We start from the raw sequence: 112211 nt of genomic DNA on the forward strand, positions 1-112211 counted from the left end.
GATTTGCCGCACGGAGATTGGTGTTCCTGAGGTCGGTCGAAGTGAAATCAACACCGAACAGGTTCGCCCCGCTCAGGTCCTGTCCGTCTAGGATGAGAAGCTTCTTGTCACACTCTTGCCAATTGACGCCAGGCGTCGCGGCGGCGTCGCAATTTTGAGCGGCAGCGGCGTTCTGCCAAGCAAACACAGTGCAAACCGCTAGAACCAAGCCGGATGTGCCGTAAGCTCTGGTTCGCCTCAAAGTCATTGTTGCTGGACCTCTGCTACTCGCCGACACTCACCCTTACCACATCTGCTGACACTCGAGCCACGGTGACCACATGGCTGTGCTCGCGGCGCAGTGGGTCAAGCCTGGCGTGAAGCTCCGCGTCAAACAGCTTCGCGGCGAATTCTAGGCGGCCAGCTTACATTAGCCAGAGTGAACAGAACGTGATTACGGGCCAGGCCTTCACACCTTCGCCTTGCACCAGCCCGCCCACCTAGCATGCCCCGCCATCGCGAACGGCCCAGCACGGGCGAAAGACAAGCTCCTTCCTGGCGCTGCGCCGCGTGCAGTTGGAACAAATGGGATCGACGCCGGTTAACAATCGAAGGGACCGCAAACGAAGCGGTATGATGATGATTGATATTTTTAGCTTCGAACTGGCCAATGCCAGGCTGCGCGTTAAACGGGCCGAGCGCTCGCTGAAGCGTGCGAATGAACTGTTGTTGAACGATGGCTGTGTCGCCGTCAATCTCGCGTTGTGCGACCGCATACGGTCTGAGCAAAAACGCGTGATTGAGGCCCGGGAACGCATGACGAAGATCGATCGGAAGAATTGACCCATGATGCTCGCGACCCTCCACCTTGAAACTGCGAGATACGGCGACGAATATCGCGTCGCAAGGCTAGCGCTGCTGAGGCAGCAAATGATACGGCACATCAAGCGCACAGACGCCTCGGCGCAGAAAATCGAACAATCGCTGGCAAGATTGGCCGAAGCAAACACGCTCGGGGACCGGCTCGCGCAACAGTAGGTCCGCGCGCTCTACCGTCGTTTGACGATGACCCCGTCATGCTGCGTCGCCAACAACAAGGCTGCATCAACGTCGCACCTGCGCTCGCTGGGCGTCGCGCCCCAAAAGCACAAGGCAGTCGTTTCGGCGAAGATCCAAGAAGTGTCGATATTTTCACCTTCCTGGGGACGCAGGCACAACGCCAAAATGAAGGCCGCGATAAGCAGCATGGCAGGCAGAGGGGCGCGCGAAGGCTACTGAGCGGCTTTCATCTCGCCGCACTCTTGCCTCAGATCAGCCTACAACCAATCGGCCCGCGCTTCACCAGAAGCACGGGCATTGATAGGCTCGGCACTATCGCCGCCCCGTCTACCGCGGGACCGCTGGTATTCCCGAGACTGAGCGCTCTGTTTCGCCGGAGAAAACCACGAAGGCAAAGATCAGCACGGCGGCAGCGACAATCATCGAGCCGGTGGCGACGATCGGCTCGAGCGCCGGATTTCCCTGCAGCATCAGGTAAAGCGCCGGCAGCATCACGACCAGGCCGAGATTGTAGACGCCATAGTGGATCATCGCGGTCCTGCGAGCAGCCTTTGCCGGGTTCAGCGCATAGTAGCCGCCGAATATTGCACTGGTGACCCATCCCAGCAGGTTGATGTGCGCGTGAGCCGGAAACGCGCCGTGATCGCCTGAAATTGCCATCTGCAGGCCAGCTGCAATTCCCAGAATAAGAAAGACGATGGCTGTCTTGAAAAAAAGCTCCGAAACCTTAGGCATATCATTCCCCCAAACCCGTTTTGCCGCCGCATCATGCTCTGGTTCCGGCGATCTTGCCAAGGGGACCGTCGGGCCTGCGGCACCATTTGTCGCCGGCCTGACGGCCCGTCGGCAGCCGGGCCTCGCCGGTTGCGAGTCCAGCCGGCAAAAAATATGCGCTAATTTAATTGCAATATCACCCGCCAGGCTTCCATGTCGTTCTCACTAAGGAAGTCCTGCACAATCGTGGTGCCATACGCGCCAAAGGTCTGCCCGTCAGTGTTCCAGCAAGGCCTCGCCGAACTTCTCCCACAGCTGAGCGCAATCTGTAGCTCTGAGGCTGGGGGTTCCGAGTGGGCCATATCTGATGACGGCGGCGTGAACATCATAGCCAACGATAGGTGCATTGGCGACAAAGTGGATAGCCTCACCCAATCGGCGAGAGCCAATTGGCGCGTCGGTTTTGTTGGTGATGTCGAAGACACCACGAATGTCCGCTTCCTGGTTCCTGGCTGCCAACGCAGCCGCCATTTCCCTTTCGTGCATCATCGAAATCTCTCCGATCGGTCTAAGTCTAAGAACCGCGGCTTGTGCCGGTCCGGCAGCTGGCAACCGGCAAATTGAAGTGCCTTTTGCAGCATCTCGATTGGCTCTTGCTGCGAGCCACTCCGCCCGCTGCCGCGGCAAGCCGATAAGGCAACTGCCAGCGAAATCCGCAGGCACGTCCACGGTCGCATCAAACACGGCCCACGTGCCAGTCGGTTCCTGAACGGGCAAAAACCTCATAACAGCAGATGCTAATATACTATGCCGACTGTGAGGACGAGACTTTTTCCTGCATCCACTAAACGAATGAGAGATGGTGTCGAAGTGCCGGGCGACGCTCGTCGAAAAGAATCGTCTGCGACATCGCCAGGATCGGAGATGGGCCTGAGCCGGCCGCATTTCGGGAGTCGCCGCAAGGGACAAGCACAAGACGCAGCACACAAACGCGGTCAAATGTTCATCCAGAATCGCGATTTCGTTGCGGATAGATGGTCTCGCCGCGCTTCAGCATCGCCACGAACGCCGCGATCTTCTTCTTGCGCCCGGCTTCGGTCTTCATGTTGTGGATGCGGAAGGCGAGCGCGAAGCGGTTTTGCCCGCTGAGCTTTGCCAGCATCTCCTTTGCCCTGGGCTCGGCGTCTATTGCCGCCTGGAGGTCGTCGGGGATCTTCATCTCCTTGCCGCTCTTGTAGGCGCGCGCCCAGCGGCCGTCGGCCTTGGCCGCATCGACCTGCCTCAGCCCGTGCTCGGTCATCCGGCCCTCCTCGATCAGCCGGGCGACATTGTCGACATTGATCTGGCTCCAGGTGCTCTTCTTGCCGCGCGGGGTGTAGCGCTGCAGATAGCTTTTGCCGTCGAACGCCTTGCGCACCGCGTCGATCCAGCCCCAGCACAACGCCACGTCGATGGCTTGCTTCGGCGTGATCGACGGCAGCCCCGAATCGAGCTTATGGATCTTGATCCAGACTTCGTCCTCGCTGTCGTGATGCTCGCCAAGCCAGGCATGGAAGCTTTCGGCATCCCTGAACTCGCGCACCTTGGCGGGGTCGACCTTCACGGGCGCCATCAGCCGATCCGCCGGTGACCCAGGCGCGTAACGACGCCGAACCGCGCCCTCATATCAGCTCCAAGTCCGATATCCGCAGGCCTGTTGATTCCCGCCGGCACGCATTCAGCCCGCACGATTGGACGTGCCGAGGACATGGGATTTCCGGCGGCAGCATGACGCCGTCGAATGTCTGCGTGAACATCGCCGCCGCAAAGAACGCGTCTCTTCGGTGGCGTCGCTGTGCCAGCCGAGCCGCTTGCCGGACTCGATCTCGTAGACAATGACCGGGGACTGGGTGGTGCCGTGCCCGCCGTAAACCGCGAAAGCGCCGGCCCATTTGACCGACGGATCGTCCACTGCCCAAACCGGCGAACGTTCGAGCCTGTCGGATGCAACGACTGCTGTCATGGCTTCGTTCCTCTCAGCGAATTGCGAACACGAATCTAGATGATTTTTCTAGTCTGCGTCAGCAAAACTGGCTGGCAACCATTCCCTCGTCCATTGCGCGTGACGATTTGTTGGTCCGCGATCCGACCTATTCTACTCTCGGGCCGGATCACTGGGCCGATTCCCCAATGCAACCAAGCCTTTACCCTTTAGCCATTTTTGAGTTGCCCCTGCGTTGCGTTCGTGGTCCGGTACAACCAGGGCGCTCAATGCGGCATTCGGCAACGGTCGCCTCACCGACCGTCAAGGCAACACACCGTCGAGCCAACACAGGAGATAGCAATGGGCATTTTCGACAGTATCAAAGGTGCGATTTTCGGAAACGCGGTTGCGGCCGAAGCGCCGCCGGCGCAACCGTCTCCCGCGCCTGCTTCGAGCACGGCCACCCAGCCGACGGCGCCTACCCGATCCGCCCCGGCTGCAAACCCGGCTCCGGCCGCGCCAGCCGCGCTGTCCTCTGCCCCGGACATCGCTGCCATTCTCGACAAGGCCGTGGCCGCGAAGGGGCAGAAGCTCAACTGGAAGAATTCGATCGTCGACCTGATGAAGGCTCTAAATATCGACAGCAGCCTCGGCGCCCGCAAGGAGCTTGCCCACGAGCTGAACTACACCGGCGATATGAACGACACTGTAACGATGAATCTGTGGCTGCACGACGCACTGATGAAAAAGCTGGCCGAGAATGGCGGCAAGCTTCCGAGCGACCTAGCCGCCTAGAGTCACAAGACAAGCAATTCCAGGAAAACGTGTGAACGGTTTTCCGTCCGGAATTGCGTCAAACAAAAAAGACAGACCGGTTCGGCGTTTCCGTGAAACGACGAACCGTCCCAGTCCTGCCCGCACCGTGGTTCTTGCTGCGCTGGCTTTCGGGCGCAACCGAGCAGACCACACCGCCAAGCATCAGACTGCCAGTAAATAAAATTGAGACCGATCCCGGCCGCCGGGATTGGGCCTATGGCGAAGTCGCATGGCACAAAAGCGCTGCCGCCTCCCGCCCGGACTGCCTCCCGCAAAACCGACGATTTCGGTCGCTGCCCACGCGCTGGTAGGACCACCATTTTGCTGGCGAAACGCGACGTTCGGCGTATCATTCTCCCCGGAGAGAGTTCATGGTGGGAGGAAGCCAATGAACGTGGTGCAGAGGGTGACTGTCGCCGACTTGACGGCCCAAGAGCTTGTTTCATCTGCGCTTTCACGGTTCGGTGCCGGCGACACCATATCGACGAGGGCGATGCTGGACATCGTTCGCAGGACGGCCCCGGCCTGCGGCAACAGTGACGACGATCTGGTCGAGCTTATCGTCATGACGGCCGTTGGTAGGACCATGGGCGTCGTGTTCGACCATCGGTCCCAATAAAACAATCCGGAACGAATACCAGGCTGCGCCCAGGAGCAGTGGCGGGCGGTTGGCAGCGCCGCCAAAGAGGCCAGCCTATTTGTGCGCGAAGGCCGGCCTGACGCCAAGCCCCTGCTTTGAGCAAAACCGCCGCGCATGCCGGGTCATGCCCGAGGGCAGAGCGACATGCTCGACGGAACTCGCTGAAATCTTGCCCGTTATGCTCTCGTCGAGATGAGGAGAGCTGCCATGGCCGACGACAAAACCAAGACCGACAGTCGCGACCGCTCACGAGCGGCGGGCGGCGAAGACTACGAGGTACGTCACTTCGCCGAGGAAGCGGGCATCACCCCGGATCAGGCACGCACGCTGATCAAGCGTCACGGCACCGACCGCAAGGTGCTGAACGAAATTGCCGAAAGCATAAGAGCGTCGTAATGGCTGACAAGAAAACCGCAATGGCCGACCGCAAGACGCGTGATCCGGACGAAAAGGAGGCTCTGCGTCTGGCCGAAACCACCGACGTTTCGCCGAAGCAGGCGAAGGATCTGATGCGCAAGCACGGCAAGGACAGCCCGAAGGTCGCGAAGGAAGCCAAGAACTTCAAGGCCGAGGGCTGAGCCGCCGAGCCGGTCGGACGCGCGGTACAGGGGTGTGGCCGCAATCCTGGAGCTTATCGGTTTTCTAACAAATTCGGCCTATCCCTTCCGCTATCGCGGCTCAGGGATGCCATATGCGCGGGATATCTGGTGAGACGAGGCCGTCGATAGGCGATATACCGCATGTGAGGTTGGTATTTTGCCTGCTGGCGGCGGTCGTGATGGCGGCGGCGCTCCTCGCCTTTGCCACCTCCCTCCTGCAGGATCCTGATAGCTGGTGGCACATCAAGGTCGGCATGGATATGCTGGCAAGCCGCACATTCCCCACCGTCGACGTCTATTCCTACACTTTTGCCGGCCAGCCATGGATCGCCAAGGAATGGCTCAGTCAGCTTCTCCTTGCAATTGCCTTTGAAGCCGGCGGCTGGAACGGCGTGGTGCTGCTGGCGACTGCAGTAATCGCGCTCACGATCTTCTTGACGTCGTGGTATCTCAGCGCGTGGTTGAAGCCGACGCTGGCGATAGGACTGACGCTGGTTCTCGCGCTCTTGATCGGGCCAATCTATGTCGCCCGGCCGCACATCTTTACCTTGCCCATCATCGTCGTCTGGACCGCCGGTCTTTTCCAGGCCGCACGCAACGAGAAAGCGCCGCCTTTGTGGCTGCTGACGCTGCTTTGCCTGTGGGCCAATCTCCATGCCACCTTCACCTTCGGTTTCGTCATCGCCGCCTTCGCCGGCCTCGATCTCGTCATGCGCACGCGCTTGTCGAACCCCCGGCTGCTGGCCAAGTGGACCGCTTTCGGGCTGCTTTGCCCGCTGGTCAGCCTGTTCAATCCCTATGGCGTCAAGGCCATACTCGCCACGTTCACGGTGGCCTATGGCAATGAGGCGGTGCCTTACATTGCGGAGTGGCAACCCTTCGACGCCTCGCGGCACACCCTCCAGGAGGTGGCCCTGCTGGTGGCGTTTTTCGGGCTGCTCGTGTCGAGATTGCGCATTGGCTGGGCCAAGGCGCTGTTCCTTGTCTTCACGCTGCACGCCTATCTCACCCACATACGGTTCATGTACTTGTTCTTTCTTCTTGTCCCGGTGGTCCTTGCCGTTGAGGTCGCGCAACAATATCCAGCGCTTTCAGCCGAGAAATGGGCGGCGGAAAAGCGCGACGGACTTGAACAATTTTTCGCACGGCAATTTTCCAGGATTTGCGCTGGCCTTGCCGTTTTGCTGGTTTTGGCGGCTGCCGCCTTCACGACCTATCCGGTCGCGCCGAGCCAGAAGACCTCGGCGAGGGACGCACTGGCCTTCGCCCAAACCCATAATCTGTCGGGCAATCTGCTGAACTCCTACGATTTTGGCGGTACGCTGATTTTCCATGGCATCAGGACGTTTATCGACGGCCGCGCGGATCAGCTCTTCCTGAATGGCTTTACGGAAACGGATGAGCAGACTGGGCACAGCCGGGGCAAGCCGATCCTGAAAGCCCAACTCGAGAAATATACGATAGGCTGGGCATTGTTGACCGCCGACGACAGCCGCATTCCGTTCTTCGACGAACTGGGCTGGAAGCGGGCCTATGCGGACGATTACGCGGTGATCTACACCCGCGCGGACTGAGCCCCGGCAGCTTCGCGCGCCGGTGTGCACATCCCTCCTGAAGCTGTGGCCAGCGCCGAGGCGGCGAAATCCTTATGGGATTTTGATTTCTTTGCTCCGCGTCCCGTCTCGACCCTTTATGGCACTTTGATCCATATTCGCCGAAGCGATGTATCCGGCCGCCGATATGATGCGGCGACGGGTTTGGGTAGTTTGTTAAAGTAAACAATCAAATACAACGTAAGGAAAATGCGCAATGGATATAGTTGTTGTCGCGATTGGAATCGCGTTCTTTGCTCTATGCTTCGGCTACATCAAAGCCTGCGACAATCTGTAAGTTTATGGGATCTAACATGCTTTTCGACTATATCCTCGGCGGCGCCGTGACCTTGTTTCTTCTCGCCTACCTGACATACGCCCTCGTTCGCCCGGAACGCTTCTGATCTCCGCTGGCAAGGAGCCAACCCCATGACAATCAACGGATGGCTGCAGATCCTCGTCTATTGCGGGATCGTCGTTCTGCTGGCCAAGCCGCTCGGCGGCTACATGTATCGCGTTTTCAGCGGCGAGCGCACATTCCTGTCGTCAATTCTGGCCCCGCTCGAGCGCGGGCTCTACCGCATAGCAGGGACCAGCGAGCGCGAGGAGCAGCACTGGACCTCTTATGCGGCGGCCCTGCTGTTCTTTAACCTGGCCGGCTTCCTGGTGCTCTATTTGCTGCAACGGCTGCAAGGCGGCCTGCCCTACAATCCGGCCGGCATGACCGCCGTCGAACCTGGGCTGGCCTTCAACACCGCCGCCAGCTTCATGACCAACACCAACTGGCAGAACTACGGCGGCGAAAGCACGATGTCCTATCTGGTGCAGATGGCCGGCTTGACCGTGCAGAATTTTCTGTCGGCGGCGACCGGCATCGCCATTGCGGTCGCGCTGATCCGCGGCTTTGCCAGGGCCTCAGGCAAATCCATCGGCAATTTCTGGGTCGATATGACCCGCTGCACGCTCTATCTGCTTTTGCCGTTCTGCATCGTCCTGACGCTCGTCTATGTCTATCTCGGCATGCCGCAAACGCTCGCCGCCTACGTCAACGCGACGACGCTCGAAGGTGCGCAGCAGACCATCGCAGTCGGGCCTGTCGCTTCGCAGATCGCTATCAAAATGCTTGGCACCAATGGCGGCGGTTTCTTCAACGCCAATGCAGCGCATCCCTTCGAAAATCCCGACGCAATTTCCAACCTGATCCAGATGGTGACGATCTTCGCCCTCGGCGCGGCGTTGACCAATGTCTTCGGCCGCATGGTAGGCAACCAGCGCCAGGGCTGGGCAATTCTGTCGGCTATGGGCGTGCTGTTCATCGCCGGCGTTGCCGTCTGCTACTGGGCGGAAGCCGCAGGCAATCCGCTGGTCCATGCGCTGGGCGTCGACGGCGGCAACATGGAGGGCAAGGAGAGCCGTATCGGCATCGCTCTGTCGGCGCTGTTTGCCGTCATCACCACCGCCGCTTCCTGCGGCGCGGTCAATGCCATGCATGACAGCTTCACCGCACTTGGCGGCATGATCCCGATCATCAACATGCAGCTCGGCGAGGTTATTGTCGGCGGCGTCGGAGCCGGCTTCTACGGTATCCTGATGTTCATCGTCATCGCCGTCTTTGTCGCCGGGCTGATGGTCGGACGTACGCCCGAATATCTCGGCAAGAAGATCGAGGCCAAGGAGGTCAAGATGGCGATGCTGGCCGTGCTCTGCCTGCCGCTGGCAATGCTGATCTTCACCGCTATCGCGGTGCTGCTGCGGACGGGCGTTGCTTCCATCGCCAATGCTGGTCCACACGGCTTCTCCGAGGTTCTCTATGCCTACACCTCGGCCGCGGCGAACAATGGCTCCGCCTTTGGCGGTCTCAGCGGAAACACGCCCTGGTACAACGTAACGCTCGGCATCGGCATGCTGATGGGCCGCTTCCTGGTCATCATTCCGGCGTTGGCGATTGCTGGCTCGCTGGTTGCGAAGAAGACCGTCCCTGCCTCCGCCGGCACCTTCCCGACCGACGGTCCACTGTTCGTCGGGCTGCTGGTCGGTGTCATCTTGGTCGTCGGTGGCCTGACCTTCTTCCCGGCCCTGGCGGTCGGACCGATCGTCGAGCACCTGGCGATGATTCACGGTCAGACATTCTGAAACGGCCATGCCCTGGTTCAAGATCATACCTCGAAAGGTCCGGCATCGCCCCGAGCCGGAGGGAGAGAAAACGCCCCCTCCTTTCCCGACGCTGTCCACATTCCTCGCTATTGCGGCAGCCTTGATCATGATCTGGCTGCTGGCTTACGGGCCGCCGCACCTTCGTTCGGCACAGGATCGACCGGTCAACAACATCGACACTGGAGCCACCAAATGAGCCCGTCGAAATCCGTGAGCATCATGGATACCCGCATTCTGTGGCCCGCTATCGCCGGTTCCTTCAGAAAACTGAACCCGCGCACCTTGATGCGGAACCCGGTGATGTTCGTCGTCGCCGTCGTCTCGGCGCTCACTACCGTGCTGTTCGTCAAGGATCTCGTTACCGGCGGCGGCGATCTTGGCTTCACGCTGCAGATCATCATCTGGCTGTGGTTCACCGTGCTCTTCGCCAATTTCGCCGAAGCGGTGGCCGAAGGCCGCGGCAAGGCGCAAGCTGACTCGCTGCGTCGGGCGCGCACCGAGACGCAGGCCAAGCTGTTGAACGATGGCGACCGCAGCAAGTTCAAACTGGTGCCCGGCACCAGCTTGAAGGTCGGCGACATCGTGCTTGTTGAAGCCGGCGACATCATCCCCTCGGACGGCGAGGTGGTCGAAGGCGTGGCGTCAGTCAACGAGGCGGCCATCACCGGCGAATCCGCACCGGTCATCCGCGAATCCGGAGGCGACCGTTCGGCGGTGACGGGCGGCACGCAGGTCTTGTCCGACTGGATCCGCGTGCGCATCACTGCGGCTGCCGGCCATACATTCCTCGACCGCATGATCTCGTTGGTCGAGGGCGCCGAGCGCCAGAAGACACCCAACGAGATCGCGCTCAATATCCTGCTCGTCGGCATGACGCTGATCTTCGTGCTGGCCACGGCGACGATCCCGAGCTTCGCCTCGTATTCGGGCGGTCATATCTCGGTGACGGTGCTGGTCGCCCTGTTCGTTACGCTGATCCCGACCACAATTGGCGCCCTGCTGTCGGCGATCGGCATTGCCGGCATGGACCGCCTGGTGCGCTTCAACGTGCTCGCCATGTCGGGCCGCGCCGTCGAGGCGGCCGGCGATGTCGACACGCTGCTGCTCGACAAGACCGGAACCATCACGCTGGGCAACCGCCAGGCGACGGCATTCCGTCCGGTCAAGGGCGTCACCGAACAGGAACTGGCCGACGCGGCCCAGCTTGCCTCGCTTGCCGACGAAACGCCGGAAGGCCGCTCGATCGTCGTCCTGGCGAAGGAAAAATACGCCATCCGCGCCCGCGACATGGCAAGCCTGCACGCGACTTTCGTGCCCTTCACCGCGCAAACCCGCATGAGCGGCGTCGATCTGGAAGGCTCCTCGGTCCGCAAGGGCGCAGTCGATGCGGTACTTGCCCACGTCAACCTCTCGACGGTTGCCACAGGCCGTACGCGCAACGACACCGTCCGCGACCTTCAGGCGATCGCCGACGAGATTGCCAAATCGGGTGGCACTCCACTCGCGGTCGAGCGCGACGGGCGCCTCCTCGGCGTCGTCCATCTGAAGGACATCGTCAAGGGCGGCATCGCAGAACGCTTTGCCGAATTGCGCCGCATGGGCATCCGCACGGTGATGATCACCGGCGATAATCCGATGACCGCGGCGGCGATCGCGGCGGAAGCCGGCGTCGACGACTTCCTTGCCCAAGCGACGCCCGAGGACAAGTTGAAGCTGATCCGCGACGAGCAGGCCAAAGGCAAACTTGTCGCGATGTGCGGCGATGGCACTAACGATGCGCCGGCCCTCGCGCAGGCCGATGTCGGCGTTGCCATGAACACCGGCACGGTCGCGGCGCGCGAGGCCGGCAACATGGTCGATCTCGACAGCGATCCGACCAAGCTGATCGAGATCGTCGAAATCGGCAAGGCGCTGCTGATGACGCGTGGTTCGCTGACCACCTTCTCCATCGCCAACGACGTTGCCAAGTATTTTGCCATCATCCCGGCAATATTCGCCGTCTTCTACATCGCCCCGGGCCAGACCGCCGGGCCGCTGCAAGCGCTCAACGTCATGCATCTGGCGACGCCGCAGAGCGCTATCCTCTCGGCCATCATCTTCAACGCGCTGATCATCATCGCGCTGATCCCGCTGTCGCTGAGGGGTGTCAAATACCGCGCGGTCGGCGCCGGTGCGCTGCTCAGCCGCAATCTCATTGTCTATGGCCTCGGCGGCGTCGTAGTGCCCTTCGTCGGCATCAAGATGATCGACATGGCCATCACCGCTCTCGGTCTCGCATAAGGAACCATGTCGATGCTCAATCAAATCAGACCCGCGATCGTCATGATCGTCTTCTTCACCATTCTGACGGGTTTGGTCTATCCGATCGGCATGACCGGCATTGCGCAGGCGCTGTTTTCACGCGAGGCCAATGGCAGCCTGATCGAGAAGGACGGCAAGCTCGTCGGTTCCGAGCTGATCGGCCAGGCTTTCGAAAGCGACCGCTACTTCCATGGCCGCCCGTCGGCTGCCGGCGACGGCTACAATGCCGCCGCCTCGGGCGGCTCGAATCTCGGGCCGACTAACCCGAAGCTCATCGACAGGATCAAGAGCGACGCCGAAAAGCTGAGAGCCGAAAACCCGAACCAGCCGGTACCGATAGATCTGGTCACCACGTCCGGCAGCGGCCTCGATCCACATATCAGCCCGGAGGGCGCCTATTTCCAGGTCGCCAGGGTGGCCAAGGCCAGGGGCGTCGATGAATCCAGGATCAAATCGCTTGTCGACAGCCATGTCGAAGATCGCGAATTGGGATTCATCGGCGAGCCGGTGGTCAATGTGCTGGCCCTCAACCTTGCGCTGGACGATGCGATGAAACAGTAAAGGACCGGCGCCGGGATCGACACCGAAGCCGGCGCCGTTCATGATTGACGCTTATGCCAGACGACAGCCGCACCGCCGAAACCAGGCCCTCTCCCGACGCGCTGCTCGAGCATGCACAGCGGGAGGAGCGCGGTCGCCTGAGGATATTTCTCGGCGCCGCTCCCGGTGTCGGCAAGACCTACGAGATGCTGATGTCGGGCCGCGCCAGGCTGGCCGACGGGGTCGACGTGGTGATCGGCGTCGTCGAGACGCACGGCCGCAAGGAAACCCAGACGCTGGTCGAAGGCTACGAGGTCGTTCCTCGCCTTGAGATCGATTACAAGGGGCGGATCCTCGAGGAGATGGATCTCGACGCCATCCTCGCCCGGCACCCGGCGCTGGTTCTGGTCGACGAACTTGCCCATACCAACGCGCCGGGCAGCCGTCACCCCAAGCGCTACCTCGACGTCCAGGAAATCCTGACGCACGGCATCGATGTCTACACGACGCTGAATATCCAGCACGTCGAGAGCCTGAACGATGTCGTGACGCAGATCACCCGCGTCAGGGTGCGGGAAACTGTCCCCGACTCCATAATCGACCAGGCCGACGATATCGAGATCATCGACCTGACCCCCGACGATCTGATCAAGCGGCTTGAGGAAGGCAAGGTCTACATCCCCAGCACCGCCCAGCGCGCCATCGAGAACTATTTCTCGCCGGGCAATCTGACGGCGCTCCGCGAATTGGCGCTCCGCCGCACTGCCCAGCGGGTCGACGAGCAGTTGCTGACCCATATGCAGGCCCACGCGATACCCGGGCCGTGGGCGGCGGGGGAAAGGGTTCTCGTCTGCGTCGATGCGCGTCCGGGCGGGGCGGCCCGTGTACGTTATGCGCGAAGGTTGGCCGATCGGCTCCGCGCCCCTTGGACGGCGCTTCATGTCGATACCCCTCGTTCAGCTGCCATGCCTGAGGAGGACAAGGATCGGCTGGCAACGCAGCTGCGCCTTGCCGAGCAGCTCGGTGCCGAGGTGACGACCATTCCGGGTCAGAACGTCGCGCAAGACATCGTTCGGCATGCGACGGCGAACAACTTCACCCATATCGTGATCGGCAGGCCGACCCGATCGCGCTGGCGGGAATTGATCGAAGGCTCGCTCACTTACGATCTCATCCGCAATGCCGGCGACATCAGCGTCCATGTCATTTCGGGAAACGAACGCAACGCCGAGGCGATGTCGAGGACCGTCAAGGCGGCGGACGAGCAGTGGCAGTTCGAGATCTGGCCCTATCTCAGGGCCACGGCCTATGTTGTTGGCTCGCTCGCCTTCGCCGTCCTTCTCGACCAGTTTCTCGACGTCCGCAACCTGGCGGTCATCTTTCTCATTGGGGTCCTGACGTCGGCTGTGACCGGCGGTCTCTGGCCGGCTTTGTATGCCTGCCTCATCAGCGCCATTGCCTTCAACTATTTCTTCCTGGAACCACGCTACACGCTGACGATCGAGGATCCGGAGAGCATCGTTGCGCTGGCTGTCTTCCTGGTTGTTGCGGTCATTGCCAGCAATCTAACAGCGCGCGTGCAGCGTCAGGCGGTCGCTGCGCGCTCGCGGGCACGCGCCACGGAAGATATTTATCTCTTCTCAAAGAAGCTCGCCGGTGCTGGCACGCTCGACGACGTTCTCTGGGCGACTGCCTTCCAGATCGCCTCGATGCTGAAGCTGCGCGTGGTGCTGCTTCTGCCGGAGGACGGCACAATTGCGGTCAAAGCCGGCTACCCACCCGACGACACGCTGGCCGAGGCCGACATTGCAGCAGCCCGCTGGGCCTGGGAGCATAACCGCGCCGCCGGGCGCGGCGCCGACACCCTGCCCGGAGCAAAGCGCCTCTATCTGCCCTTGCGGACCGGACGCACGGCGGTGGGCGTCGTCGGCCTCGACAACGATAAGCAAGGTCCGCTGCTGACACCCGAGCAGCAGCGTCTGCTCGATGCGCTTGCCGACCAGGCGGCGGTCGCCATCGAGCGCATCCAGCTCGTCGCCGACGTTGACCGGGCCAAGCTTGCGGCCGAGGCAGACCGTCTGCGCTCGGCCTTGCTCACCTCCATTTCCCACGATTTGAAAACGCCGCTTGCCGCCATCATGGGCGCGGCCGGAACACTCAGGGACTTCGAGGCCGCGCTTCCCGAGCAGGACCGGACGGAACTGCTGTCGACCGTGCTCGATGAGGCGGAGAGGCTTAACCGCTTTATTGCCAATCTGCTCGATATGACCAAGATCGAATCCGGCACGATGGAGCCGAACTACGCCTTTCACTATCTCGGCGACATTGTCGGCTCAGCTCTGCATCGGGCCCGCAAAATCGTCCGCGAGCATAAGACCGAGATCGACATCCCATCGGATCTGCCGATGTTGCGGGTCGACCCCGTTCTGTTCGAACAGGTGCTGTTCAACCTCCTTGATAATGCTGCAAAATACGCGCCGCCAGGTTCGACGATCCGCCTGCAGGCCTGGGCCGATAACGGCTTCATCATCCTGCAGATCATGGACGAGGGACCAGGCATTCCGCCAGCGGACCTGGAGCGCGTTTTCGACACTTTCTACCGTGTGCGCAAGGGTGACCAGGTGCGTGCCGGCACCGGGCTCGGCCTGTCGATTTGCCGCGGCTTCATCGAAGCGATGGGCGGGACGCTCTCGGCGGCAAACAGGTCCGACCGCTCGGGGGCGGTTTTCACGATCAAGATGCAGCTGGTGCCGGCGGAACTGCCCAATCTCGGCGAACCCGAGGCGGGCCATCAAAATATGGACGATCTGCCATGACGAGCCTGGACGTCAGGATATTGGTGGTCGACGACGAACCGCCGATCCGGAAACTGCTTCGCGTCGGGCTTGGCAGCCAAGGCTATGCGATCAGCGAGGCGCCGAACGCCAGGGCGGCGATTGAACTCATCGAGACGGAAAAGCCAGACCTTGTGCTGCTCGATCTCGGCCTGCCCGACATGAGCGGGCATGAGCTGCTCCGCAAATGGCGGGATGATGGCCTGGACATTCCCGTGGTTATTCTTTCCAGCCGCACTGATGAGGCCGGCATCGTCTCGGCCCTCGAACTCGGCGCCGACGATTATGTAACCAAGCCATTCGGTATGAACGAGCTTGTCGCACGCATCCGCGTCGCGCTTCGCCACAAGTTCCAGCAGCAGGGTGAGAGACCGGTGTTCCAGACCGGCGACCTCTCCGTCGATCTGGTGAAGCGCATCGTCAAGGTCGAGGACAAGGAGATAAAGCTCTCGCCGAAGGAATACGACATCCTCCGCATCCTCGTACAACATGCCGGCAAGGTTCTCACCCACCAATTCCTGCTGAAGCAGGTCTGGGGCGATTCCACCGACGTTCAATATCTCAGAGTCTACGTCCGGCAGATCAGGCAAAAGATCGAAAAAACGCCCGACCAGCCCCGCTATATCACCACCGAGACCGGCGTCGGATACCGGCTGCGCGAAGTCGATTGACGCGACGAGCATCCGAAGCCGAAATGCCTCTTCCAATCCGCTTCAAGTCAGCGGCGGCCATGGTGTCGCCGGACAAAAGCCCTATATTAAGGAAAGATCGGTTTTGTGCGGGAATGAATGGATGTCACGGCTTCGTCTATTGACGTTTTTAGGGTCGGCAATGCTGACTTCGGCGATGCTGTCGGGCGTAAATCCTGCTGCATCGGCACAGGTCGTCAGTCCCGCCGACCGCAACGTGTTGATCCAGCAGGACCAGTTGCAGATGTTGGAGAACAGGCTGCGGCGGCAGCAATACCAGCAGCAGCAACAGCAGTACCGTGCCCAGGATCGCCAAATCCCAACACCGGAGCGGCAGGAGGTGCCGCAGATGAGGCCAACTTGCCAGTTGCTGCCGTCGGGGAGCGGCTTTGTCAGCACCTGCCGCTGACGACCGGCCCTTTCATTTATTTAGCCGACTTATATATTGTGAAACCGCTCCGCTTGCGGCCCATTGAAAGCGGCCGACTTTGCAACGCTGCCCTTGCCGTTTGGGCACCGCCTCGACTGGATTATCGAATGGCAGCCAGCAAGAAGAAGGTCGTACGCAAGGCAAGGAAGGGCGACCGGATTCGCCAGGTCGCGGCGATTCCGTTTCGGCTGAACGAGCATGGCGACGTCGAGGTGATGCTGGTCACATCGCGAACGACGAGGCGCTTCATCGTACCGAAGGGCTGGCCGATGAAGGGCAAGAGCGGCCGCAAGGCGGCCACCATCGAAGCACAGGAAGAAGCCGGCGTTCTCGGCAAGACACTGAAACAGCCGGCCGGCACCTATTGCTACTGGAAGCGGCTGGCGAACCGCTTCGTCCGTGTCGACGTCGTCGTCTATTTGCTGGAGGTAACCGAGGAACTTGCCGACTGGGAAGAATCCAAGACGCGTCAGCGTGCGTGGCTGGCGCCGGCCGACGCGGCGGTGCTCATCGACGAGCCGGATCTCTCGACGCTGGTGAGGAACGTCAGGATTCCCGAGCTGGAGTATAGTTCCAAAAAAAAGAATCCGGCTTTCGGAAAAGATCACGCTCAGTAAAGGATCGAGGCTATCACGACTGGATCGGGATGGAATTGGCCACAGCGCCTGCCGCCGTCACTTGAACCGAAATCTCACTTGCCGCCGTCGCCCTCGGGCAAAGATCGCACCGGCATGCCGGTATAGGCCCACAGCCATTCGCGCGGCAGCGGCCCCTTGTTGCGGTCGCTTTCCTGCGACTGTTCCCACGCATGTGCGAGGATGCCGACCGAGCGTGACAGCACGAAAAGGCCGCGCGTCAGCGGCGGCGGGAAGCCGAGCTCGCCGTAGATGACGGCCGTGGCGCCGTCGATATTGAGCGGGATTTTTTTGCCCTTGCGCCGCGCCACCTCGGCCTCGATCGCCTCGGCGATGTCGGCGAAGCGCCCGCTGACGATGCCGCGCGCGGCAAAGTCGCGGGTTAACTCGATGAGGCGGGGCGCCCGCGGGTCGACCGGATGGAAACGATGGCCGAGCCCGGGCACATAGCCGTTTTCCCCGGCAAGGAAACGATCGAGCCGCGCCGACACGGCGTCCGCAAGCGGCATGCCGGCGTCCAGTTCGGCAGCGATGTCTCCGTAGAAGGAAAGCGCCTGTTCGCCGGCGCCGCCATGCACATCGCCAAGCACGTTGACGGCTGATGCCATGGCGCTGTTGATGCCGACGCCGCAGGTGATCGCCATGCGGGCGATGGCGATCGACGGCGCCTGCGGCCCATGGTCGACGGCAGCACCCAGCGCGATGCCAAGCAGCGCCGCCTGCTCCTCGCTTGGCAGTTCGCCGCGCAGCATCAGCCAGATCATTGCCGGAAAGCTGACGCGGCCGATCAGATCCTGGATTTCATAGCCGCGCAGGCGGATGACGCCGGGGCGCATCTCGATGATGCCGGTCTGCCACCATTCCTCGCCGCGTGCGCGACCAGTCTTGTTTTGCGTTCCGCTCATGCCTTCGCTCTTTTCCTGGCACGCGGCGGCAGGCCGGCAAAAACCTCGCCCATATGCTCGCCGAGCGCCGGCGGCGGCCTGCTCGGCAAAGGTGCCTCGCCATCGACCATGAAGCCGCAGCGCACCACGGTCAGCGGCTGGTCCATCCCGGACACAGCCGGGAACCGCGCCGTCATGCCGCGCTCGATCACCTGTCGCTCCTGCAGTATCTGCGGGATTGTCAGCACCCGGCCTGCCGGCACGCCGGCGCGATTGAACGTCTCCTCCCAGGCGGCGGCCGAGCCGCTCGTCAAGGCATCCTCGATCAGCGCTTTCAATGCAATGCGGTTCTGCTTGCGCGTTTCTCGCTCGGCAAAGCGGACATCCGACGCCAACTCCGGCCGACCGATCAACCGGCACAGTGTGACGAACTGCTCCTGCTTGTTGGCTGCGATGTTGAGCAAGCCGTCGCCGGTGCGAAACGCGCCAGACGGTGCGGCCGTCATATTTTCATTGCCCATCGGCTGCGGCTCGACGTCCGCCGTCAGATAGTTCGACACCGGCCAGCCGAGCGCAGAAAGCGTGCATTCGAGCATCGAGACGTCGAGGAACGCGCCCTCGCCTGTCGTCTTCTGCTTGACCAGCGCGGCGGTAATGGCGAACGCCCCGACCAGCCCGCCAAGCGTATCGGCGACCGGATAGCCAACACGCAGCGGCGCCGTTTCCGGTGTACCGGTGATGCTCATAATCCCGGAAAGACCCTGGATGATCTGGTCGTAGGCTGGATTGTCGCGCATCGGCCCGGTCTGGCCGAAGCCCGATATCGCACAATAGACAAGGCTTGGCCGGACCTCTTTCAGCCTGGCATGGCCAAGCCCCAGCCGGTCCATTACGCCGGGGCGGAAATTCTCGACCAGCGCGTCGGCCGAAGCGACCAGATCGAGGAAGCGTTCGCGGTCGGCCTCCTGCTTGAGATCGAGCGCCACCGAGCGTTTGCCGGCATTCTGCGCCAGGAACGAAGCGCCCATGCCCGCCCGGTTGAGCTCCGGAGAGGCGCCGAGCTGGCGCGCCAGATCGCCGCCTTGCGGCGTCTCAACCTTGATGACGTCGGCCCCGAGCAATGCCAGCTGGTAGGCGCAATAGGGGCCGGCCAACACATTGGTCAGGTCAAGGATGCGGATGCCGGAAAGCAGGTCTGTCATGACGTCACGAACAGCTCAGGCATCGCCCGGCACGTGCTCCGGTCCCCGCATGCGTCTGTGCTCGATGTAGGCCCAGATATGCGGTCCAACCAGCCCGATGAAGGCCAGCGTCAGCAACGTCAGCGACAGCGGATGCTTGTAGAACACCGTCCAATCGCCGTTCGAGATGGTCATCGCGCGGCGGAACTGCGTTTCGGCAAGCGGCCCGAGAATCATGCCGATGATAACCGGCGCGGTCGGAAAATCGAAACGCCGCATCAGGAAACCGGCGGCACCGAGCAGATAGAGGATGACGAGGTCGATCGGCGATTGCGAGATGCCGTAGGTGCCGACTGTTGCGAACACCAGGATGCCGGCATACAGCTGCGGCGCCGGGATCTTCAGCAATCGCACCCAAAGCCCGATTAGCGGCAGGTTAAGGACGACGAGGATGACGTTGGCGATGAACAGGCTGGCGATCAGCCCCCACACTAGGTCGGCCTGCGTCGTCAGCAGCAGCGGCCCCGGATTGATACCGTAGCTCTGGAATGCCGACAGCATGATTGCGGCCGTCGCCGAGGTCGGCAGGCCGAGCGTCAGCATCGGCACCAGCACGCCGGCCGCGGATGCATTGTTGGCTGCTTCCGGTCCGGCAACGCCCTCGATGGCACCGACGGTGCCGAACTCGTCCTTGTGTCTGGAGAGTTTCTTCTCGATGGCATAGGAGAGGAAGGTCGGGATTTCGGCACCGCCGGCCGGCATGGCGCCGATCGGGAAGCCGATCAGGGAGCCGCGCAGCCATGGCCTCCACGAGCGCGACCATTCGGCCGCGGTCATGTAGAGCGACCCTTTCAACGGCACGATGTCGTCCTTGCCGGCATAGCGGCGCGAGGCCATGTAAAGCGTCTCGCCAACGGCGAACAGGCCAACGGCGACGACGATGACGTCGACGCCATCCAGCAATTCGCTCATGCCGAAGGTGAAGCGCGGCTGCCCCGTCTGCAGGTCGACGCCTATCATGCCGACGACGAAGCCGGCGAACAGGCTGGTCAGGCCGCGTACCGACGACGAGCCGAGCACCGCCGAAACCGTGATGAAGGCCAGCACCATCAGCGAGAAATATTCGGCCGGGCCGAAGGCCAGCGCAAATTTGACGACGATCGGCGCCAGAAAGGCAACGCCGATCGTGCCCAGCGTGCCGGCGACGAAGGAACCAATCGCCGAGGTCGCCAGGGCCGCACCGCCACGGCCGGAGCGGGCCATCCTGTTGCCCTCGAGCGCGGTGACGATGGTGGCGCTTTCGCCAGGCGTGTTGAGCAGGATCGATGTCGTCGAGCCGCCATACATGGCGCCGTAATAGATACCGGCAAACAGGATGAAGGACGCCTCCGGCGCCACTTGATAGGTGATCGGCAACAGCAGCGCTATGGTCAGTGCCGGTCCGAGGCCGGGCAGCACGCCGATCGCAGTCCCAAGCGTGGTGCCGACCAGGCACCATATGAGATTGATCGGCGAGAAGGCGACCGAAAATCCGTGCGCGAGATGGCCGAGCGTTTCCATGGCGTCAGCCCCTCAGCATGGTGACGAGCGAATCGACGATCGCGTTCAGCTGGTTTTCGATGAAGCCGGCGCCGATATTGACGCCGAGCGCCCTGGCAAAGCCGAAATAGGCGGCAAGCGCCAGGATCAGCCCGAGCAGCACGTCACGCAGCGGGCGCCGGCTGCCGAAACCGTGGCAGATGAGAACGAACATGATGACAGATGCCGCGGTAAAGCCGAGCGGCTGGATCAGCACGAGGTTGGCGATCAGTCCGAGGGCGACGATGCCCATCGCCTTCCAGTCGGTCGGCGTCGCCTTTTCGTCCTCCGGCTGCCAGCCGCCCCGCAAGGCGGCAATGATGAGCAGCAGCGACAGGATCACCATGCCGGTCATGGTGATGTAGGGAAAGACGGTCGGACCGACCTTGGAATAGAGCGGCGACACCGGGATTGCCAGCGTCTGCCAGGCAACCGCACTCGCACAGGCGAGGAGCCCGACGCCGATCAGCAGTTCGGGCACTGCAAGGCGCGGCGGCGCCGGCTGGTCGCTGGTGCTCATCATCGTCCTCCCAATGTCGGTCCCTTGGGGCCGGTTCTCCTTGGACCGGTCTCACCCGGCCGATCTTGGCGTAGTTTCACCTCCGGCGCCGCGTATGTCCATGCGGCTAGCGAAAGTCGGCAAGGGTTGGCGCAGGCTGCCACCCCTTGCCGAGAGCATCACGCTAGACCGAGGTCCTTGAGGATCGTCCCGATGCGGGCCGTGTCTTCTGCGACGAATTTCGCATAATCGTCACCGGTAAGCAGGATCTGCGTCCAGTTGCGGTTCTTGCATTCGGTGGCCCAGGCGTCGCTCTTGGCCATGGTCTCGATCAGCTTGATCATTGCTGCCTTGTCGGCGTCCGAGACGCCGGGCGGTGCGAAGACGCCACGCCAGTTGAACAGCTCGACATCGATGCCTGCTTCCTTCATCGTCGGCGCATCGATCCCCTCCTGGCGTTTGTCCGCGGAGATGGCCAGCAGCCGCAGCGCACCCGCCTTGACCTGTTCGGCGAACTCGCCGTAGCCGGAGATGCCGGCCGCGACCTGGTTGCCGAGCAGCGCCGAAAGCGCCTCGCCGCCGCCGGCGAACGGCACATAGGAAAGATTGGTGGCCGGAACACCAACGGTCTTGGCGATGAGGCCGAACAATATATGGTCCGAGCCGCCGGCCGAACCGCCAGCAACCGGAACCTGCGTCGGGTCAGCCTTGAGAGCCGCGACAAAGTCCGCGGCCGTCTTGAACGGCGAGGCGGCCGGCACCACAAGCGCCTCGAACTCACCGGTGAGGCGGGCGATCGGCGTGACCTCGGTAAGGTTGTTGGCCGCCTTGTTGGCGATGATGGCGCCTACCATGACCATGCCGGCCACCATCAGCGCATTGCCCTTGCCCTTCCATTGGTTGACGAATTGCGGCAGGCCGACAGTACCGCCGGCGCCGCCGACATTGGTGATCTGCGACCCGGAAATCAGTTTTTCGCTGCGCAGCACCTGGTCCATGGCGCGCGCCGTCTGGTCCCAGCCGCCGCCCGGCGCCGCCGGCACGAAAATCTGCAGCTGCGGCGCGTCCTGCGCAAAGGCGGGGACAAAATGCGATGCCGTGAGTCCGGCAGCACCTGCTGCCGCGGTGCTCATCAAGAATCGGCGTCTGTTCAGCATGGGATTCCTCCAAATCGCGACACCTCCTCCGGTGCCTGCCAGAAACGTGGCCTGATTTCAGACCCGCTCGATAAAATTCATGCAGAGTTTGCGTCCTCCTGTCAAAGACAGAACACGCCGCATGCGGCACAATCGGACTGTGCGATCTTCAGGCAGGCGAACTTGACGCCGGACGACGTGGCAGGCAGACGCCAGACGGCGCCCGTCAGGGCTGCCGCTCCAGCAGGATGGTCGGCTTGCCTTGGTAGACGGTTCGAAGCACTTCGCCGTAACCACATTTTGCCGCGACGTTCAGCGATCCGGTGTTCTCCGGATCGATGATGCAGACGGTCTTCGCGGCGCCGAACGTCTCGTCGCCCCAGGCAAGCACCCGTGCGACGACTTCGCTGGCCAACCCGTGGCCATGCGCGCCCGAAACCAGAGCCCAGCCGGTCTCCGGAATGCCCTCGATCGACGGCGTCATGTCGCGTTTCAGATCGTGAAAGCCGGCCTCGCCGATGAAGCAGCCGGTCGCCTTATCCTCGATCGCCCAGAAGCCGTAGCCCAGAAGCGACCACAGGCCGGCGTGGCGTAGGAAGCGCATCCAGCTTTCCTCCCGCGTGCGCGGCTTCCCGCCGATAAAGCGGGTGACGACGGGATCGGCCCACATAGCGACATAGGCGTCGAAATCGTCAAGCCGGTGCGGCCGCAGGACCGTGCGCGAGGTCTCAAGCACTGGGGCGACAATTGTATGCGGACTGGCCATGGTCATGTCTCGTTTGTGTTGCCGGTGCCTAATGCAGGTCTTCCAAAAGGGGGACAGCGACACGCACGAGACGGGAAATCCAAATCCGTTGTGAAAAACAAGAGCCAAGGCTGTGTAGATCATCTTCCAGGCTGATGTGAATCCTGCCAGGCGGTGTTAGTTTTTCTCCGGTATTGGTTCAGGCGCGTTGGGTTCGGCGCTGCCGCCCGACAGAGGGAATACAGCATGGACACCACCGACCTTGTGCTTGCCATCTGCCATCATTTGCTGGTGTTTTCGTTGGCAGGCATCATCGGCGCCGAATTCGTCCTGATCCGCAGCGACTTGTCCGCCGCGACGCTGAAGCGGCTCGTCGGCATCGACCGCCACTACGGCATCATTGCCATGCTGATCATCGTCGTTGGCATCGGCCGCGTCGTCTATGGTCTGAAAGGCTGGGAATTCTACGTCTACAATTGGATGTTCTGGGCAAAGATGGCCGCTTTCGCCATTGTCGGCCTGTTGTCGATTATCCCGACCATCCGTTTCCTATCCTGGAACACGCAGGCGAGCATCAGTCCCGGCTACCAGGTTCCTGCGGCGGAGCTGGCGTCCGTTCGCACCTATGTCCGCACCGAGGCATCGATCTTCCTATTGATCCCGGTGTTCGCGGCGGCGATGGCGCGCGGCTACGGCTACTAGAATAGGTTGGAGGAAGGGCATCGCACGGCCCAACCTTGCCACTCATTTGCGCAGAGAAACGTGCGGTTTGCCGTTTGAGCGCGATTGTCATTTGTCGGGTTGCGCTAGTTATTGCTCTATCTACAGTCGGTTTAGAGGAACCCGCGCAGCGGTTGGCAATCATATCCTGGGAGGAAACACGATGCGAAAACTCATCGCCGCGTTGGCTGCCGCTGCGGCCGCCATGCTTTATCCGTCGGCCGCTGGCGCGCAGACCTACCCCGAACGCACCATCACCATTGTCGTGCCGTTTTCGGCCGGTGGCCCGACCGACACCGTCACGCGTCTTGTCGCGGAAGCTATGTCGAAAGACCTCGGCCAGCAGGTCACCGTCGAGAATGTCGGCGGCGCCGGCGGCACGCTCGGCGCCGGCCGCGTCGCAAATGCCGAGCCTGACGGCTACACGCTGCTCCTCCATCACATCGGCATGGCTACCAGTGCTACGCTCTATAGAAAGCTCGCCTACGACACACTGAACGGCTTCGAATATGTCGGCCTCGTCACCGAGGTGCCGATGACCATCGTCGGCCGCAAGGACCTCGAGCCGACCGATCTGAAGGGGCTGGTCGACTATGCCAAGGCCAACAAGGACAGCATCACCGTTGCCAATGCCGGGATCGGTGCCGCCTCGCATCTGTGCGGCATGCTGTTCATGAGCGCCATCGGCACGCCGCTGGTCACCGTACCCTACAAGGGCACTGGCCCGGCCATGACCGATCTTCTCGGCGGCCAGGTCGATATCATGTGCGACCAGACGACCAATACCACCAAGCAGATCCAGGGCGGCACTATCAAGGCCTATGCCGTAACCTCGCCACAACGCCTCGATGTGCTGCCGGACGTGCCGACGACGATAGAAGCCGGCCTTCCCCAGGTGCAGGTCGGCATCTGGCACGGAATCTATGCCCCCAAGGGCACACCGGCCGAGATCACCGAACGCCTTTCGAAATCGCTGCAGGTGGCGCTGAAGGACCAGAATGTCGTCGCCCGATTTGCCGAACTCGGCACCAAGCCGTCGCCGGAGGCCGATGCCACGCCGGCCGCGCTCAAAGCTAAGCTGGAAAGTGAGATCGCGCGCTGGAAGCCGATCATCGAAGCGGCCGGCCAGTACGCCGACTAAAGGTTCTAACGGGGCGCCATCAGCGCCCCGTTTTTTTACACCGGCATCGGCACGCCCATGAGGCGAGCCGGGAGGACGCAATGAAACCTTTCGCAATCGACAGGACCAACGGCATATGCGCCGCGCTGTTGGTCTTTATTGGCGCCTTTTTCGCGCTGCAGTCGCTGGGCCTCGAAATCGGCACCGCCTTTCGCATGGGGCCGGGCTATTTCCCGCTGGTGCTGGCGATCGTGCTGATCCTGCTTGGCGCCGCCATCCTTGTCCAAGCGGTGCGTTTCGAGAGCGAGCCGATCGGTTACATCGCGTGGCGCGGCATGCTGTTTATCCTGCCTGCTCCGATCTTCTTCGGCCTGACGGTGCGCGGCCTCGGCTTCATCCCGTCGATCTTCCTGACGGCGCTGATCGCATCGTTCGGTAGCGGCCGCATGAGGCCGCTGACCGCACTCGTGCTGTCGGCCGGCCTGACGCTGTTCGCATTCGTCGTTTTCAGCTACGCCCTCGGCCTGCCGTTCCGGCGTTTCGGCCCGTGGTTGCCCCTATCGTTGTGAGGAGATGAAATGGAACTCCTCAGCAACCTCGCACTCGGCTTTTCGACAGCCACATCTTTGGCAAACCTCGGCTTCTGCCTGATCGGCGTCCTTCTCGGCACGCTGATTGGCGTCCTGCCCGGCATCGGTGCCACCGCAACCATCGCCATGCTGTTGCCGATCACCTTCCAGATTGGCGACCCGGTTTCCTCTCTCATCATGCTCGCCGGTATCTATTACGGCGCGCAGTATGGCGGCTCGACCACCGCCATTCTCATCAACATGCCCGGCGAATCCTCGTCGGCCGTCACCGCAATCGACGGCTATCAGATGGCCAGGAACGGCCGCGCCGGAGCAGCCCTGGCGACCGCGGCGATAGGCTCGTTCTTTGCCGGCACGGTGTCGACCTTCCTCGTCGCCATCTTTGCCCCACCGCTGACGGCGATAGCGCTGAGATTCGGCGCGGCCGAGTATTTTTCGCTGATGATCGTCGGCCTGGTCTCGTCCGTCGCGCTCGCCCACGGCTCGGTCGTCAAGGCGCTGGCTATGGTCGTGCTCGGCCTGCTGCTGGGACTTGTCGGCACCGATATCTACACCGGTACGCCCCGCTTCACACTCGGTATCCGCGAATATGCCGACGGGCTGAATTTCGTCGCGGTGGCGGTCGGCGTCTTCGGCGTCGCCGAGATATTGCGCAACCTCGAAAACGAGCATGAGCGTTCCGTGCTGATCCGAAGTATCTCCGGCCTTATGCCGGGTAAAGAAGATTTTCGCCGCATGGCGGCTCCCATCGTGCGCGGAACGATCATCGGTTCGGCACTCGGTATCCTGCCCGGAGGCGGCGCGATCCTTGCCGCCTTTGCGTCCTACACCGTCGAAAAGCGCGTCTCGAAAAACCCGGGGGAATTCGGCAAGGGCGCCATCGAAGGCGTCGCCGGACCGGAATCGGCCAACAATGCCGGCGCCCAAACCTCCTTCATCCCAATGCTGACGCTCGGTATTCCGGCCAACCCGGTAATGGCGCTGATGATCGGCGCGATGATCATCCAGGGCATCGTGCCCGGCCCCAATGTCGCCATCGAACAGCCCGCGCTGTTTTGGGGGATCATCACCTCGATGTGGATCGGCAATCTGATGTTGATTGTCTTGAACCTGCCGCTGATCGGGCTCTGGGTGAAACTCCTTACCATCCCCTACTACGTGCTCTTCCCGATCATCATGGCGTTCTGCTCGATCGGCGTTTACAGCGTCAACACCAATGTCTACGACCTCTATGCCGTCGCCTTCTTCGGCTTGCTTGGCTACCTCCTGACCAAGCTGCGCTGCGAACCTGCGCCGCTGCTGCTCGGCTTCGTGCTCGGCCCGCTGCTTGAGGAAAACCTGCGCCGCGCCATGATCCTCTCGCGCGGCGACCCAAGCACCTTCGTGATGCGGCCGATCAGCGCCAGCCTGCTCCTCATCGCGCTCGCCGTGCTCGTCATCGTCTTTCTCCCCGCGGTCAAGAAGAAGCGCGAAGAGGTGTTCGTCGAGGAGAGTTCCTGAACATGGATGTCGCCGCATAAAAGGAACTTTAGATTCAGCTAGCGGGCAGTGGTTGCCGCTGCTCGGTCCTGAGCTGCTTCCACTGGCCCGAGCGGCCCGATCTCGACCAGTGGTGCAGGCACGCTGGTCGTCTTTTCCTTGGCCTTGCAGATATCGGCGATGACGCAGGCCGGGCAATCCGGCTTGCGTGCCTTGCAGACATAGCGGCCGTGCAGGATCAGCCAATGATGCGCATGCCGGATATATTCATCCGGAATGATCTTCAGGAAACCTTGCTCTACCTGTTCCGGCGTCTTGCCCGGCGCCAGGCCGAGCCTGTTACCGATGCGGAAGATGTGCGTGTCGACTGCCATCGTGTGCTGGCCGAAGGCGACGTTGAGCACGACATTGGCGGTCTTGCGGCCGACACCCGGCAGCTCGACCAGTTGATCGCGATCCTCAGGCACCTCGCCGCTATGGTCACGGATCAGCGCCTCGGACAGCGCGATGACGTTCTTGGCCTTGTTGCGCCATAGCCCGATGGTGCGGATATGGTCGCCGAGCTTGGCCTCGCCCAGCGCCAGCATCTTTTGCGGCGTGTCGGCAATTTTGAACAGCGCCCGCGTCGCCTTATTGACGCCGGCGTCCGTTGCCTGAGCCGAAAGCACCACTGCCACCAGCAGCGTGAAGGGGTTGATATGTTCGAGTTCGCCTCTCGGCTCCGGCCGCTGAACGGAAAAACGGCGAAAAATCTCATGCACCTCGGCCGGGCTGTAAAGCGCCCGCGATCTCGCCGGCCGCGGACGCGGCTTGGCGTTCGAGTCATCGCGGCGGCCGGGCAGCAGGTCTTTTTTGAGCGCGGAAGAGTTTTTGGGCTTGGGGCTTGTCATTGCCTTCCTATAATATTCCCCAATGAGCGACACAAACGCCTCATTTCAGGCCGACGAGCCATTCTTCCAGGCGCTGCTGACACCGCACCGGTCGCTGGGCAAGACCGGCTTTGCCATCCTGATGGGCGCACTGCTGTTCGGGTGGCTGGTGACCGGAGCGTTTTTTCTGTCGCGCGGCGCCTGGCCGGTGTTCGGCTTCTTCGGCCTCGACGTGATCGGCGTTTATATCGCCTTCCGTGCGAATTATCGCGCCGCCCGGGCTCGCGAGGAGGTGTCGGTGTCGCGCACCAGCCTCGATATCCGCAAGACTGCCCCGTCAGGCAAATCGGAATCACACCGCTTCAATCCGTTCTGGGCACGCTTTTCGATCGCCCGCCACGCCGAGATCGGCATCACCAGAATGGCGGTCGAGGCGCAAGGAAAAACCGTCTCGATCGGCGCCTTTCTCAACCCCGACGACCGCGAGAGTTTTGCCACCGCATTTTCGCGCGCTCTGGCGACCGCCAAGGCGCGCTGAGCCAGCGTTTCAGAACCGATAGCGCAACAGCCTGCCGATCTTGCGCAATGCTGGAATGTATTTCCAAAAGCGAACAAACAGTTTCGCGAGCCAGCGCATGCGAGCGGCATGTTCCGGCTTATAGGCAGGGATGTCCTCGATGAACCGCAGCTTCGGAACGGCTCGCTCCAATTCATGCGGGTTCTCAATGCTCCAATGGACCTCGGCGCCGGTGGCGCGGAAGGAGGAATTGAGGCGAATGATCTTCAGGCCCAGGCGACTATAGGCATCGAAAACCAGTTCGCCGCTCGAAAGATGTCCCACCAAACGAGAAAACAGTTGCTGCCCGTCCTCGGCGGCCAGGTAGGGAGTCAGGCCTTCCGCCACGACTATGGCCGGGCGATCCCGAGGTACTTCGTTCAGCCATCCAGGTTCGGTGAGCGACGAAGCGATCAGGTGGTAGCGATCCCGCACGGGATAGAGCCTGCGCCTGAGGTCGATGACTTCGGGATAGTCGACGTCGAACCAGTCCACGCCGGCTGGCGGGTCGATACGGAATATGCGCGTGTCGAGCCCACACCCCAGATGCAGCAGGATTCGGGCGAGAAAGTCCTGAACGCAGACGTCCAGCGTCTTTGCCCTGATTGCTAGACCGATGCCGAGATTGTTGTCGACCTTGAGCCGTGAGAAATCATAATCGATGTTGCGCACCGCCTCGTCGGCAAAGTAGTCCCTGAGCAGCGAATTGGGCAGCCGGCTCTCCAGCGCCTTGCCGTAAAGTGTCAAAAGCAAAGTCTCCTTTGCCCCGGTCAGGTTTACCTTTTCACCAGCCACGACCGTCCTCCCCATTCAAAGTCAGCTCTATCTGGGTACATGCTGCGGGAAAGCAAGTTTCGGGTGGTGATCGCCGCCGCGAAGGACGATATTCGCACGCAAGGAGATACTGCCATGAACGCCCAAATGCCTCTCAAAACGACAGCAATCCTTCAGAAAGACATCACGCCTGAAGGCGGTGACTACGAAATCGTCCGTCGTGCCATCGAAAAGATCAGCCTCGACTATCGCGACCAGCCTTCGCTGGAAGTGCTGGCCGAGGAGGTCGGCGAAACGCCGACCGGGCTGCAGAAGCTGTTCACCCGCTGGGCCGGCCTGTCGCCCAAGGCTTTTCTGCAGGCCGTTACCCTCGATCACGCGCGCAAGCTGCTCGATGCCGGCATGCCGCTGCTTGAAACCTCGTTCGAGCTCGGCATGTCCGGTCCAGGCCGGCTGCATGATCTGTTCGTCACCCACGAAGCGATGTCGCCGGGCGACTACAAGACCCGCGGCGCCGGGCTCACCATCCGCTACGGCTATCATATCTCACCTTTCGGCATCGCGCTGATCATGGTGACGGACCGCGGCCTCGCCGGCCTCGCCTTCAACGATCCGGGCGGCGAGCGTGCGGCCTTTGCCGACATGTCCAGCCGCTGGCCGAACGCTAGCTATATCGAGGACATGGCTGCAACGGCGCCCTATGCCGCGCGTATTTTCGATCCGACGCTGTGGCGCGCCGACCAGCCGCTCCGCGTCGTCATGATCGGCACCGACTTCCAGGTCCGCGTCTGGGAAGCCTTGCTGCGTATTCCGATGGGCCAGGCCTGCACCTATTCCTCGATCGCCGCGCGCATCGGCGCACCGAGCGCCAGCCGGGCTGTCGGTGCCGCGGTCGGTGCCAATCCGATGTCCTTTGTCGTGCCGTGCCACCGGGCTCTAGGCAAGTCCGGTGCGCTCACCGGCTACCATTGGGGCCTGACCCGCAAACGCGCCATCCTCGGCTGGGAGGCGGGACAGGTCTCTTCGTGAATAGCCAAAGAATGGAACGATAGGAGCGATGTAAGGACCGCTAGGGTGACAAGCAGCGATCTTACGGAGTAGCTTCCCGCATGCGCTAGCGGGAGGCACTTCTTGATCGTCGTCATCGGCTCCATCAATCTCGACCTCATCGCCAGTGTCGACCGCTTGCCCGGTCCCGGCGAGACGGTGCGCGGCTCCGGTTTCGCTACTGCTCCCGGCGGCAAGGGCGCCAACCAGGCGCTGGCCGCCGCCCGCGCCGGGGCCAAGGTGCGCATGGTCGGCGCAGTCGGCAAGGACAGCTTCGCCAGCGAGGCTCTGGCGCTGCTGCGCGACGGCAAGATCGACCTGTCCGGCGTCGGCGAGACCTTTGCCTCTACCGGTACTGCGCTGATCATGGTCGGCGCCGACGGCGAGAACGTGATCGCTGTCGTGCCGGGCGCCAATGATTCGGTCGTGCCGGGTGACCTTTCCAAGGCCTTCCTGAAAAACGGCGACGTCGTGCTGCTGCAACTGGAGATCCCGCTGCAGACCGTCGAGGCAGCACTCGACGCGGCAAGGACGGCCGGCGCGATCACAGTGCTCAACACCGCACCTTTCCACAGCGACGCTGCCGGCTTCCTCGGCAAGGCCGACTATCTCGTCGCCAACGAAACCGAGTTCGACCTCTATGGCGAGGCGCTGTCATTGAGTGGCCGCGACCGCCCGGCGCGGATGCGCGACTATGCCTCGAGAACCGGCCGCACCATCGTCGTCACGCTTGGCCCGGACGGCGTTCTGGCGGCAACGCCGGACGATCTTCTGATGGTTCCGGCGCTGAAGATCACCCCGCTCGACACGGTCGGCGCCGGCGACACGTTCTGCGGCTATTTTGCAGCCGGGCTGGCAGCCGGCCTGCCGCTCGACCAGGCGCTTGCCCGCGCTGCCGCCGCCGGTTCGCTGGCCTGCCTGAAAGCCGGTGCACAGCCGGCCATCCCGCTGGCCAGGGATGTCGATGTCGCCCTGCAGAAATCCGCAGGCTAAAGCGGTATGACAGCCGTGCGCCCGACCACGAAGCATGCGGTACCGCCCGCCGGCGACATCTGCCGCCTGTCTGCCGTGGAGCTTACCGAGAAGATCAGGCACCGGCAGCTTTCGGTGCGCGAAGTGGTCGCGGCATTCCTCGACAGGATCGAGGCGGTGAACCCGCTGGTCAACGCTATCGTTTCATTGCGCGAACATGCCGACATCCTGCGCGAGGCCGACAACGCTGACGCCCATCTGGCGCGAGGAGGAGATACCGGATCGCTGTTCGGCCTGCCGATCGCGATTAAGGATCTTGCGCTGACAAAAGGCCTGAGAACCACCTTCGGCTCGCCGATCTTCGTCGATTTCGTGCCTGAGGAAGACGATTTCTTCGTCGAGCGCGTCCGCAAGGCCGGCGCGATCATCATCGGCAAGACCAACGTTCCCGAATTCGGGCTCGGCTCCAACACCTACAACACCGTGTTCGGACAGACGCTCAACGCATTCGACCCGGCGCTGACCGCCGGCGGCTCGAGCGGCGGTGCGGCGGTCGCGCTGGCGCTCGACATGGTTCCCGTTGCCGATGGCAGCGATTTTGGCGGCTCGCTACGCAATCCCGCTGCCTACAACAATGTCCATGGCTTCCGCCCGTCGCAGGGATTGGTGCCGGCTGGCCCTGACCTTGATGTGTTTCATGCGCAGATGGGCGTCGAAGGGCCTATGGGGCGTAACGTGCGCGACATGGCGCTGCTGCTCGACGTGCAGGCCGGCTATCATCCTCGCGCGCCGCTGTCGCATGATAAGCCAGGCTCGTTTCTCGAAGGGGTGGAAACGCCGGCGGCCGGAGGGCGTATCGCCTGGCTCGGCGATCTCGGCGGCCATCTGCCGGTTGAAGCAGGCATTCTACAGCTTTGCGAGGCAGCACTCGGCCGGTTCGCGGATGTGACCTTCGAGGCCGAGCCGCTGATGCCGGAATTCGACTTCGAAGCGCTGTGGCAGGCCTTTGTAACGCTTCGGCAGGCGAGCAGCGGTTGTGCGCTCAAGGTGCACTACGATGATCCCTTGAAACGCAGTCTGCTGAAGCCGGAGGCCGTGTGGGAGGTGGAACATGCGCTTCGCCTCACCGCGCCGCAAATCCATGCGGCAACTGTGAGGCGCTCGTCCTGGCATCGAATGCTGCTGTCGCTCTTCGAGCGTTTCGACCTGATTGCGCTGCCAGCCGCACAGGTCTTTCCCTTCGACGTCGCCACCCTCTGGCCAAGGGAAGTGGCCGGGCGTGCCATGGACAGCTATCACCGCTGGATGCAGGTCTCAGCGCTCGCCACGCTGGGCGGCTGCCCGGCGATCAATGTGCCGGCGGGCTTCGACTCCAGGGGCAGGCCAATGGGCATGCAATTGATCGGGCGGCCGCGCGGTGACCCCTCCGTGCTGAGGGCGGCTGCCGCCTATGAGGCAACGCTGCCATGGCAGGCCGGCGCCTGCTGAAATCAGCTCCGCATTGTCGGCGCTTCGCCGACTTGCACGCAACTCATCGCCATGCATTGATCGCGACAGCACGCCGCACGAGCGGCATTCTGCGGAGGGAAAAATGTCGCTGGAACTCTACGCCACCTATGTCGTCGCCTGCATCGTCATCGTCCTGGTGCCGGGCCCGACGGTGACGCTGATCATTGCCAACAGCATACGCCACGGCTCGCGCGCCGGGCTCGCCAATGTCGCCGGCACCCAGGCCGGGCTGGCCATCATGATTGCCATTGTCGGCATCGGATTGACTTCGCTGATCGCCGGCATGGGACATTGGTTCGAGTGGGTCAGGCTGATTGGCGCTGCCTACCTGATCTGGATGGGCGTGCAGATGTTCCGCTCGAAAGGCAAGCTGAACGCCGATGGATCGGCAAAAAAACCGCGCGGTGGCTTTTTCCTGCAAGGCCTGCTGGTAGCAATCAGCAATCCAAAGACGCTGGTGTTCTTTGGCGCCTTCTTTCCGCAGTTCATCGCGCCTGAAGGCAATTACGCGTTACAGATCGGCGTCATGGGTCTCACCGCCATGATCTTCGCCGCAGTGTCGGATTCGACCTACGCGCTGGCCGCCGGCCGCGCCGGGCGCCTGCTGTCGGCCGGCCGCGTCAAGCTGCTGTCGCGGATCAGCGGCAGCTTCCTGGTCGGCGGCGGCCTGTGGCTGGCATTTTCCAAGGCGAAGTAACGGCACCTTTCCCTTCTCCCCTTGTGGAGAAGGTGGCCGAGCGAAGCTCGGTTGGATGAGGGGTGTTCCAGCTTGGCAATGACGGCACTCCGCCCAACCCATCAAGGGGGGATGAAAGCCGGCCCTTAAAGCCGCCCCAGCCTTTCCAGCAACAGCTCGAAAAACGCATCGTGGTCGATGTCACGCATCACCATGGCGTTCTTCGGCCGCTTGGTCACGCCCCACCAGTCGATCACGGTCATGCCCATGGTAAGTTCTGATGCGGTTTCCACAGTGACATTGCAGTTGCGGCCCTTGAACAACTTCGGCTTCAACAGGTAGGCGATGACGCAAGGATCGTGTAGCGGGCCGCCGTCGGTGCCGTATTTTTCCTCGTCGAAACGTTCGAAGAATTCCAGCATGTCCGCGGTGGCCGTGCCGACCCGGGTGCCGAGCTTGCGGAAGGCCTTCGTGCGCTTGGCGGTGGTCAGCGCCTTGTGGGTGACGTCCAGCGGCATCATGACGATCGGAATGCCGGATTTGAACACGACATCGGCGGCGTGCGGGTCGACATAGATGTTGAATTCGGCGGTCGGCGTGACATTGCCGCCCTCGAAGAAGCCGCCGCCCATCAGCACGATCTCCTTGATGCGCGGTGCGATCTTGGGCTCGCGGATCAGCGCCAGCGCAACATTGGTGAGCGGCCCGAGCGCGCACAGCGTGATCGTGCCGCTCTCCTCCCTCATCAGCGTCTCGACGATGAAATCGACCGCATACTCGTCCTGCAGCTTCATCTTTGGTTCGGGCAGTTGCGGTCCGTTGAGGCCGGTCTTGCCATGCACTTCCTCGGCGGTGACGAGTTCGCGCGCCAGTGGCCGGATGGCGCCTGCATAGACCTTGACGTCCGTCCGGCCGGCCAGTTCGCAGATCTTGCGGGCGTTTTTTTCGGTAAGTTTCAGCGGCACGTTGCCGGCCACCGCGGTGATGCCGACGATCTCCAGCTCGGCGCTGCCCAGCGCCAGCAATATGGCGACGGCATCGTCCTGGCCGGGGTCAGTGTCGATGATGATCCTGCGGGATTGGGGCATTTCAATTCCTTGTTTTGGCAAGTCTTTTTGGGCGGGACGTGTGACGGCTTGAAGTCTGCCGGGCGGCGGACCATATCAAGACCATCGGGAAAAATGCCATCCGGGTTTTTCCACTTTATGTCGCTCTTGAGAGGACACTGTAACATGAGCCGAATGACGCCTTTTTCCAGCCCGCTTCTCCTCGGTTTCGATTCCATGGAAAAGACGCTGGAGCGCTTGGCAAAGTCCGGTGACAGCTATCCTCCCTACAACATCGAGCGCCTCAGCGGTGCCGACGGCAAAACCGAAAGGCTGCGTATCACGCTCGCCGTCGCCGGTTTCGCGGAAAGCGATCTCGATGTCACAACGGAGGAGAACCAGTTGGTCGTGCGCGGCCGTCAGAACGACGACACCGAGCGCGAATTTCTCCACCGCGGCATCGCCGCGCGCCAGTTCCAGCGCTGTTTCGTGCTGGCCGACGGCATGCGGGTGATTGCGGCGGAATTGAAGAACGGCCTTCTGTCGATCGATCTCGATCGGCCGGAGTCCGAACGGCTGGTACGAAAAATAAACATATCGGTGAAAGACTGATTTTTGCCGATAGCTCTCATGCGGGATGGCCTTGAGCGGCGTCTCGCGGCAAGGAGGCTTGAAATGACCAGAACTAACGAAAATATCATCATGACCAGCGGCGAGTTCGCCCATCTCGGCGAAGGTTCGGTAGCCTATCTCAGGAAAGTGTCGAGCGACGATCTGCGCGGCCGTTTCCCGGGCCTCGGCGAAATCGCGCCGGGTCTGGAACTGTGGGCCCTGTTTGCCGCCAATGGCCAGCCGATCCTGCTTTCGGACGCTCGCGACCGGGCACTGGCTGGCGCGCTGGAAAACGATCTGACCCCGGTCGCTATCCACTAACGTCGTTATCCACTGACAACGGCGCCATCAACTGACACATATGGCGCAGCGATCTGGTTGGAATCGGACAGGGCCGCACAGGGCGGCCCTTCAAGGGATTTAATCAAAACCTCAGGCGGCGTGCGAGGCCTGCGTGTCCGACAGCAGCGCGTGGATGGCCACGGCGTCGCGCGTGCCTCTGATCTTGGCAACCGTGTCGGCATCGCGCAGCACCCGCGCGATGCGCGACAGCGCCTTGAGGTGGTCGGCGCCGGCACCTTCGGGAGCCAAAAGCAGAAACACCAGGTCGACCGGCTGATCATCGAGGGCCTCGAAGTCCACCGGTGTCTCCAGCCGGGCAAAGACGCCGGTGATCCGCTTCACCCCAGCCAGCTTGCCGTGCGGAATGGCGATGCCGTTGCCGACGCCGGTCGAGCCGAGCCGCTCGCGTTGCAGGATGGTGTCGAACACCTCTCGCTCCGGAATGCCGGAAATCGCCGCCGCCCGTTCGGACAGCAATTGCAGCAGCTGCTTTTTGGAGTTCGCCTTCAACGCCGGCATGATTGCCGGAACGCTGACGAGATCGCTCAGATCCATGCTTGAAATCCCTTGTTCGCCTGCCGTCGCCAGTCCCCACGCTCGCGTGCGGCTGGTTTTTACCCCTGCGCGACCTTGGCCGTGGACGGGTCGATCCAGCCGATATTCCCGTCCGGCCGGCGATAGACGATATTGAGATGGTCGTTTCCGGCATTGCGGAAGACCAGGACCGGGCTGTCCTTGGTGTCGAGTTCGATCACCGCTGACGCCACCGACATGGTCCGCAGCGTCATGGTCGATTCGGCGACGATGGCCGGCGCGAAATTCTCCGGTATGTCCTCCTCGTCGTCGGTAAGCGGCGCCATCACCGTATAGGCGACGTCGGTGAGCTCGCCGTTGCTATTGCCTGAATTGTGCGACTTCAGCCGGCGTTTGTAGCGCCTGAGTCGTGTTTCCAGACGGTCTGCCGCGGTATCGAAGGCAAGCGTTGGATCCTGGGCATCGCCGGTCGCCTGCAGCGAAGCACCGGAGTCCAGCCGGATCATGCAATCGGCCGTGTAGCGCGACCCCGATTTGACGACTACGATTTGCCCTGAAAAGCCCCGATCGAAATATTTCCCGATCACTTCCCCGACACGGTCGTTGATGCGCGTACGGAACGCATCGCCGATATCCATGTGTTTTCCCGATATGCGCAGTGTCATCTGAAAACTGACCTTCCTTGCTCAGGCTTCAAACTGTCCCGAGTTTATACTCGTGGTCCGCGCGCACAAGCTTTTGCGGCGTCACTTGCGCCGATTTTAGATCCGAACTTTCCGGTTGATCACAAGCCGCCTTCTTGGCCGTCCCGTGGCCTACGTCGTGACGGACCATCTCTCGTGCGGGCATCGGCGAACTCAAATCCACTCGCTAGCCCGTCTCATGCGGGCGGGCTTCTAGCCACTTCGTTGCCGCTTGTCAATGAACTGCGAAAGCTGTGGAAATTCCGTCGGAGCTCAACGGCCGGCGCTGGCCAAAGCGCGTTTTTCGCGCCGCCGCTGCACCGAAGAGGGTATGTTCATGCCTTCCCGGTATTTGGCCACCGTGCGTCTGGCAATGTCGACGCCGCTTTCCCGCAGCATGTCGACGATGGCATCGTCGGAAAGCACATCGACGGCTTTCTCCTCGTCGATCAGCTGCTTTATGCGGTCGCGCACCGCTTCCGACGAATGCGCATCGCCGCCACCTGACGAAGCGATCGAGGCGGTGAAGAAATAGCGCAGCTCGAACACACCGCGCGGCGTCAGCATGTATTTGTTTGCCGTGACCCGGCTGACCGTTGATTCGTGCATGCCGATGGCGTCCGCCACCGTACGCAGGTTGAGCGGCTTCAGGTGCCGCACGCCGTGGACGAGAAAAGCGTCCTGCTGGCGCACGATCTCAGAGGCCACCTTGAGAATGGTCTTCGCCCGCTGGTCGAGGCTGCGCGTGAGCCAGTTGGCGTTCTGCAGGCATTCGGCGAGGAAATCCTTTTCCGCCTGGTTTTTCGCATGTGGCGTGACCTGGGCGAAATAGATGTGATCGACCAGCACGCGCGGCAGCGTCTCGGCATTGAGCTCGACCGTCCAGCTGCCGTCATTGGCTGCGCGCACCTCGACGTCGGCCACGACTGCGTCGCTGGCACCGCACGAAAATGCCATTCCTGGCCGCGGGTCGAGCGCCCGGATCTCGGCCAGCATGTCGAGCAGATCCTCCTCGTCGACGCCGCAAATCCGCTTCAGCGTCTGGAAATCGCGCCGTGCCAGGAGTTCGAGATTGGCGATCAGCGCCTTCATCGCCGGATCGAGCCGGTCGCGCACGGCAAGCTGCAGCAACAGGCATTCGGCGAGGTCGCGGGCGAAGATGCCGGCGGGCTCGAATGTCTGGCAGACCGCCAGGACCCTTGCCACCGCCGTGGCGTTCGTGCCGAGGCGGGCCGCGATCTCGGCCATGTCGGCACGCATGTAGCCGGCCTCGTCGAGGCCGTCGGCAAGCTCGCTGGCGATCAGGCGGGCCGCCGGATCGGCAAAGGCGAGCGCTACCTGCTCGCCGACATGGTCGCGCAGCGTGATGGCAGCCGCCGCCATGTCCGCGACGTCAAAGCCGTCGGAGGAAGAGGTGGAACCGTTGCCGGACGCCGATTTCCATTGCGCCGTCAGGTCGGGCCCCAGCCGCTCGCTCGTACCAGGATCATCGGGAAACAGGTTTTCCAGCGATGTATCGAGCTTTTCCGAGATCGCCTCGGCGCTCCACGCCGTCTCCGCTTCGAACCAGTCGCCGTCGGCAGCTGGTTCTGGTGCAGCGTCGCCCTTCTGCGCCTGGTCGCTGGCGGCGTCCTCCTGCGGTTCGGCACGTTCCAGCAGTGGATTGCGTTCGATCTCGTCGTCGATGAAGCGTTCCAGCTCGAGATGGGTGAACTGCAGCAGGCGGATTGACTGCATCAGCTGCGGCGTCATCACCAGCGACTGCGACTGTCGTAGCTGTAGTTTTGCCGCCAACGCCATGGTTCGGTTTCAAACGCTCCGTCTACACACCCGCACTGCTGGAAGGAATTTTCCAGGCCAGCATAGAAACTGGCCCGGCTTTTGCTTGTCAAGGCGAGGAGCGGTAAAACTCGCCTGCCGACACGTTTTCAGGCAGAAAATTGAAGAAAAAGCTGCTGGACTACGCCGGAAATCCCGCTCGAACCGGAATTTCGCACTTAGAGCGTAAATCCCTCGCCGAGATAAAGCCGCCGCACATCGGCATTTGCGACTATCTCGTCGGCCCGGCCATGGGTCAGCACCTGACCGGCATGGATGATGTAGGCGCGGTCGATCAGGCCAAGTGTCTCGCGGACATTGTGGTCGGTGATCAGCACGCCGATGCCACGTGCCGTCAAATGGCGCACGAGCTGCTGGATGTCGGCGACGGCGATCGGATCGATGCCGGCGAACGGTTCGTCGAGCAGCATGTAGGCAGGGCGGGTTGCCAACGCACGGGCAATTTCGAGGCGTCGCCGCTCACCACCGGAGAGCGACAGCGACGGAGCCTTGCGCAGATGGCTGATGTGAAATTCCTCGAGCAATTCGTCGAGCAGCCGCTCACGCTCCTTGCGGCTCTTTTCGACCACTTCGAGCACGGCCCGGATGTTTTGCTCGACATTCAGGCCGCGAAAAATTGACGCTTCCTGCGGCAGGTAGCCAATGCCGAGACGGGCGCGGCGATACATCGGCATCGATGTGACGTCGAAACCGTCGATTTCGATGGTGCCTTCATCGACCGGCACCAGGCCGGTCACCATGTAGAAACAGGTCGTCTTGCCGGCGCCGTTGGGGCCGAGCAGCCCAACCGCCTCGCCGGCGCGCACGCCCAGCGTCACGCCGCTGACGACTTTGCGGCCCTTGTAACTTTTGGTCAGCCCTTTGGCGATCAAGGTTCCCTTGAACTTTGCCGCTTCGACGGTGACCCTGGCCGGTGCCGCAAGTTTGCTGGCGGCGCGCCCTGGAAGACGCGCCAGCAGCGACGATATGCCGGTCATCAGGGTTTCGCTGCTCCAGACTTCGCCGGCGGCGTGATCGACATCATGACGCGGCCGCCGCAAGCGTCGACCTGGGCAAGGCCGCTCTTCATCTGCACGGTAAGCTTGCAGCCGACAAGCACGTTGTCGCCTTGCGAGAGCACGACCTTGCTGCCCGAAAGCACCAGCACTTCGGTCTTCATGTCGAAGGTGCCGCGGTCGCCGGTGGCAACCTGATCGTCCGATTTGATGTAGACCTTATCGTCGACCTCGAGATGGTCGATGTTGGCGGATCCGGTCATTGCCGCGGCACCCGCGGGCTGGGCGCCTTTGGCGGCGCCTGCATCCCTGACGTAATAGACCGTCATTTTGCCGGCCTTGAGCACGGTTGGACCCTGGACGACGTTGACGTTGCCGGTGAAGACGGCGACGCTTTCCGCCTGGCGCACCTCGAGCTTGTCGCTTTCGATCTGGATAGGCTTGTCGCCCGACAGCCTGAGGCCGGACATTTGGCTGGTGGCACTGGATTGCGCCAGCGACGGCGCCGTCCCGAAGGTCAGCCCCAAGGGCAACCCAAGCGTTAACGCCGAGATCGCGGCGAGGCGCCGTGCCGAACTACTGAACCGCATTGGTCTCTCCGCTCTTTGCCTCTGCCGCCTTCAAACTGGCGGGATCGATGTCGACGCGCACCTTGTTCTCGAAAATCAGGACCTTGCCATTGTCCTGGACCGACATCGAATCCGCCCTGATCCGCGACCCGCCGCGGCTGACATCGACAGGTTCGCTTGTCTTCATAGTGCCTTCGGCCATGTCGAGATAGACTGATTTAAATTTTGCCACCACGCCATCCGTGGTCGACACGGTCACGTCGCTGGTCAGGCTGAATGTGTTGCCGTCGCGATCGTAGGTGCCGTGCGCAGCACCGATGGCGGCGGTGTTGTCGGCCGCAATCGGCAGCTTGGCCTTGATACCTTCCAGATCGATGATGCCCTGTTTGCTGACATCCTGTATGGCGCGGAGCGCTGTCATCGAATAGGGCAGGTTTTGCTTGGTGAAGCCGTTGAGCTTGGGATTGGCCATCACCAGCTTGCCATCGGCAAAGGCGCCGCCGTCGGCCTGCACCTCGATTGCAGCGGGTGCCATGAGATAGGAATAGACCGGAAACGCGACCGCGATCACGGCGGCGACCAGCGGTACGGCCAGCTTCAGGATCCGGACCCGGCGCGAATGACGCTGCGCAATGTCAAACGCGTCGACCCGCGCCCGGCCTGCGGCCTTGGGAGCCAACTCCGTCTCGGTGTTGGTCGGTTCGATTGGTCCCGCTAACATGACTGCTTCTTCTAAACCCCTGCCCGCCAGGCCGCCCTATAGGTGGGATGCCGGCGCCCTCAAGCAAGCAAAAGCCGAGGAAAACCGCAAAAATGTGACAGCCGCCCCTGTACAACGAAAATGGCCCCAGCGCAGCCTGTACCTCATACCAGATATAGGCGCACAGTGTTAGAGCCTGTGGAACGCGACAGGTTGAGGCTTGCCGCGAATGCCTGAGGCCTTTGTCGCAAGCCCGTCAGGAAACGGTAGCCGGGCGCGAATGGTTGCTTTAAAAGCATCTGCTCCCACCGACTACGAGGCTGACCATGGCATTGAGAGCCGACGACCTGATCGACCGCCGCCGCTTGCGCCGCAAGCTGACATTCTGGCGTACCGCGGCGATTATCGTCGCCGCAGCCGGGCTGATCGCCTTTTCGGCGTGGATCTATGGTGACGACTTCACCAGCGCGGCAGTCGACCACATCGCCAAGGTCAAGATCGAAGGTACCATCACCGAAGACGAAGAACTGATCAAGCGGCTGGAGGCCATCCGTCAGTCGCCGCGCGTCAAGGCTGTGATCCTGTCGATCGATTCACCCGGCGGCACCACCGTCGGTGGCGAGTCGATCTATGAGGCAGTGCGCAAGCTCGCCGCCGACAAGCCGGTGGTGGCCGAGGTCGGCACGCTCGCGGCTTCGGCGGGCTACATGATCGCCACCGCGGCCGACCATATTGTCGCACGCAAATCCTCGATCGTCGGCTCGATCGGCGTGCTGATCCAGTACCCGGACGTCAGCGGCCTCATGGACAAGCTCGGCGTCAAGCTGGAGGAGGTGAAATCCTCGCCCTTGAAGGCGTCGCCTTCTCCCTTCAAGCCGACCAATGACGATGAGCGCGCCATGGTCCGCAAGCTCATCCTCGACAGCTACGACTGGTTCGTCGGCATCGTCGCCGAGCGCCGCAACATGACCAAGCCGGAGGCGCTGGCGCTCGCAGACGGGTCGATCTTCACCGGCCGGCAGGCGGTCGCCAACAGATTGATCGACGCGGTCGGCGGTGAAGCCGAAGCGATCGACTGGCTTGCAGGCAAGGGTGTCGATGCCAAGCTCAAGGTGCTGGAATGGAAGGACACGGAAAAACGCGGTGGTTTCCTGTTCTCCAAGGCGATGGCGCAGACCGTCGGCGCTGCGCTTGGCCTGCCCGGCCATGGCGGCGACGTCCTTCACGAAATTGGAGCGGACCGCTTGTTTCTTGACGGTCTCGTTTCCGTCTGGCACCCTTGAGGAACCGCTTGGGACGAGTGAAAAACCAAATAAAATCATTCTGATAATTTCGGCGGCACTGCTTTCACGGGGAGCCTTTTCATGATCAAATCCGAACTTGTTCAGATCATCGCCACGCGTAATCCGCATCTTTTCCTGCGCGACGTCGAAAACATTGTCAGCGCTATCTTCGATGAAATCACCGACGCGCTTGCCGAGGGCAACCGGGTCGAGTTGCGCGGCTTCGGCGCGTTTTCGGTGAAAAACCGCCCTGCCCGCACCGGCCGCAACCCGCGCACCGGCGAATCCGTGGAGGTTGAGGAGAAATGGGTACCGTTCTTCAAGACCGGCAAGGAATTGCGTGAAAGGCTGAACGGAGGCAAATAGGCGCGGCACGCGCCACCGCTCCTGCCTTTTCTTCCGAACGGAAAAACATGTTCAATCGCTTCATTCTCATCGTGGTTTTCGTGCCGCTGGCCGTCATCCTGATTGCGCTGGCCGTCGCGAACCGCGAACCGGTAGCCTTCACACTCGATCCGTTCAATCCCGGCAATCCGGCGCTGACGCTGACCGTGCCGCTCTTCATTTTCCTGTTCCTGGCGCTGGCTATCGGCATGATCGTCGGCAGCCTGGCGACCTGGATCAAGCAGGGCCGCTACCGCAAGCTGGCGCGCCAGCGCGGCGCCGAGGCCGAGAACCTGCGCCAGGCGGTCAGCCGCGCGCCCACCGCGTCGCAGAGCCCAGTCTTGCCGAAGCCGACGAACTGAGCCGCGGCTCGGGCCTGAGGCACAACCGGCCTAGTCCTCCACGGAGCCTTTCATGCTGACCATTTCCGCCGCCGAGGTCGACCGCGCGCTGACCTTTTCCGGGCTGGTCGAGACGTTACGCACCGCCTTTCGCGATGGCGCCGTGCAGCCGGTCAGGCACCATCACACTGTCGAGCGGCCCGATGGCGCCGCCTCGACGCTGCTTTTGATGCCGGCCTGGACCGACTTCAACGCAGCCGGCACCTCGGCCGATGGCCATATCGGCGTCAAGATCGTCACCGTGTCGCCTGACAACAATGCTGTCGGCAAGCCCGCGGTGATGGGGCTTTACCTCTTGCTCGACGGCGCCACAGGCGAGCCTCAGGCCTTGATCGATGGCCAGAGGCTGACACAGTGGCGCACGGCCTGTGCCTCGGCGCTGGCTGCCTCCTATCTGGCCCGCGAGGATGCATCGCGGCTGCTGGTGGTCGGCGCCGGCGCGCTGTCGCCATTCCTTGCAAAGGCTCATTCGGCGGTGCGTCCGATCAAGAACATCCGCATCTGGAACCGCACGTCGTCGAATGCCGAAAAGGTCGCGGCAAAATTGCGTGCCGAGGGTTTTGCGGCCGAAGCAGCAGGCGATCTCGACGCCGAACTCGGAAAGGCCGATATCGTATCGTCGGCGACCATCACCACCATGCCACTGATCAAGGGCGCACTCTTGAAGTCCGGCACCCATGTCGATCTGGTCGGCGGCTTCACGCCGGCGATGCGCGAAAGCGACGACGACGCGATTGCACGCGCCCGCGTCTATGTCGACACCCGCGCCGGCGCCACCAAGGAAGCCGGCGATATCGTCCAGCCGCTGGCCTCCGGCGTTCTGAAGCCGGAAGCCATTGTCGCCGACCTCTATGAACTGGCGCGCGGCCAGAAAAAAGGCCGGCAGAACGACGACGAGATCACGCTGTTCAAGTCGGTCGGCGCAGCCCTCGAGGACCTCGCCGCCGGCATTGCCGTGTATCGGGCAAGCGAAAGGGGAGTAGGGGAGTAGGAACCGCACTGATCGTGCGGCGCCGCGCCAGCTATGTTTCCTGTCACGTACTCCCCTACTGCCCTACTGCCCTACTCCCTTTGCCAATAAACCCGCAGCCGGTGGCTGTCGGGATCAAGCGCGACGAAGGTGCGGCCGAAATCCATGTCGGTCGGCGTCTGCAGAATTTTCAGCCCGCGGCCGGCCCACTCGGCATGGGTGGCGTCGACGGCACCCGGCGTGTCCAGCGCAAAGACGATCTCGGCGCCGCCGCCCGCTGCCGCGGCAGCCGGCTCCACGGTGTGACGCGACCAGAGGCCGAGCTTGAAGCCGTTGTCGAGCACGAACAGCACGAAGGTCGGCGAGGTCTCGACCGGTTGCCGCCCAAGCAGCGCGCTATAGAAGGCGCCGCTTTGCTCAGGCTTGTCGACATAGAGGATGACGAAATTGGGCGGTGTCATGAATTGCTCTCCAGATGGTTTCGACTGGAGGAGCATAGCGTATGCCACTGCCAGATTCTGGCAGCAGTCTCAACTGAGCAGCAGCCTTAGCTTGGCGTGTCGAGCGTCGCCCGCCATTCTTTGAGCAGCACCTGACGGCGGCGCGGATAGCGCATCTCGGTGGCGTTGAGGCCGGATATCCGATCGGCGCGAAAGTGCCTGAAATCCTGGCGCATCTCGCACCAGGCCGCGACGACGCGCACCTTGTCGAAGAAGCCGAGTGCGAACGGCCAGACGGTGCGCTCGGAGGCAGCGCCGCCGGCGTCGCGATAGACAAAGCTCAGCTTGCGCTCCTCGCGGATGGCCTGCCGCACCACGCCGAGATCGATGCCTTCTGTGACCTCGGTGCGCGACCCGACCAGCAGCGTCGAGGCATCGAGTTCCTCGCGCAAATCGTCCGGCAGCACCGCCGCGATCTTGGCCAGCGCGTCGGTGGCGGCGTTCGCAAGCCGCCAGTCCGGCTGCTTGGCCACCCAGCGCGAACCGAGAACGATCGCCTCGATCTCCTCATCGGTGAACATCAAGGGCGGCAGCATGAAACCTGGCCTGAGCACGTAACCCAGCCCCGCCTCACCCTCAATCGGCGCACCCTGCCCCTGCAGCGTGGCGATATCGCGATAGAGCGTGCGGATCGACACACCCATTTCGTCCGCGAGGCTGCGGCCGCTGACCGGCCGGCGATGCCGGCGCAGGATCTGGATCAGGTCGAGCAGGCGTTCGGCGCGGGACATGGATCGCAACCCGGTTTGATGGATGCCCAATTTGAATGGACGATAGTGCGCCTGCCCTTTCGACGGCAAGCAAGACGATCGCCGACCGGAACGTCTGCGCCCTGACGCCGTTGTCTGGCCATTATGGATATACGCGGTTTTCTGTTGTTCTGGTCGGTTTTGACCGCCATCGTCGCGGCGCTCAGCCTTGGGCCGTCTTTCGCCCATGTGCTGGAATCGGTGCCGCGGCTGACCAGATGGCGGCCTTCGCTCTGGCGTGAAACCACTGTCTTTAACGCTCAGTTCCAATTCTTCGCGATTATCGGCGCACCGCTGGACCTGGCGGCAATCGTCTGTCCGGGCCTCCTCGCCTGGATGCTGCGCAGCGATCGTCCGGCATTCTGGTGGGTCTTGGCCGCCACCGTGCTCTACCTGCTAGCGCTTGGGGCGTGGTTTGCGCTGGTCAAACCGGCAAACGATGTCCTGGCCACTTGGGTACCTGGACCGATCCCAGGCAATTTCGAAACCATCCGGAGCCGCTGGGAAACCGGCCATATGGTCGTCACCGGCTTCAAGGCCGTTGGTTTCATAGCGCTCGCAATCGGCCTGCTGTCGATCAGGCGCGGCTGATCCGGCTGCGCACGTCGGCAGCCCTTTTGTTGCGCCGGTCAATGTGCTGTGGCAGAAGCGGCCAAGCCGCCGTCCGGAGATGCGCCTTCTTGAAACCTTTTCGCGACAGACGCCGCGACAGCCGACCGCCCGCAAAAGGCGGGGCGGAGCATGTCCGGCGGCGCGACGCCAGCCCAACCGCCGGTCCGGAGCCTAAACCGCAAGACCGGTCCGAGCCAAAAGCCGCGCCGCGCATGCTCTCGCGCCGCGATGGCGCGCTGCCCGCCGAACATCTGCCGCTGATCCTCGAAGTCGGCCCCAATCAGGACTACGCGCTGCTAGACAGTGGTGCCGGAGAAAAACTCGAGCAATACGGCCCCTACCGCATCGTTCGGCCGGAGGGCCAGGCGATCTGGCAAAAGGCATTGGCGGCCAGGGACTGGGAACGCGCCGACGCCATCTTCACCGGCGATACCGACGAGGAAGGCATCGGCCGCTGGCGCTTCCCCAAGACGCCGCTCGGCGAGACCTGGCCGATGAAGCATGACGGCATCGACTATCTCGGCCGCTTCACTTCGTTTCGCCATGTCGGCGTCTTTCCCGAGCAGGCCTCGCACTGGGACCACATGGCCGGACTGATCGCGGCGGCAAAACGGCCGGTGAAGGTGCTGAACCTGTTCGGTTACACCGGCCTTGCCTCCCTGGTGGCGGCGCATGCCGGCGCCGAGGTCACCCATGTCGATGCTTCCAAGAAGGCGATCGGCTGGGCACGCGAAAACCAGGAGATGGCGGGCCTATCGAAAAAGCCGATCCGCTGGATCGTCGACGATGCCGTGAAATTCGCCGAACGCGAGGAGCGCCGCGGCAGCCGCTACGACATCATCCTGTTCGACCCGCCCGCCTATGGCCGCGGACCGAAAGGCGAGGTCTGGCAGTTGTTCGAGGACCTGCCGGCGCTGACCGATATCTGCCGCGCGATCCTGACGCCGAAGCCGCTCGCCGTGGTACTGACCGCCTATTCGATCCGCGCCTCTTTTTTCGCGATCCATGCCCTGATGCGCGACACCTTCGCCGGCATGGGCGGCACGGTCGAGTCGGGCGAATTGATCATCCGCGAGAAATCTGCCGGTCGGGCGCTTTCGACCTCGCTGTTCTCGCGCTGGGTGGCCTGAATGAGTGCGTACGAACGGCACGCAGGCGCGCCAGGGCAGGTGAAGGAAGTCACCAGCCTCGCCAACCCGCTGATCAAGGACATCAAGGCGCTCGCGCTGAAGAAATTCCGTGACCAGCAGAATGCCTTCATGGCCGAAGGCCTGAAGCTGGTCATCGACGCGCTCGATCTCGGCTGGTCGATCAGGACATTGGTCTTCGCCAAGGCCGGACGTGGCAACGCGGCAGTCGAAAAGGTCGCGGCGCGCACGGTCGCCGCCGGCGGCACGGTACTTGAAGTCTCGGAAAAGGTGCTGGTCGCCATCACCCGCCGTGACAATCCGCAAATGGTCGTCGGCGTGTTCTCGCAGAAATTGCTGTCGCTGAAGGACATCCGCGTCGAGGACAGCGATGTCTGGGTAGCACTCGACCGCGTTCGCGACCCCGGCAATCTCGGCACCGTCATCCGCACGGTCGACGCTGTCGGCGCCAGGGGCGTCATCCTGGTCGGCGAGACCACCGATCCCTTTTCGGTCGAGACGGTGCGCGCCACAATGGGCTCGATCTTCGCCGTGCCCGTCGCCAAGGCGTCGCCCGAGGCTTTTCTCGCCTGGCGAACGAGCTTTCCCGGCCTCGTCGCCGGCACTCATCTGAAGGGTGCGGTCGACTACCGCTCGGTCGATTTTTCAAAAGGCCCGGTGCTTTTGGTGATGGGCAACGAGCAGCAAGGCCTGCCTGACGAGCTTGCCGCAAGCTGCGACAAGCTGCTGCGGATACCGCAGGCCGGCCGCGCCGATTCGCTCAACCTTGCGGTGGCCACCGGCGTCATGCTGTTCGAGATCCGGCGCGACGCGCTGAAGCTCGGCCCGGAGGACGCCAGATCGTGACATCTCAAACCGTGAAACTGCAAACCATGAAGTCCTGGAGGCCGTACGCTCTTCTGGTCGTCGCCGCGATAGCGCTCGACCAGTGGCTGAAATACCTGGTCGAAACCGGCCTCGCCTTTCAGGAACGGCTCGACCTGCTGCCGTTCCTGGCGCTGTACCGCACCTACAACACCGGCATCGCGTTCTCGCTGTTTTCGTCCTTCGGCGACACCGGCCTGGTGGTCGTCGCGGTTCTGGTGGTCGCTTTCGTGCTCTATCTTGCGGCCCGCACGCCGCCCGGCCACCTGCTTGCCCGCATCGGCTTCGCACTGATCGTTGGCGGCGCGCTCGGCAACCTGATCGATCGCGCAATCTACGGCCATGTCATCGACTATGTCCTGTTCCATACGCCGGTCTGGTCCTTCGCCGTCTTCAACCTCGCCGACGCCTTCATTTCCGTTGGTGCCGTGCTGGTCGTCTTCGATGAGCTCATTGGTTGGCGGCGCGGAATGTCGAGCGATTGACCTCACTCGCCTGGCGCCGCACATTCTGATCTGCAAGCCCGAGGAGAAAACATGCCCGAAACCTTCAAAGCCATCCTCGTTTCGCGCGACGCCGAGAAAAACCAGTCGGTCGCGGTGACCGAGCTTACAGAGGCAGACCTGATGGAGGGCGACGTCACCGTCGCGGTCGAGGCGACGACGGTGAACTACAAGGACGGCCTTGCAATTACCGGCAAGGCGCCGGTAATCCGCCGCTGGCCGCTGGTGCCGGGCATCGATTTCGCCGGCACAGTCATCTCGTCCTCCAATCCTGACTGGCGCAAGGGTGACAAGGTCATATTGAACGGCTGGGGCGTCGGCGAGACGCATTTCGGCGCCTTTGCCGGGCGCGCCCGTGTCAAAGGCGACTGGCTGGTGCCGCTGCCGGACGGAATGAGCCCGCACGATGCGATGGCGATCGGCACCGCCGGCTACACCGCCATGCTTTGCGTCATCGCGCTGGAGCGCCACGGCATCGTGCCCGATCGTGGTCCGGTGGTGGTGACCGGCGCTGCCGGTGGCGTCGGCTCGGTCGCGATCTCGATCCTGTCCAGCCTCGGCTATCACGTCATTGCCTCGACCGGCCGCGCTGCCGAAAGCCCCTATCTGATCGACCTCGGCGCCGCGGAAGTGATTTCACGCGACGAGCTTGCGCAGCCGGCAAAACCGCTCGCCAAGGAACGCTGGGCCGGCGGCGTCGATGCCGTCGGCAGCCACACGCTGGCCAACGTTCTGTCGATGACCTCCTATGGCGGCGCCGTCGCCGCTTGCGGCCTCGCCGGCGGCATGGACCTGCCGGCCAGCGTCGCCCCCTTCATCCTTCGCGGTGTCTCGCTGCTCGGCATCGATTCGGTGATGGCGCCCAAGGCGGTCCGCCTCGAGGCCTGGCGCCGCATCGGCACCGATCTCGATCACGCAAAGCTTGCCAGTCTGTCGACGAGCATCGGCTTCGACGGCATCATCGGCGCCGCGCATGACATCGTCGAGGGCAAGATCCGCGGCCGTGTGGTGGTGGACATGTGAGCCTCTTGGGGAAAAAGAGCGCGACCGCTAAAATTCGAACGATCAATCACAACCTTCGATAAGCTCTGTCTGGCAGGAGTTCCGTATGATTGCGGAACCCGGCATCAGAGCGGCGGAACCAGCCGAACGGGCCGACGGGACGGCCCCCGATACGCCAGCACGGCAGCTTGTCGCCGCGCCACCGCTGGCGCCGGAATTGCCCGACGCCAACCGCGAAGGCCTGTCCTTCCTGACGCTGGTCGCCATCGTCGTGCTGGCGGGCCTGTCGCATTTGACCGGAGCGCCGATCTTCATCACCATCGGCCTTTTGGCGACAGCCATGGCCGGGCTCGCCATGCATCTGCGCAACAGGCGCACCGAGCGCCGCGCAGTGGCCCTGCTCGATGCCACCACCGCCCGCAGCCGCGCCGAAATCGAGACGCTGGCCGACCGCATGTGGGAGATGCAGGAGAGCGAGGAGCGCTTTCGCGGTCTGATCGATGCACTCGGCGATCTCGTCGTCCACCGCGACCGCGACGGCCACATTGTCTACGCCAACAAGGTTTTCGCCGACCTTGTCGAAACCGACCAGCGCGAGCTTGCCGGCAAGGCCCTGGCCGAACTAGGCATCGATGTCGGCATCGTCCCCGACGCCGCCTTTTCCGACCATGAATGCCTGAGTTCCACCGACGTCGCCATTCGCACGCCGGACGGTCCACGCTGGTTCTCTTGGATCGAGCTGTCGGTGCGCGACAAGGACAGCGGCGCCGTTTCGCATCGCGCCATCGCCCGCGACATCACCGCCCGCAAGCGCGCCGAATCCTCGCTGATCACCGCCCGCGAGCGGGCCGAATATGCGAGCCAGGCCAAATCGCGTTTCCTCGCTACCGTCAGCCACGAGATCCGCACGCCGATGAACGGCATCATGGGCATGGCCCGGCTTCTCGCCGACACCAGCCTTTCGCCCGAGCAGCGGACCTATGTCGGCGCCATCTCGACCTCGGCCAGCGCGCTGCTGGCGCTAATCGAGGACCTGCTCGACTACTCCAAGATCGAGGCCGGCCGCTTCGATCCCGAACCGCAGCCGATGTCGGTGCGTGAGATCGCCGACAATGTCGTCGAGCTTTTGGCGGCGCGGGCTTTTGCCAAGGATATCGGCCTCGGCTGTCATGTCGAACCCGACGTGCCGCAGCTGATCACCGCCGACCCCGGCAGGGTCAGGCAGGTGCTGCTCAACCTCATCGGCAACGCCGTCAAGTTCACCGACAGCGGCGGCGTCCTGGCAAGCATCGCCCGCGTCCGCACCGAAATCACCGACCGCATCCGCTTCACCATCACCGACACCGGCCCCGGTCTGCGCGAGGAGGACATGGAGCGTATCTTCGAGGACTTTGAACAGGCTGACGGCACCTCGACCCGTGCGCATGGCGGTGCCGGCCTCGGTCTTGCCATTTCCAAGCGCCTGGTGACCGCCATGGGCGGCACCATCTCTGTGTCGAGCCGCCTTGGCCAGGGATCTGAATTCGTCTTCGAGATTCCCGCTATTTCCGCCGTCGAGGCGCCGCAGATCCGCGAGAACCCGCTGTCGGGCCGGCATGCGGTGATCGTGTCGAAGAACCCGGTCGAGGCCGAAGCCATCGCCCGCACCATTCGCGCCAATGGCGGCACGGTCGATCTGGCCACCGCCGCCGCCCAGGCCACCGCTTTCGCCGAGGGCTGTGACGTGCTGCTGATCGATGCTGCCATGGAGCAAAGCGACGGCAGGCTGCTCAGGCGCCTGCGCCAGAGCGGATTTGCCGAGTGCGAGGCAGTGACGCTGATCGCGCCGACCGACCGCGGCATGCTTGGCGAATTCCGTGCCAATGGTTACGCCACCTTCCTGGCGAGGCCGGTGCGCGGCGAGACACTGCTGCGCGTGCTTTTGACCAGCCACGCGCCGGTCATCGCCGAGCCGCAACTGCAAAGGCGCGGCGCGCAGGCGGGGCATGCCATTGGCGCCCGCCAGCAGGGCCTGTCGGTGCTGATCGCCGAGGACAACGACATCAATGCCATGCTGGCCCGCGCCACGCTGCTGAAGGCCGGGCATCGCGTGAAAGTGGTCGGCAACGGCAAGGCCGCGGTCGAGGCGGTCATCAGCACCGGCCACAAGCACCGCTACGACGTGGTGCTGATGGACTTGCACATGCCTGTCATGGACGGCCTGGACGCCATCGCCGCCATCCGCCGCCATGAGGAGGAGACCGCGGTGCCGCCGGTGCCGATCATGGTGCTGTCGGCCGACAGCCAGGAAAAGACCCGCCACGCCGTGCTCGCTCACGGTGCCAGCGGCTTCGTCACCAAGCCGCTCGACCCCGATGCCCTGGTTCATGCCGTCGAGGGGCAAGTGGCCGCCTGAGGCACAACATAGACGGTTGATAGATTACCCAGCCGACGAAGTATTGCCCGCAGAGCCGTATCACGGTACTGTCACAATCCTGTTGCACCTACACCGTATCCCCGTGCCAAGAGGGATGGCTCGAAGGAGAATCACTCGTGCATACAGTCATGCCGGAATGTGATGCTCGGCCGAACGCCAGCGGGCCTTTGCTCGTCGGCCGGAACGCCGATGCCGTCATAAAAGGCGCATCGCTCGGCCGCATCGGCAATCTCGAAGTGCGGCTCGCCCGCAACGAGGCCGAGATCGCTGCCGCGCAGGAAGTGCGCTACCGGGTGTTCTACGACGAGCTTGGTGCCAGGAAGGACCTGTTCCAGATGCAGGACCGCCGCGATGCCGATCGCTTCGATCCCCTCTGCGATCATCTGCTTGTGTTCGATACTTCGCTTTCCGGCCCCGAGCATCGCCGCATCGTCGGCACCTACCGCCTGCTGCGGCAGGAGATTGCCGCAGCGGCCGGCGGCTTCTATTCCGAAGGCGAATTCGAGCTGACCAAGCTGATCGCGCGGCATCCCGGCCAGCGGTTCCTCGAGCTCGGCCGCTCCTGCGTTCTGCCGGAATACCGCTCGAAGCGCACCATCGAGGCGCTGTGGCAAGGCATCTGGGCCTATATCAACCATTACGGCATCGGCGTGATGACCGGCTGCGCGTCGTTCCACGGCACCGTGCCGGCGGCACATGCCGAGGCGTTGACCTATCTTGCCCACCACTGCCGGACGAATTCATCCTGGGACGTGCGCGCCGTCGCCGGGCGCTATTGTTCCATGGACCTGATGCCGATCGAGGCCGTCAACACCAAGGCGGCGATCGCCGCGATGCCGCCGCTGGTCAAGGGCTATCTGCGCGTCGGCGCGCGCATCGGCGACGGCTGCGTCATCGACCGTGAATTCTCGACCGTCGACGTGTTCGTGGTGATGCCGGTCAAGGAGATCGGTGCCCGCTACGTCAATTATTATGGCGGAGAAGCGCAGCGGTTTGCGGCCTGAGTAGGGGAGAGAAGGCAACGGCCGGAGTAGGCAAGTGCTCTGCTCTATTTTACCCGACGTAGCGGTATTCCCTACTCCCGTACTGCCTATTCCCCTACTCTCCTAACTTACGCATCCTTCTCAGCTTGCTCATTCACCGGCCCCGGCTCCACCGGCGCTTCGCTCGCCACATGCTTGGGGCCGCCCTTGGCGACGCCGACCATGGCCGGCCGCAGCACACGCTCGCCGATCGAATAGCCGGGCTGCACGACCTGCACGACTGTGTTGGCCGGTACGTCGGGATTGGGCACCTCGAACATCGCCTGGTGGAAATTCGGATCGAATTTCTCGCCCTCGGGCTCAAGCTTCTTCACGCCGTGACGTTCAAGCGCCGACAGCATGGCGCGCTCGGTGATCTCGACGCCGTCGATCAGCGCCTTGAAACCGGCATCGTCCGAAGCCTTGGCCTCCTCCGGGATGGCATCCAGAGCGCGGCGCAGATTGTCTGACACCGAAAGCATGTCGCGGGCAAAGTTGGCAACCGCATAGGCGCGCGCATCGTGCACGTCGCGGGCGGTGCGGCGGCGCAAATTCTCCATGTCGGCCGCGACGCGCAGCGCGCGATCCTTCAGCTCTTCGTTTTCCTTCAGAAGCCGCACAAGCGCTTCATAGTCGCTGTCGACGCCGCCTTCCCTTGGCTCCGCGGCAGCCTCGGTCTTCTCGGCTTCATCGGGCGCGCGTTCGTCTTTTGCCTGGTCGCTCATCGCCGTTTCCCGTCATTTTCGAATGGTGTGGATTTGCGCCCGATATCGAGGTTTGGCGGCCAAAAATCAAGGGGCAAGCGATACTGCAGCCGCTGGCCACGGCTTGAGGGCGAACAGCGGAGACTTTTCGATTTTAATTCAAACTTTACCGTATCCGACGGCTTTGCTTGCCAGGCTACTACAATGCGGGAACCATTCCTCCTGTGGAAGAGTTTCGAAGCCGACACAGGATTTTGGAAGATGTCCCGCACCAATGGCGAAAAGCACGACGCGCTCGCCGTCGATATCCGGCGCCAGCTCGGCAATGAGACCACCAAGCGCTTCCTGCGCACCCTGCCGGCATTCCGCACGGAGACGGATATTCCCGACCGCCTGAAGAAATTGCTCGACCGCCTGGATGGCATCGAAACCAACATGGTCGCAGGCGGGCGCCGTCGGTAGGCGCCGTTGCCGGCGACGCGCCCGGCGACTGTGGCCGGGATTCGTCGCATCGCGCGACATTTACCCGCAGTAACTTTGCGTGATCTCCGTCTTGCGGCAGCGCCCTGCTCCGCCTATGTTTCATAATGAACATGATTTCCCCCGAAGCTGTGGCAAACAGCAAGCGCGCCTGGTTGAAAATCCTGTCGCGCTATAAAAAGCCCGACAGGCGTCGCAGCGCCGTCGAACTCGCCATCACCCTCATCCCTTTCGCCACGCTGTGGGCATTGTCCTCGGCCGCCTATGCCTATGGCCATTGGTGGGGTCTGGTCCTCATCCTTCCGGCCGCCGGCTTTCTGGTGCGGATCTTCATGATCCAGCACGATTGCGGTCACGGCTCCTTCTTTGCCAATCGCTATGCCGACGACTGGATCGGCCGTGTGCTTGGCGTGCTAACGCTGACGCCCTACGATTGCTGGCGCCGCGCCCACGCAACCCATCACGCCAGCGCAGGCAATCTCGACGAGCGCGGCACCGGCGACATCAAGACACTGACCGTCGCTGAATACCGGCAACTGTCGTGGCGAGGCCGGCTCGCCTATCGCCTCTATCGCCATCCGCTGGTGATGTTCGGCCTTGGCCCGATATGGATTTTCATGTTCGAGCAGAGACTGCCCTTGGGCATGATGCGGGGCGGTTTCACCCCCTGGGTGTCGTCGATGTCGACCAACCTCGCCATCGCCGTCATCGCCGCGCTGCTTATCTGGTTCGTTGGCCCCGGCGCGTTTCTGGTCGTGCATCTGCCGATCGTCATCCTCGCCGGATCGGCCGGCATCTGGCTGTTCTATGTCCAGCATCAGTTCGAGGAGACGGAGTGGACAAAGGACTCAGAGTGGGAATTCCAGCACGCTGCCCTGCACGGTTCGTCCTATTACGACCTGCCGCCGGTGCTGAACTGGATCACCGGCAATATCGGCGTCCACCACGTGCACCACCTTTCGGCCAAGGTGCCGTGCTACCGGCTTCCGGAAGTGCTGAGGGACTATCCGGAATTGCGTGAGATCGGCCGCGTCACGCTCCTCGACAGCCTGCGCTGCGTCAAGCTGGCGCTGTGGGACGAGACCCGCAGCAAGCTGGTATCGTTCCGCGAAGCGCGGATGGCCGTGTAGGCGCACCGCCGCACCTAAGGCGCGTCGCGCTCGACCAGCCTCATGCGACGCGCTCTTTATCGCAAAACCGCTGAACACACTTTTGCGCGACATGCGTTAGGGGTGCGGCAGGCTCCAAATTCCGAGCTTAAGCCGCCTGGCGTTGGTCGCGCATCAGGATCTCGCCTTGGCGGATCTCGGTGGCCAGCACTTTCAGGCATTCGCGCATGAACGCGGCAAGGCCCGGCCAGCCCTTGGCCGACACCAGATTGCCGTCGACATGGGCGCCGGTCGGCGCAACATCGATATAGATGCCGCCGGCCAGCGTGACTTCCGGCTCGCAATATTGCAGTGCCGCGACTTCGCGGCCGCGCACCACGCCGTCGACTGCGATCAGGATCTGCACGCCGTGGCAGATGGTGAAGATCGGCTTTCCCGTCTCATGGAAATGCCGCACCAGCGCCTGCACGCGTTTGTCGATGCGGATATATTCCGGCCCGCGCCCGCCCGCCGCGTGGACGGCATCGTAGTCGGCGGGATTGACCTCGGAAAACGTCTTGTTGAGGATGTAGTCGTGGCCGAGCTTTTCCGTATAGGTCTGGTGGCCCTCGAAGTCGTGCAGCGAGGTCTTCAGGATATCGCCCGCCTTCTTGTCGGGGCAAACGACATGGACGGTGTGGCCGACCGCATGCATGGCCTGTTCAAAGACGAAAATCTCGTACTCCTCGCTGAACTCGCCAACGAGCATCAATATCTTCTTGCCAGCCATATCCTCCCTTGTGGCCACATTTATTCGGATCACGAAATAATGGGCCTATCCTAAGGCGGAGAGGCGCAAAAAGGCTGAATCGGGAATGTGGTCCGACCAGACAGGCTTCTGGCCCTCTGGAGCAGATCAGCCGGGGCGCACCCGCCGCCAGGAATATTTCGGGCCTTTGGGCTCCGGCTTCACCGCCGGCTGATAGAACAGCGGCAGTCCGCCTGTGCGGCCTTGCTCGAGCCGCTTCAGCAGCACCGGGTGCGAGATCTCGAATTCGTCGAAGCCGAGGCGCAGCATATGCGGCAGCTGGTCGATAAGCACCTGCCCGGTGGCGCGCATGGCGCCGGTGAAGTGGTAACGGCTGCGCAGCAATTCGCCCTTGGAGAACGAGCGGCCGTCATTGAACGCCGGAAAGGCCAGCGCCACCAACGACAGCTGGTCGAGCAGGCCGGCGATCTTGTCGAGCTGGTCGCCGGGCTGCAGCAGCACGCCGATGCGTTCCTTCGCCGACCGCCGCACCTCCGGATCGAGGCCGAGAAACGCCTGCAACGGCAGGATGAAACGGCCATTGCCGACCAGCGCCTCGGCGCTTTCGGCATGAACCCACTCGTCCTCGCGGAACCCATCCGGTGTCCACAGCCGCGTGCCGTTTTCGGCTATCAAGTCGCTCATCAAGAAAATTCCCAAGTCCAAAGAGTCTAAAGTGCGAAGCACCTCAGGGTGCGTTGAGATTCAGGTCAGGCCGAGCCGGAGCCGAAGGCGGGCGCGAAGCGACCAAACTGCGTTGCTTCCGAAAACCGGAGCGGAGCGTACTCTTTGGTACGCGAGCACCGGAAGCGCAGGAAGCCGCCATTTGCAGGCCGGCTGAATATCAATATGCCCTAAAGTGAGGCGTCAGTCAGCGACCTTTCCAAACCCGACAAGTGGATGCCGCATTCGGTCTTGGCGTGCCCGGCCCAGCGGCCGCTGCGCGCGTCGTCGCCCGGTTGCACCGGCTGCGTGCATGGGAAGCAGCCGATCGACAGATAGCCATAGGCGACCAGCGGGTTTTCACGCAGCGCATGCGCGCGCATGTAGCCGGCCTGGTCCGATGTCGTCCAGTGCGCCAGCGGATTTATGCGGATGCGCGAGCCGACCGCCTCGAACACCGGGAGCGCTGCCCGGGTCGCCGCCTGGAAGCGCTTGCGGCCGGTGAACCAGGCGCGGAACGGCTCGACGCCGCGCGCCAGCGGCTCGACCTTGCGCACGTCGCAGCAGGCGTCGGTGTCGGTCTCGTTCAGATTGCCGGTCGGGTCGATCCTTGCCAGCGCCGCATCGTCGGGCCTGATCACCCGGATATCGGTCAGCCCGAAATCGGCGGCCAGCGCGTCACGATAGCCGAGCGTCTCCTCGAAATGCTTGCCGGTGTCGAGAAAGATCACCGGCAGCGTGCGGTCGATCTCGGCGATCATGTGCAGCAGCACCGCCGAATCCGCGCCGAAGGACGAGACGGCGGCGATTTCGCCGTGAAAGAATTCCCGGGTTGACCGCTCGATGATCTCCAGCGGCTTCAGATGGCCGTAGAGCGCGTCGAGACCCGCCGCTTGGGCGGCGATGCCGGCCTCGACGTCGACAATACGGTCAAGCGGCCTTGGCTTCGCCAGCATAGAGCGCCTCCTTGAACGGCGCAGGACCGACACGGCGGTAGGCGTCGATGAATCTTTCGTTTCTGTCCAGCCGAAGCCCGAGATAGGTCTCGACGATCTGCTCGATGGCATCGGTGATCTCTTCCGAACTGAAGCCGCGGCCGATGATCTCGCCGACCGAGGTGTTCTCGTCGGCCGAGCCGCCGAGCGTCACCTGGTAGAGCTCGGCGCCTTTCTTCTCGACCCCGAGGATGCCGATATGGCCGACATGGTGATGGCCGCATGCATTGATGCAGCCGGAAATCTTCAGCTTCAATTCGCCGATCTCGCGCTGGCGCTCCAGTGAGGCGAAGCGCCGCGAGATTTCCTGCGCCACGGGAATCGAGCGCGCCGTCGCCAGCGCGCAATAATCGAGGCCGGGGCAGGAGATGATGTCGCTGATCAGGTTCGAATTGGCCGTCGCCAGCCCGATATCGACAAGCGCGTCATAGACCGCCTTGAGGTCGGCCCGCGCGACATGCGGCAGGATCAGGTTCTGCTCGTGGCTGACGCGCAGCTCGTCGAATGAATATTTTTCGGCAATGTCGGCGACCGCTTCCATCTGGCTGTCGGAGGCATCGCCCGGCGTCTCGCCGATGCCCTTGAGCGAGATGGTCACCGCCGCGTAGTCGGGATGGCGATGGGTGACCACATTCTGGTCCAGCCATTCGGAAAAGCTCTTGGAGTCGAGGCGGGCAAGCTTGACCGCCTCGTCGCCTTCCGGCCGATCGACAAGCGGAGGCGGCGCGAAATAGGCGTCGATGGCGCGGATGTCTTCTTCCGGCAGCCTCAGCTCGGCGTCCTTCAACGCCTGCCATTCGGCCTCGACCTGGCGGGTGATCTCCTCGACGCCGGTCTCATGGACCAGGATCTTGATGCGCGCCTTGAACTTGTTGTCGCGCCGGCCATAGAGGTTGTAAACGCGCAGGATCGCCGTGCAGTAGGACAACAGATCCGCTTCGGGCAGGAAGTCGCGGATCTTCTTGGCGACCATCGGCGTGCGGCCCTGACCGCCGCCGACATAGACGGCGAAACCGAGCTCGCCGGCGGCGTTCTTCTTCAGGTGCAGGCCGATGTCGTGCGTCTGAATGGCGGCGCGGTCGCGCTCGGCGCCGGTCACCGCGATCTTGAATTTTCGCGGCAGGAACGAGAACTCCGGATGCACCGAGGACCATTGCCGCAGGATTTCGGCATAGGGGCGCGGATCGGCAACCTCGTCAGCGGCGGCGCCGGCGAAGTGGTCGGCGGTGACGTTGCGAATGCAGTTGCCGCTGGTCTGGATGGCGTGCATCTCGACGCTTGCCAGATCCGCCAGGATCGCCGGAATGTCCGACAGCGCCGGCCAGTTGAACTGGATGTTCTGGCGCGTCGTGAAATGGCCGTAACCCTTGTCGTATTTGCGGGCGATGTGGCCGAGCATGCGCAGCTGCTTGCTGTTCAGCGTGCCATAGGGCACCGCGATGCGCAGCATGTAGGCATGCAGCTGCAGATAGACGCCGTTCATCAGCCGCAGCGGCCGGAACTGGTCCTCGGTGATCTCGCCGGCAAGGCGCCGCGCGACCTGGTCGCTGAACTCGGCGACGCGGGCCTTGACGAAATCGTGGTCGAACTCATCGTAACGGTACATATTCAGGTCTTTCCGGGCGCGTCCGCCCGTTATTTTCTTCGTTCGAGCATGATCGGGACCATGCTTGTGTCATCTATGCCGCGTGGGCGGCTTGCGGACGGGCCTGCTTGCCCAGATCGTGACGGGTGGTCGGGCCGGCGGCACGGATCTTTTCACGCAGCCGGACCGCTTCGACCGTGCCGTTGGCCACGGTCACGTCTATCAGGTTGACGTCGACCACTTCGTTGTTGGCGGAGGCCTTGGCGCCGATCGCCTCCAGCCGGTCCTCGGCCGCCTTGTCATCTGCGATGTCGGCATGGTCGATGGTCTCGGCCCAGCCGCCATTGGCGTACCAGACGGCTATGCCGTCGGCGAGGCGGTTCGCGGTCAGGACTTTCATTGGTTCACTCCTTGCGCGGCAGCACGGGCCACGCTTTCCTGCCTGTGTGCCGCCAGCGGCTCGGACCGTTCGAAATTGGCGCCGGCGACGGCGTCGCCGATGATTGTCATCACCGGGCCGCTGAGGTCGGCGCGCGCCTCCAGCGACGGCAGGTCGGCGAGCGTGCCGTGGAAACGGCGGCGGTTGGCAAGGCTGGCATTCTCGACCACGGCGACGGCGGTATCCGGCGACAGGCCGGCTTCGATCAGCCGGCCGGCGACCTCGGCGGCGACCGAGCGCCCCATATAGACGGCGACCGTCGCGCCGGAAATGGCGAGCTTTGCCCAGTCGGGCAGCGAATTTCCCTTGAGGTCGTGGCCGGTGGTGAACACCATCGACGACGACACGCCGCGCAGCGTCAGCGGCAGTTCGAAATCGGCGGCGGCGGCGAAGGCCGCGGTGACGCCCGGAACCACTTCGTAGGCGACGCCGGCATCGCGAAGTGCCGCCATCTCCTCGCCGGCCCGGCCGAACACCAGCGGGTCGCCGGACTTCAGCCGCACGACGCGCTTGCCGGCGTGGCCAAGCTCGACCAGCAGCGCATTGATTTCGGCCTGGCTCTTGGAATGGCAGCCCTTGCGCTTGCCGACCGGCAGGCGCTCGGCATCGCGGCGGCCCATGGCGACGATCGCCTCCGGCACCAGCGCGTCATGGACGATCACGTCGGCTTCCATCAGCAGGCGATGGGCGCGCAGCGTCAAAAGGTCCTCGGCGCCGGGACCGGCACCTACAAGCGCGATATGGCCCGATGCCGGTTCTGTCGAAAGCAGCAGGCCGACGGCCGCATCATGCGCCTGCGAAAGCTCGCCTGCCTCGACAGCTCGGGCCGGCGCGCCGCCAAAGAAATCGCTCCAGAAGCGGCGGCGGGCATTGCCCTTCGGCAGCAGTCTTTCGGCGGTGTCGCGAAACGAAGCGGCGAGCGCCGCGAGCGGCCCGAGCGAGGGCGCCAGCATGCGGTCGATGCGGCTGCGCAGCATCTGCGCCAGCACCGGGCCGGCACCTTCCGTGCCGATGGCAATGGCGACCGGCGCGCGGTTGACCAGTGCCGGCGTGAAGAAATCGCATAGCTCCGGCCGGTCGACGGCATTGACCGGAATGCCCAGCCGGCGCGCATCCCCGGCAACGCGGCGATCGAGCGCCTCGTCGCCGCTGGCGGCAAACACCATCACCGCACCATTGAGATGTGCCGCATCATAGGCGTCGGCGATGTGGGCGGCCCCCGTCTCGGCGATAAAGGCCAGCAGCTCCGGGCTTGTTTCATCGCTGACGATGCGCAGCTCAGCGCTCGACTGCGCGAGCAGCCGCGCCTTGGCCAGCGCTTCCTCTGCGCCGCCGACGATGGCTACGGCTTCGCCCTCGACCCGCATGAAGACGGGAAAGGCATTGAGCTTGGGCGTGGCTTGCGGCATGACGAGCGGAATCCTGGAACCTTTTGTCAGTTCTACGCGGGGGCGCGAAAAACCAGAAGGCACCCACTCGCGCATCGCTTCGTAGCAGGCAATCTCTTTTCTGCAAGCATGAAGGCCAAGAGAAAAATATTCCACATTCAAATGCGGAGCAGATTGAAGCTGCTGTTGCAGCCCTTGATCCGCTGCCTTTTTAGCGGCCGGAGGAGCTAACCACAAACCAGATTTTTCTAAATTCTATCAATTTAGTAGATTAAGCCGCCGGATGCTGACCGAGCGATCGACGGCAGCCCGCGCTCTCGCCGACCCTGTCGGAGCACCGGGTCCGAGTGCCGGAACATTCCCGCCTCGGTACGCGTTTGCCCTATGGACCCGGGCCGGTCACACCCCTGCGGCAAAGGCCCGGCGGTGGGTTCGAAAATCAAAAAGGAGCGCCCCATGAGCAACGTCAGACTGAAACGCGGACTGTGGATCGTGGTGGCAGATGGCGAAAAGGCGCTGTTCCTCGAGAACCGTGGAGACGTCCAATATCCCGACCTTCAAGTCGTGCACGAGATGGAACAGGAAAATCCGGCAACCCGAGAACAAGGCACGGACCGCCCCGGCCGCTACAGCGACGGCCCTTCAATCCACCGCAGTGCGGTCGAGGACACCGACTGGCACCGTCTCGGCAAGGAGCGTTTTGCCGAAGAGATTGCCGACAGGCTCTACAAGCTCGCCCATCGCGGCACATTCAAGGAGATCGTGCTGATCGCGCCGCCGCCGGTGCTGGGCGACATGCGCAGGAAACTGCACAAGGAGGTCACCGACAAGTTAACGGCCGAAATTCCAAAGACGCTGACCAACCACAGCATATCCGATATCGAGAGCCTGCTGCAGGCGAGCTGATCGGGCATCGGCGGCGTGCAATTTCCTTATTAATCCCAGGCTGGAGCAGGTCCTCCCGTCAAGGATGGGGAGAGGGGGTCGCCAGCGCTGGGGATCCCCCTTCTCCCCGTTCTTCACGGGGAGAAGGTCCCGGCAGGGAATGAGGGGCAGCGCCGACGATTGACAAAACTCAGCCGCTCAAACGTGCTGGCCGCCGTTGATGTGAATTTCCGAGCCGGTCACGTAGGACGCCTGCTGCGAGCACAGGAAGAAAATGATGTCGGCAACTTCCGCCGTGGTGCCCAGCCGCCTCAGCGGGATCGTCTCGACGATTTTTTCCGTGCCCGGCGACAGGATCGCCGTATCGATCTCGCCCGGCGCAATCGCATTGACGCGGATGCCGTGCGGGCCGAAATCATGCGCCATTTCGCGCGTCAGCGAGCCGAGCGCCGCCTTCGATGTCGCATAGGCGGTGCCGGCGAAAGGATGCACGCGGGTGCCGGCGATCGAGGTGACGTTGACGATCGAGCCCTTGGCCGAAGCCAGCTCCTTGAACAGACCGCGCGCCAGCATGATCGGGGCGAAGAAATTCACCTGGAAGACGTCGCGCCAGACATGCATCGGCGTGTCGATCGAGTTCATGCGGCTGTTGCCGTCCTTGAGCTTCGGCGAGATGCCGGCATTGTTGACCAGCGCATGCAGCTGGCCGCCATGTGCTTCCAGGCGGTGGCGAATCTCGGAGATGGCGATGCCGACATCCTCCTGGTCGGCGAGATCGACCTTGATATGGTCTTCCGGGCCGGCCGGCCACGGGCAGTCCTCGGCAAAGGCCTGGCGCGAGCAGGTGATGACGCGCCAGCCTTCGCGTGAAAAGCGCTTGACCGTGGCATGGCCGATGCCGCGGCTGGCGCCGGTCAGCACGATCGTCTTTCTGGTGTCGAGTTCAGCCATGTCGCTTGTCTCCAGGCGGACATGTAGCGGAACACGGTCGCGGTTGCGAGGGGGATCAGCCTCAGCCGCCCGTCAGAATATCCAATATCGAGGTCTGCCGCTTCTTGACCGGGCCGCCGACGTCGCCGGGCGGCACCGGGTGCTTGATCGATCCGGTGGCGCTGTCGACGCCCGGCATGGCCAGGCCGCCGGCATCGACCGTCTCGGCAGGACGCACGGGACGCGAAACCGGCTGGGTCGCTGCTGTAGATGGCGCCGATTGGCCGACGGAAGCGACCGGCCCCGGCGGCGCCGTGTCGGACGGTATGTCGTCCGGGACGATGGTGTCGGGTGGCGTCGATTTCCAGGTTCCAGGCAGCGGCCGCACCGGCACGCCCTCATGCGCGGCGACCATGAACTCGTGCCAGGCCTGCGCCGGCAGCGCGCCGCCGGTGACCTTTTTCATCGCGCTGCCGTCATCATTGCCGAACCAGACGCCGGTGGTCAAATTGGCTGTATAGCCGATGAACCAGGCGTCGCGCGAATTCTGGCTGGTGCCGGTCTTGCCGGCCGCCGGCCAGGCGAACGCCGCCTTCCTGGCAGTGCCGATCTCGACCGTGCCGGTCATCATCGAGTTCATCATACCGACGACATCGGGCTTGACGACGCGCGGCGCACCGCCGCCATTGTTTTCGTAGAGCACCTTGCCGTCACTCGTCGTGACCCGGCGGATGAAATGGATGTCCGGCTTGTAACCGCCATTGGCGAAGGGAACATAGGCCGAGGTCAGTTCCAGCGGCGTCACTTCGGAGGTGCCCAGCGCGATCGAGGTGTTGGCCGTCAGCTCGGACTGGATGCCCATGCGGTGCGCCGCCTCGACCACCGCATTCGGCCCGACTTCCATGGTTAGCTGCGCGGCCACCGAGTTCAGTGATTTTGCCAGCGCCGTCGCCAACGTCACCTTGCCAAAATATTTGCCGCCGTAATTGTCGGGCGTCCAGTTGCCGATCTTGATCGGCGCGTCGTTGCGCACGCTGTCGGGCGTGCGGCCGGATTCCAGCGCCGCCATATAGACGAACGGCTTGAACGCCGAGCCCGGCTGCCGGCGCGCTTCCGAGGCGCGGTCGAACTGGCTGGTCGAATAGTCGTAACCGCCGACCATCGCGCGCACCGCGCCGGAATTGTCGATCGACACCAGCGCGCCTTGGCTGACATTGAGTTTTTTGCCGCTCTGGTCGATCAGCCGGCGGATCGATTGCTCGGCGAGCTTCTGCAGCGTCAGATCGACGGTCGTGTCGACGACGATATCGCGGCGCACGTCGCCGATCAGATCGGGCAGTTCTTCCATGATCGTATCGGCGACGTAGTTTTCCGAGCCGGTCCAGTAGGACGGCGCGCGTGTCGCCGGCGCGCTCATTGCCGTGGTCTGCTCCTTGGCGCTGATCTTGCCCTCGTCGCGCATCGCGGCGAGCACCAGCTGCGCGCGCTGCTCGGCCGCCTTTGGATCGCGCGCCGGCGACAGCCGCGACGGCGCCTTGAGCAGGCCGGCGAGAAGGGCGGCCTCCGACAGCGTGACGTCACGCGCGCTCTTACCGAAATAGCGGCGCGAGGCCGCTTCGACGCCATAGGCGCCGGAGCCGAAATAGACCCGGTTGAGATACATTTCGAGAATCTGGTCCTTCGTATGCTTGTGCTCCAGCCACAGCGCCAAGAGCACTTCCTGCACCTTGCGTTCCAGCGTGCGGTCCGGCGTCAGGAACAGGTTCTTGGCCAGCTGCTGGGTCAGCGTCGAGCCGCCCTGCGAAAAATGCCCGCCCAGCACATTGGTCACCATGGCCCGGGAAAGGCCGATCGGGTCGATGCCGAAATGCGAATAGAAGCGGCGGTCTTCGATAGCGATGACGGCCTCGGGAATATAGGGCGACATTTCGTGCAGGCCGACGGCCTCGCCGCCGCTCATGCCGCGATTGCCAAGCAGCTGGCCGTCGACCGAGACGATCTTGATGTTGGGGGCGCGATCGGGAATGGCCCAGGTGGTGGCCGCCGGCATTTTCGCGCCGTAATAGACGACGATGCCGGCAGTGGCGATGCCGCCCCAGATGGCCAGCACGAAGCACCAGTAGAACAGCCGGCCAAGCACGCCGAACACGCCGCGCCGGCTTTTGCCGCGCCCGCCACGAGACGGCTTGGCCTTGGTCGATTTGCGCTTTGCAGCGGCTTTACGGTTGCTCGGCACGACGCGGTCCTCCTCGCTCACCGAAAAACCGGCCGAGGATCTCGCCCCCGGCGATGCCTCGAAGCTGGGCTCGATGCGGTTGTCTTTCCGGTTCGCCATGCGCTGTGCTGTCTTCCCGATGCTTATGGCGTTGGGGTTGAAGACTAGATGCGGCGATTTAAGGGCGGGTTAAGTCGGGAAAAATCGAAGTAAAGTGTATTCAACCGTTTGCGGAGCAGGCGCGGCCCGCGACAGCGCCAAAGCCGGAAATGAAAAAACCCGCCTCGGCGGGCGGATTGTTGGAGCCAATGAGCACCATAGCGACATTAGTAGCATAGTTGCCGGCACAAAGCAAGAACAAAATACGCGTTGCCGCACAATAGTCGTTCGGTTGCGCTGCCCCTCACCCTTACCCTCTCCTCGTGAAAGACGGTGCGAGGGGAGATCGCCGGCGTTGCGGCCAAGCCCCTTCTCGCCGTTCTCACGGGGAGAAGGTCCCGGCAGGGGTTGAGGGGCAGCGCCGAGTTCGACCGTTGCGACAACCCTCAGTCGTCCGCGTCCGGGTCGTCGGAGGCCGGCCGCCAGCTGATTGGCTCGATCTTCCTTTGCGTATGGCCGTCCGTATAGGCCCACCAGCCGGCATCGCTTTCGTCCCAGTCGCCGCCGGCCGCCTTCAGCCGGTCGAGCGAACGGTATTGCGCGATGCTCTCGTTCATCACGCCGTCGCTGTCCTGCCAGTAGACCGTGATCTTGGAACCGTCCTTGGGTGCCGTCTCGATTGGTTTTCGCGCAGCCATTTCAATTCCTCCCGGCCGACGGCGTTAAAGTGCCAGAAGGCCATTAGCTGTGGGCGAAGATGTCCTCTTCATCCCAGCCCATCAGGTCGAGTTTCGCACGCGTCGGCAGGAAGCGGAAGCAGGCATCGGCCTCCCTGGTCCGGTTGTCGCGTGCCAGACGCGCGCTCAGTACGTCGCGCAGCCGGTGCAGGTAGAGCACGTCGGAGGCGGCATATTCGAGCTGCTCAGGCGACAGCGTCTCGGCTGCCCAGTCGGATGATTGCTGCGCCTTCGACAGGCCGACCCCGAGAAGCTCGAAGCAGATGTCCTTCAACCCGTGCCGGTCGGTGTAGGTGCGCGTCAGCCGCGACGCGATTTTGGTGCAGAACACCGGCTCCGGCATGACGCCGAAGGCGTTGTAGAGCACGGCGAGATCGAAGCGGCCGTAATGAAAAAGCTTGGTGATGCTGCGGTTCTTGAGCAGGCTGACGAGGTTCGGCGCCTTCTTCTGGCCGGGCGCAATCTGGATGACGTCGGCCGAGCCGTCACCCGGCGAGATCTGCACGACGCAGAGCCGGTCGCGATGCGGGTTCAGCCCTAGCGTCTCGGTGTCGATGGCGACCGCCCCGACATCGTAATGCAGCAGGCCGGGCAGATCGTTTTTGTGGAAACGTATGTCGCTCATCGTCTTCTCCGGTCGCGGCCCCGTGCAGCGATGCGCGACGGACCGTGCCCGTCCTTGCCGCGATCCGGCGAAAAATCAACAAAAACTTGAGTCTGGCGCAATTTCAGCGTGTCAGCGCCTCGAGAATGCGCGCCCAGGAGCGCTGGCCCTTGTGGAAGGAGCTCATCTCGTACTTCTCGTTCGGCGAGTGGATGCGGTCGTCGTCGAGGCCGAAACCGACCAGCAGCGATTCCATACCGAGATAGGTCTGGAAATCGCCGACCACCGGGATCGAGCCGCCGCCGCCGGTTATTACCGCCGGCTTCGGCCATTCGTCGGACAGCGCCTGCTTGGCCTTGGCCAGGAAGGGCGAGTCGTAGGAAAGCTGGATTGCCGGCGAGCCGCCATGCGGATGAAATTCGACCGAGCAGTCCGCTGGCACGCGCTGCCTGGCAAATGCCTGGAAGGCGGCGCGGATTTTTTCCGGATCCTGTTTGTGGACCAGGCGGAAGGAGACTTTTGCCGAGGATTGCGCGGCGATCACCGTCTTGAAGCCCTTGCCGGTATAGCCGCCGATAATGCCGTTGAACTCGGCCGTCGGTCGCGCCCAGGTGAGCTCGAGCACCGAGCGGCCCTTTTCGCCGGACGGAATCGACAGGCCAATCGGGCCGAGGAAGGTCTCGGCCGTCTCGCCGAGCGACAGCCACGACTGCAATATCTGCGACGGCGTTTCCTCGACGCCGTCATAAAAACCTGGAATGGTGACGTGACCATCGGCATCGTGGATGTCGGCCAGGATCTTTGCCAGGATGCGGATCGGATTGGCGGCCGCACCGCCATAGAGCCCGGAATGCAGGTCGCGGTCGGCGGCAGTCACCGTGATCTCCTCGCCGACCAGCCCGCGCAGCGAGACGCAGATCGACGGCGTATCGCGGTCCCACATGCCGGTGTCGCAGACGAGCGCGAAATCGGCCTTGAGCTCGTCCGCATTCGCCTCGAGAAACGGCTTCAGCGACGGCGATCCGGACTCCTCCTCGCCCTCGAACAGGATTGTGATTCGGCACGGCAATCCGCCATGCACCTGCTTCCACGCGCGGCAGGCCTCGACGAAGGTCATCAGCTGGCCCTTGTCGTCGGCCGCGCCGCGGCCGGTGATCACCTTGTGGCCGGGCTCGATCTCCTTAACCGCCGGCGCGAACGGGTCGCTTTCCCACAGCTCGATCGGATCGACCGGCTGGACGTCGTAATGGCCATAAAACAGCAGATGCGGCGCGCCCGCCGGCCCATCGTGATGCGCGACCACCATCGGATGCCCCGGCGTGTCGCGCAAGCTGGCGTCGAAGCCGATCAGCTTGAGCTCGGCGACCAGCCATTCGGCGGCCTTGCGGCAGTCGGCGGCGTAGTCCGGATCGGTGGAGATTGACTTGATGGCGAGCAGGCCGAACAGGCGTTCCAGGCTCTGGTCAAAGTTCTTGTCTAGGCGGTCGAGAACAGGGGAAACTGCGGACATCTGGCGGGCCTTTCGATTCTGGCGGCAAATCTAGAGTCCATGCGGCGAAACGGAAAGCCCGCGACCGTTGGGCCACAGCTTCCTGTCCAACGGCAAAAAAATGCCGCCGTGGTGGAGGGGAACCACGGCGGCCTTTACTCGAAACGATGCGGCAGCCCGGAGAGGGGGGATAGGCTGCCGCAAGTGTCCGGGATAGGCGGGGGACGGGCCTTGCTCCGGACTTCGGCGAAAACTGCCGATGCGTTTTATCTGTGTCTGCGAACGTGGCGATTCAAGGGCACAAAAATTACACTTTTGTAACATAGGCGTGAGCGAACAAAGCTGCGGCCAAGCGCCAGGGCCGGCCAAGCTCGCACGCCATTTGTCAGGGTGTTGCCGGAACCCTTGGCGCAAGCCGCCTTTGGCATGGACCGCGGCGCTGCGCCGCGCTATCCCTCGTGGCATGAAAAAAGGCGATCATCTCTTCCTTGTCGACGGCTCCGGCTACATCTTCCGTGCCTATCACGCGCTGCCGCCGCTGTCCCGCAAGTCCGACGGGCTGCCAACCAGTGCCGTGCTCGGCTTCTGCAACATGGTCTGGAAGCTGACGCAGGACGCCCGCAACACCGATGTCGGCATCGTGCCGACGCATTTCGCCGTGATTTTCGACTATTCGTCGAAGACCTTCCGCAACGACCTCTACCCCGAATACAAGGCCAACCGCTCGGCGCCGCCGGAAGATTTGATCCCGCAATTCGGCCTGATCCGCCAGGCGACCAGGGCATTCAACCTGCCATGCCTCGAGACGGAAGGCTACGAGGCCGACGATTTGATCGCCACCTATTGCCGGCTTGCCTGCGAAGCCGGCGCCGACACCACCATCATCTCCTCCGACAAGGACCTGATGCAGCTGGTCGGCCCAACGGTTGCCATGTACGACCCGATGAAGGACCGCCAGATCGGCGTTTCCGAGGTGATCGAGAAATGGGGCGTGCCGCCGGAGAAGATGATCGACCTGCAGGCGCTGACCGGCGATTCGGTCGACAATGTGCCGGGCGTGCCCGGCATCGGGCCGAAGACGGCGGCGCAATTGCTCGAACAGTTCGGCGACCTCGACACGCTGCTCGCCCGCGCCGGCGAGATCAAGCAGGACAAGCGGCGCGAATCGATCATCGCCAATGCCGACAAGGCGCGCATTTCGCGTGACCTGGTGAGGCTGAAGAACGACGTGCCGGTGACCGAAGGGCTTGACGAGTTCGTGTTGCATGCGCCGGACGGCCCCAGGCTGATCGGCTTTCTCAAGACCATGGAATTCTCGACGCTGACCCGCCGCGTGGCCGAAGCGACCGGAACCGACGCGGGCGATGTTCCAGCCACTCCCGTCACCATAGAGCGTGCCGATACCGCGCATGGCCCCGATATGGGTTTTGGCCTGCCCGCGGTCGCCGAGAGCGCGCCGCCGCCGGACGAAGCGGCACTCGAAGCCCCGACCGCAGCCAAGCAAGGCGACACCCCATCCCTGCTTTCGGCGCTTCGCCTGGAGGCTGCCACCGCCCGCAAGATCGACACCAGCGCCTACGCCTGCATCCGCGACGCCGCGACGCTGAAGGTCTGGATCGCCGAGGCGATGGAGAGAGGCATCGTCGCCTTCGACGTTAAGGCCTCCTCGCCCGATCCGATGCGGGCCGAACTGATCGGCCTTGCCATGGCCGTCGCGCCTGGCCATGCCGCTTATGTGCCGCTTGCCCATAAGAACGGCAATGGCGACCTGCTCGGCGGCGGCGCGGTCGAAAACCAGATCCCGGTCCGCGACGCGCTGGCGTTGCTCAAGCCGCTGCTCGAGGACAAGTCCGTCCTCAAGATCGTGCAGGACATGAAATACCGCCTTGTCGTGATGAGCCGTCACGGCATCGAGGTCGGCCCTTATGACGACACCATGCTGATCTCCTACGTGCTCGAGGCCGGCACCCACGGTGGCCACGGCCTGGAGGCGCTGGCCGATAAATGGCTCGGCCACGCGACCATTCCGCTGAAGGAACTGGCCGGCTCGGGAAGAAGCTTCGTCGGCCTCGATCAGGCCGACCTCGACAAGGCGACGGCTTACGGCGCCGAGCACGCCGACGTCGCGCTCAGGCTCTGGCAGGTGCTGAAGCCACGGCTTGCCGCCAAGGGCCTGGTCTCGGTCTATGAACGGCTGGAACGGCCGCTGGTGCCGGTCTTGGCGCGGATGGAACAGCGCGGCATCTCCGTCGACCGGCAGATCCTGTCGCGGCTCTCCGGCGAACTGGCACAGGGTGCCGCACGGCTTGAGGACGAAATCTACCAGCTGGTCGGCGAACGCATCAACATCGGCTCGCCAAAACAGCTCGGCGACATCCTGTTCGGCAGGATGGGCCTGCCCGGCGGTTCCAAAACCAAGACCGGCCAGTGGTCGACCTCGGCGCAGCTTCTCGAAGACCTCGCCGCCGAAGGCCATGAATTGCCGCGCAAGATCGTCGACTGGCGCCAGCTGACCAAGCTGAAATCGACCTATACCGACGCGCTGCCCGGCTTCATCCATCCCGACACCAAGCGCGTCCACACCTCCTACGCGCTTGCCGCGACGACGACCGGGCGGCTTTCGTCCTCGGATCCCAATCTGCAGAACATTCCGGTGCGCACCGTCGAGGGTCGAAAGATCAGGACGGCTTTCATTGCCGACAAGGGCAACAAGCTGGTTTCCGCCGACTACAGCCAGATCGAGCTGCGCGTGCTCGCCCACGTCGCCGAAATCCCGCAGCTCAAGCAGGCCTTCGCCGACGGCGCCGACATCCACGCCATCACCGCGTCTGAAATGTTCAACGTGCCGGTCGAGGGCATGCCTTCGGAAGTGCGCCGCCGTGCCAAGGCGATCAATTTCGGCATCATCTACGGCATTTCCGCTTTTGGCCTCGCCAACCAGCTGTCGATCGCGCGCGAGGAAGCCGGCGACTACATCAAGAAATATTTCGAGCGTTTCCCCGGCATCCGCGACTATATCGATGCGACCAAGGCCTATGCCCGCGAGCACGGCTATGTCGAAACCATTTTCGGCCGCCGCATCCACTATCCGGAAATCAGATCGTCAAATCCTTCGGTCCGTGCCTTCAACGAGCGCGCCTCGATCAACGCCCGCCTGCAGGGCACCGCCGCCGACATCATCCGCCGCGCCATGATCCGCATGGACGATGCCCTGGAAAAAGCCAAGCTTTCCGCCCGCATGCTGCTGCAGGTGCATGACGAGCTGGTCTTCGAGACCGTCGAAGCCGAGGTCGAGGCGACGATCCCGGTCGTCTGCCACGTCATGGAGAACGCCGCCATGCCGGCGGTGTCGATGTCGGTGCCGCTGCACGTCGACGCCCGCGCCGCCGACAACTGGGAAGAGGCGCATTAGCGTGCGGACGTCCGCGGCCGACCAATTGTAATCTGTAGCGATCTTTCGCGCCCCCTCTGTCCTGCCGACATCAAAAGGTCGCCACCGCTATGTTGCGGCCTAACCGGCCTTCAAGCCGCTTCAGCCAAACACTTCGCACAAGTCCCACGAAACTCGATCACCGCCTTCTTGGCGGCGAAGCCGGTCGAGCGCACCCATTCGTCGAGCCGGTGGCCGACATCGTGGTCGGAGAACTCGGTCACCTGGCCGCAGCTGTCGCAGATGGCAAACGCCGTCATCGAATGGCTGTGGTCGTGCGGCTCGGCACAGGCGACGAAGGAATTGAGGCTTTCGAGCCTGTGCACGAAGCCGGACTTCACCAGCGTGTCGAGCGCCCGATAGACCTGCAGCGGCGCGCGAAAACCGCGCTCGCGCAATTGGTCGAGCAACGTATAGGCGCTGAGCGGCCCGCTGGCGGCCTCGAGTTTCTCGAGAACGCAAAGCTGGTTCTTCGTCAGTACATCCCTTGCCGCCATGATCCCGTTCCAAGCCGCTTCCGTGCCGATCGCTGCCATTAGGCATGCAATCCGGCCTCTTCCACTGAGATAGCGACGAACTGCCTTTTTTGCTACTGTTTGTATTCGCAGCCGATGGTCGGCTGGCCGGCGACGCCCATATTCAAAATACTGACATCCTCGGCCAGGCTGGCCGTGCTTGAAGATTCGATCGGGCTTGGGGAAGCAATCATGATCAAGGTGACGCGGCGGACGCTGCTTGCCGGCACGTCCGCGCTGGCCGCTGCCGGCCTGGTGCCGTTTCGGGCATTCGCAGCGGCGCGCACCTACCATGCGCTGCTTGTTGCCTGCACCGATTATCCGAACCTGCCGAAGAAGAACTGGCTGATCGGACCGAAGAACGATGCCGGCCTGGTGCGCGATTACCTCCTGAAGTACACGCCCGCGCCGGTGAAGTTTTCAGCCGAAAACGTCGCGCTGCTCGCCAAGGATGTCGAAGGCGCCAACGGACCGCCGACACATGCGGCGATCAAGGCAGCACTCGCCGACCTTGCCGCCAGGGTCCAGCGTGACGATTTCGTCTACCTGCATTTGTCCGGTCACGGCGCGCAGCAGCCGGCGGCGAACAAGGGCGACGAGACGGACGGCCTCGACGAGATTTTCTTGCCGTCCGACATCGACAAATGGGTCAACCGCGAAACGGGCGTGCCCAATGCGCTGGTCGACAACGAGATCGGCACCGCGCTCGACGCTATCCGCGACAAGGGCGCCTTTATCTGGGCCGTATTCGACTGCTGCCATTCCGGCACTGCGACGCGCGCCGCCGAGGTCGACGACGAGCTGGAACGCAAGGTCGAGTTCGCCGATCTGGTCGGCGGCGACGACGCTGCCAGGGCGGCTGCGGTGAAAGCCTATGACGAGATTGCGTCGGCCGCGCCGCGCGGCTTTGACGAGGACGGGCAGCGCAAGCCGGCCTTCAAGCTGACGCCGACCGGCGCCGAGCCGACCACCAAAGGCAAATTGGTCGCCTTCTACGCGGCGCAGACGGTGGAGACGACGCCCGAGATGCCGCTGCCCAAGGGCACGGCCGATGCGCCTCGATTCGGGCTGTTCACCTTCACCATCCTGTCGAAACTGGCCGAGAATCCCAACATCACCTACCGCCAGCTCGGCCAGGCCGTGCTGCAGCAATATTCGGCGGACGGCCGCACCCGGCCGACGCCGCTGTTCGAAGGGGAACTCGACGCCCGCGTCTTCGGCACCGACAAGACAGACGCGGTCATGCAATGGCCGATCGTCATCGAGAACGACAAAGCCACGATCGGCGCCGGACTGCTGCATCGCCTCACCCCAGGCAGCAGGCTCGCAATATTGCCCTCGGCGCTGTCGCCGCTGTCGAACGCGCTTGGCTATCTCCAGGTGCAGTCGGCGAAAAACCTGGAAAGCCGGGTCAAGCCGGTCGAGTTCGGCGGCAAGCCGGCGATCAAGCTGGCCGACATCCCCGCCAATGCCTATGCCCGGCTCGCCGAGCTCGCCGTCGACTACAAGCTCGTGATTGCGCGGCCGGCGGCGACCAAAGGCCTCGAGAAAGAGGCCGCGCTGGCGAACTCGGTTCTCGACGATCTGGCGGCCAGGGAGAACTCAGGGTTCCACATCGCGCTGGTCGAGCCGGGCAAGAGCGCAGATCTGCGTCTCGCCGTGCTGCGCGAGAACGCCATTGCCGGCGCCGCCGAAGATGCCACCGACGCGCCGGCGCTGTGGTTCCTGCCGGCTTCGGGCGACATGACGCTCAAGGAGGGCAGCAAGCCGCCGATGATCGTCATTCATCCGGACGACCGCGAAAAGTTGGTCGATGCAGCGGCCAAGAACCTGACGAAAATCTTCCGCGCCATCGGCCTGTCGAGGCTGGCCGCCGCTTCCGATTATCGGCCGGAAGAGGTCAGCGTCGAGTTCCGGATCAAGCGTTTTGATAGCGACACGCTGCAGCCGATCGAACCGTCGACGGTGCCGCGTGTTTCGCCCGACGATCAGGTCCACGTGCTGGCCAGGAACGGTTCGACCGATCTGGTCGACATCAACGTGCTCTATGTCGGCTCCGACTATTCCATCCAGCATTTTCTTGCCGAGCGCCTGACCGAAGGCGCCGTGCTCGAGGAAGGCCTGTTCAAATTCACCGACACCAGCTTCGGCATGGAGCGGATGATCGCCGTCTTGACCGAAGCACCGCCGCAGAGCGAGAAGCAGGATCTGAGTTTCCTGGCGCAAGAGGGCGTTGTCTCTGTAACGCGCGGACTTGGACAACCAAACTTCTCCGATATGCTGGCCGATATCGGCAGGGCGCCGGCGACGCGTTCGGCCATGCGGCTCACCGACGACAAGGGGTCGAAGGGCGCCGTGATGATCTTCCCGATGGAGACGGTGCCGCGCGCCTGAGGCGGGGTCAGGTGCCCGGCCGGGCCTCTTGCCTAATCGGCTGATAATGAACATTCTTCGACCGCTGCTGTCGGCGGCCGAACGGAACGGATGAGGGCGTTCGTGAACAGGATCGTATTTTCGTGGCGCGCAACAACCGCCGGTCTTGTCGCCGGGCTGCTGCTGGCCGCCAATGCTTCGGCGGACGAGGCTTGCGGCCTTTGCGCTAAGGAGGTCGTCATCAATTCCGAACTGGCGAGCTGCTTTCTCGACCAGTACGACCAGATCGCCAAAACCGGCAACGCCGCCGTCATCGTCGATCTCAGCAGCTGCACCTCACGCGGCGTGGTCGAACCATTGCCGTCGCCGGGCAAGGCGCAGGTGGCGCCTGACGTGCAGTTCATCGTTTCGCGGGCGCAGCTGGATTGCCTGAAGAAGAAGCTGGAGACGCCGGGCATCGTGCTCGACCCGTCCGCCACCATAGACCTGGACAGCTGCGGATGACGAAAGCGGGGGGCAACGCAACGCAGCAGGCAGTGACGGCGCCGGTGCCGCAAAAGAAGCCGGTGTCGCTGCCGGAAACCGTCGAAGGCCTGCCGTGGGTGAGCAATCACGAGGTCAAGAAGGAGGCGAACCCATTCACCGATCGCGACTGGCGCATGCTCGTCTATGCCTGGTCCGGATTGCTGGTGCGCCTGGCGATCATCTTCACCCTGATCTTTTCGGTCTACCAGTTCCTGGCGAACCAGGAGCAGAAGCGCGTCGAGCAAACGATGTCGCTGGTCGAGCTCTGGGAAAGCAAGGATTACCAGCAGGCGCAACGGGCCCTCAAGCAACGCCTGGCGGCGCTCAACGCCAAATACGGCAATCTGCTCAGTGCCAATCCGACGCCGACCGAGGAACAGGTGTTCAGACAACGCATCGGCATCGAAGCGATGAGCGCAACCGGCGGCGACATGCCGCTTGCCGAGTTCAGCGACAATTTCGACCGCATCGTCTATTTCCTCAACCGCCTTTCCTCCTGCGTCGAAGGCGGGCTGTGCTCGCGTGAGGTCGCCGACTCCTATTTCCGCGACTATGCCGCTTCCTTCTGGAGCTATTTTGCCGGCTATATCGACAAGGAGCGCAAGGCCGGTTCACCGACTTTCGCCCAGCCGATCGAGAACTATGTCCGCCAGGCGCCACCCTCGGCCCAGTCCAGATAATCCCGAAAAATGCGAAGCCGGCGACGGAAATGCTCCGCCGCCGGCTAGTTCTCCGCGATGATCGCGGCGGGAACTCTGCAGGCCTATTTGTACAGGCTGTTGATCCACTGGACGTTGATGGCGTTCAGACGCACGGCGGTGTTGGCATCCGGGCTCTCGGCCACGTTCACGCCGGTGATGACGCGCTGCTTTGAGCCATTGTCATAAGCGTAGACCGAGCTGCCGCTCGATCCCGGATAAGTGTCGCAGTCGTACTGGAAATACTCGGTGGCGATGTGTTCGGCGAGCACTTCGCAGGTCGCCTTCCACATCGTGCCCATCGGCTTGTCGCCGGGATAGCCGACGATGTTGGCGGTGAAGTCGCCGAGATCCACATAATCGGCATAGCCCAGCCAGCCGAGGTTGGTGCCGACATCCTGCTTCAAGGTGACGATGCCGAGATCCCATGGCACGACCGAGCCGTAAAAGCCCTGATAATTGTCGATGAAGCCCTGGACGATATAGGCGCTTTCATAGGTGAAGGCGCCGAACGGTGCGTCGTCGGCAGTCTTGCCGTTGAGAGCCGGCACGAACAGGATATCGTCCAGCCAGGCCTTGTCTTCGTGGCTGTAGAGGCAGTGCGCCGCGGTGAGCACCGTGCGCGGGCCGATCAGCGTCGCCGAGCAGCTGCCATAGCTGCCGCTCTTCGATTTGCCTTCGAGGTAGCCGATCGCGGTGAACGGGTAGGTTTTGGTATTCTTGATCTGCTCCCGGTCGTCCGTCCCGAACACCTGGCGGCCGGCCTCTTCGCCTCCGCTCAGCCCGGAATTCTGGGACTTCTGTCCCTCGGCGGGCGCGTTCATTTCCTTGATGACAAGGTCCTTCAGCGTCTCGTTCGGATCGATCTTGATGTCCTTGCCATCGGCGGAGCGGCCGACGATGCCATAGGATTTGACGGCCGTTGCTTCGTCGGTGAGCGGCGCGGCGCGGTTGGCCTCGTCCTCGGTCAGTTTCGGCGGGGCGATCGGTTTCGCCCGGCCAGGCTTGTAATCGCCCGATGTCACGTCACGCATGCTTTCGCCGTTGCCGGCGTTGGCGGAACCTGGCTCGGCAGCCAAGGCAGGAACCGCCCACATTGCGGTGGAAAGCAACGCGGACGCAATAATGCACTGTGTCAGTTTTGTCATGGTGAGACTCTCCCAAAAGTCAGCAAGGACTGGATCAAGATATAGAAATATTGTCGAGATCGTGGTGGCGCCGAAAAATGAATTTGGTTGCCGGCGCCTTTACCGGGCCATTATTCAGTGCAGCCAGTTTAGGTCCCCGCCAAAAATGCCCGCAACGGTATACTGCCTAAAATAATCCAACATTGGCAACGACAAATTGCTTCCACATAGCCCGTGGGGGATTATAGATTTGGGCGGGTTTGGCTCGACACCACGATTTAGCAAAAGTGGTACTCGGTTTTTTGACGGATCACGCTCCACATCGGCGCATGATCGGCTCACCGGCCGGTTCCCCTTTCAGTGGATCACGCGTCGAGGCTGATCTGTCGGAACATCGTCTCAGGGGGTTCGAGGTGAAGATCATCCATAGGTTCAGACCGATTGCTGCAGCCTCGCTGCTTGCCATCGCGGCGGCCTTGCCGGTCGTCAATTCCGTTCATGCCACGGACGCGGCCGCCCGGCCGGAGGCGGCGATCTCGCCGATGAAACGCGTGGCCGAGGCCAGGGCAAAAGCCAAGGCGGAGAACCCCGACGGCACCGATCGCGTCTACGGCGGCAAAGAGGCCGAGAAGGGCGCCTATCCGTTCCAGGTGGCGTTGCTGACCACCGGCAAACTGGACGAAAGTCCGGCCTCGCAGGCGAATGCGCAGTTCTGCGGCGGCAGCCTGATCGCGCCGCAATGGGTGCTGACGGCGGCGCACTGCCTCAACGACGACGGCGAGCCGATTTCGCCTGATGTGGTCACCGTGCTCACCGGCGCCACCGATCTCAGCGAGGGCAAGCGCTACAAGGCGGTAGAGATCATCGTCAACGAGGGCTACAGCGAGCAGACGCTGGACAACGATCTCGGCCTGATCCGGCTGGCCGAGCCGGCCGATGCCCCGACCATCAAGATTGCCCGTGAGCCGACCCCCGACGCCGGCAAGACCACGGTCACCGGCGGGGCAAGATGCAGGACGGAACATTTCCCACCGCGCTGATGGTTGCCGACTTGGACCTCCAGCCGAACGCAACCTGCAACAACGGCATCAGGGCGATTTATGCGCGTGATTTGAAGGCTGCCCTCGGCGAGCTCGCCCGCCGCATGCGTTACTCGGAAAGGGGCATCGAGGCGGCCGCCAATGCAATTGCTGCTGATATGGCCGATCCGCTGACCGGCAACATGATCTGCGCCGGCACCGTCAGCGGCGAGCGCGACGCCTGCAATGGCGACAGCGGCGGACCGCTGTTCATGACCGGCGCCGATGGTCCGGTGCAGGTTGGCGTCGTCAGCTGGGGCGAAGGTCCGGCCGACGGCAGCACCGCCTGCGGCCACAAGAACGCCTACGGCATCTACACGCGGCTGGCGAATTACACCGGCTGGATCGAGGAGAAGATGAAGACGGCAGCGCCTGCAGCGCCCAAAGCCCTCGGCACGGCGCAGAAGCCCGCCACGCCCTGACCGGTGTCATTTGCTGAATGACGGCGGGAGCAATCCCGCCGTTTCTGCCCGGAACCTTAGGTTGGGACTAGAACCAGCGATCGCGGCGCTGGTCTGTGGCGGCCAAGGCGAGGCCCAGTAGCGCCCCTACGGCCGCTCCGAGTATGAATGCGGACGATACCGTGCCGGGATTCTCCTGGACGACCCCGGAAACCGTCTGCGCCCTGTTGCGCAGGGCTTGTGCCGTCCGCGAGGCGCGCTCGGCAGCGCTGTCATACCAGTCGCCGGCGTCTTCGATCGCCTCTTCCGCGCGTTCGGCCAAGGTCCGATTGATCTTGCTTATCTCGCGCTTCAGCTGCGCGACCTGCTTTTCCAGGGCTTCCTGAGCTTCACGTTGAGTCATCTTCGGTGTTGCGGATTCGTTCGGTTCGTCGGCCATGGTAATCTCCTTTGCTCAGGTTCGGCTCAACGGCCGGCCCGCTATCTAGGTTCCTCCGCAAAACGCATCTGTCCGGTGTTTGTTCGATGAGAGACCGGGTTTTGTCCGGCAGTGTGCGAAATCGGCCTGAACATAGGATCGTTCCGGCGCTCCCCGCGTTGGTGAAAACGCCACAAGGGAGGAACCGTCATGGACAACGATCGGCATGAAAAGATTCGGCAGCGAGCCTATGAAATCTGGATGCGCGAGGGCCGCCCGGATGGCGCGCATGAGCGTCATTGGCAGCAGGCGAAGCAAGAGCTTGGCTACGATGAGACGACGACCGGCCAGGCTGATGATGACGCGGCCGAGCACGGTCCCACTGGAACGATCGCCAGTTCCGACGTTCTGACGGTCGAGGCACTGGCGATGCGCACCGGGATAACCGGTGATCAGGCGCAAGAGCTGATCGACAGGCTTGGCAACGACAGGGCGACGCTCGAGCAAGCCGCGCGGAACATCAAGGCAGCCGAAAATTAGAGCCTGTTTGAGGAGAAATCCCCAACGTGCCTCTGGCGTGATTCATCGCACGCTCTTAGCGGCGCTCGACACCCTTTGCCGCCAGCATGTCGTCAACGGCTGCCGACATCAGAAATTCCGACAGCCGCTCGGCAGCTTCTGCGTTCGTTGAACCGGCACTGATGCCAATGGCGAAGTCGACGTAACTTTGGAGTTCTGCCGGAAACCGACCGACAAGCACGACCTCGGGAGCGGCCGCGAAAATCGAAGTCACGGGAACGACCCCCAACTCGGCTTCCCCACGGCCCACGGCTTGCGCTGTCTGTCCTCCTGGTATGGCTACCAGCTTGGGCTTCACCTCATCCGCTATCCCCAAACGTTCCAGCAAACCGGAGAAGTAGCCACCGCTGGTTCCTTCACTGGCGTAGGCGATCGATCTGGCGCTCTTCAACGCCTGTTCGAATGCTTCCACGGACCCGATATCGAGCGGTCGACTGCCTGCCTTGGCTGCCACCCCCATTGCTATCCGGCCAAACGCCACCTGGCTCCCCGCCTTGACCTTTCCCGAGGCAGTCAGATCCTGAACCAGGTCCGGATTGGTGATGACGAGGTCAAAAGCTTCCCCAGCTTCAATCTGCTTCTTTACTGTCGGATTGAGCTCCCACCTGACCGCAACCGTGAATCCTGTGGCCGTTTCGAACTGGGGTATGAGGGATAGGATGGCGGGGCGGACCGCAATAGCGCCAAAAAGCCGGGTTTCCTGATTCATCGCCTAACCCCGAATCGGGCGAAACGACCTTCTTGCAATACCCATCCAGCTGCCCGGCCATTCCATGCTCAGCGTCCCGGAAGCCGTCGCCCTTCGGCCACCGGATACCGTCGTCGCCTACTTCCTCGGCGGCCCCTTGCGCTCGGCCGATGCCGCCCAGAGGTTGATGTCGGACTCGCGGGCAAAGGTGTCGATCTCGGCGAGCTCGGCATCGCTGAAGTCGAGCGCCTTCAGCGCCCCGACGCAATCCTCGACCTGTTCCGGCCGGCTGGCGCCGATCAGCGCCGATGTGACCCTGCCCCTGCGCAGCACCCAGGCCAGCGCCATCTGCGCCAGCGTCTGGCCGCGGCGGCGGGCGATGACGTTCAGCGCCTCGATATTGGCGATCGATTTGTCGTTGATGAATGCCGGGCGCAGCGACTTGCCCTGGCTGGCGCGGCTGCCATCGGGGATGCCGCCGAGATATTTGTCGGTCAGCATGCCTTGCGCCAGCGGCGAGAACACGATCGAGCCGACGCCAAGCCCCTCCAGCGTATCGAGCAGGCCATCATCCTCGACCCAGCGGTTGAGCATCGAATAGCTCGGCTGATGGATCACGCAAGGCGTGCCGAGCTGCTTCAAAATGTCGGCGGCCTCGCGGGTGCGCTGCGAATTATAGGAGGAAATGCCGGCATAGAGCGCTTTGCCCGAGCGCACCGCGTGATCGAGTGCGCCCATCGTCTCTTCCAGCGGCGTGTCGGGGTCGAAGCGGTGCGAATAGAAGATGTCGACATAGTCGAGTCCCATCCGCTTCAGGCTCTGATCGAGGCTGGCCAGCACATACTTGCGGCCGCCCCATTCGCCATAAGGTCCTGCCCACATTTCGTAGCCGGCCTTGGTCGAGATGATCAGCTCGTCGCGATAACCGGCAAAGTCCGTCCGCAGGATCTCGCCGAACGCCCGCTCCGCCGAGCCGGGCGGCGGGCCGTAATTGTTGGCGAGATCGAAATGCGTGATGCCCAGATCGAAGGCCCTGCGCGTGATCGCCTGCTTGGTTCTATGCGGCGTGTCGTCGCCGAAATTGTGCCACAGCCCAAGCGAGATCGCCGGCAGCTTCAGGCCGGACCGCCCGCAGCGATTGTAGACCATCTTTTCGTAGCGGTTTTCGGCGGGAACATAGGGCATGGGAAATCCTCATATCGAAACGAGCCGACAGCTGCCGCCGCGATGACGGGCAAGTCGAGGCCGGCCCACCCTTAGCCTCTCCCCGCGCAAACGGGGAGAGGCTTTTTGCGGTGCTTGGGAGGTGCGCCGCCTACTTGGTTTTCTTCTTCGCCAGCAGCTCCTTCGCCGCCTTGACGCCGAGTGCCGCGGGCCGCTCGCAGCTGGTCTGCATGGCGACGAACTTTCCGGTTTCGCCCGAACGCAACAGGCCGGTCATGACGTCGACGGCATGCAGCGCCAGTTCCATCGAGCAGCGGTGCGGCCGGCCTTCTCTGATCGCGATCGCCATGTCGGCCAAACCGGCGGTGCGGTAGTTGGCCATCATGCCTTGCGAATGCATCTCGTTGGGCACGCCGAACGGATGCGGCCATTTCGGCAGCTTCTTCACCGGCTTGGCGGCTTCGGTGTAGCGCACCTCGCCGCCGAAGAAGTTCGGATCCGGCACGAACACCGTGCCCGCCTCGCCATAGAGCTCCATCGGAGCGTGGCCGTGGCTCCAGACATCCCAGCTGGTGTTGAGCGTCACAACGGCGCCGTTCTCGAATTCCAGCACGCCATGGATCGTCGTTGGCGTGGAGACCGGTATCTTTTCGCCGGCGCGCGGCTTCGAGCTGATGATGCGTTCCGTCATCGGGATCGAAGCGAAGGCAGCGACCCGCTTCACCGGCCCGATCAGCTGGATCAGGTTGGTGATGTAATAGGGTCCGATATCGAGCACCGGCCCGGCGCCCGGCTGGAAGAAGAAGTCCGGATTGGGGTGCCAATGCTCCATGCCATGGCTCATCACATGACAGGTGCCGCTGGTGACCTTGCCGAGCCTGCCGGTGTCGATCAGGTCGCGGACAAGCTGGTGCGCGCCGCCAAGGAAGGTGTCGGGGGCAGAGCCGATGCGCAGCCCCTTGTTTTCCGCCCGTTTCTTCAGGTCGAGCCCTTCCTTGACCGACAGCACGAAGGGCTTCTCCGAATAGACGTGCTTGCCGGCGTCGAGGATCTGCTTCGACACCTCGTAATGCACCGCCGGAATGGTCAGGTTGACGATGATGTCGATATCGTCGGCCTTGAGCAGCCCCTCAACGGTCTCGGCGCGCAGCTTGAACTCCTTTGCCCGCGCTTTCGCCGCTTCCATGTTGATGTCGGCGCAGGCGCGCATCTCGATGCCGCGAAACAGCGGCGCCAGCGAGAAATACGCCTTCGAGATGTTGCCGCAGCCAATCACGCCGATGCCAAGTTTTGTTGCCATGCTGATGTGCTCCTAATAGGTCTTGGCGGCTGCGATGGAGCGGCGGGCGAAGCGCTCGATGTCGTTGGGATTGTCTTGTTCCATGACGTAGTATTTCGCAGCGCTTTTGGCGCGCAGCGCCTTGATCAGGCCGGGCCAGTCGATGGTGCCGTGGCCGACGTCGGACCAGCCGTCCTCGTCGAGGCCCTCGCCCGGCTTGGCCAAGTCCTTGACGTGGACGGCTACGATGCGCTTGCCGTGCTTCTCGATCCAGGGCAGCGGATCGACGCCGCCCCGCACCACCCAGGCGACATCCATCTCCCAGCCGATGTCGGGCGCGGAGGACAGGATATGGTCCTGCGGCACCGAGCCGTCGGCGAGCGCCTTGAATTCGAAATCATGATTGTGCCAGGCAAAACCATAGCCGGCTTTCCTGGCCGTCTCGCCGACCTTGGCCAGGCGTTCGCCGAAGCCGCGCCAGCCGGCCGCGTCGGCCGGCCTGAACTCGGCGTTCAGGAAGGGGCAGATGAGCAGCGTGATGCCGAGCGCATCGGCCGTCCTGCGCACGCCGTCGAAATCCTTCTCGAGCGCGTCGATCGAGAAATGCCCGGTCGGCATGGCAAGGCCGTTCTTGTCGAGCTCGGCACGGAACGCCTTGGGATCGTCATAGACGCCACCGAACCCTTCGACTTGGCTGTAACCAAGCTCGCCCAGCATTTTGAGCACGCCCTCCCAGGGCTGGAAATTACGCGCGCTGTAAAGTTGGAATGACCAGTTCATCGTCTCTGTCCGTTTCTTGGGGATGGTTAGTCTTGGGGGGAAATGGAAAAGTCTTGGGAGGCTAAAATCAGGCTCTAGAGGCGGTTACCTGTGGCGGCGTCGAACAGCGAGGCCCGCATCGGGTCGAAACCGATGCCGACCGCCTCCGCGTTGTTTGGCGTACGCTCGGCTGTCACCCGTACCGTGAAATTCTGGCCGGCGAGCTTCAGCCAGACCAGCGTGTCGGAACCCATGGGCTCGACGACCTCGACATTTGCCGTGGCTGCGAACGGCCATCCCGTGCCGCTGTTGAACGCCACGTGCTCGGGGCGGATGCCGAACACGGCCGGCCCTGGCACCGGGTCCTTCTCGAAAGCATAGGTGGCCAGCGGTATCCGCACATCCTCGGCGACGAAGTGCCAGTCGCCTGCCGCTTGGTCAAGTCTGCCGTCGAGGAAGTTCATTGCCGGCGAGCCGAGGAAGCCGGCGACAAACCGGTTGACCGGCCGGTTATAGATGGTCTGCGGCGCATCGAGCTGCTGGATGACCCCGCCCTTCATCACCGCGATACGGTCGGCCAGCGTCATCGCCTCGATCTGGTCGTGGGTGACGTAGATCATGGTGTTCTCAAGCTTGCGATGCAGCAGCTTGATTTCGACGCGCAATTCTGCGCGCAGCTTGGCGTCGAGGTTGGAGAGCGGTTCGTCGAACAGAAAGACATCGACGTCACGCACAAGTGCGCGCCCGATCGCCACACGCTGGCGCTGGCCGCCGGACAGGGCCGCCGGCTTGCGATGCAAAAGCGGTTCGATCTGCAGGATCTCGGCGGCCCGGGCGATGCGCTTGGCGATCTCGTCCTTGGCGAGACCGGCAACGCGCAGCCCAAACGACAGGTTCTTCTCCACCGTCATCTGCGGATAAAGCGCGTAGGACTGGAACACCATGCCGATGCCGCGATCCTTGGGCTCTTCCCAGGTGACGTTCTTGCCCTTGATGAAGATGCGGCCTTCGGAAACGTCGAGCAGCCCGGCAATGCAGTTGAGCAAGGTCGACTTGCCGCAGCCGGACGGGCCGAGCAGCACGATGAACTCGCCTTCGGCGACATCGAGGTTGAGCGTCTGCAGCACTGATATCGCGCCGAAATTCAGCGACAGGTTCTGGATCGAGACGCTGGTGCCGTTTGCCCCGTTGCTGCCGTTTGCCGCAACGCTGCCGTTTGCGTTCATCGCCATCATCCTTTCACCGCGCCGGCGGCGATGCCGCGCACAAACAATTTTCCGGACAGGAAATAGACGATCAGCGGCACCAGGCCGGTCAGGATGGTGGCTGCCATGTTGACGTTGTATTCCTTCACGCCTTGCACCGAGTTGACGATGTTGTTGAGCTGCACCGTCATCGGATAGGTGTCGGGGCGGGTGTAGACGACGCCGAACAGGAAGTCGTTCCAGATGCCGGTCACCTGCAGGATGATGGCGACGACGAAGATCGGCAGCGACATCGGCAGCATGATGCGGAAATAAATGCCCCAGAAGCCGGCGCCGTCGACACGCGCTGCCCGGAACAGCTCCTCCGGCATGGAGGTAAAGTAGTTGCGGAACAACAGCGTGAGGATCGGCATGCCGAAGATGGAATGGACGATCACCAGGCCGCTGAGGCTGCCGTAGAGGCCGACTTCGCGCAGGATGATGACGATCGGATAGATCATCACCTGATAAGGGATGAAGGCGCCGACGATCAGGATGATGAAGAAAGTGTCGGCGCCTTTGAAGCGCCAGTTGGCAAGCGCATAACCGTTCACCGAGGCGAGCGCGATCGACAGGATCACCGACGGGATGGTGATGCGCACCGAATTCCAGAAGCCACGCGACAGCCCGTCGCAGTTGAGCCCGGTGCAGGCGCTCGACCAGGCCTTGACCCAGGGCTCGAAGGTGATCTCCATTGGCGGCGAGAAGATGTTGCCGAGGCGTATCTCGGGCATGCCTTTGAGCGATGTCACCACCATCACGTAGAGCGGCAAAAGATAGTAGAGCGCCACCACGATCAGCGTGCCGTAGAGGAAGATGTTACGGCGCGAGAATGTGTGGCGCGGCTTCGGCCCGCTCGGCCCGTAGGCTTCGAGCCCGCCGGCGCCGGCAATGGCGGGCAATGAAACGGTATGGTCAGACACGCTTCTTGCCTCCGAACTCGAGATAGGCCCACGGCACGATGACGATGATCACCGACAGCAGCATCATCGTCGAGGCGGCGAACCCTTGGCCGAGGTTCTGGGCGAAGAACATGTAATCATAGACATATTTGGCCGGGACTTCGGAGGCGATGCCGGGCCCGCCGCTGGTCTGGGCGACGACAAGGTCGTAGACGCGAACGATGTTGGAGGCGACGATGACCAGCGTGGTGATGAAGACCGGCCGCATCATCGGTATGATGATGAACAGATAGGTCTTCCAGGTCGGTATCCCGTCGACCCGCGCGGCCTTCCAGATATCCTCGTCGATGCCGCGCAGGCCGGCCAGCATCAGGCACATGATGAGCCCGGTGCCTTGCCAGAGAGCGGCGATCAATATGCCGTAGATGACGATGCTGGAATCATAGAGCGGATTGAAGCTGAAGCTCGTCCAGCCGAGGCTGCGCACCACTGCCTGGACACCGAATTCGGGGTTGAGCAGCCACTGCCAGACCAGACCGGTGACGATGAAGGACAGGGCGAAGGGATAGAGGAAAATGGTCCGGAACGTGTCCTCGAACCGGATCTTCTGGTCGAGCAAGGCAGCAAGCAGGAAGCCGATGACAAGCGAGAACACCAGCGACAGCACGCCGTAGATCAGCAGGTTCTCGATCGAGATCAGCCAGCGCGGCGTCGCCCACAGCCGATAGTACTGGTCGAGACCGACGAAGTGCAGCCGCGGCAGCAGCTTGGAATTTGTGAAGGAATACAACACCGTCCAGAGGGTGCCGCCGACAAAAATCACCAGCGCGGTGAAAATCATCGGGATCGAAGCGACTTTCGCATTGAGGTTGCGAAAGAGTTGGCTCGGGCGTTCGCTCTTGCTCATCTGCACAGCCGCGCTGGATCGGGGAAGGGCCGGAGGGTCAAGAGGCCTTGACCCAAGCTCCCGACCCTGCGTTCGCAGGGGCGGGAGTGAGGCGGTTGGTCGATCGCTCAATCGGCCGAACCGACGATGGCGGCGAAGCGCTTCTGCGCATCTTCCACGGTCATGTCCTGCTTGGCGAAGAACTCGGAGAACAGATCCTCCTTCTGCTTCTGCGTATCCTGCGAAAGCAGCTGGTCGGTCCAGGGCATGACATTGCCCTTGGCGAGAATTTCGAGCCCCTTCTTCATGCAGTCGTTCGCCGCCTTGAGGTCGACGTCGCCGCGCACCGGCAGCGAACCTTTCTTGAGATTGAAGGCGACCTGCGTCTTGGGATCGAGCAGCGTGTGGGCCAGCACTTCCTGTGCCTTCGATTTTTCGGGATCCTTCAGCAGCGGAAAGTAGAAAGCGTCGCCGCCGGTGGCGATGACCTCGTTGAGACCGAGGCCCGGAAGGCAAGTATAGTCCTTGCCGGCGGTCTGGCCGGCAACCTGGAACTCGCCCTGCGCCCAGTCACCCATGATCTGGCCGCCCGCCTTGCCGGTGATGACCAGATTGGTGGCCTGGTTCCAGTCCTGCACATTGGTGTTCTTCGCCATCTTGCGGGCGTCGTCCGCGGCCTTGAAGACCTTGGCGACTTCGGGCCCGGCGGCGAATTCGGCGTCCTTGTCCTTGTAGACCTTGAGGAAGGCGTCGGTGCCGCCGACCGCCGCAAGCAGCACGTCGAAAGCGCCGGAGGCCTGCCAGGGCTGGCCGCCGACCGCGAGCGGCTGGATGCCTGCCTTTTCCAGCGCGGGCGCCGCAGCGACGTATTCATTCCAGTTCTTCGGCACGGGCACGCCGGCCTTTTTGAAGGCGGCGTTCGACAGCCACAGCCATTGCCAGGAGTGGATATTGACCGGCACGCAATAGATCTTGCCGTCGAGGGTACAGCCGTCGAGCAGGCTCTTCGGCTGCACGATTTCCGTCCACTTTTCCTTGGTGGCGAGATCGGTGAGGTCGCGCATCAGCCCGGCCTGCACCAATTCTTCCGCCTGCCGGCCGTGATTGAACTGGGTCGCGCCCATCGGGTCGCCGCCGGTGATGCGGCTGATCATGATCGGCCGCGCCGTGCCGCCGGAACCGGCGATGGCGCCGTCCACCCAGTGATTGCCGGTTGCGTCGAAAGCCTTGGCGAGTTCTGCGACCGCTGCCGCCTCGCCGCCGGAGGTCCACCAATGGGTGACTTCCAGATCCGTCGCGGCCGCCGGGCCGGCGAATTGCAGCGCGACCGTCGCAGCCAGCGCAGCAGTCATGAGTTGGTATCGCATTTCGTTCCTCCCAGAATCTGAAACGTTACAGATTTTCGATACGGCAATTGCTTGAGGCGCGCAACCCCTCAGGCGAAGGTGGCATCAAGTTTTTTCGAAGCGCGAATAAAATCGCGCGGCTCGCTGGCCTACCGCATCGCAACCAGAGAGGTTGCACTGCAAAATAGAATGCTGCGGCGCCGAAAAATCGGAAAATCCCGTTCCAATCGCTGTTTTGCGCCGATTGCAGCGCCGCTCGTTCTGCATCTGTCACCAGTGGTGTGGCAATGGTCGTGACAATCTGTAACGTTTCAGTATATAGCGGTCTCATTCGGTGAAGGCCGCGGCGTGCCCGCGGCCGGCCGATTGCCGGGCTGTCCGGCAACTGCTATGCGCCTGACGGGGCGGGACGAATGAACAGGCATCAAAAAGAGAAGGCCGACGACGCGTCGGGCCAGGGCCGGCCGACGCTGAAGACGCTCGCCTTCATGACCGGGCTGGGCGTCACCACCGTGTCGCGTGCGTTGAAGGACGCCCCCGAGATCGGCGCCGAGACCCGGCGGCGCGTCCAGCTTGTCGCCAAGCAGATCGGCTATCGCCCCAACCGTGCCGGCGTCCGCCTGCGCACCGGCAAGACCAATGTCATCAGCCTGGTGCTCAACACCGAGCACGAGATCATGAGTTTTGTCTCCGACATCATCTACGGCGTTTCGGAAGTCATCGCCGACACGCCCTATCACTTGATCGTGACACCCTATTCGCGCTCCCAGGATCCGCTCGACCCGATCCGTTACCTCGTGGAAACCGGTTCAGCCGACGGCGTCATCATTTCGCGCACGCAGCCGAACGATCCGAGAGCCCGCTATATGCTGGAGCGCGGCATCCCCTTTGCCACGCATGGCCGCACAGACATGGGGCTGATCCATCCCTATCACGATTTCGACAATTACGCTTTCGCAGCCGAGGCGGTGCGCCATCTGGCCGGCCTCGGCCGCCGCCGGATGGCTCTGTTGGCGCCGCCGGTCGAGCTGACCTATCACGGCCACACGCTCGCCGGCTTTGCCGATGCGCTGAGCGAGGTCGGCGCCAGCGAGATCCCGTTCAACACCGTTTCGATCGATCATTCGATCGAGCAGATCAGAATGCGGACGGCGCAGTTGATGCGCCGCGATGTCAGGCCGGACGGTTTCATCAGCAGCGCCGCCGCCGCGACGCTCGCCATCGTCGCCGGCATCGAAGACGCCGGCCTCAAGCTTGGCCGCGATGTCGATGTGGTGTCCAAACAATCGTCGGAGCTTCTGCACCTGTTTCGCAGCGAATTGCTGGTCGTCAACGAGAACTTCCGGCTGGCCGGCGCCGAACTCGCCCGCTCGGTGCTGGGCTGGATCGGAGGCGCCGCACCTGGCACCCTGCAGAGCCTGAGCGAGCCAGGCGAAGTCCAGGCCTATCGCCGCCCCGACTAGGGCGGGATATGTTCAAATTGAAATGGGCTCCATCTATTTGCCTTAGCCGCATTTCTGCGACGCCAAGTGATTCCACTTGGCTGGAAAATGTGCGCTGCCGACGGCAACCTTGGGACCGAATGCTGTCCGTCCGATATGGGGACGAGATCACCAAAGAGCGGCCGTAGGAGCACGCGGCAGTCACGTTTCGGGACTAAGGGGCTCATCACTCTTAATACCACGATGCAACAGCAGCTTGGACCGGCCATATTTGTTACGAATAGTGTCGATGTCGGATTGATCGCCCCGGCCTCGTCGTTCCAGAAAATGAAGGAGCAACGATATGTCTGAAAAGGAAGTCTTGTCTGTCATCCGGGGCCAGGAAGACGCAACTGCCAAGGGGGACGCCCGCGCCAACGTCGATGCCATGGACCCGGATGTCGTGGTTTTCGATCTGCCGCCGCCGCTCGCCTATAGAGGCGAACAGGCACGCGACATCGAAGGGATAAATGCTTGGTTTGCAACTTGGCGCAACGGCGTCACCGTTCACATGGCTGACCCGCAGCTCATGATCGACGGCGATCTTGCAGTGGCCTTCGGGCTGTCGCGCATGACTGGCATTAAGACGGATGGCACAGAGGTCGACTCCTGGAGCCGGCGAACCATCGTGCTAAGGCGCATCGGCGGTTCTTGGAAAATCATCCACGAACATGCCAGCTTCCCTATGGCAATGGACGGAAGTGGGCGCGCTGTGACGGATCTCTTGCCGTAGTTCCGGAACGCCTAACGTCCTCAACAGGGATGTCGGCTTCACGTGGCAAGGGTTCGTAGGCGAACGGTCGAATTGGCGGCCCGTTGCTGACAGTCAATCTTCGGGCCGAAAGCGGATTGGCAGCTCCGGGCCGCAGATCTTTAATTGCGGACATTTAGGTCGGCGTGGGCATCGTCGTGACCTGGCCCGAAGCGGTCACGGGTCCGGTTGAGAGGCAACTGCCGCGAACAAGCGGTAGGGATAGATGGGACTCGCTCGTCAGTGGCGCTGCGCAGGAGAGCCAAGGCGTCGCGCGAGTCATACTCTCAAGAAGCGTGATCTGTGGTATAGAGGCCGGTGAGGGCACGCCGGAGGCGCCGGTCCTACCTGCCTCTGACCTGCGCCTGGCGTGTCGCGAATCTGAACTGAGGCTCAACATGGAGCGGAAGCTCGCTGCCATCCTTGCCATTGATGTTGTCGGTTACTCGGCGCTCATGGAGGTGGATGAAGCGGGCACCTTCGACCGGCTGAAACGGGGCCGCAAAGAGTTGTTCGAGCCGGAAATCGCGACGCGACACGGGCGAATCTTCAAGCTTATGGGAGACGGCCTGCTGGCGGAGTTCGGTAGCGTGGTGGATGCGGTCGAATGCGCGGTCACGCTTCAGCGCGGCATGACGGAACGTAACGCGAGCGTCGCCGAAGACCAGCGCTTCGAAGTCCGGATCGGAATCAACCTTGGGGAAGTGATCGTCGAAGGGGACGATCGCTATGGCGAGGGCGTGAATGTAGCGTCGCGCCTCCAACAACTCGCCGAGCCCGGTGGCATCTGCGTTTCGGAGAAGGTGTCCAAGGAGGTCAGGCAGAAGCTGGCGTTTGCGTTCGAGCCTATGGGCGAGCAGCGGGTGAAGAACATAGCCGAGCCGATATACTGCTATCGCGTCAACCTGCAGCTTCCGAGAGCCGCTCAGGTCGGGCGACTGGCATCGCTGGAATTGCCCGACAAGCCCTCGATCGCGGTCTTGCCTTTCACCAACATGAGCAACGATCCGGAGCAGGAAACCTTTGTCGACGGCTTGACCGAAGACCTGATCACCGACCTATCTCGCTGCGCCGGCCTCTTCGTCATCGCACGCAACTCGACCTTTGCTTACAAAGGGCGGTCGGTCGATGTGCGTTTGGCCGCGCGTGATCTTGGGGTGCGCTATGTGGTTGAAGGCAGCGCCCGGCGCGCCGCGGGGCGCGTGCGCATCAATGCGCAGCTGATCGACGCGATCGGCGGCGATCATATCTGGGCCGAGCGCTACGACAGCAGCCTCGAGGATATCTTTGCAGTGCAGGACGAGGTCACGGCCAAGATCGTCGAAGCCCTGGTCGGCCGATTGGCCGGACAGCCGGCGCGCAAACGGCCGACGAGTCTCGAAGCCTATGACCTCTGTGTACAAGCCCGCGGCGTCAGTTTTCAGACCGGGTTAGGCGCGCAGGAAGCGCGCATGCTGCTGGAGAAGGCGATCAGACTCGATCCCGACTATGCCGAAGCGCATAGCTTGCTGGCCCTCAATCTTTGGCTCGGCTGGCTGTTCTGGAACGAGCCGAAGGAAACCAACCAACCTCGCTCGCTCGCGGAAGCGCAGCAGGCAGTGGCGCTCGACCCTAACGATGCCGGGAACCGGTGGGTGCTGGGCATCATACTTGGTCACGAACGGCGTTTCGCGGAATCGGATGCAGAGTTCGAGGCGACTTTCAAGCTCGATCCCAATCATGCCGATGCCTGGGCGATGCGCTCGGATCTCATCACCTTGAGGGGCGATGCGGTCAAGGGCGTCGAATTCGTGAAGCGGGCGTTGCGGCTCAATCCGCGCCCTCCGGGGTGGTACCATTGGATGGCGGGCCAAGCCTATTATGCGCTCGGCGACTATCAATCCGCGGTCGAGGCTTTACGCAAGCCGGAAACCTACCGCACCACGTCGCGGCGCATGCTTGCGGCAGCCCTCGCGCAGCTCGGACGCCTGGATGAAGCCCGTCAGGAGGCGGAGTTCTTCATGATGAGCAATCCCCATTTCAGCATCAGGCACTGGGCGACATCGCAGCCATTCGACGACGAGGAAGTGCTCCAGCGCTTCGTCGAAGGCTACCGCAAGGCTGGCCTTCCCGACTAAAGAGCGCATCGCTTTGGATCGCCGGCTTGCTCTCGTCAGGACATAGGCTCGTCTTTTGGCTGTGAGGGCAAATGCCCGTGGGTTCCCTCGATCAATGTCCGTTGATGGCGCAACCACGATCTCCAGCGTGATCGCCAGCAAGGTCCGCTTTCAAGAAACTGCGAAGCCGATCTCTACGGCCGAGACCGGGCGCTAACCAGCCGCCCCACTTCCCCACGGGCCATGGAAAGCGCCCTGCCCATCGATGCGCTCGAAGCCGTGCGCGCCGAAGAAATCGCGCTGCGCCTGGATCAGGTTCGAAGTGCCGCGGCCCTGCCGGTAACTGTCGAAATAAGCAAGTGCGGATGACAGGGCCGGCACCGGCGAGCCGGCTTCGGCCGCCCTTGCCACGACACGGCGAAGCGACGGATGTGCCTCCTGCATCAACGAGACGAAAGCCGGCGCCATCAACAGGTTGGTGGCCGCGCCGCCGGCGCCGAAGGCCTCCGCCATCGTATCCAGCAATTGCGAGCGGATGATGCAGCCGGCCCGCCAGATCTTGGCGATGACCGGCATCGGCAGGTTCCAGTTGAATTCCTTCGACGCGCCGCTCATCACCGCGAAGCCTTGCGCGTAGGCGGCGATCTTGCCGGCAAACAGCGCCAGTTCGAGATCGGCGAGCAGGGCGTCCCTGTCTCCGGAAATCTTGCTCACGCCGGCGCCATAGACCTTTTCGGCGGCCAGCCGCTCGTCCTTGATCGACGACAGCACGCGTGCCGCCACCGCCGCTTCGATCGCGGTGGCCGGGATGCCTAGCTGCTGCGCCTCGATCACCGACCATTTGCCGGTGCCTTTCTGGCCGGCGCGGTCGAGGATGATGTCGACCACCGGTTTGCCGGTCTTGGGATCGTCGGCGGCGAGCACCTTGGCGGTGATCTCGATCAGGTACGAATTGAGCCGGCCCGTGTTCCACTGCAAAAACACCTCGGCGATCTCTTTCGGCCCCATGCCCAGGCCGTCGCGCAATATGCCGTAGATCTCGGCGATCATCTGCATGTCGGCATATTCGATGCCGTTGTGGATGGTCTTGACGAAATGGCCGGCGCCGTCGGTGCCAAGCCACGCCGCGCAAGGCTCGCCCTTGAACTTGGCCGAGATCGCGGTCAGCACCTTTTCGACGCGCTTCCAGGACTCTTCGGTGCCGCCGACCATGATCGAGGGACCGTGGCGTGCGCCCTCCTCGCCGCCGGACACGCCCATGCCGATGAAGGTCAGGCCCGAATCGGTAAGCTCTGAGAAGCGCCGCATCGTATCGCGGAAATTGGCATTGCCGGCGTCGATGACGATGTCGTTGGCCGACAGCACGCCGCGCAATGCCGCGATCTGCTCGTCGACCGGCTTGCCGGCCAGCACCATGATGATGATCGGCCGCGGCGGCCGGATCGCGGCGGCCAGTTCTTCGAGGCTGTAGCAGGGCACCACCCTATCCCTGAGCGCGCCGGCATTTTCGACAAAGGCATCGGTGCGCGCCGCGGTGCGGTTGAAGACGGCGATGCGGTGCCCCTTCTCGGCGATGTTGAGCGCCAGGTTGGAGCCCATCGTGCCAAGGCCGATCAGGCCTATTTCGGCTTTTTCCATCGTTTCTTCCCTGCTTTCGGATCTTGTTGGTTGAGCCCGCGATTGGGTTGGACGCCCATTCTTGATGGCGATGATTGACGGGGGTTCTCGGCCGCGTCAACCGCCTCGTCGAATTGTGTTGCGTGGACCAGCGCTCTCGTCACGGCCTGATGTCGATCGGCGCCTCTATCTTCACCATCTCGAAATCGGAGACCAGGATATCGAGCCGCGCCGTCCACCGGCCGGCGACCGGAATGACGAGATCGTCGACGCGCCAGGTGCCGTCGCCAAGCCTCGTCGCCGGGCGCTTGATGGGTTCGATGCCGGAATCGGGCTTTGACAGCACCAGCGTCACCTGCTTGGCGTCGAGCGGGCCGAAATCGCCGGTCATGATGAAGATCGAAGCGGCAACAGGCCCGGTATGGCCGGGCACAATGCTGAGATCGGCCATCGCCTGCAGCGTGTGGATATGCACCGATGCCGGCTGTGCGGCGGCGATCGCCAGCGCGCGCGGCGGCGGCGTGAAGCGCCAACCGGCGGCAACGCCGAAGATCGCCAGCACGATCAGCAGCTCGATGCCGATCGAGCGGGCCAGTCGCCTCTGGACTTCCGTCTTTCCCGCCTCGGCGGGGACCGTAAGCTTGAAGCGGTTGACGGCAGCGAGCGTGAACAGAAAGACAAGCAGCGCCAGCTTGATCAGCAGCAGCCGGCCATAGGCAGTGTGGACCAGCGCCGACGGCGTTTGCACCTGGATGACGGCGAGCACGATGCCGGCTGCCGCAAGCACGGCCACGACGAACAGGATCGCTCGCGAAAACCGGCGCAGCAACTGCCCGGCTTTGTCCGGCTGCCGTTTCAAGGCAAGACGGAGCGGCGCCAGCGCCCCGGCCCAGACCGCGACACCAGTGGCGTGCAGAAATACCATCGGCCGGGTCAGCCATTGCGGCTCGGCGGCACTGGCATGCCCGCTGGCAGCAAGTGCTGCGCCAACGCCAACCAATCCGGCCAAGGCCAGCGGCTTCGCGTCGGCGGGCGGCACGACCAGCGACAACAGGCCAAGGCCGAACGCCATCAGCGCGATCAGCACCGTCCAGCCGAAGCTGGTGCCGAGCGCGGTCTGCCAGATGACCGGCTGCGCCAGCCGGGCGAGCGGCGCACCGAGTGCATCCAGCCCCTGGAAACCGAGCGACAAGAGTGCGGCGGCCAGCCCGCACAGGATGGCCGCGACGATCATGTTCCGGCCGGATCGGCCGCCTTGCGCCAGCCAGGCCTGCGCAAAGGCACCGCCGACCCCGAAAAACAGGCCGATGTATAGAAAAACCTTGCCGATCCAGATCGCCGTTCGAAGCCCCCGGTCAACGGCATCCGAGGCGGCCGGCGCAGCACTCGGTGCACCGACCGAGAACAGCACCGAGCCGCCGACCGGATGCCCGTCGGCGGAGATTACCCGCCAGCTCAGCACATGCGTGCCCGATTTCAGCGCCTGCGGATTGTCGATCTCGACGGTCTGGCCGCTGAGCCGGAAAGAGGTCAGCGGGACCGCCGTGCCGTCGGGCCGCACCAGCGTCAGCACCAGCGGCGAAACCGGCTCGCTGAAAGTCAGCGACAGCTGCGACGGGCTCTGCGCCAGCACCGCACCGTCAGCCGGCTCGGCCTTGATCAGCGCCGCGTGGGCGAAGGCTGCGTTTGGCGCGGCAATGGTGGCAAGCAGCACAATCGCAGCCAGCAGGCCGATGGCAAGCCGGCCGGTTGTGCAGGCCGTTCGCAGGATGGATGCCGCGCTCATGTCACCGCCACAAAGACAGCGGCGCGCTCTTTCGGATAGGGCGCGCCGCGTAAGGATCACGTCTTCGGCAGCAGCTTGAGGCCGGGCGCCGGAAATTCCAGCGCGTCCTCAGCCTGCCCGGCCGCCGGAATTTCGATCCAGCGATCGGCAATCCCGTCACATTCCTGCACCACCGGGAAATGCAGCGTCTGGCCTGCCGGCAGGTCGGACGCCAGCGTCGCGCGAAAGACGAATTCGTCGTAGAACTCGTCCGGCAGGCTGCCGGCGCTCCAGTCGATCTCCTTGACGCCGCTGGTCACTGCCTGGCCGTAGAGCTGGTAGGACTTCTCGTATTTGCCGTTCTTGACCTGCAGAGTCCAACCCGGCTTCGGCATCGGTTTGACCGAGAGCACCCCTTCCGGGATCTGCACGCGCAGCGCGGTCGTCGCCTTGCCCTCGCAGCCATGCGGCACCCGAAGAACCGCCTTGTAGGTCGAGCCCACCGCCGCCTCCGGCGTTTCGAGCGTGATGTGGGCAAAGGCCGCGCTGGTCCCGAGGACAAGAAGCACGCAGCCGGGCAAAAGAGATTTCTTCATGATGGTACCTCTCGAAGCGGCCAAGTCAGTGGTCGTCCTGGGGCGCCGCGCTGCCGATGCCTTGCACGGCGAATTCAATCTGCAGGGGCCCGGCTTTCTCGAAGGTCAGCGTGGCGGAGAACATTTCGCCCTCCTTGGGCTGCCGCTTCAAATCCATGAACATCAAATGATAGCCGTTGGGCGCCAATGCGACCTTGCCGCCAGCCGGGATTTCGAGGCCGCCGGTGACCTGCCGCATCGTCATCACGCCATTGCTGACGCCCATCTCGTGCAGTTCGGCCTTGGCCGAAATGTCGGAGGTGATCGACAGCAGGCGATCCGGCGCACTGCCGGTGTTGGTGATGGTGAAGTAGCCGCCGGCCACCTTGGCGCCGGCTGGCGTGGCGCGCGACCAGGGGTGCCCGATCTCGAGATCGCCAAGCTTGAATTCGTGTGCCAACACCGCCTGGGCGCTGGCGAACAGGAGGGCAAGAACGCAAAGGGCGATGCCGAGACGCTGCTCGAAACTACCCAGTGCGAAGCGCCTGCGGCTGGATGCGGCAGCGCGAAAAGAGTGAGACATGATTGCTCCGTGGATTTTAAGGGACCGCGCCGACGGCCGGTCGCGAACGATGTCGATAAACGCGCCGGCAAAGCGTTGCGCGGCGCGAACCAGAACGGATCAGGCCGTCGCCGGTGGTGCACGCGGATTGGACGGAGTGCGGGCGCGGGCGAAATCGCGATGCCGGAAGGCCGGCAGGAAAAAGGCGATGGTTTCGATGGAAAGGCTGCGAGCCAGGCTCCCGGCTGCATCCAGCGGCGCGTAGACCGCCGAAACGAGATTGCAGCCAAGCATGCAGCAAGCCGGCATGTGCTGCTGATGCGGATCGCCGGCGGGGAGTTGCGCCGCACCGTCATGGGTGCAGATCGTGTTGCCGAAAGCATCGAATTGCGAGGCGTTCGGCGCGACGCCGGAAGCAAACGCGCCGAATATCGACTGGAGCATGAAAAGCCACGCCGCGGCGAACGCGACCGGCATGCTCCATCGTCTCCGGCGTATGGTCAAGAACCAGCCTCTTCACGCAGCAACGTCAGCTCTCTAGCACGGAGCCGGCGGCCGGAAAATCGCCAAAACGTTGCTGCGGCAACGCAACACAATCACCCGCGTTGCGGCTGCCTGCCCTCGGGAATCGACGTCAGCAGCGTGTGGCGGGCCGATTTCAGGTGCTTGCGGCAGGCGGCGTCGACCTTGGCAAGATCGCGCGATTTGAGCGCGGCGATATAGGCGAGATGCTCCTGGACCGCGACTTCGTTGCGCTCGCGCTCCTGCGCCTTGTTCCACTGGTAGTGGTAGTGGAAGATCATGGCGATGACGTCGTAGAAATCGACGATGAAGCGGTTGTGCGACGCCCGATGGATCAGCCGGTGAAAGCGCTCGTCAAGCTCGGAGAATTCGTTGAAGCGCACGGCGATCTCGCGCTCCAGCCGGTGATGCTCGCCTTCCAGGCGGTCGAGGTCGGCCCACACCGGGCTGTCCTCGGGCAGAGCGGCAAAGGCTGCGGCCGAGCGCAGTTCGAACATCTCGCGGATTTCGGTCAGCTCCAGCGCGAAGGCGCGGGTAAAGCCTTTCAGCACCCAGTGGCTGTTGCGGCGCTTCTCGATCAGCCCAAAGCGCGAGAAGCGGATCAGGAATTCGCGCACGCTGGTGGTGCCGACGCCGATCTCGCGCGCCAGTTCGAGCTCGTTGATCTGCATGCCGGCTTCGGCACCGCTGGCAAGCAGCCGCCGCATGAAGGAGCGCTCGATGATCTCGGCCAGCGTGTCGGTTTCTTCCTCGGGGAAGAAATCGTCCGGTCGCGGTTCGCGCAGGACCGTCTTGCTGCGCTTGTTCCAGTCGATCAGCCCGGTTTCTTCCATGCGCGCAAGGATAGTGCGGACCGTCGTGCGGCTGACGCCGAGCAGCGTACCCAGCTCCGGCTCCGAAGGCAGGCTCCTGGTTTCGTCGAGCAGCCTCAGACCGCGATTATAAGCGTCCTTGTAAACGTTGTTGCTCTTCGACATCCCCTGCCCCGTGGCGCATTGGCGATTGCGGCCGGTTTGAAGCGTTTCGCGCGCATGAAATCGGAATCGCTTCGCAAAACACCGTGCGCAACGCTAGTCTTGGTTGTAGAGCCTACTGCACGCATCCAAAAGACGCGTCGCGCTCTGGCGAAAAAACAATTGACGCAAAAATGTTTTTTCACGATAAAAGACATTATATGTTAAGAGCCGCGTGTCAATCCGCTCGCGCACCCAGGAACACACCCAGGAAGCTCCCGTGAACGCCGCAAACAGCATTCTTCTGTCTCCCGCCGACAATGTCGCGGTCGCCAATGGCCGCATCGAGATCGGCACCGTGCTGCCGGGCGGCGCCGTCGCCGTCGCGCTGATCGAGCCGGGCCACAAAGTGGCGATCAAGCCGATTGCGGCTAGCGAAGCCGTGGTCAAATACGCCCAGGCGATCGGCCGCGCCACGCAGGACATCGCGCCCGGCGAGCATGTCCATTCGCACAATCTGGTCTTCGAAAGCGGGCGTTTGCCCGTGGTGCCGCCGAGCGAGGCGGTGCATGCGACCGAGGCCGACCGCGCCCGCACCTTCATGGGCTACCGACGCGCCGACGGCCGCGCCGGCACGCGCAACTTCGTCGGTATTCTGGCCAGCGTCAATTGCTCGGCCACCGTCTGCCACGCCATCGCTGACGCGGCGAACCGCACGCTTCTGCCGCAATATCCCGGCATTGACGGCTTCGTCCCGATCGTCCACGGCCAGGGCTGCGGCATGAGCGCCACCGGCGACGGCATGATGGTGCTGCATCGCACGCTGGCCGGCTATGCCCGTCATCCGAATTTCGGCGGCGTGCTGATGGTCGGGCTCGGCTGCGAGGTCAACCAGCTCACCCTCTATGGCCAGAAGGGCGTTGCCGCGGGAAAACGTCATTTCAACATCCAGGAAGCCGGCGGCTCGCGCAAATCGGTTGAGAAGGCGCTGGTCGTGCTGGCCGAGATTGCCGAAGAGGTCGGCAAGCTTCAGCGTGAGCCGATCCCGGTCAGCGAGATCGTCGTCGGCCTGCAATGCGGCGGCTCCGACGGCATGTCCGGCATCACCGCCAATCCGGCGCTGGGTGCCGCGGTTGACATCCTGGCCGGCGTCGGCGGCATCGGCATCCTCTCCGAAACGACGGAGATCTACGGCGCCGAGCACCTGCTCGCCTATCGCGCCGCAACCCCCGAGATCGCCGCCAAGCTCGACGGTTATGTGAAATGGTGGGAAGACCACGTCGCCAAGCATGGCGCATCCATCGACAATAATCCCTCACCGGGCAACAAGCGCGGCGGCCTGACCACCATCCTGGAAAAGTCGCTCGGCGCGGTCGCCAAGGGCGGCCAGACGCCGCTCAACGGCGTCTTCGGCTATGCCGAAAAGGTCACCGGGCACGGGCTGGTGTTCATGGACACGCCCGGCTACGACCCGGTCTCGGCCACCGGCCAGGTGGCGGGCGGCGCCAACGTCATCGTCTTCACTACCGGCCGCGGCTCCTGCTTCGGCTGCCGGCCGACGCCGTCGATCAAGGTCGCCAGCAACTCGACCATGTACCACGCCATGGAAGAGGACATGGACGTGAATTGCGGCGTCATCGCCTCGGGCGAAAAGACCATTGCCGGCATGGGCCGCGAGATCTTCGAGCTGATCGTCGAGACAGCTTCGGGCCGCAAGACCAAGAGCGAGGAATTCGGCTACGGCGACAACGAGTTCGTGCCGTGGCATCTCGGCGCGACGCTCTAAGCCTTGCCGTCCGGGAAGTCGCGCGCACCTGACGTGAGCGCCAGGTGTCACAGTTCGTACACCGCCAAAACGAATGTACATTCCATATTGACTGGTTGATGGAACTAATATTCCATGCGGGATATTGAAGCAGATTGGCAGCGGAGTTCCGACAGAAAAAATCTTCCATCCAGCCATTCGAAGCGGCCATCAAACAGCGCTTGCGCCGACCGAGATGATACACTATCAAAATACAGTAAATGTTTTTTATTGATAAAGTTCCGTTTTGGGCCGCGCCATCCGAATGGAGCTTCCGTAACATTCACCGGGCGACTTAGGGAGGACTCCTAATGAAATTCGTGACCAGCATTCTCAACCGCCGCGCCTTCGTGGCACTCGCAGCCGCGTCGATGCTTGCCGGCGTGATGCATTCGGCTCCGGCATCCGCGGCCGACGTAACCATTCCGATCATCGTCAAGGACACCACGTCCTTCTACTGGCAGATCGTTCTGGCCGGCGCCCGCAAGGCCGGCAAGGACCTCGGCGTCAACGTGCCGGAGCTCGGCGCCCAGGCCGAGACAGACGTCAACGGCCAGATCTCGATCCTTGAAAATGCCGTCGCCGGCAACCCGGCGGCCGTCGTCATCGCGCCGACCGAAGCCAAGGCGCTTGGCAAGCCGATCGATGAGGCCGCCACCAAGGTCAAGATCATCGGTATCGACTCCGGTGCCGACTCCAAGGCCTTCACCTCGTTCCTGACCACCGACAACATCCAGGGCGGCCGTGTCGCCGCTGACGGCCTTGCCGCAGCCATCGGCGAAGCCAATGGCGGCAAGGTCGAGGGTGACGTCGCCCTGATCACCGCGCTTCCGGGCGCCGGCTCGCTCGAACAGCGCGCCCAGGGTTTTAAGGAACAGCTCGCCGCCAAATATCCCGGCCTCAAGCTGGTCGCCGACAAATACGCCGACGGCCAGGCCACCACCGGCCTCAACATCGCCACCGACCTGATCACCGCCAACCCCAACCTCAAGGGCATCTTCGCCTCCAATCTAATCATGGCGCAGGGCGTCGGTCAGGCGATCGCCGAGAACAATCTTGCCGGCAAGGTCGCGCTGGTCGGTTTCGACAGCGACGAGAAGCTGATCAAGTTCCTCAATGACGGCGTCATTTCGGCTCTCGTCGTTCAGGATCCGTACCGGATGGGCTATGACGGCATCAAGACGGCGCTCGCCGCCTCGAAGGGCGAGAAGGTCGAGGCCAATGTGGACACCGGCGCCAACCTGGTCACCAAAGCCAACATGAAGGATCCGAAGATCGACGCGCTGCTCAACCCCAAGCTCGACTGAGCATCGCCACAAGTGAACTGTTTCCGGGGCCTTTGCCCCGGAAACATCCCACTCGCGCCAATCGTCAGACCATCTGGCGGGCCAATCTGGGAGGATTGTCATGATGTCGACGGCGCAGGAACTCCATCCGGCCCCAACGCTGGAACCGGGCAGGACCATCCTCGAACTCCGCGGCCTGGAAAAGCGCTATCCCGGCACCCACGCGCTGAAGCCGGTCGACCTCGCCTTCAAAGCCGGCGAGATCCACGCCATCGTCGGCGAGAACGGCGCCGGCAAATCCACCCTGATCAAGCTTCTGACCGGCGTCATGCCGCGCACCTCCGGCGACGTCATCTGGGAGGGCAAGCCTGCCGCATTGGCAACGCCGCATGAGGCGATGGCACTCGGCATCAATGCCGTGCATCAGGAAGTGGTCCTGTGCCGCCATCTCACCGTCGCCGCCAACATGTTCCTCGGCGAGGAGGATGCACGTTTCGGCATCCTGCAGCAGCGGGCGATGGTCAGGCAGGCGCAGAAGATCATCGACGACCTAGGCTTCGACCTGCCCGCGCATGTCATGCTGGGTGACCTGACCATCGGCCAGCAGCAGCTGATCGCCGCCGCCCGCGCCACCGTGCGCGGCACCAAATTCCTGATCTTCGACGAACCGACCGCCTACCTCACCCGCAAGGAGGCCGACCAGCTGTTCACGCTGATCCGCCGGCTGAAGGGCGAAGGCGTCACCATCATCTACATCAGCCATCGCATGGAAGAAGTGTTCGAGCTCGCCGACCGCGTCTCGGTGCTGCGCGACGGCACGCTGGTCGGCACCAGGAACATTGCCGAGACCAATGACGCCGAGCTGGTCAAGATGATGATCAACCGCTCGATCGAGCAGGTCTACCACAAGGAGCATTTCACCTTCGGCGCGACCATCGTCGAAGCCAGGAACCTGTCGGGCAAGGGCTTCGAAAATGTCTCGATGTCCGTCCGTGCCGGTGAGATCGTCGGCCTCTATGGCCTGATCGGCGCCGGACGCAGCGAGTTCGTCACCACGCTCTATGGCCGCCACCGCAAATCGGCCGGCCAGATCCTCTGGGAGGGCAAGGAGGTCAAGGTCAATAGCGAACATGACGCGATCAGGCTCGGCATCGCGCTTGCCCCCGAAAGCCGCCGCGACCAGGGCCTCTGCCTCAACCTGCCGGTCGGGCTCAACCTCAATCTGCCGATCTACAAGCGCATCTCGAGCAATCTGCTGATCTCGCGCGCGCAGGAAAAGGCGCAAGCCGATCGCCAGATCGCTGACCTGCGCATCAAGACGCCAACACGCAGCGCGCTGGCCTCCAGCCTGTCCGGCGGCAACCAGCAGAAGATCGTCATCGGCAAATGGCTCGCCCACGGCGCCAAGCTGTTCATCTTCGACGAGCCTACCGTTGGCGTCGATGTCGGCACCAAGGCCGAGATCTACCGCCTGTTCGGCGCGCTGCTATCCAAAGGAGCCGGCATCATCCTGATCTCGTCCTACCTGCCCGAGGTCTATGAACTCGCCGACACGCTGCATGTGTTCCGGCGCGGCAAGCTGGTGGCTACGCACGGGTTTCGGACCGCTGATCACGAGGAGATCCTCACCCAGGCGCTGGCCGAGAAACAAGAAAGACCGGGAGGACGGATATGAGCACCGAGGCGATCGCTGCCGAAAGGCCGAAACGCAACTATAACGCCCTGTTCGGGCTGACACTGCTGGCGCTGCTGGTTCTTTTGTGGGTCATCCTGTCGGTGGCGACGCCGAGCTTCGCCTCGGGCAACAACATCTCGAACCTGTTGCGGCAAGGGTCGATGATCGCCATCCTGGCGGTCGGCCAGACCTTCGTCATCATCACCGGCGGCATCGACCTTTCCGTCGGCGCCGTGGTCGGCTTCGCTACCGTCATCGTCGCGATGCTGATCAACGCCGGAACACCGGTTTTCCTGGCCATCCTGATTACCTTGCTGGTCGGCGTCGCCATCGGCATGTTCCACGGCTTCGGCATCGTCAAGATGGGCCTGCCGCCCTTCATCATCACCCTGGCGACGCTGACCTCGCTGCGCGGCATCGGTCTGTTGATGACCAACGGCAACTCGATCTCGATCAACAACGATGCCTTCCAGACGTTCTCGCGCAGTTCCTTCGTCGGCGTCCCCAATCTGTTCTGGATGGTGATCCTGGTCGGCATCCCGGCCTACATCTTCCTGCACCACAGCCGCTGGGGCCGCTATCTGTTCTCGGTCGGCTCCAACGCCGAGGCGTCGCGCCTGTCAGGCGTCAACGTCCAGCGCACCATCTATATGGCCTACACGCTGTCGGGGCTGTGTGCGGCATTCGTCGGCGTGCTGCTCGCCTCGCGCATCGGCATCGGCAATCCGACACAGGCCGAGGGCTGGGAATTGCAGGCGATCGCCTCCTCGGTGATCGGCGGCACCTCGCTGTTCGGCGCTGTCGGCTCAGTGCACGGGCCGCTGCTCGGCGCCTTCATCCTTGCCACCATCAACAACGGCGCCAATCTGCTCAACGTCAACGCCTTCTGGCAGCGCATCATCACCGGCGTGCTGATCATCGTCATCGTCTACTTCGACGGGCTACGCCGCCGCGGCAAATAGACCGCCTCCCCACAACCGCCGGCCTCGCGACAGCAGAGCCGGCGGTGCCATGAACCGACTGGATTGAAGCATGAAAGCCGTCGTCTGCCGCTCGCCCGGCGAACTTGTCCTCGAAGATCGTCCGGCGCCTGGCGCGCCGCCAGCCGGCTGGGCGCTGGTCGCCGTCAGCCATGTCGGCATCTGCGGCACCGACTATCACATCTTCGAAGGCAAGCACCCGTTCCTCGCCTATCCCCGCATCATGGGCCACGAAGTTTCCGGCACCGTGATCGAGGTTGGTGAGGGCGTCGATCTGGCAATCGGCGAACCGGTGGTCGTCAATCCCTATCTCGCCTGCGGCAAATGCATCGCCTGCCGGCAAGGCAAGCCGAATTGCTGCGTTAAGATCGAGGTGCTCGGCGTCCACCGCGACGGCGCCATGTGCGAGCAAATCCTGGTGCCGGCGCAAAATCTTTATCCGGCAAACGGCTTGTCGCTGGCCGATGCTGCTGCCGTCGAATTCCTGGCGATCGGCGCGCATGCCGTGCGGCGCTCGCTGGCTGATCCAGGTGCGCGCACGCTGGTCATTGGCGCCGGCCCCATCGGGCTCGGCACGGCGCTGTTCGCCCGCATCGCCGGGCTCGACGTGACGCTGCTCGACATGAGTGCGGAGAGGCTGGGTTTCGCCGAAAGCGAACTCGGCTTCGCGACCCTCGACGGCTCGCAGGGCGCTGCTGCGGACCTGGTGCGGCAAGCAACCGACGGCGACGGTTTTGACATGGTTTTCGATGCCACCGGCAACACCCAGTCGGTGCAGTCGGCCTTCGCCCATGTCGCGCATGGCGGGGCGCTGGTCCTGGTCAGCGTCGTCAAGGACGACATCGCCTTTTCCGATCCCGAATTCCACAAGCGCGAGATGATGCTGATCGGCAGCCGCAACGCGCTGCGTGCCGATTTCGACCATGTCGCCGCCTCGATCCGCAACGGCGCGGTGCCGTTGGCAAAGCTCGTCACGCACCGCACGACGCTTGGCGAAACGCCGCACGATCTTGCCCGCTGGGCGCATGAGAAGTCCGGCCTGATCAAGGCCGTTATCCAGGTCGCATGATGCTGGCGCACCTCAAAGCGCCGACAGTTTGAGCTCGATCCGCTCGGCCGGGAAGCGCGACTCCGAAAACTGGATCGGCTGACCGTCGGGCGTGACGTTGACGGCGACCGTCACCAGCACGATGGCGCCGGGCTGCAGGTCGAGGTCCGCAAGGTCGGCCGCATCGGCATGGCGCGCCGACAACACCGTCGATTGCCGCAGATAGTCGTCAATGCCAAAACGTGCCAGCGATGCGGTGATCGAACCGGTTTCCGCCATGGCAGCATCGATGCCGGCAAAGCGCCTGGCATCGAACCAGCCGGCAGCGCGGGACACTGGCATTCCATCGGCTTCGCCGCGCGTTTCCAGACGTATCACGTCGGCCCCCTTTGCAAGGCCTAAGCTCTCTGCCACACGACGGTTGGCAGGCTCGACCGATGACGCAAGCAAGGTGATATGCCGGTCGGACGCCTGTCCTTGCAATCCCTCCGAAAAGCGGGTGCGGGCGCCGATCGGATATGACAGCCGCCTGCGCGACAGCACGAAGGTGCCCCGCCCCTGCTCTGCCCTGAGCACACCCTCCTGCACCAGCGCTGCAATGGCGCTGCGGACGGTGTGGCGGTTGACGCCATAGCGCTCGGCAAGTGCCACCTCCGGCGGCAACGCCGCATTTTCGGGAAAATCGCCGACGGAAATCGAATGCAGTATCTGATCGGCGATCTGCCGCCACAGCGCGACACCGCTGCGCCGCTCGATGCTGTTGGCTTGTCCGATCATTTTCTGCCCCAACCTTTGCGCCCCCTCTTCTCGCCCTTGTCATGCACCCGTCATAGACACGCATTAGATAATAGGTATAATTTGTATAATTGTCTATATCAATAGACAAATTTCGATGCAAGGGAATGTTAACCATGCGAGGACAGGAAGCCCGCGATCAGGCTGGGCGCAAGGCCGTTATGGCAACGCTGGCGCAATCGACCGGCGACGATATCGTCCGTCTGTGGAACGAAGCCGGCCTGCCTTCGGAGGCGGAACTCCTGCGCGGCCCCGAAACCGGCCTGGTCACCGTGCGTGGCCGCATCGGTGGCGGCGGCGCGCCGTTCAACGTTGGCGAGACGACGGTCACCCGCGCCACCGTCCGGCTCGCCTCCGGACAGGTCGGCCACTGCTATGCGCTCGGCCGCGACAAGCAGAAGGCAAGGCTGGCGGCAATCGCCGATGCGCTGTGGCAGGACCCGGCTCACCGCAACGAGGTCGAGACCAGGCTCGTCGCGCCCTTGCAGGCGGCACTGGCCGAGGCCCGTGACCAGCGCCGCGCCGAGACGGCGGCGACCAAGGTCGATTTCTTCACCATGGTACGCGGAGAAGACTGATGGACATCGTAACCCAAGCGATCGAAGGCGGCTTTGCCGATCCGGTGTTCGACGCCCAGACGGTCTTCCGGGCAGTGATGGACGCGATGGCCCGGCCGGGCACACTGCAGCCCCTGCCGGTCTTTACCCGTCCACCGACGCCGCTGTCAGCCACCGCGGGCGCCATTGCGCTGGCGCTGTGCGATAACGACACGCCGCTCTGGCTCGACCCCGCCTTGCAGGCTTCAGCGACGGTGAAATCCTGGCTTGGCTTCCATACCGGCGCGCCGCTGGCCAACACCCCGGCCGACGCGCATTTCGCGCTGATCGCCACGCCGGCCGAGATGATGGCGCTCGACGGGTTTTCGCAAGGCACCCAGGATTATCCCGATCGCTCCACGACGCTGATCCTCGAGATCAGCGATCTTGTCTCCGGCGCTCCGCTGCTGCTCGAAGGCCCGGGCATCGAGAAGACGGCGACGATTGCGCCGGCGCAAATGCCGCGCCATTTTGTCGAGCAATGGAAGCAGAACAACCAGCGCTTTCCGCGTGGCGTCGACATCATCCTCGCCACGTCCGAAGCAATTGCCTGCCTGCCGCGCACGACGCGCATCAAGACGATGGAGGCATAGGATGTATGTCGCGGTAAAGGGTGGCGAAGCGGCCATTCGCAACGCCCACAAACTGCTCGCCGACCGCCGGCGCGGCGATCGTTCGGTGCCCGCACTTCGCCTCGACCAGATCGTCGAGCAACTGGCGCTCGGCGTCGACCGGGTGATGAGTGAAGGTTCGCTCTACGACAGGGAATTGGCGGCACTCGCCATCGTCCAGGCGCGCGGCGACATGATCGAGGCGATCTTCCTCATTCGCGCCTATCGCACCACGCTGCCGCGTTTCGGCTACACCAAGGCGGTCGACACCGGCACGATGCTGGTCGAGCGGCGGGTGTCGGCGACCTACAAGGACCTGCCCGGCGGCCAGTTGCTCGGCCCGACTTTCGACTACACCCACCGGCTGCTCGATCCCGAGCTTGCCGCAGGCGGCGAAGTCGCCGAGCCGGAGCAGCGTGCAGGCGAGCCGGAAGCCATGCCGCGCGTGTCGGCCATCCTCGCCCGCGAGGGCCTGATCGAATCCGACGGCGACATGCCTGAAGACCATGTCCCCGGCGACATCACCCGCGAGCCGCTCGAATTCCCGATGGCGCGCGACATCCGCCTGCAGGCGTTGTCGCGCGGCGATGAGGGGTTTTTATTGGCGCTCGGCTATTCCACCCAGCGCGGCTATGCGCGCAACCATCCCTTCGTCGGCGAGGTCCGTATCGGTGAGGTCGAGCTGGAGCTCGACGTGCCGGAACTGCCTTTCGCAGTGCCGCTCGGCAGTATCCGCGTCACCGAGTGCCAGATGGTCAACCAGTTCAAGGGCTCGGCCAAGGCGCCGCCGCAATTCACCCGCGGCTACGGCCTCGTCTTCGGCCAGAGCGAGCGCAAGGCGATGGCCATGGCGCTATGCGACCGCGCGCTGCGGGCGGCGGAGTTGGGTGAGGATGTCGTCGCCGCCGCCCAGGACGAGGAGTTCGTCATCTCGCATTCCGACAATGTCCAGGCGACCGGCTTCGTCGAGCATCTGAAGCTGCCGCACTATGTCGATTTCCAGGCCGAGCTCGACCTCGTGCGCCGCATGCGCGCCGAGCACGACGCCCGCGAGAACGCCGGCAAGGCCGAAGAGAAGAGAGAGGCCGCGGAATGACCGCACAACCAACCGACATCGCCACCTACAACTTCGCCTATCTCGACGAGCAGACCAAGCGGATGATCCGCCGGGCGATCCTCAAGGGCATCGCCATCCCTGGCTATCAGGTGCCGTTCGCCTCGCGCGAAATGCCGATGCCCTATGGCTGGGGCACCGGCGGTGTGCAGGTCACCGCTTCGATCATTGGCCCCCTCGATGTGCTCAAGGTCATCGACCAGGGCGCCGACGACACCACCAATGCCGTCTCGATCTGCGCCTTCTTCAAGAAGGTCGCCAATGTCGCTGTCACCACTGAGACGGCGAAGGCGACCATCATCCAGACTCGCCACCGCATCCCCGAGCATCCGCTGAGTGCGGGTCAGGTGCTGGTCTATCAGGTGCCGATCCCCGAGCCGCTGCGCTTCCTCGAGCCACGCGAGACCGAGACGCGCAAAATGCATGCGCTGGAGGAATATGGCCTGATGCATGTAAAACTCTACGAGGACATCGCCAAACATGGCCGCATCGCCACCACCTATGCCTATCCGGTCAAGGTCGAGGGCCGCTATGTGATGGACCCGTCGCCGACGCCGAAATTCGACAACCCGAAAATGCACCGTTCGCCGGCTTTGCAATTGTTCGGCGCCGGCCGCGAAAAGCGCATTTATGCACTGCCGCCCTTCACCGACGTGGTCAGCCTCGACTTCGAGGACCATCCGTTCGAGGTGCAGACCTTCGACCAGCCCTGCGCACTGTGCGCGGCCGAGAACGTCTATCTTGACGAAGTTATCCTCGACGACCATGGCGGCCACATGTTCGTTTGTTCCGACACCGACCATTGCGAGAAGCGGCGCGAGCAAGGCCATCGCGGCCACCTTGCGCCTGAAACCCCTCTTGCCCTGGAAAAAACGGAGCCGGCGCAATGACCGACGAACCGCTGCTGCGCGTCTCTGCGCTGTCCAAATTCTACGGCTCGCGCGTCGGCTGCGAGAACGTCACCTTCGATCTGTGGCCGGGCGAAGTGCTGGCTGTCGTCGGCGAATCCGGTTCCGGCAAGACGACTTTGCTCAACTGCCTGTCGACAAGGCTACTGCCCAGCTCCGGCACCGCCAGCTACCGCATGCGCGATGGCCAATTCCGCGAGCTCTACCGCATGAGCGAGGCCGAGCGCCGCTTTTTGATGCGCACCGACTGGGGCTTTGTCCACCAGAACCCCGCCGATGGTCTGCGCATGACAGTGTCGGCCGGCGCCAATGTCGGCGAGCGGCTGATGGCGGTCGGCGACCGCCACTACGGAAAAATCCGAGCCACGGCGGTCGACTGGCTGTCGCGCGTCGAGATCGACGAGGACCGCATCGACGACGAGCCGCGCGCCTTTTCCGGCGGCATGCGCCAGCGCCTGCAGATCGCCCGCAACCTCGTCACCGGGCCGCGGCTGGTGTTCATGGACGAGCCGACCGGCGGCCTCGACGTCTCGGTGCAGGCGCGCCTGCTCGATCTGTTGCGCGGCCTGGTCACCGATCTGGGTCTGGCGGCCATCGTCGTCACGCACGACCTTGCGGTGGCACGTCTACTGTCGCAGCGCATGATGGTGATGAAGGACGGCCGCGTCGTCGAAAGCGGCCTCACCGACCGCGTCCTCGACGATCCGCGCGCCCCCTACACCCAGTTGCTTGTCTCCTCGATTCTGCAGGTATGACGATGATTGCTCCGGCGTACCCCCCTCTGGCCTTCCGGCCATCTCTCCCTCAAGAGGGGAGATCAGCAGCTTTTATGTCCCGCCCGTTCTGCGACACAGGAGAATGGCGAAACCGAATGCGACAGCCCATCTCCCCTCTTGAGGGGGAGATGGCCGGAAGGCCAGAGGGGGGTGTTGGCCCGCAGACGAATGACGATTGGAGAACCCTCTGATGGCAACCCCGCTCGTTGTCTCCGACGTCGCCAAAAGCTTCACCATGCATCTGCGCGACGGCATCAAACTGCCGGTGGTCGCCGGCGTCTCGTTCGCGATCAGGGCCGGCGAATGCTCGGTGCTCGGCGGCCCGTCCGGCGCCGGCAAGAGCTCGATCCTGAAAATGCTCTACGGCAATTATGCCGCCGATGAAGGCCAGATCATCGTCCAGCACGAGGGCGGGCTGATCGATCTCGCAACTGCCAGCCCGCGCACCGTGCTTGCCGTGCGCCGGCTTACCATCGGCTATGTCAGCCAGTTCCTGCGCACCGTGCCGCGTGTCTCGGCGCTCGATGTCGTCGCCGAGCCGCTGGTCGAGCGCGGCGAGGAGCGTGAGGTCGCGCGCGGCAAGGCACGTGCCTTGCTGGCGCAGCTGAACCTGCCGGAAAAACTCTGGGCGCTGCCGCCGGCGACGTTCTCCGGCGGCGAACAGCAGCGCGTCAACATCGCGCGCGGCTTCATCACCGAGCATCCGATCCTGCTGCTCGACGAGCCGACCGCTTCGCTCGACGCCAGAAACCGCGACGTGGTGATCTCCCTGATCGCCGCCAAGAAGGCGGCGGGCGTCGCTTTGCTCGGCATCTTCCACGACCACGACGTGCGCGAGGCGGTGGCCGACCGTATAATCGACGTGACCGCCTTCGCCGCCGGAAAAATCGCCGCATGACGAGGAAACTGTCGGAGGCGCCGCTGATCCACGAGACGGCGGAAGTAGAGAACTCAACGCTTGGCCGCTGGACCGAAGTCGCCGAGCGCTGCCGGATTTCGGAAAGTGCGTTGGGCGACTATTCCTACATGATGCAGGACTGCGGCGTCTGGTGCGCGACGATCGGCAAATTCGCCAACATCGCCGCCAATGTGCGCATCAACGCCACCAACCACCCGACCTGGCGGCCGACGCTGCACCATTTCACCTATCGCGCCTCGGACTATTGGGACGACGCCGAGCACGAGAGCGAATTCTTCGCCCAGCGCCGCGCCAAGCGCGTCACCATCGGCCACGACACCTGGCTCGGCCACGGCTCGACCATCCTGCCCGGCATCACCGTCGGCGATGGCGCCGCGGTCGGTGCGGGTGCCGTGGTGTCGAAGGACGTCGCGCCCTACACCATCGTCGGCGGCGTGCCGGCCAAGCCGATCCGCGAGCGCTTCGACCGCCGCACCGCGGAGCGCTACCAGGCGCTCGCCTGGTGGGATTGGGACCACGCCCGGCTGCGCGCCGCGCTCGACGATTTTCGGGAACTGTCGGCCAATCAGTTTTTGGAGAAGCATGGGGGTTGACGTCCCGAATAAGTCAGCCGCTCGGGCAAATGTCCAAAATAATAGAAAGAAATCCTAACGTGATAAGAATAGCACCACCAGTCTGATTAAACCTGATAAGTTCTATAATTTTTTTGTCATAACCAATATCTACAAGCGATTTGGTTTTTTCCTCAATCTTATTTGCAAAATTTATCGTAACTAGCGCAATTAAAAAAATGAGAATCATTAGAATAATGGCCGCGTCGCGCCCATTTGCATAATTGTACAAGTATCCCGATATTGGATGGTTCAAGCTACCAACCCGATATACGGACATCAAAACCAGGGCCACTGTGAAACTTATCGCAGCGACTACCCCTGCAGCATACAGCCGCAACCACTGGCGCCAACGTAGCAATTAGGCAGCCTCTCTTTGATACGAGTTTGAATCTTTATTTCAATCTTGATGATGTGCAAACCCCGGCAGCATCGCTTGGCGAATCCTGCCTTTGATATTCTACTTCTTGGCACGGTTTTCATGTCCCTGACACATCGTCGGGGCAGAACGCGGCCTTTCCTCTGGAGATCGCAATGCCTGTTTCAGTCAAACCTTCGCTCGCCGGATACTTTGCCGGCTCGAACCCGACCCCTCCGCTGCATCTCGGCAGGCGCTACGACACCTCTGGCAATTTCCTGACCGAGCCCGGCAACACGGTCGTCTGCCATCTCGTCGACGGCTCGCCGTCCGAGGCAGTGGTGGTCGAAGTGCGTGAGCGGATGCGCGCCATGCCCGATACCGACCGGCTGGCCTCTCCAGCCTGCACATGACGCTGTTCCAGGACATCATCGAATATCGGCGCCGGCTCCCTATTGGCCTGAGGATGCGCCCCTCGACACCAGCATCGACGACATGACCCGCCTCTATCAGGAACGCCTGAACGGCTTCGAAGGCCGCGGCGCCTTCAAGATCAGGGTTGTCGATGTCGTGCCGACGGGCTTGACCGTTGCCGGCGCAACCGATGAGGACGTGCGTATCCTGCGCGCATGACGCGATGCCTTGTCGGCGCCCTTCGGATATCGGCATCCCGACCACGACAGCTACACGTTCCACATAACCTTCGCCTATCAGATCCGCCGTCTCGACGATGAAAGGATAACGCAATGGCAACAACTATTCGATGATTGCCTCTCGCTGCCGTCCGTCAGGCTCCAGTGATCGAGCTGCTGCCTCCGGCATTTTGCAGCTTCAAGGACATGAAGCATTTCGAGGAGCTTCTTGTCCTGGGCTGATCCAAAGGCGCGCGGATGAATTCCCCGGGCGAGGCGTACCTGTGGGCAGTAACAAAACTGACATCGTTCCGACACCGCAGGTTCATGCGGCTGCGCTAGCGAGGGTTAACAGACCTTCAATTGCGATTGGACTGGAGCCTGCACCATGTCAGCTTCGCTCGAAATCCGCGGCGTCACCCGCCGGTTCGGCAAGAACACCGCCGTCAGCAATGTCGACATCGCGATCCCGCACGGTCAGATGGTCGGCATCATCGGCCGTTCGGGCGCCGGCAAATCGACGCTTCTGCGCATGATCAACCGCCTCATCGATCCCAGCCAGGGATCCATCCTGTTCGACGGCGTCGAGGTCTCCGGGTTGCGCGGCTCGCCGCTCCGGCGATGGCAGCGCGACTGCGCCATGATCTTCCAGCAGTTCAATCTGGTGCCGCGCCTGGACGTGCTGACCAATGTGCTGCTCGGCCGGCTCAACCACCGCTCGACGCTGTCCAACCTCTTCGGCATGTTCTCGCGCAGTGAATGCGCCGAGGCTGTTGCCGCCCTTGAGCGTCTCGACATCG

116 protein-coding genes and 1 pseudogene (1 of these 117 running past the window's edge) are annotated in these 112211 nt (G+C 63.0%); 65 read left to right on the top strand and 52 right to left on the bottom strand.

The features are described 5' to 3' along the window. A partial coding sequence (locus tag NKH42_RS22200) for a pentapeptide repeat-containing protein (protein ID WP_352737496.1) occupies positions 1-247 on the bottom strand: 247 nt, incomplete at its 3' end. 365 nt (positions 248-612) lie between these two features. Here NKH42_RS22200 and NKH42_RS22205 point away from each other — a divergent pair. Both NKH42_RS22205 and NKH42_RS22210 read left to right on the top strand, forming a co-directional pair. Next, complete coding sequence (locus tag NKH42_RS22205) at positions 613-822, top strand: hypothetical protein (protein WP_254816855.1); 210 nt, start codon at positions 613-615, stop codon at positions 820-822. 3 nt (positions 823-825) lie between these two features. After that, the gene (locus NKH42_RS22210; protein WP_352751999.1) at positions 826-1017 is read left to right on the top strand and encodes a hypothetical protein; all 192 of its coding nucleotides are present in this window, start codon (positions 826-828) and stop codon (positions 1015-1017) included. Between the two features lie 348 nt (positions 1018-1365). On the opposite strand, the gene NKH42_RS22215 is transcribed toward NKH42_RS22210, so the two are convergent. The 4 genes from NKH42_RS22215 to NKH42_RS22230 form a co-directional block, all read right to left on the bottom strand. Then, positions 1366-1773 (bottom strand): hypothetical protein, encoded by a 408-nt coding sequence (locus tag NKH42_RS22215; RefSeq protein WP_352506573.1) that lies wholly within the window; start codon positions 1771-1773, stop codon positions 1366-1368. A gap of 255 nt (positions 1774-2028) precedes the next feature. Then, positions 2029-2301: a hypothetical protein gene (locus NKH42_RS22220; protein WP_254816851.1), complete on the bottom strand. Its 273-nt coding sequence runs from the start codon at positions 2299-2301 to the stop codon at positions 2029-2031. Positions 2302-2755: 454 nt separating this feature from the next. Further along, a complete protein-coding gene (locus NKH42_RS22225; protein WP_254816850.1) occupies positions 2756-3364 on the bottom strand; it encodes a YdeI/OmpD-associated family protein in 609 nt (202 codons plus the stop codon). Between the two features lie 105 nt (positions 3365-3469). Continuing rightward, positions 3470-3754, bottom strand: a complete 285-nt coding sequence (locus NKH42_RS22230; protein WP_352752001.1) for a hypothetical protein — start codon at positions 3752-3754, stop codon at positions 3470-3472. Positions 3755-4075: 321 nt separating this feature from the next. Between NKH42_RS22230 and NKH42_RS22235 the strand changes: the two genes are divergently transcribed. The 14 genes from NKH42_RS22235 to NKH42_RS22300 all read left to right on the top strand — a co-directional run bounded on the left by NKH42_RS22235 (position 4076) and on the right by NKH42_RS22300 (position 16927). Continuing rightward, a complete protein-coding gene (locus NKH42_RS22235) occupies positions 4076-4510 on the top strand; it encodes a DUF3597 domain-containing protein (protein ID WP_352752003.1) in 435 nt (144 codons plus the stop codon). A gap of 409 nt (positions 4511-4919) precedes the next feature. Further along, positions 4920-5150: a hypothetical protein gene (locus NKH42_RS22240; RefSeq protein WP_254816847.1), complete on the top strand. Its 231-nt coding sequence runs from the start codon at positions 4920-4922 to the stop codon at positions 5148-5150. Between the two features lie 228 nt (positions 5151-5378). Continuing rightward, entirely contained in the window at positions 5379-5567 is a 189-nt protein-coding gene (locus NKH42_RS22245; protein ID WP_352752005.1) for a DUF3606 domain-containing protein, read from the top strand. Further along, on the top strand, positions 5567-5749 hold the full coding sequence (locus NKH42_RS22250; protein WP_352649580.1) for a hypothetical protein: 183 nt from the start codon (positions 5567-5569) through the stop codon (positions 5747-5749). The genes NKH42_RS22245 and NKH42_RS22250 overlap by 1 nt, the downstream gene beginning before the upstream one ends. Positions 5750-5862: 113 nt before the next feature. Beyond that, the gene (locus tag NKH42_RS22255; RefSeq protein WP_352974435.1) at positions 5863-7344 is read left to right on the top strand and encodes a hypothetical protein; all 1482 of its coding nucleotides are present in this window, start codon (positions 5863-5865) and stop codon (positions 7342-7344) included. Between the two features lie 332 nt (positions 7345-7676). Beyond that, positions 7677-7766, top strand: a complete 90-nt coding sequence (locus NKH42_RS22260) for a K(+)-transporting ATPase subunit F (protein ID WP_023675300.1) — start codon at positions 7677-7679, stop codon at positions 7764-7766. 25 nt (positions 7767-7791) lie between these two features. After that, positions 7792-9495, top strand: a complete 1704-nt coding sequence (gene kdpA / locus NKH42_RS22265; protein WP_352752008.1) for a potassium-transporting ATPase subunit KdpA — start codon at positions 7792-7794, stop codon at positions 9493-9495. 7 nt (positions 9496-9502) lie between these two features. Beyond that, the gene (locus NKH42_RS22270; RefSeq protein ID WP_352649577.1) at positions 9503-9712 is read left to right on the top strand and encodes a hypothetical protein; all 210 of its coding nucleotides are present in this window, start codon (positions 9503-9505) and stop codon (positions 9710-9712) included. Further along, positions 9709-11796, top strand: a complete 2088-nt coding sequence (gene kdpB, locus NKH42_RS22275) for a potassium-transporting ATPase subunit KdpB (RefSeq protein ID WP_352752010.1) — start codon at positions 9709-9711, stop codon at positions 11794-11796. Before NKH42_RS22270 ends, kdpB begins: the two co-directional genes overlap by 4 nt. A gap of 12 nt (positions 11797-11808) precedes the next feature. Beyond that, a complete protein-coding gene (kdpC, locus tag NKH42_RS22280; RefSeq protein WP_352752012.1) occupies positions 11809-12378 on the top strand; it encodes a potassium-transporting ATPase subunit KdpC in 570 nt (189 codons plus the stop codon). A 53-nt stretch (positions 12379-12431) separates the two neighbouring features. Then, positions 12432-15173 carry a DUF4118 domain-containing protein gene (locus tag NKH42_RS22285; protein ID WP_352754589.1) on the top strand — a complete coding sequence of 914 codons (2742 nt, stop codon included), beginning with the start codon at positions 12432-12434 and terminating at the stop codon, positions 15171-15173. Next, entirely contained in the window at positions 15170-15862 is a 693-nt protein-coding gene (locus NKH42_RS22290) for a response regulator transcription factor (RefSeq protein WP_352506583.1), read from the top strand. The genes NKH42_RS22285 and NKH42_RS22290 overlap by 4 nt, the downstream gene beginning before the upstream one ends. A 160-nt stretch (positions 15863-16022) precedes the next feature. Then, positions 16023-16289 (top strand): hypothetical protein, encoded by a 267-nt coding sequence (locus NKH42_RS22295; RefSeq protein WP_352687974.1) that lies wholly within the window; start codon positions 16023-16025, stop codon positions 16287-16289. A 128-nt stretch (positions 16290-16417) separates the two neighbouring features. Next, entirely contained in the window at positions 16418-16927 is a 510-nt protein-coding gene (locus NKH42_RS22300; RefSeq protein ID WP_352506585.1) for an NUDIX hydrolase, read from the top strand. Between the two features lie 74 nt (positions 16928-17001). On the opposite strand, the gene NKH42_RS22305 is transcribed toward NKH42_RS22300, so the two are convergent. From NKH42_RS22305 to NKH42_RS22330, 6 genes are all read right to left on the bottom strand, one after another. Further along, positions 17002-17850, bottom strand: coding sequence for a citryl-CoA lyase (locus NKH42_RS22305; RefSeq protein ID WP_352506586.1), 849 nt, complete (start codon positions 17848-17850; stop codon positions 17002-17004). Then, positions 17847-19031, bottom strand: a complete 1185-nt coding sequence (locus NKH42_RS22310; RefSeq protein ID WP_352506587.1) for a CaiB/BaiF CoA transferase family protein — start codon at positions 19029-19031, stop codon at positions 17847-17849. Before NKH42_RS22310 ends, NKH42_RS22305 begins: the two co-directional genes overlap by 4 nt. Before the next feature lie 15 nt (positions 19032-19046). After that, positions 19047-20570, bottom strand: a complete 1524-nt coding sequence (locus NKH42_RS22315) for a tripartite tricarboxylate transporter permease (protein WP_254816834.1) — start codon at positions 20568-20570, stop codon at positions 19047-19049. A gap of 4 nt (positions 20571-20574) precedes the next feature. Continuing rightward, the gene (locus tag NKH42_RS22320) at positions 20575-21108 is read right to left on the bottom strand and encodes a tripartite tricarboxylate transporter TctB family protein (RefSeq protein ID WP_352687971.1); all 534 of its coding nucleotides are present in this window, start codon (positions 21106-21108) and stop codon (positions 20575-20577) included. Between the two features lie 158 nt (positions 21109-21266). Next, entirely contained in the window at positions 21267-22244 is a 978-nt protein-coding gene (locus NKH42_RS22325) for a Bug family tripartite tricarboxylate transporter substrate binding protein (RefSeq protein WP_352506589.1), read from the bottom strand. A gap of 205 nt (positions 22245-22449) precedes the next feature. Continuing rightward, positions 22450-22989 (bottom strand): GNAT family N-acetyltransferase, encoded by a 540-nt coding sequence (locus NKH42_RS22330; protein ID WP_352687969.1) that lies wholly within the window; start codon positions 22987-22989, stop codon positions 22450-22452. A 225-nt stretch (positions 22990-23214) separates the two neighbouring features. Between NKH42_RS22330 and NKH42_RS22335 the strand changes: the two genes are divergently transcribed. The 4 genes from NKH42_RS22335 (at position 23215) to NKH42_RS22350 (ending at position 26898) form a co-directional block, all read left to right on the top strand. Then, positions 23215-23670: a DUF2214 family protein gene (locus tag NKH42_RS22335; protein ID WP_352687967.1), complete on the top strand. Its 456-nt coding sequence runs from the start codon at positions 23215-23217 to the stop codon at positions 23668-23670. Between the two features lie 181 nt (positions 23671-23851). Continuing rightward, positions 23852-24829, top strand: coding sequence for a tripartite tricarboxylate transporter substrate-binding protein (locus NKH42_RS22340; RefSeq protein ID WP_352687965.1), 978 nt, complete (start codon positions 23852-23854; stop codon positions 24827-24829). Positions 24830-24909: 80 nt separating this feature from the next. Continuing rightward, complete coding sequence (locus NKH42_RS22345; protein ID WP_352476416.1) at positions 24910-25377, top strand: tripartite tricarboxylate transporter TctB family protein; 468 nt, start codon at positions 24910-24912, stop codon at positions 25375-25377. A 9-nt stretch (positions 25378-25386) separates the two neighbouring features. Next, positions 25387-26898 carry a tripartite tricarboxylate transporter permease gene (locus tag NKH42_RS22350; RefSeq protein ID WP_352506593.1) on the top strand — a complete coding sequence of 504 codons (1512 nt, stop codon included), beginning with the start codon at positions 25387-25389 and terminating at the stop codon, positions 26896-26898. 38 nt (positions 26899-26936) lie between these two features. On the opposite strand, the gene nth is transcribed toward NKH42_RS22350, so the two are convergent. Then, positions 26937-27767: an endonuclease III gene (gene nth, locus NKH42_RS22355; protein WP_352506594.1), complete on the bottom strand. Its 831-nt coding sequence runs from the start codon at positions 27765-27767 to the stop codon at positions 26937-26939. A 22-nt stretch (positions 27768-27789) separates the two neighbouring features. On the opposite strand from nth, the gene NKH42_RS22360 reads away from it, so the two are divergent. After that, a complete protein-coding gene (locus NKH42_RS22360; RefSeq protein WP_352506595.1) occupies positions 27790-28284 on the top strand; it encodes a DUF2244 domain-containing protein in 495 nt (164 codons plus the stop codon). A 9-nt stretch (positions 28285-28293) separates the two neighbouring features. On the opposite strand, the gene NKH42_RS22365 is transcribed toward NKH42_RS22360, so the two are convergent. Continuing rightward, the gene (locus NKH42_RS22365; protein WP_352687963.1) at positions 28294-29097 is read right to left on the bottom strand and encodes a class I SAM-dependent methyltransferase; all 804 of its coding nucleotides are present in this window, start codon (positions 29095-29097) and stop codon (positions 28294-28296) included. Positions 29098-29211: 114 nt separating this feature from the next. Here NKH42_RS22365 and NKH42_RS22370 point away from each other — a divergent pair, with 114 nt between their 5' ends. From NKH42_RS22370 to NKH42_RS22385, 4 genes are all read left to right on the top strand, one after another. Then, positions 29212-30105, top strand: coding sequence for a methylated-DNA--[protein]-cysteine S-methyltransferase (locus NKH42_RS22370; protein ID WP_352687961.1), 894 nt, complete (start codon positions 29212-29214; stop codon positions 30103-30105). A 102-nt stretch (positions 30106-30207) separates the two neighbouring features. Further along, entirely contained in the window at positions 30208-31116 is a 909-nt protein-coding gene (locus tag NKH42_RS22375) for a ribokinase (RefSeq protein ID WP_352687959.1), read from the top strand. Positions 31117-31122: 6 nt separating this feature from the next. Beyond that, a complete protein-coding gene (locus NKH42_RS22380) occupies positions 31123-32583 on the top strand; it encodes an amidase (RefSeq protein WP_352687957.1) in 1461 nt (486 codons plus the stop codon). Between the two features lie 103 nt (positions 32584-32686). Continuing rightward, entirely contained in the window at positions 32687-33301 is a 615-nt protein-coding gene (locus tag NKH42_RS22385) for a LysE family translocator (RefSeq protein WP_352476410.1), read from the top strand. 125 nt (positions 33302-33426) lie between these two features. Here NKH42_RS22385 and NKH42_RS22390 read toward each other — a convergent pair whose 3' ends face one another. Further along, on the bottom strand, positions 33427-34368 hold the full coding sequence (locus NKH42_RS22390; protein ID WP_352687955.1) for a nucleoside hydrolase: 942 nt from the start codon (positions 34366-34368) through the stop codon (positions 33427-33429). A 144-nt stretch (positions 34369-34512) separates the two neighbouring features. Between NKH42_RS22390 and NKH42_RS22395 the strand changes: the two genes are divergently transcribed. Together NKH42_RS22395 and NKH42_RS22400 are read left to right on the top strand one after the other, a co-directional pair. Beyond that, positions 34513-34938 carry an Hsp20 family protein gene (locus NKH42_RS22395; RefSeq protein WP_023675270.1) on the top strand — a complete coding sequence of 142 codons (426 nt, stop codon included), beginning with the start codon at positions 34513-34515 and terminating at the stop codon, positions 34936-34938. Between the two features lie 63 nt (positions 34939-35001). After that, positions 35002-35259 carry a BQ00720 family protein gene (locus NKH42_RS22400; protein WP_023675269.1) on the top strand — a complete coding sequence of 86 codons (258 nt, stop codon included), beginning with the start codon at positions 35002-35004 and terminating at the stop codon, positions 35257-35259. Positions 35260-35370: 111 nt separating this feature from the next. Here the strand turns inward: NKH42_RS22400 and ptsN are convergent, their stop codons facing one another. The 6 genes from ptsN to lptC all read right to left on the bottom strand — a co-directional run bounded on the left by ptsN (position 35371) and on the right by lptC (position 40621). After that, entirely contained in the window at positions 35371-35835 is a 465-nt protein-coding gene (ptsN, locus tag NKH42_RS22405; RefSeq protein ID WP_352687953.1) for a PTS IIA-like nitrogen regulatory protein PtsN, read from the bottom strand. 59 nt (positions 35836-35894) lie between these two features. Next, positions 35895-36479, bottom strand: a complete 585-nt coding sequence (gene hpf, locus NKH42_RS22410; protein ID WP_352506601.1) for a ribosome hibernation-promoting factor, HPF/YfiA family — start codon at positions 36477-36479, stop codon at positions 35895-35897. A 291-nt stretch (positions 36480-36770) separates the two neighbouring features. After that, positions 36771-38297, bottom strand: a complete 1527-nt coding sequence (gene rpoN / locus NKH42_RS22415; protein WP_352506602.1) for an RNA polymerase factor sigma-54 — start codon at positions 38295-38297, stop codon at positions 36771-36773. Between the two features lie 197 nt (positions 38298-38494). Next, positions 38495-39313, bottom strand: coding sequence for an LPS export ABC transporter ATP-binding protein (lptB, locus tag NKH42_RS22420; protein ID WP_023718959.1), 819 nt, complete (start codon positions 39311-39313; stop codon positions 38495-38497). Further along, positions 39313-39921, bottom strand: a complete 609-nt coding sequence (locus tag NKH42_RS22425; protein ID WP_254816816.1) for an LptA/OstA family protein — start codon at positions 39919-39921, stop codon at positions 39313-39315. Before NKH42_RS22425 ends, lptB begins: the two co-directional genes overlap by 1 nt. Further along, on the bottom strand, positions 39908-40621 hold the full coding sequence (lptC, locus tag NKH42_RS22430; protein WP_352476407.1) for an LPS export ABC transporter periplasmic protein LptC: 714 nt from the start codon (positions 40619-40621) through the stop codon (positions 39908-39910). The genes NKH42_RS22425 and lptC overlap by 14 nt, the downstream gene beginning before the upstream one ends. A gap of 305 nt (positions 40622-40926) precedes the next feature. Here lptC and sppA point away from each other — a divergent pair, with 305 nt between their 5' ends. From sppA to lhpI, 4 genes are all read left to right on the top strand, one after another. Continuing rightward, the gene (sppA, locus tag NKH42_RS22435; protein WP_352506604.1) at positions 40927-41883 is read left to right on the top strand and encodes a signal peptide peptidase SppA; all 957 of its coding nucleotides are present in this window, start codon (positions 40927-40929) and stop codon (positions 41881-41883) included. Positions 41884-41964: 81 nt separating this feature from the next. Continuing rightward, positions 41965-42249: an integration host factor subunit beta gene (locus tag NKH42_RS22440; protein ID WP_023675261.1), complete on the top strand. Its 285-nt coding sequence runs from the start codon at positions 41965-41967 to the stop codon at positions 42247-42249. 47 nt (positions 42250-42296) lie between these two features. Continuing rightward, positions 42297-42629: a LapA family protein gene (locus tag NKH42_RS22445; protein ID WP_352649557.1), complete on the top strand. Its 333-nt coding sequence runs from the start codon at positions 42297-42299 to the stop codon at positions 42627-42629. A gap of 52 nt (positions 42630-42681) precedes the next feature. Beyond that, complete coding sequence (lhpI, locus tag NKH42_RS22450; protein ID WP_352506605.1) at positions 42682-43659, top strand: bifunctional Delta(1)-pyrroline-2-carboxylate/Delta(1)-piperideine-2-carboxylate reductase; 978 nt, start codon at positions 42682-42684, stop codon at positions 43657-43659. A 71-nt stretch (positions 43660-43730) separates the two neighbouring features. On the opposite strand, the gene NKH42_RS22455 is transcribed toward lhpI, so the two are convergent. After that, a complete protein-coding gene (locus NKH42_RS22455; protein ID WP_352506606.1) occupies positions 43731-44099 on the bottom strand; it encodes a VOC family protein in 369 nt (122 codons plus the stop codon). 86 nt (positions 44100-44185) lie between these two features. Continuing rightward, positions 44186-44869 carry a helix-turn-helix transcriptional regulator gene (locus tag NKH42_RS22460; RefSeq protein ID WP_352506607.1) on the bottom strand — a complete coding sequence of 228 codons (684 nt, stop codon included), beginning with the start codon at positions 44867-44869 and terminating at the stop codon, positions 44186-44188. A gap of 123 nt (positions 44870-44992) precedes the next feature. Here NKH42_RS22460 and NKH42_RS22465 point away from each other — a divergent pair, with 123 nt between their 5' ends. The 7 genes from NKH42_RS22465 to olsB all read left to right on the top strand — a co-directional run bounded on the left by NKH42_RS22465 (position 44993) and on the right by olsB (position 52436). Next, the gene (locus NKH42_RS22465; RefSeq protein ID WP_352506608.1) at positions 44993-45478 is read left to right on the top strand and encodes an anthrone oxygenase family protein; all 486 of its coding nucleotides are present in this window, start codon (positions 44993-44995) and stop codon (positions 45476-45478) included. Between the two features lie 89 nt (positions 45479-45567). Continuing rightward, entirely contained in the window at positions 45568-46629 is a 1062-nt protein-coding gene (locus tag NKH42_RS22470; protein ID WP_352506609.1) for an RsmD family RNA methyltransferase, read from the top strand. Next, complete coding sequence (locus NKH42_RS22475; RefSeq protein WP_352476400.1) at positions 46630-47493, top strand: TrmH family RNA methyltransferase; 864 nt, start codon at positions 46630-46632, stop codon at positions 47491-47493. It begins immediately after the preceding gene. 26 nt (positions 47494-47519) lie between these two features. Further along, positions 47520-47996, top strand: a complete 477-nt coding sequence (lspA, locus tag NKH42_RS22480; RefSeq protein WP_352506692.1) for a signal peptidase II — start codon at positions 47520-47522, stop codon at positions 47994-47996. Between the two features lie 51 nt (positions 47997-48047). Next, positions 48048-49037 (top strand): acrylyl-CoA reductase (NADPH), encoded by a 990-nt coding sequence (acuI, locus tag NKH42_RS22485; protein WP_352506610.1) that lies wholly within the window; start codon positions 48048-48050, stop codon positions 49035-49037. 85 nt (positions 49038-49122) lie between these two features. Then, complete coding sequence (locus NKH42_RS22490) at positions 49123-51411, top strand: hybrid sensor histidine kinase/response regulator (protein WP_352506611.1); 2289 nt, start codon at positions 49123-49125, stop codon at positions 51409-51411. A gap of 149 nt (positions 51412-51560) precedes the next feature. Beyond that, positions 51561-52436, top strand: a complete 876-nt coding sequence (olsB, locus tag NKH42_RS22495) for a l-ornithine N(alpha)-acyltransferase (protein WP_023675251.1) — start codon at positions 51561-51563, stop codon at positions 52434-52436. Positions 52437-52543: 107 nt separating this feature from the next. Here olsB and grpE read toward each other — a convergent pair whose 3' ends face one another. Next, complete coding sequence (gene grpE, locus NKH42_RS22500) at positions 52544-53179, bottom strand: nucleotide exchange factor GrpE (RefSeq protein ID WP_352506612.1); 636 nt, start codon at positions 53177-53179, stop codon at positions 52544-52546. A gap of 240 nt (positions 53180-53419) precedes the next feature. On the opposite strand from grpE, the gene NKH42_RS22505 reads away from it, so the two are divergent. Further along, positions 53420-53620: a hypothetical protein gene (locus tag NKH42_RS22505; protein ID WP_254816803.1), complete on the top strand. Its 201-nt coding sequence runs from the start codon at positions 53420-53422 to the stop codon at positions 53618-53620. A gap of 125 nt (positions 53621-53745) precedes the next feature. Then, entirely contained in the window at positions 53746-54768 is a 1023-nt protein-coding gene (locus tag NKH42_RS22510) for a fatty acid desaturase (RefSeq protein WP_254816802.1), read from the top strand. A gap of 127 nt (positions 54769-54895) precedes the next feature. Here NKH42_RS22510 and NKH42_RS22515 read toward each other — a convergent pair whose 3' ends face one another. The 6 genes from NKH42_RS22515 to cysG form a co-directional block, all read right to left on the bottom strand. Then, positions 54896-55516 (bottom strand): DJ-1/PfpI family protein, encoded by a 621-nt coding sequence (locus NKH42_RS22515; protein ID WP_352506613.1) that lies wholly within the window; start codon positions 55514-55516, stop codon positions 54896-54898. A gap of 126 nt (positions 55517-55642) precedes the next feature. Then, positions 55643-56179 (bottom strand): DUF934 domain-containing protein, encoded by a 537-nt coding sequence (locus tag NKH42_RS22520; protein ID WP_254816801.1) that lies wholly within the window; start codon positions 56177-56179, stop codon positions 55643-55645. A 209-nt stretch (positions 56180-56388) separates the two neighbouring features. Continuing rightward, positions 56389-57153, bottom strand: a complete 765-nt coding sequence (locus tag NKH42_RS22525) for a phosphoadenylyl-sulfate reductase (RefSeq protein WP_352506614.1) — start codon at positions 57151-57153, stop codon at positions 56389-56391. Next, positions 57128-58798, bottom strand: coding sequence for a nitrite/sulfite reductase (locus NKH42_RS22530; RefSeq protein ID WP_352506615.1), 1671 nt, complete (start codon positions 58796-58798; stop codon positions 57128-57130). Before NKH42_RS22530 ends, NKH42_RS22525 begins: the two co-directional genes overlap by 26 nt. A 73-nt stretch (positions 58799-58871) precedes the next feature. Continuing rightward, the gene (locus tag NKH42_RS22535) at positions 58872-59177 is read right to left on the bottom strand and encodes a DUF2849 domain-containing protein (protein WP_352974438.1); all 306 of its coding nucleotides are present in this window, start codon (positions 59175-59177) and stop codon (positions 58872-58874) included. Beyond that, positions 59174-60625, bottom strand: coding sequence for a siroheme synthase CysG (gene cysG, locus NKH42_RS22540; protein WP_352506617.1), 1452 nt, complete (start codon positions 60623-60625; stop codon positions 59174-59176). The genes NKH42_RS22535 and cysG overlap by 4 nt, the downstream gene beginning before the upstream one ends. 435 nt (positions 60626-61060) lie before the next feature. Between cysG and NKH42_RS22545 the strand changes: the two genes are divergently transcribed. Continuing rightward, positions 61061-61510, top strand: a complete 450-nt coding sequence (locus NKH42_RS22545) for a baeRF12 domain-containing protein (protein WP_352506618.1) — start codon at positions 61061-61063, stop codon at positions 61508-61510. A 177-nt stretch (positions 61511-61687) separates the two neighbouring features. On the opposite strand, the gene NKH42_RS22550 is transcribed toward NKH42_RS22545, so the two are convergent. The 5 genes from NKH42_RS22550 to NKH42_RS22570 all read right to left on the bottom strand — a co-directional run bounded on the left by NKH42_RS22550 (position 61688) and on the right by NKH42_RS22570 (position 67584). After that, the gene (locus tag NKH42_RS22550; protein ID WP_254816795.1) at positions 61688-62440 is read right to left on the bottom strand and encodes an SDR family NAD(P)-dependent oxidoreductase; all 753 of its coding nucleotides are present in this window, start codon (positions 62438-62440) and stop codon (positions 61688-61690) included. A gap of 61 nt (positions 62441-62501) precedes the next feature. Then, positions 62502-64754: a transglycosylase domain-containing protein gene (locus NKH42_RS22555; RefSeq protein WP_352506619.1), complete on the bottom strand. Its 2253-nt coding sequence runs from the start codon at positions 64752-64754 to the stop codon at positions 62502-62504. A 425-nt stretch (positions 64755-65179) separates the two neighbouring features. Next, positions 65180-65431 carry a hypothetical protein gene (locus NKH42_RS22560; RefSeq protein ID WP_352468327.1) on the bottom strand — a complete coding sequence of 84 codons (252 nt, stop codon included), beginning with the start codon at positions 65429-65431 and terminating at the stop codon, positions 65180-65182. A gap of 43 nt (positions 65432-65474) precedes the next feature. Beyond that, positions 65475-66095 carry a ribonuclease D gene (locus NKH42_RS22565; protein ID WP_023675237.1) on the bottom strand — a complete coding sequence of 207 codons (621 nt, stop codon included), beginning with the start codon at positions 66093-66095 and terminating at the stop codon, positions 65475-65477. A gap of 103 nt (positions 66096-66198) precedes the next feature. Further along, positions 66199-67584: a M20/M25/M40 family metallo-hydrolase gene (locus NKH42_RS22570; RefSeq protein ID WP_352506620.1), complete on the bottom strand. Its 1386-nt coding sequence runs from the start codon at positions 67582-67584 to the stop codon at positions 66199-66201. A gap of 442 nt (positions 67585-68026) precedes the next feature. On the opposite strand from NKH42_RS22570, the gene polA reads away from it, so the two are divergent. Beyond that, positions 68027-70975 carry a DNA polymerase I gene (gene polA / locus NKH42_RS22575; protein ID WP_352974442.1) on the top strand — a complete coding sequence of 983 codons (2949 nt, stop codon included), beginning with the start codon at positions 68027-68029 and terminating at the stop codon, positions 70973-70975. Between the two features lie 110 nt (positions 70976-71085). Here polA and NKH42_RS22580 read toward each other — a convergent pair whose 3' ends face one another. After that, complete coding sequence (locus NKH42_RS22580; protein WP_023721937.1) at positions 71086-71490, bottom strand: Fur family transcriptional regulator; 405 nt, start codon at positions 71488-71490, stop codon at positions 71086-71088. A 210-nt stretch (positions 71491-71700) separates the two neighbouring features. On the opposite strand from NKH42_RS22580, the gene NKH42_RS22585 reads away from it, so the two are divergent. The 3 genes from NKH42_RS22585 (at position 71701) to NKH42_RS22595 (ending at position 75086) form a co-directional block, all read left to right on the top strand. After that, complete coding sequence (locus tag NKH42_RS22585) at positions 71701-73902, top strand: caspase family protein (protein WP_352506622.1); 2202 nt, start codon at positions 71701-71703, stop codon at positions 73900-73902. A 102-nt stretch (positions 73903-74004) separates the two neighbouring features. Then, positions 74005-74385, top strand: a complete 381-nt coding sequence (locus NKH42_RS22590) for a hypothetical protein (RefSeq protein ID WP_352506623.1) — start codon at positions 74005-74007, stop codon at positions 74383-74385. Then, positions 74382-75086, top strand: a complete 705-nt coding sequence (locus NKH42_RS22595; protein WP_352506624.1) for a DUF4760 domain-containing protein — start codon at positions 74382-74384, stop codon at positions 75084-75086. Before NKH42_RS22590 ends, NKH42_RS22595 begins: the two co-directional genes overlap by 4 nt. Before the next feature lie 83 nt (positions 75087-75169). Here the strand turns inward: NKH42_RS22595 and NKH42_RS22600 are convergent, their stop codons facing one another. Next, positions 75170-76252 carry a trypsin-like serine peptidase gene (locus tag NKH42_RS22600; RefSeq protein ID WP_352506625.1) on the bottom strand — a complete coding sequence of 361 codons (1083 nt, stop codon included), beginning with the start codon at positions 76250-76252 and terminating at the stop codon, positions 75170-75172. A 392-nt stretch (positions 76253-76644) separates the two neighbouring features. On the opposite strand from NKH42_RS22600, the gene NKH42_RS22605 reads away from it, so the two are divergent. Continuing rightward, entirely contained in the window at positions 76645-77271 is a 627-nt protein-coding gene (locus tag NKH42_RS22605; RefSeq protein ID WP_352506626.1) for a S1 family peptidase, read from the top strand. Beyond that, entirely contained in the window at positions 77241-77732 is a 492-nt protein-coding gene (locus NKH42_RS22610; protein WP_352506627.1) for a trypsin-like serine protease, read from the top strand. Before NKH42_RS22605 ends, NKH42_RS22610 begins: the two co-directional genes overlap by 31 nt. 67 nt (positions 77733-77799) lie before the next feature. Here NKH42_RS22610 and NKH42_RS22615 read toward each other — a convergent pair whose 3' ends face one another. Then, positions 77800-78150 carry a hypothetical protein gene (locus NKH42_RS22615; RefSeq protein ID WP_352687935.1) on the bottom strand — a complete coding sequence of 117 codons (351 nt, stop codon included), beginning with the start codon at positions 78148-78150 and terminating at the stop codon, positions 77800-77802. A gap of 189 nt (positions 78151-78339) precedes the next feature. Here NKH42_RS22615 and NKH42_RS22620 point away from each other — a divergent pair, with 189 nt between their 5' ends. Further along, complete coding sequence (locus NKH42_RS22620; protein WP_352506629.1) at positions 78340-78669, top strand: DUF2934 domain-containing protein; 330 nt, start codon at positions 78340-78342, stop codon at positions 78667-78669. A gap of 55 nt (positions 78670-78724) precedes the next feature. On the opposite strand, the gene NKH42_RS22625 is transcribed toward NKH42_RS22620, so the two are convergent. The 8 genes from NKH42_RS22625 to NKH42_RS22660 all read right to left on the bottom strand — a co-directional run bounded on the left by NKH42_RS22625 (position 78725) and on the right by NKH42_RS22660 (position 86997). Further along, positions 78725-79417: a substrate-binding domain-containing protein gene (locus NKH42_RS22625; protein WP_352506630.1), complete on the bottom strand. Its 693-nt coding sequence runs from the start codon at positions 79415-79417 to the stop codon at positions 78725-78727. A 117-nt stretch (positions 79418-79534) separates the two neighbouring features. After that, entirely contained in the window at positions 79535-80581 is a 1047-nt protein-coding gene (mgrA, locus tag NKH42_RS22630; protein ID WP_352506631.1) for an L-glyceraldehyde 3-phosphate reductase, read from the bottom strand. A 130-nt stretch (positions 80582-80711) separates the two neighbouring features. Then, complete coding sequence (locus tag NKH42_RS22635; RefSeq protein ID WP_352506632.1) at positions 80712-81860, bottom strand: Gfo/Idh/MocA family protein; 1149 nt, start codon at positions 81858-81860, stop codon at positions 80712-80714. A gap of 12 nt (positions 81861-81872) precedes the next feature. Further along, on the bottom strand, positions 81873-82619 hold the full coding sequence (locus NKH42_RS22640) for a sugar phosphate isomerase/epimerase family protein (protein WP_352506633.1): 747 nt from the start codon (positions 82617-82619) through the stop codon (positions 81873-81875). 74 nt (positions 82620-82693) lie between these two features. Further along, the gene (locus NKH42_RS22645; RefSeq protein WP_352506634.1) at positions 82694-83824 is read right to left on the bottom strand and encodes an ABC transporter ATP-binding protein; all 1131 of its coding nucleotides are present in this window, start codon (positions 83822-83824) and stop codon (positions 82694-82696) included. A 5-nt stretch (positions 83825-83829) separates the two neighbouring features. Continuing rightward, the gene (locus NKH42_RS22650; RefSeq protein ID WP_352476375.1) at positions 83830-84765 is read right to left on the bottom strand and encodes a carbohydrate ABC transporter permease; all 936 of its coding nucleotides are present in this window, start codon (positions 84763-84765) and stop codon (positions 83830-83832) included. After that, positions 84758-85651 carry a carbohydrate ABC transporter permease gene (locus NKH42_RS22655; protein ID WP_352476374.1) on the bottom strand — a complete coding sequence of 298 codons (894 nt, stop codon included), beginning with the start codon at positions 85649-85651 and terminating at the stop codon, positions 84758-84760. The genes NKH42_RS22650 and NKH42_RS22655 overlap by 8 nt, the downstream gene beginning before the upstream one ends. Before the next feature lie 107 nt (positions 85652-85758). Then, positions 85759-86997: an ABC transporter substrate-binding protein gene (locus tag NKH42_RS22660; protein ID WP_352506635.1), complete on the bottom strand. Its 1239-nt coding sequence runs from the start codon at positions 86995-86997 to the stop codon at positions 85759-85761. Positions 86998-87389: 392 nt separating this feature from the next. Between NKH42_RS22660 and NKH42_RS22665 the strand changes: the two genes are divergently transcribed. The 3 genes from NKH42_RS22665 to NKH42_RS22675 all read left to right on the top strand — a co-directional run bounded on the left by NKH42_RS22665 (position 87390) and on the right by NKH42_RS22675 (position 91325). After that, on the top strand, positions 87390-88439 hold the full coding sequence (locus NKH42_RS22665) for a LacI family transcriptional regulator (protein WP_352506636.1): 1050 nt from the start codon (positions 87390-87392) through the stop codon (positions 88437-88439). A gap of 322 nt (positions 88440-88761) precedes the next feature. Then, positions 88762-89190: a YybH family protein gene (locus NKH42_RS22670; protein ID WP_352476371.1), complete on the top strand. Its 429-nt coding sequence runs from the start codon at positions 88762-88764 to the stop codon at positions 89188-89190. Between the two features lie 416 nt (positions 89191-89606). Beyond that, entirely contained in the window at positions 89607-91325 is a 1719-nt protein-coding gene (locus NKH42_RS22675; RefSeq protein ID WP_352691141.1) for an adenylate/guanylate cyclase domain-containing protein, read from the top strand. A 192-nt stretch (positions 91326-91517) separates the two neighbouring features. On the opposite strand, the gene gnd is transcribed toward NKH42_RS22675, so the two are convergent. The 6 genes from gnd to NKH42_RS22705 all read right to left on the bottom strand — a co-directional run bounded on the left by gnd (position 91518) and on the right by NKH42_RS22705 (position 97322). After that, the gene (gene gnd, locus NKH42_RS22680; protein WP_352506637.1) at positions 91518-92942 is read right to left on the bottom strand and encodes an NADP-dependent phosphogluconate dehydrogenase; all 1425 of its coding nucleotides are present in this window, start codon (positions 92940-92942) and stop codon (positions 91518-91520) included. A gap of 139 nt (positions 92943-93081) precedes the next feature. After that, the gene (locus NKH42_RS22685; RefSeq protein ID WP_352974444.1) at positions 93082-94707 is read right to left on the bottom strand and encodes a copper resistance CopC/CopD family protein; all 1626 of its coding nucleotides are present in this window, start codon (positions 94705-94707) and stop codon (positions 93082-93084) included. Between the two features lie 56 nt (positions 94708-94763). Beyond that, positions 94764-95282 (bottom strand): YcnI family copper-binding membrane protein, encoded by a 519-nt coding sequence (locus tag NKH42_RS22690; protein ID WP_352506639.1) that lies wholly within the window; start codon positions 95280-95282, stop codon positions 94764-94766. Between the two features lie 25 nt (positions 95283-95307). Next, positions 95308-95844 (bottom strand): copper chaperone PCu(A)C, encoded by a 537-nt coding sequence (locus tag NKH42_RS22695; RefSeq protein ID WP_352506640.1) that lies wholly within the window; start codon positions 95842-95844, stop codon positions 95308-95310. Positions 95845-95943: 99 nt separating this feature from the next. Continuing rightward, entirely contained in the window at positions 95944-96300 is a 357-nt protein-coding gene (locus tag NKH42_RS22700) for a DUF2946 family protein (RefSeq protein ID WP_023675211.1), read from the bottom strand. Positions 96301-96419: 119 nt separating this feature from the next. Further along, positions 96420-97322, bottom strand: a complete 903-nt coding sequence (locus tag NKH42_RS22705) for a GntR family transcriptional regulator (protein WP_352506641.1) — start codon at positions 97320-97322, stop codon at positions 96420-96422. A 256-nt stretch (positions 97323-97578) separates the two neighbouring features. Between NKH42_RS22705 and NKH42_RS22710 the strand changes: the two genes are divergently transcribed. The 5 genes from NKH42_RS22710 (at position 97579) to NKH42_RS22730 (ending at position 104112) form a co-directional block, all read left to right on the top strand. Continuing rightward, positions 97579-99084: a UxaA family hydrolase gene (locus NKH42_RS22710; RefSeq protein WP_352506642.1), complete on the top strand. Its 1506-nt coding sequence runs from the start codon at positions 97579-97581 to the stop codon at positions 99082-99084. Between the two features lie 329 nt (positions 99085-99413). Beyond that, positions 99414-100409, top strand: a complete 996-nt coding sequence (locus NKH42_RS22715) for an ABC transporter substrate-binding protein (protein ID WP_254816763.1) — start codon at positions 99414-99416, stop codon at positions 100407-100409. A 100-nt stretch (positions 100410-100509) separates the two neighbouring features. Further along, a complete protein-coding gene (locus NKH42_RS22720; protein ID WP_352506643.1) occupies positions 100510-102063 on the top strand; it encodes a sugar ABC transporter ATP-binding protein in 1554 nt (517 codons plus the stop codon). Next, positions 102060-103025: an ABC transporter permease gene (locus tag NKH42_RS22725; protein ID WP_352691123.1), complete on the top strand. Its 966-nt coding sequence runs from the start codon at positions 102060-102062 to the stop codon at positions 103023-103025. The genes NKH42_RS22720 and NKH42_RS22725 overlap by 4 nt, the downstream gene beginning before the upstream one ends. A 70-nt stretch (positions 103026-103095) precedes the next feature. Next, a complete protein-coding gene (locus NKH42_RS22730; RefSeq protein WP_352506645.1) occupies positions 103096-104112 on the top strand; it encodes a zinc-binding alcohol dehydrogenase family protein in 1017 nt (338 codons plus the stop codon). Positions 104113-104124: 12 nt separating this feature from the next. On the opposite strand, the gene phnF is transcribed toward NKH42_RS22730, so the two are convergent. Continuing rightward, complete coding sequence (gene phnF / locus NKH42_RS22735) at positions 104125-104868, bottom strand: phosphonate metabolism transcriptional regulator PhnF (RefSeq protein WP_352506646.1); 744 nt, start codon at positions 104866-104868, stop codon at positions 104125-104127. Between the two features lie 134 nt (positions 104869-105002). Here phnF and phnG point away from each other — a divergent pair, with 134 nt between their 5' ends. The 9 genes and pseudogenes from phnG to phnC all read left to right on the top strand — a co-directional run. Beyond that, positions 105003-105464: a phosphonate C-P lyase system protein PhnG gene (gene phnG, locus NKH42_RS22740; protein WP_352691125.1), complete on the top strand. Its 462-nt coding sequence runs from the start codon at positions 105003-105005 to the stop codon at positions 105462-105464. After that, positions 105464-106075: a phosphonate C-P lyase system protein PhnH gene (gene phnH / locus NKH42_RS22745; protein WP_352506648.1), complete on the top strand. Its 612-nt coding sequence runs from the start codon at positions 105464-105466 to the stop codon at positions 106073-106075. Before phnG ends, phnH begins: the two co-directional genes overlap by 1 nt. 1 nt (position 106076) lies before the next feature. Continuing rightward, on the top strand, positions 106077-107189 hold the full coding sequence (locus tag NKH42_RS22750) for a carbon-phosphorus lyase complex subunit (RefSeq protein WP_352506649.1): 1113 nt from the start codon (positions 106077-106079) through the stop codon (positions 107187-107189). Next, positions 107186-108097 (top strand): alpha-D-ribose 1-methylphosphonate 5-phosphate C-P-lyase PhnJ, encoded by a 912-nt coding sequence (locus tag NKH42_RS22755; RefSeq protein WP_352506650.1) that lies wholly within the window; start codon positions 107186-107188, stop codon positions 108095-108097. The genes NKH42_RS22750 and NKH42_RS22755 overlap by 4 nt, the downstream gene beginning before the upstream one ends. Next, positions 108094-108870, top strand: coding sequence for a phosphonate C-P lyase system protein PhnK (gene phnK / locus NKH42_RS22760; RefSeq protein ID WP_065009749.1), 777 nt, complete (start codon positions 108094-108096; stop codon positions 108868-108870). Before NKH42_RS22755 ends, phnK begins: the two co-directional genes overlap by 4 nt. 211 nt (positions 108871-109081) lie before the next feature. Next, a complete protein-coding gene (phnL, locus tag NKH42_RS22765; protein WP_352506651.1) occupies positions 109082-109789 on the top strand; it encodes a phosphonate C-P lyase system protein PhnL in 708 nt (235 codons plus the stop codon). Continuing rightward, positions 109786-110403 (top strand): DapH/DapD/GlmU-related protein, encoded by a 618-nt coding sequence (locus NKH42_RS22770; protein WP_352506652.1) that lies wholly within the window; start codon positions 109786-109788, stop codon positions 110401-110403. Before phnL ends, NKH42_RS22770 begins: the two co-directional genes overlap by 4 nt. 552 nt (positions 110404-110955) lie before the next feature. Further along, positions 110956-111654, top strand: a pseudogene (locus NKH42_RS22775) (DUF1868 domain-containing protein). 145 nt (positions 111655-111799) lie between these two features. Then, on the top strand, positions 111800-112211 hold the start of the coding sequence (gene phnC, locus NKH42_RS22780; protein WP_352974446.1) for a phosphonate ABC transporter ATP-binding protein. It continues 437 nt past the right edge of the window; 412 of the gene's 849 nt are visible here — the first part of the coding sequence; its start codon is at positions 111800-111802; its stop codon lies beyond the right edge, outside the window.

Source organism: Mesorhizobium sp. M1142 (assembly GCF_040318565.1).
GTDB lineage: Bacteria > Pseudomonadota > Alphaproteobacteria > Rhizobiales > Rhizobiaceae > Mesorhizobium.

Bases quoted from the DNA above. Each gene is read 5' to 3' on its own strand.
- NKH42_RS22300 (WP_352506585.1), top strand. From the start codon at position 16,418: ATGGCAGCCAGCAAGAAGAAGGTCGTACGCAAGGCAAGGAAGGGCGAC.
- NKH42_RS22660 (WP_352506635.1), bottom strand. From the start codon at position 86,997: ATGCGATACCAACTCATGACTGCTGCGCTGGCTGCGACGGTCGCGCTG.
- NKH42_RS22535 (WP_352974438.1), bottom strand. From the start codon at position 59,177: ATGAAAGTCCTGACCGCGAACCGCCTCGCCGACGGCATAGCCGTCTGG.
- NKH42_RS22550 (WP_254816795.1), bottom strand. From the start codon at position 62,440: ATGGCTGAACTCGACACCAGAAAGACGATCGTGCTGACCGGCGCCAGC.
- NKH42_RS22585 (WP_352506622.1), top strand. From the start codon at position 71,701: ATGATCAAGGTGACGCGGCGGACGCTGCTTGCCGGCACGTCCGCGCTG.
- nth (WP_352506594.1), bottom strand. From the start codon at position 27,767: ATGACAAGCCCCAAGCCCAAAAACTCTTCCGCGCTCAAAAAAGACCTG.
- phnK (WP_065009749.1), top strand. From the start codon at position 108,094: ATGACCGACGAACCGCTGCTGCGCGTCTCTGCGCTGTCCAAATTCTAC.
- NKH42_RS22620 (WP_352506629.1), top strand. From the start codon at position 78,340: ATGGACAACGATCGGCATGAAAAGATTCGGCAGCGAGCCTATGAAATC.
- NKH42_RS22225 (WP_254816850.1), bottom strand. From the start codon at position 3,364: ATGGCGCCCGTGAAGGTCGACCCCGCCAAGGTGCGCGAGTTCAGGGAT.
- NKH42_RS22205 (WP_254816855.1), top strand. From the start codon at position 613: ATGATGATGATTGATATTTTTAGCTTCGAACTGGCCAATGCCAGGCTG.
- rpoN (WP_352506602.1), bottom strand. From the start codon at position 38,297: ATGGCGTTGGCGGCAAAACTACAGCTACGACAGTCGCAGTCGCTGGTG.
- NKH42_RS22335 (WP_352687967.1), top strand. From the start codon at position 23,215: ATGGACACCACCGACCTTGTGCTTGCCATCTGCCATCATTTGCTGGTG.
- NKH42_RS22615 (WP_352687935.1), bottom strand. From the start codon at position 78,150: ATGGCCGACGAACCGAACGAATCCGCAACACCGAAGATGACTCAACGT.
- NKH42_RS22530 (WP_352506615.1), bottom strand. From the start codon at position 58,798: ATGTACCGTTACGATGAGTTCGACCACGATTTCGTCAAGGCCCGCGTC.
- ptsN (WP_352687953.1), bottom strand. From the start codon at position 35,835: ATGGATCTGAGCGATCTCGTCAGCGTTCCGGCAATCATGCCGGCGTTG.
- NKH42_RS22255 (WP_352974435.1), top strand. From the start codon at position 5,863: ATGCGCGGGATATCTGGTGAGACGAGGCCGTCGATAGGCGATATACCG.
- NKH42_RS22360 (WP_352506595.1), top strand. From the start codon at position 27,790: ATGAGCGACACAAACGCCTCATTTCAGGCCGACGAGCCATTCTTCCAG.
- NKH42_RS22625 (WP_352506630.1), bottom strand. From the start codon at position 79,417: ATGAATCAGGAAACCCGGCTTTTTGGCGCTATTGCGGTCCGCCCCGCC.
- NKH42_RS22465 (WP_352506608.1), top strand. From the start codon at position 44,993: ATGGATATACGCGGTTTTCTGTTGTTCTGGTCGGTTTTGACCGCCATC.
- NKH42_RS22675 (WP_352691141.1), top strand. From the start codon at position 89,607: ATGGAGCGGAAGCTCGCTGCCATCCTTGCCATTGATGTTGTCGGTTAC.
- gnd (WP_352506637.1), bottom strand. From the start codon at position 92,942: ATGGAAAAAGCCGAAATAGGCCTGATCGGCCTTGGCACGATGGGCTCC.
- NKH42_RS22340 (WP_352687965.1), top strand. From the start codon at position 23,852: ATGCGAAAACTCATCGCCGCGTTGGCTGCCGCTGCGGCCGCCATGCTT.
- NKH42_RS22545 (WP_352506618.1), top strand. From the start codon at position 61,061: ATGAGCAACGTCAGACTGAAACGCGGACTGTGGATCGTGGTGGCAGAT.
- NKH42_RS22315 (WP_254816834.1), bottom strand. From the start codon at position 20,570: ATGGAAACGCTCGGCCATCTCGCGCACGGATTTTCGGTCGCCTTCTCG.
- cysG (WP_352506617.1), bottom strand. From the start codon at position 60,625: ATGCCGCAAGCCACGCCCAAGCTCAATGCCTTTCCCGTCTTCATGCGG.
- NKH42_RS22525 (WP_352506614.1), bottom strand. From the start codon at position 57,153: ATGCTGGCGAAGCCAAGGCCGCTTGACCGTATTGTCGACGTCGAGGCC.
- NKH42_RS22455 (WP_352506606.1), bottom strand. From the start codon at position 44,099: ATGACACCGCCCAATTTCGTCATCCTCTATGTCGACAAGCCTGAGCAA.
- kdpC (WP_352752012.1), top strand. From the start codon at position 11,809: ATGCTCAATCAAATCAGACCCGCGATCGTCATGATCGTCTTCTTCACC.
- NKH42_RS22270 (WP_352649577.1), top strand. From the start codon at position 9,503: ATGCCCTGGTTCAAGATCATACCTCGAAAGGTCCGGCATCGCCCCGAG.
- NKH42_RS22505 (WP_254816803.1), top strand. From the start codon at position 53,420: ATGTCCCGCACCAATGGCGAAAAGCACGACGCGCTCGCCGTCGATATC.
- NKH42_RS22700 (WP_023675211.1), bottom strand. From the start codon at position 96,300: ATGCCGGTCGCGTTCGCCGCGGCGTGGCTTTTCATGCTCCAGTCGATA.
- NKH42_RS22350 (WP_352506593.1), top strand. From the start codon at position 25,387: ATGGAACTCCTCAGCAACCTCGCACTCGGCTTTTCGACAGCCACATCT.
- NKH42_RS22320 (WP_352687971.1), bottom strand. From the start codon at position 21,108: ATGAGCACCAGCGACCAGCCGGCGCCGCCGCGCCTTGCAGTGCCCGAA.
- NKH42_RS22345 (WP_352476416.1), top strand. From the start codon at position 24,910: ATGAAACCTTTCGCAATCGACAGGACCAACGGCATATGCGCCGCGCTG.
- NKH42_RS22555 (WP_352506619.1), bottom strand. From the start codon at position 64,754: ATGGCGAACCGGAAAGACAACCGCATCGAGCCCAGCTTCGAGGCATCG.
- NKH42_RS22250 (WP_352649580.1), top strand. From the start codon at position 5,567: ATGGCTGACAAGAAAACCGCAATGGCCGACCGCAAGACGCGTGATCCG.
- NKH42_RS22380 (WP_352687957.1), top strand. From the start codon at position 31,123: ATGACAGCCGTGCGCCCGACCACGAAGCATGCGGTACCGCCCGCCGGC.
- NKH42_RS22645 (WP_352506634.1), bottom strand. From the start codon at position 83,824: ATGAACGCAAACGGCAGCGTTGCGGCAAACGGCAGCAACGGGGCAAAC.
- NKH42_RS22690 (WP_352506639.1), bottom strand. From the start codon at position 95,282: ATGAAGAAATCTCTTTTGCCCGGCTGCGTGCTTCTTGTCCTCGGGACC.
- NKH42_RS22235 (WP_352752003.1), top strand. From the start codon at position 4,076: ATGGGCATTTTCGACAGTATCAAAGGTGCGATTTTCGGAAACGCGGTT.
- NKH42_RS22220 (WP_254816851.1), bottom strand. From the start codon at position 2,301: ATGATGCACGAAAGGGAAATGGCGGCTGCGTTGGCAGCCAGGAACCAG.
- lptC (WP_352476407.1), bottom strand. From the start codon at position 40,621: ATGTTAGCGGGACCAATCGAACCGACCAACACCGAGACGGAGTTGGCT.
- NKH42_RS22390 (WP_352687955.1), bottom strand. From the start codon at position 34,368: ATGCCCCAATCCCGCAGGATCATCATCGACACTGACCCCGGCCAGGAC.
- grpE (WP_352506612.1), bottom strand. From the start codon at position 53,179: ATGAGCGACCAGGCAAAAGACGAACGCGCGCCCGATGAAGCCGAGAAG.
- NKH42_RS22655 (WP_352476374.1), bottom strand. From the start codon at position 85,651: ATGAGCAAGAGCGAACGCCCGAGCCAACTCTTTCGCAACCTCAATGCG.
- phnG (WP_352691125.1), top strand. From the start codon at position 105,003: ATGCGAGGACAGGAAGCCCGCGATCAGGCTGGGCGCAAGGCCGTTATG.
- NKH42_RS22330 (WP_352687969.1), bottom strand. From the start codon at position 22,989: ATGGCCAGTCCGCATACAATTGTCGCCCCAGTGCTTGAGACCTCGCGC.
- NKH42_RS22600 (WP_352506625.1), bottom strand. From the start codon at position 76,252: ATGACAAAACTGACACAGTGCATTATTGCGTCCGCGTTGCTTTCCACC.
- NKH42_RS22310 (WP_352506587.1), bottom strand. From the start codon at position 19,031: ATGACAGACCTGCTTTCCGGCATCCGCATCCTTGACCTGACCAATGTG.
- NKH42_RS22750 (WP_352506649.1), top strand. From the start codon at position 106,077: ATGTATGTCGCGGTAAAGGGTGGCGAAGCGGCCATTCGCAACGCCCAC.
- NKH42_RS22730 (WP_352506645.1), top strand. From the start codon at position 103,096: ATGAAAGCCGTCGTCTGCCGCTCGCCCGGCGAACTTGTCCTCGAAGAT.
- phnF (WP_352506646.1), bottom strand. From the start codon at position 104,868: ATGATCGGACAAGCCAACAGCATCGAGCGGCGCAGCGGTGTCGCGCTG.
- NKH42_RS22755 (WP_352506650.1), top strand. From the start codon at position 107,186: ATGACCGCACAACCAACCGACATCGCCACCTACAACTTCGCCTATCTC.
- NKH42_RS22665 (WP_352506636.1), top strand. From the start codon at position 87,390: ATGAACAGGCATCAAAAAGAGAAGGCCGACGACGCGTCGGGCCAGGGC.
- NKH42_RS22565 (WP_023675237.1), bottom strand. From the start codon at position 66,095: ATGAGCGACATACGTTTCCACAAAAACGATCTGCCCGGCCTGCTGCAT.
- NKH42_RS22580 (WP_023721937.1), bottom strand. From the start codon at position 71,490: ATGGCGGCAAGGGATGTACTGACGAAGAACCAGCTTTGCGTTCTCGAG.
- NKH42_RS22510 (WP_254816802.1), top strand. From the start codon at position 53,746: ATGAACATGATTTCCCCCGAAGCTGTGGCAAACAGCAAGCGCGCCTGG.
- NKH42_RS22725 (WP_352691123.1), top strand. From the start codon at position 102,060: ATGAGCACCGAGGCGATCGCTGCCGAAAGGCCGAAACGCAACTATAAC.
- NKH42_RS22385 (WP_352476410.1), top strand. From the start codon at position 32,687: ATGTCGCTGGAACTCTACGCCACCTATGTCGTCGCCTGCATCGTCATC.
- kdpA (WP_352752008.1), top strand. From the start codon at position 7,792: ATGACAATCAACGGATGGCTGCAGATCCTCGTCTATTGCGGGATCGTC.
- NKH42_RS22460 (WP_352506607.1), bottom strand. From the start codon at position 44,869: ATGTCCCGCGCCGAACGCCTGCTCGACCTGATCCAGATCCTGCGCCGG.
- NKH42_RS22595 (WP_352506624.1), top strand. From the start codon at position 74,382: ATGACGAAAGCGGGGGGCAACGCAACGCAGCAGGCAGTGACGGCGCCG.
- NKH42_RS22240 (WP_254816847.1), top strand. From the start codon at position 4,920: ATGAACGTGGTGCAGAGGGTGACTGTCGCCGACTTGACGGCCCAAGAG.
- polA (WP_352974442.1), top strand. From the start codon at position 68,027: ATGAAAAAAGGCGATCATCTCTTCCTTGTCGACGGCTCCGGCTACATC.
- NKH42_RS22640 (WP_352506633.1), bottom strand. From the start codon at position 82,619: ATGAACTGGTCATTCCAACTTTACAGCGCGCGTAATTTCCAGCCCTGG.
- NKH42_RS22210 (WP_352751999.1), top strand. From the start codon at position 826: ATGATGCTCGCGACCCTCCACCTTGAAACTGCGAGATACGGCGACGAA.
- NKH42_RS22230 (WP_352752001.1), bottom strand. From the start codon at position 3,754: ATGACAGCAGTCGTTGCATCCGACAGGCTCGAACGTTCGCCGGTTTGG.
- NKH42_RS22370 (WP_352687961.1), top strand. From the start codon at position 29,212: ATGAACGCCCAAATGCCTCTCAAAACGACAGCAATCCTTCAGAAAGAC.
- NKH42_RS22290 (WP_352506583.1), top strand. From the start codon at position 15,170: ATGACGAGCCTGGACGTCAGGATATTGGTGGTCGACGACGAACCGCCG.
- NKH42_RS22720 (WP_352506643.1), top strand. From the start codon at position 100,510: ATGATGTCGACGGCGCAGGAACTCCATCCGGCCCCAACGCTGGAACCG.
- NKH42_RS22685 (WP_352974444.1), bottom strand. From the start codon at position 94,707: ATGAGCGCGGCATCCATCCTGCGAACGGCCTGCACAACCGGCCGGCTT.
- sppA (WP_352506604.1), top strand. From the start codon at position 40,927: ATGGCATTGAGAGCCGACGACCTGATCGACCGCCGCCGCTTGCGCCGC.
- NKH42_RS22395 (WP_023675270.1), top strand. From the start codon at position 34,513: ATGAGCCGAATGACGCCTTTTTCCAGCCCGCTTCTCCTCGGTTTCGAT.
- NKH42_RS22670 (WP_352476371.1), top strand. From the start codon at position 88,762: ATGTCTGAAAAGGAAGTCTTGTCTGTCATCCGGGGCCAGGAAGACGCA.
- lhpI (WP_352506605.1), top strand. From the start codon at position 42,682: ATGCTGACCATTTCCGCCGCCGAGGTCGACCGCGCGCTGACCTTTTCC.
- NKH42_RS22695 (WP_352506640.1), bottom strand. From the start codon at position 95,844: ATGTCTCACTCTTTTCGCGCTGCCGCATCCAGCCGCAGGCGCTTCGCA.
- NKH42_RS22445 (WP_352649557.1), top strand. From the start codon at position 42,297: ATGTTCAATCGCTTCATTCTCATCGTGGTTTTCGTGCCGCTGGCCGTC.
- lspA (WP_352506692.1), top strand. From the start codon at position 47,520: ATGAAGTCCTGGAGGCCGTACGCTCTTCTGGTCGTCGCCGCGATAGCG.
- NKH42_RS22715 (WP_254816763.1), top strand. From the start codon at position 99,414: ATGAAATTCGTGACCAGCATTCTCAACCGCCGCGCCTTCGTGGCACTC.
- NKH42_RS22635 (WP_352506632.1), bottom strand. From the start codon at position 81,860: ATGGCAACAAAACTTGGCATCGGCGTGATTGGCTGCGGCAACATCTCG.
- NKH42_RS22770 (WP_352506652.1), top strand. From the start codon at position 109,786: ATGACGAGGAAACTGTCGGAGGCGCCGCTGATCCACGAGACGGCGGAA.
- NKH42_RS22305 (WP_352506586.1), bottom strand. From the start codon at position 17,850: ATGAGCGGAACGCAAAACAAGACTGGTCGCGCACGCGGCGAGGAATGG.
- NKH42_RS22400 (WP_023675269.1), top strand. From the start codon at position 35,002: ATGACCAGAACTAACGAAAATATCATCATGACCAGCGGCGAGTTCGCC.
- phnH (WP_352506648.1), top strand. From the start codon at position 105,464: ATGGACATCGTAACCCAAGCGATCGAAGGCGGCTTTGCCGATCCGGTG.
- NKH42_RS22440 (WP_023675261.1), top strand. From the start codon at position 41,965: ATGATCAAATCCGAACTTGTTCAGATCATCGCCACGCGTAATCCGCAT.
- NKH42_RS22515 (WP_352506613.1), bottom strand. From the start codon at position 55,516: ATGGCTGGCAAGAAGATATTGATGCTCGTTGGCGAGTTCAGCGAGGAG.
- NKH42_RS22610 (WP_352506627.1), top strand. From the start codon at position 77,241: ATGCAGGACGGAACATTTCCCACCGCGCTGATGGTTGCCGACTTGGAC.
- mgrA (WP_352506631.1), bottom strand. From the start codon at position 80,581: ATGCCCTATGTTCCCGCCGAAAACCGCTACGAAAAGATGGTCTACAAT.
- acuI (WP_352506610.1), top strand. From the start codon at position 48,048: ATGCCCGAAACCTTCAAAGCCATCCTCGTTTCGCGCGACGCCGAGAAA.
- NKH42_RS22475 (WP_352476400.1), top strand. From the start codon at position 46,630: ATGAGTGCGTACGAACGGCACGCAGGCGCGCCAGGGCAGGTGAAGGAA.
- NKH42_RS22295 (WP_352687974.1), top strand. From the start codon at position 16,023: ATGCTGACTTCGGCGATGCTGTCGGGCGTAAATCCTGCTGCATCGGCA.
- NKH42_RS22325 (WP_352506589.1), bottom strand. From the start codon at position 22,244: ATGCTGAACAGACGCCGATTCTTGATGAGCACCGCGGCAGCAGGTGCT.
- phnL (WP_352506651.1), top strand. From the start codon at position 109,082: ATGGCAACCCCGCTCGTTGTCTCCGACGTCGCCAAAAGCTTCACCATG.
- NKH42_RS22260 (WP_023675300.1), top strand. From the start codon at position 7,677: ATGCTTTTCGACTATATCCTCGGCGGCGCCGTGACCTTGTTTCTTCTC.
- NKH42_RS22520 (WP_254816801.1), bottom strand. From the start codon at position 56,179: ATGAGCGACTTGATAGCCGAAAACGGCACGCGGCTGTGGACACCGGAT.
- NKH42_RS22570 (WP_352506620.1), bottom strand. From the start codon at position 67,584: ATGTCCGCAGTTTCCCCTGTTCTCGACCGCCTAGACAAGAACTTTGAC.
- kdpB (WP_352752010.1), top strand. From the start codon at position 9,709: ATGAGCCCGTCGAAATCCGTGAGCATCATGGATACCCGCATTCTGTGG.
- NKH42_RS22490 (WP_352506611.1), top strand. From the start codon at position 49,123: ATGATTGCGGAACCCGGCATCAGAGCGGCGGAACCAGCCGAACGGGCC.
- NKH42_RS22705 (WP_352506641.1), bottom strand. From the start codon at position 97,322: ATGTCGAAGAGCAACAACGTTTACAAGGACGCTTATAATCGCGGTCTG.
- NKH42_RS22245 (WP_352752005.1), top strand. From the start codon at position 5,379: ATGGCCGACGACAAAACCAAGACCGACAGTCGCGACCGCTCACGAGCG.
- NKH42_RS22425 (WP_254816816.1), bottom strand. From the start codon at position 39,921: ATGCGGTTCAGTAGTTCGGCACGGCGCCTCGCCGCGATCTCGGCGTTA.
- NKH42_RS22285 (WP_352754589.1), top strand. From the start codon at position 12,432: ATGCCAGACGACAGCCGCACCGCCGAAACCAGGCCCTCTCCCGACGCG.
- olsB (WP_023675251.1), top strand. From the start codon at position 51,561: ATGCCGGAATGTGATGCTCGGCCGAACGCCAGCGGGCCTTTGCTCGTC.
- NKH42_RS22560 (WP_352468327.1), bottom strand. From the start codon at position 65,431: ATGGCTGCGCGAAAACCAATCGAGACGGCACCCAAGGACGGTTCCAAG.
- lptB (WP_023718959.1), bottom strand. From the start codon at position 39,313: ATGACCGGCATATCGTCGCTGCTGGCGCGTCTTCCAGGGCGCGCCGCC.
- NKH42_RS22215 (WP_352506573.1), bottom strand. From the start codon at position 1,773: ATGCCTAAGGTTTCGGAGCTTTTTTTCAAGACAGCCATCGTCTTTCTT.
- hpf (WP_352506601.1), bottom strand. From the start codon at position 36,479: ATGACACTGCGCATATCGGGAAAACACATGGATATCGGCGATGCGTTC.